The 83845-nt window shown below is 34.9% G+C and carries 72 protein-coding genes and 3 tRNA genes; 30 read left to right on the forward strand and 45 right to left on the reverse strand.

Annotated elements, in window-relative coordinates; genetic code table 11:
• Nucleotides 1-141: 141 nt before the first annotated feature.
• The 8 genes from ACFSAH_RS15695 to ACFSAH_RS15730 all read right to left on the reverse strand — a co-directional run bounded on the left by ACFSAH_RS15695 (nucleotide 142) and on the right by ACFSAH_RS15730 (nucleotide 12481).
• Nucleotides 142-858, reverse strand: a complete 717-nt coding sequence (locus ACFSAH_RS15695) for a porin family protein (RefSeq protein WP_379663688.1) — start codon at nucleotides 856-858, stop codon at nucleotides 142-144.
• A gap of 11 nt (nucleotides 859-869) precedes the next feature.
• The gene (locus ACFSAH_RS15700) at nucleotides 870-2159 is read right to left on the reverse strand and encodes a TolC family protein (protein ID WP_379663689.1); all 1290 of its coding nucleotides are present in this window, start codon (nucleotides 2157-2159) and stop codon (nucleotides 870-872) included.
• Nucleotide 2160: 1 nt separating this feature from the next.
• Nucleotides 2161-5265 (reverse strand): efflux RND transporter permease subunit, encoded by a 3105-nt coding sequence (locus ACFSAH_RS15705; protein WP_379663690.1) that lies wholly within the window; start codon nucleotides 5263-5265, stop codon nucleotides 2161-2163.
• A 96-nt stretch (nucleotides 5266-5361) separates the two neighbouring features.
• Nucleotides 5362-6510: an efflux RND transporter periplasmic adaptor subunit gene (locus ACFSAH_RS15710; protein ID WP_379663691.1), complete on the reverse strand. Its 1149-nt coding sequence runs from the start codon at nucleotides 6508-6510 to the stop codon at nucleotides 5362-5364.
• Nucleotides 6511-6799: 289 nt separating this feature from the next.
• Nucleotides 6800-9502, reverse strand: a complete 2703-nt coding sequence (mgtA, locus tag ACFSAH_RS15715; RefSeq protein WP_379663692.1) for a magnesium-translocating P-type ATPase — start codon at nucleotides 9500-9502, stop codon at nucleotides 6800-6802.
• Between the two features lie 48 nt (nucleotides 9503-9550).
• Entirely contained in the window at nucleotides 9551-10258 is a 708-nt protein-coding gene (locus ACFSAH_RS15720; RefSeq protein WP_379663693.1) for an MgtC/SapB family protein, read from the reverse strand.
• Between the two features lie 125 nt (nucleotides 10259-10383).
• The gene (locus ACFSAH_RS15725; protein ID WP_379663694.1) at nucleotides 10384-11751 is read right to left on the reverse strand and encodes a HAMP domain-containing sensor histidine kinase; all 1368 of its coding nucleotides are present in this window, start codon (nucleotides 11749-11751) and stop codon (nucleotides 10384-10386) included.
• A gap of 43 nt (nucleotides 11752-11794) precedes the next feature.
• Entirely contained in the window at nucleotides 11795-12481 is a 687-nt protein-coding gene (locus tag ACFSAH_RS15730; RefSeq protein WP_379663695.1) for a response regulator transcription factor, read from the reverse strand.
• A 69-nt stretch (nucleotides 12482-12550) separates the two neighbouring features.
• On the opposite strand from ACFSAH_RS15730, the gene ACFSAH_RS15735 reads away from it, so the two are divergent.
• Both ACFSAH_RS15735 and ACFSAH_RS15740 read left to right on the forward strand, forming a co-directional pair.
• A complete protein-coding gene (locus tag ACFSAH_RS15735; RefSeq protein WP_379663696.1) occupies nucleotides 12551-12910 on the forward strand; it encodes an MmcQ/YjbR family DNA-binding protein in 360 nt (119 codons plus the stop codon).
• Nucleotides 12911-12966: 56 nt separating this feature from the next.
• Nucleotides 12967-13530 carry a DUF4256 domain-containing protein gene (locus ACFSAH_RS15740; protein ID WP_379663697.1) on the forward strand — a complete coding sequence of 188 codons (564 nt, stop codon included), beginning with the start codon at nucleotides 12967-12969 and terminating at the stop codon, nucleotides 13528-13530.
• Nucleotides 13531-13575: 45 nt separating this feature from the next.
• Here ACFSAH_RS15740 and ACFSAH_RS15745 read toward each other — a convergent pair whose 3' ends face one another.
• The 9 genes from ACFSAH_RS15745 to ACFSAH_RS15785 form a co-directional block, all read right to left on the reverse strand.
• Nucleotides 13576-14187, reverse strand: coding sequence for a hypothetical protein (locus ACFSAH_RS15745; protein WP_379663698.1), 612 nt, complete (start codon nucleotides 14185-14187; stop codon nucleotides 13576-13578).
• A gap of 160 nt (nucleotides 14188-14347) precedes the next feature.
• Nucleotides 14348-16567 carry a cation:proton antiporter domain-containing protein gene (locus ACFSAH_RS15750; RefSeq protein WP_379663699.1) on the reverse strand — a complete coding sequence of 740 codons (2220 nt, stop codon included), beginning with the start codon at nucleotides 16565-16567 and terminating at the stop codon, nucleotides 14348-14350.
• Between the two features lie 202 nt (nucleotides 16568-16769).
• A complete protein-coding gene (locus ACFSAH_RS15755; RefSeq protein ID WP_379663700.1) occupies nucleotides 16770-19361 on the reverse strand; it encodes a phosphoenolpyruvate carboxylase in 2592 nt (863 codons plus the stop codon).
• Between the two features lie 241 nt (nucleotides 19362-19602).
• Nucleotides 19603-21633 carry a putative porin gene (locus ACFSAH_RS15760; protein WP_379663701.1) on the reverse strand — a complete coding sequence of 677 codons (2031 nt, stop codon included), beginning with the start codon at nucleotides 21631-21633 and terminating at the stop codon, nucleotides 19603-19605.
• Nucleotides 21634-21636: 3 nt separating this feature from the next.
• The gene (locus tag ACFSAH_RS15765; RefSeq protein WP_379663702.1) at nucleotides 21637-22452 is read right to left on the reverse strand and encodes a purine-nucleoside phosphorylase; all 816 of its coding nucleotides are present in this window, start codon (nucleotides 22450-22452) and stop codon (nucleotides 21637-21639) included.
• Complete coding sequence (gene lpxK, locus ACFSAH_RS15770) at nucleotides 22433-23485, reverse strand: tetraacyldisaccharide 4'-kinase (RefSeq protein WP_379663703.1); 1053 nt, start codon at nucleotides 23483-23485, stop codon at nucleotides 22433-22435. Before lpxK ends, ACFSAH_RS15765 begins: the two co-directional genes overlap by 20 nt.
• A 106-nt stretch (nucleotides 23486-23591) precedes the next feature.
• Nucleotides 23592-24182: a LutC/YkgG family protein gene (locus ACFSAH_RS15775; RefSeq protein WP_379663704.1), complete on the reverse strand. Its 591-nt coding sequence runs from the start codon at nucleotides 24180-24182 to the stop codon at nucleotides 23592-23594.
• Nucleotides 24183-24184: 2 nt separating this feature from the next.
• On the reverse strand, nucleotides 24185-25561 hold the full coding sequence (locus tag ACFSAH_RS15780) for a lactate utilization protein B (protein WP_379663705.1): 1377 nt from the start codon (nucleotides 25559-25561) through the stop codon (nucleotides 24185-24187).
• Nucleotides 25554-26288 carry a (Fe-S)-binding protein gene (locus ACFSAH_RS15785; RefSeq protein ID WP_379663706.1) on the reverse strand — a complete coding sequence of 245 codons (735 nt, stop codon included), beginning with the start codon at nucleotides 26286-26288 and terminating at the stop codon, nucleotides 25554-25556. Before ACFSAH_RS15785 ends, ACFSAH_RS15780 begins: the two co-directional genes overlap by 8 nt.
• Nucleotides 26289-26438: 150 nt before the next feature.
• Here ACFSAH_RS15785 and ACFSAH_RS15790 point away from each other — a divergent pair, with 150 nt between their 5' ends.
• Together ACFSAH_RS15790 and ACFSAH_RS15795 are read left to right on the forward strand one after the other, a co-directional pair.
• Nucleotides 26439-27311, forward strand: coding sequence for an AraC family transcriptional regulator (locus ACFSAH_RS15790; RefSeq protein WP_379663707.1), 873 nt, complete (start codon nucleotides 26439-26441; stop codon nucleotides 27309-27311).
• Between the two features lie 71 nt (nucleotides 27312-27382).
• Nucleotides 27383-28132 carry an FKBP-type peptidyl-prolyl cis-trans isomerase gene (locus ACFSAH_RS15795; RefSeq protein WP_379663708.1) on the forward strand — a complete coding sequence of 250 codons (750 nt, stop codon included), beginning with the start codon at nucleotides 27383-27385 and terminating at the stop codon, nucleotides 28130-28132.
• Between the two features lie 81 nt (nucleotides 28133-28213).
• Here ACFSAH_RS15795 and ACFSAH_RS15800 read toward each other — a convergent pair whose 3' ends face one another.
• From ACFSAH_RS15800 to ACFSAH_RS15810, 3 genes are all read right to left on the reverse strand, one after another.
• Nucleotides 28214-28531 (reverse strand): helix-turn-helix domain-containing protein, encoded by a 318-nt coding sequence (locus ACFSAH_RS15800; RefSeq protein ID WP_379663709.1) that lies wholly within the window; start codon nucleotides 28529-28531, stop codon nucleotides 28214-28216.
• Between the two features lie 45 nt (nucleotides 28532-28576).
• Nucleotides 28577-28912: a type II toxin-antitoxin system RelE/ParE family toxin gene (locus ACFSAH_RS15805; protein WP_379663710.1), complete on the reverse strand. Its 336-nt coding sequence runs from the start codon at nucleotides 28910-28912 to the stop codon at nucleotides 28577-28579.
• Between the two features lie 123 nt (nucleotides 28913-29035).
• On the reverse strand, nucleotides 29036-29683 hold the full coding sequence (locus ACFSAH_RS15810) for a phosphatase PAP2 family protein (protein ID WP_379663711.1): 648 nt from the start codon (nucleotides 29681-29683) through the stop codon (nucleotides 29036-29038).
• A 109-nt stretch (nucleotides 29684-29792) separates the two neighbouring features.
• Between ACFSAH_RS15810 and ACFSAH_RS15815 the strand changes: the two genes are divergently transcribed.
• Nucleotides 29793-30938: a methionine aminotransferase gene (locus tag ACFSAH_RS15815; protein WP_379663712.1), complete on the forward strand. Its 1146-nt coding sequence runs from the start codon at nucleotides 29793-29795 to the stop codon at nucleotides 30936-30938.
• A 17-nt stretch (nucleotides 30939-30955) separates the two neighbouring features.
• Complete coding sequence (locus tag ACFSAH_RS15820) at nucleotides 30956-31732, forward strand: nitrilase family protein (protein WP_379663713.1); 777 nt, start codon at nucleotides 30956-30958, stop codon at nucleotides 31730-31732.
• Between the two features lie 231 nt (nucleotides 31733-31963).
• On the opposite strand, the gene ACFSAH_RS15825 is transcribed toward ACFSAH_RS15820, so the two are convergent.
• The 5 genes from ACFSAH_RS15825 to ACFSAH_RS15845 all read right to left on the reverse strand — a co-directional run bounded on the left by ACFSAH_RS15825 (nucleotide 31964) and on the right by ACFSAH_RS15845 (nucleotide 38541).
• The gene (locus ACFSAH_RS15825; RefSeq protein ID WP_379663714.1) at nucleotides 31964-32911 is read right to left on the reverse strand and encodes a D-2-hydroxyacid dehydrogenase; all 948 of its coding nucleotides are present in this window, start codon (nucleotides 32909-32911) and stop codon (nucleotides 31964-31966) included.
• 142 nt (nucleotides 32912-33053) lie between these two features.
• Nucleotides 33054-34121: a 3-phosphoserine/phosphohydroxythreonine transaminase gene (gene serC, locus ACFSAH_RS15830; RefSeq protein WP_379663715.1), complete on the reverse strand. Its 1068-nt coding sequence runs from the start codon at nucleotides 34119-34121 to the stop codon at nucleotides 33054-33056.
• Between the two features lie 66 nt (nucleotides 34122-34187).
• On the reverse strand, nucleotides 34188-36569 hold the full coding sequence (locus ACFSAH_RS15835) for a TonB-dependent receptor (RefSeq protein WP_379663716.1): 2382 nt from the start codon (nucleotides 36567-36569) through the stop codon (nucleotides 34188-34190).
• 11 nt (nucleotides 36570-36580) lie between these two features.
• A complete protein-coding gene (gene rpe, locus ACFSAH_RS15840; protein WP_379663717.1) occupies nucleotides 36581-37252 on the reverse strand; it encodes a ribulose-phosphate 3-epimerase in 672 nt (223 codons plus the stop codon).
• 572 nt (nucleotides 37253-37824) lie between these two features.
• Nucleotides 37825-38541: an RluA family pseudouridine synthase gene (locus tag ACFSAH_RS15845; RefSeq protein WP_379663718.1), complete on the reverse strand. Its 717-nt coding sequence runs from the start codon at nucleotides 38539-38541 to the stop codon at nucleotides 37825-37827.
• Between the two features lie 129 nt (nucleotides 38542-38670).
• On the opposite strand from ACFSAH_RS15845, the gene ACFSAH_RS15850 reads away from it, so the two are divergent.
• Nucleotides 38671-39774, forward strand: coding sequence for an acyloxyacyl hydrolase (locus tag ACFSAH_RS15850; protein WP_379663719.1), 1104 nt, complete (start codon nucleotides 38671-38673; stop codon nucleotides 39772-39774).
• Between the two features lie 134 nt (nucleotides 39775-39908).
• Here the strand turns inward: ACFSAH_RS15850 and ACFSAH_RS15855 are convergent, their stop codons facing one another.
• The 3 genes from ACFSAH_RS15855 to gatB all read right to left on the reverse strand — a co-directional run bounded on the left by ACFSAH_RS15855 (nucleotide 39909) and on the right by gatB (nucleotide 43299).
• Nucleotides 39909-40598 carry a response regulator transcription factor gene (locus ACFSAH_RS15855; RefSeq protein WP_379663759.1) on the reverse strand — a complete coding sequence of 230 codons (690 nt, stop codon included), beginning with the start codon at nucleotides 40596-40598 and terminating at the stop codon, nucleotides 39909-39911.
• Nucleotides 40599-40708: 110 nt separating this feature from the next.
• Nucleotides 40709-41833 (reverse strand): redoxin domain-containing protein, encoded by a 1125-nt coding sequence (locus ACFSAH_RS15860; protein WP_379663720.1) that lies wholly within the window; start codon nucleotides 41831-41833, stop codon nucleotides 40709-40711.
• Complete coding sequence (gene gatB / locus ACFSAH_RS15865; RefSeq protein WP_379663721.1) at nucleotides 41830-43299, reverse strand: Asp-tRNA(Asn)/Glu-tRNA(Gln) amidotransferase subunit GatB; 1470 nt, start codon at nucleotides 43297-43299, stop codon at nucleotides 41830-41832. Before gatB ends, ACFSAH_RS15860 begins: the two co-directional genes overlap by 4 nt.
• Nucleotides 43300-43489: 190 nt before the next feature.
• Here gatB and ACFSAH_RS15870 point away from each other — a divergent pair, with 190 nt between their 5' ends.
• The 7 genes from ACFSAH_RS15870 (at nucleotide 43490) to ACFSAH_RS15900 (ending at nucleotide 50259) form a co-directional block, all read left to right on the forward strand.
• Nucleotides 43490-44200 (forward strand): 3'-5' exonuclease, encoded by a 711-nt coding sequence (locus ACFSAH_RS15870; protein ID WP_379663722.1) that lies wholly within the window; start codon nucleotides 43490-43492, stop codon nucleotides 44198-44200.
• A 77-nt stretch (nucleotides 44201-44277) separates the two neighbouring features.
• Nucleotides 44278-45510: a nucleoside recognition domain-containing protein gene (locus ACFSAH_RS15875; protein WP_379663723.1), complete on the forward strand. Its 1233-nt coding sequence runs from the start codon at nucleotides 44278-44280 to the stop codon at nucleotides 45508-45510.
• A 30-nt stretch (nucleotides 45511-45540) separates the two neighbouring features.
• The gene (locus tag ACFSAH_RS15880; protein WP_379663724.1) at nucleotides 45541-45909 is read left to right on the forward strand and encodes a methylglyoxal synthase; all 369 of its coding nucleotides are present in this window, start codon (nucleotides 45541-45543) and stop codon (nucleotides 45907-45909) included.
• Nucleotides 45910-46067: 158 nt separating this feature from the next.
• Complete coding sequence (locus ACFSAH_RS15885; RefSeq protein ID WP_379663725.1) at nucleotides 46068-47129, forward strand: copper resistance protein NlpE N-terminal domain-containing protein; 1062 nt, start codon at nucleotides 46068-46070, stop codon at nucleotides 47127-47129.
• 25 nt (nucleotides 47130-47154) lie between these two features.
• Complete coding sequence (locus ACFSAH_RS15890) at nucleotides 47155-49185, forward strand: S9 family peptidase (RefSeq protein WP_379663726.1); 2031 nt, start codon at nucleotides 47155-47157, stop codon at nucleotides 49183-49185.
• Between the two features lie 406 nt (nucleotides 49186-49591).
• On the forward strand, nucleotides 49592-49846 hold the full coding sequence (locus ACFSAH_RS15895; protein WP_379663727.1) for a DUF6364 family protein: 255 nt from the start codon (nucleotides 49592-49594) through the stop codon (nucleotides 49844-49846).
• A complete protein-coding gene (locus ACFSAH_RS15900; RefSeq protein WP_379663728.1) occupies nucleotides 49843-50259 on the forward strand; it encodes a PIN domain-containing protein in 417 nt (138 codons plus the stop codon). Before ACFSAH_RS15895 ends, ACFSAH_RS15900 begins: the two co-directional genes overlap by 4 nt.
• Nucleotides 50260-50291: 32 nt before the next feature.
• On the opposite strand, the gene ACFSAH_RS15905 is transcribed toward ACFSAH_RS15900, so the two are convergent.
• From ACFSAH_RS15905 to ACFSAH_RS15935, 7 genes are all read right to left on the reverse strand, one after another.
• Nucleotides 50292-51437: a putative sensor domain DACNV-containing protein gene (locus ACFSAH_RS15905; protein WP_379663729.1), complete on the reverse strand. Its 1146-nt coding sequence runs from the start codon at nucleotides 51435-51437 to the stop codon at nucleotides 50292-50294.
• Nucleotides 51438-51628: 191 nt separating this feature from the next.
• Nucleotides 51629-52435, reverse strand: a complete 807-nt coding sequence (locus ACFSAH_RS15910) for an inositol monophosphatase family protein (protein WP_379663730.1) — start codon at nucleotides 52433-52435, stop codon at nucleotides 51629-51631.
• Entirely contained in the window at nucleotides 52428-52898 is a 471-nt protein-coding gene (locus tag ACFSAH_RS15915) for a GtrA family protein (RefSeq protein ID WP_379663731.1), read from the reverse strand. The genes ACFSAH_RS15910 and ACFSAH_RS15915 overlap by 8 nt, the downstream gene beginning before the upstream one ends.
• A 25-nt stretch (nucleotides 52899-52923) precedes the next feature.
• The gene (mtaB, locus tag ACFSAH_RS15920; protein ID WP_379663732.1) at nucleotides 52924-54243 is read right to left on the reverse strand and encodes a tRNA (N(6)-L-threonylcarbamoyladenosine(37)-C(2))-methylthiotransferase MtaB; all 1320 of its coding nucleotides are present in this window, start codon (nucleotides 54241-54243) and stop codon (nucleotides 52924-52926) included.
• Nucleotides 54244-54468: 225 nt separating this feature from the next.
• On the reverse strand, nucleotides 54469-55029 hold the full coding sequence (locus tag ACFSAH_RS15925; RefSeq protein WP_379663733.1) for a UbiX family flavin prenyltransferase: 561 nt from the start codon (nucleotides 55027-55029) through the stop codon (nucleotides 54469-54471).
• A 386-nt stretch (nucleotides 55030-55415) separates the two neighbouring features.
• A complete protein-coding gene (locus tag ACFSAH_RS15930; RefSeq protein ID WP_379663734.1) occupies nucleotides 55416-57785 on the reverse strand; it encodes an endonuclease MutS2 in 2370 nt (789 codons plus the stop codon).
• 8 nt (nucleotides 57786-57793) lie between these two features.
• Nucleotides 57794-58354: a DUF4296 domain-containing protein gene (locus ACFSAH_RS15935; protein WP_379663735.1), complete on the reverse strand. Its 561-nt coding sequence runs from the start codon at nucleotides 58352-58354 to the stop codon at nucleotides 57794-57796.
• Between the two features lie 39 nt (nucleotides 58355-58393).
• On the opposite strand from ACFSAH_RS15935, the gene ACFSAH_RS15940 reads away from it, so the two are divergent.
• The 6 genes from ACFSAH_RS15940 (at nucleotide 58394) to ACFSAH_RS15965 (ending at nucleotide 63317) form a co-directional block, all read left to right on the forward strand.
• Nucleotides 58394-59098, forward strand: coding sequence for a YggS family pyridoxal phosphate-dependent enzyme (locus ACFSAH_RS15940; protein ID WP_379663736.1), 705 nt, complete (start codon nucleotides 58394-58396; stop codon nucleotides 59096-59098).
• The gene (locus ACFSAH_RS15945) at nucleotides 59091-59549 is read left to right on the forward strand and encodes a GNAT family N-acetyltransferase (protein WP_379663737.1); all 459 of its coding nucleotides are present in this window, start codon (nucleotides 59091-59093) and stop codon (nucleotides 59547-59549) included. The genes ACFSAH_RS15940 and ACFSAH_RS15945 overlap by 8 nt, the downstream gene beginning before the upstream one ends.
• A complete protein-coding gene (locus ACFSAH_RS15950) occupies nucleotides 59546-60325 on the forward strand; it encodes a DUF3298 and DUF4163 domain-containing protein (protein ID WP_379663738.1) in 780 nt (259 codons plus the stop codon). The genes ACFSAH_RS15945 and ACFSAH_RS15950 overlap by 4 nt, the downstream gene beginning before the upstream one ends.
• A gap of 3 nt (nucleotides 60326-60328) precedes the next feature.
• Complete coding sequence (locus tag ACFSAH_RS15955) at nucleotides 60329-61585, forward strand: aspartate kinase (protein WP_379663739.1); 1257 nt, start codon at nucleotides 60329-60331, stop codon at nucleotides 61583-61585.
• A 12-nt stretch (nucleotides 61586-61597) separates the two neighbouring features.
• Nucleotides 61598-62779: a THUMP-like domain-containing protein gene (locus ACFSAH_RS15960; RefSeq protein WP_379663740.1), complete on the forward strand. Its 1182-nt coding sequence runs from the start codon at nucleotides 61598-61600 to the stop codon at nucleotides 62777-62779.
• A gap of 73 nt (nucleotides 62780-62852) precedes the next feature.
• A complete protein-coding gene (locus ACFSAH_RS15965) occupies nucleotides 62853-63317 on the forward strand; it encodes a PA2169 family four-helix-bundle protein (protein WP_379663741.1) in 465 nt (154 codons plus the stop codon).
• A 139-nt stretch (nucleotides 63318-63456) separates the two neighbouring features.
• On the opposite strand, the gene trpA is transcribed toward ACFSAH_RS15965, so the two are convergent.
• The 6 genes from trpA to ACFSAH_RS15995 form a co-directional block, all read right to left on the reverse strand.
• Nucleotides 63457-64233, reverse strand: a complete 777-nt coding sequence (gene trpA / locus ACFSAH_RS15970; RefSeq protein ID WP_379663742.1) for a tryptophan synthase subunit alpha — start codon at nucleotides 64231-64233, stop codon at nucleotides 63457-63459.
• 65 nt (nucleotides 64234-64298) lie between these two features.
• The gene (gene trpB / locus ACFSAH_RS15975) at nucleotides 64299-65489 is read right to left on the reverse strand and encodes a tryptophan synthase subunit beta (RefSeq protein ID WP_379663743.1); all 1191 of its coding nucleotides are present in this window, start codon (nucleotides 65487-65489) and stop codon (nucleotides 64299-64301) included.
• Complete coding sequence (locus tag ACFSAH_RS15980) at nucleotides 65476-66114, reverse strand: phosphoribosylanthranilate isomerase (protein WP_379663744.1); 639 nt, start codon at nucleotides 66112-66114, stop codon at nucleotides 65476-65478. Before ACFSAH_RS15980 ends, trpB begins: the two co-directional genes overlap by 14 nt.
• Before the next feature lies 1 nt (nucleotide 66115).
• Nucleotides 66116-67111 carry an anthranilate phosphoribosyltransferase gene (gene trpD / locus ACFSAH_RS15985; protein WP_379663745.1) on the reverse strand — a complete coding sequence of 332 codons (996 nt, stop codon included), beginning with the start codon at nucleotides 67109-67111 and terminating at the stop codon, nucleotides 66116-66118.
• 234 nt (nucleotides 67112-67345) lie between these two features.
• Nucleotides 67346-68623 (reverse strand): M16 family metallopeptidase, encoded by a 1278-nt coding sequence (locus ACFSAH_RS15990; protein ID WP_379663746.1) that lies wholly within the window; start codon nucleotides 68621-68623, stop codon nucleotides 67346-67348.
• The gene (locus ACFSAH_RS15995) at nucleotides 68624-69859 is read right to left on the reverse strand and encodes a M16 family metallopeptidase (protein ID WP_379663747.1); all 1236 of its coding nucleotides are present in this window, start codon (nucleotides 69857-69859) and stop codon (nucleotides 68624-68626) included. It lies immediately after the preceding gene.
• A gap of 63 nt (nucleotides 69860-69922) precedes the next feature.
• Here ACFSAH_RS15995 and ACFSAH_RS16000 point away from each other — a divergent pair, with 63 nt between their 5' ends.
• The 4 genes from ACFSAH_RS16000 (at nucleotide 69923) to ACFSAH_RS16015 (ending at nucleotide 72967) form a co-directional block, all read left to right on the forward strand.
• The gene (locus ACFSAH_RS16000) at nucleotides 69923-70864 is read left to right on the forward strand and encodes a hypothetical protein (protein ID WP_379663748.1); all 942 of its coding nucleotides are present in this window, start codon (nucleotides 69923-69925) and stop codon (nucleotides 70862-70864) included.
• 113 nt (nucleotides 70865-70977) lie between these two features.
• Nucleotides 70978-72099 carry a CofH family radical SAM protein gene (locus ACFSAH_RS16005; RefSeq protein ID WP_379663749.1) on the forward strand — a complete coding sequence of 374 codons (1122 nt, stop codon included), beginning with the start codon at nucleotides 70978-70980 and terminating at the stop codon, nucleotides 72097-72099.
• Between the two features lie 9 nt (nucleotides 72100-72108).
• The gene (gene scpB / locus ACFSAH_RS16010) at nucleotides 72109-72666 is read left to right on the forward strand and encodes an SMC-Scp complex subunit ScpB (protein ID WP_379663750.1); all 558 of its coding nucleotides are present in this window, start codon (nucleotides 72109-72111) and stop codon (nucleotides 72664-72666) included.
• A gap of 115 nt (nucleotides 72667-72781) precedes the next feature.
• Nucleotides 72782-72967, forward strand: a complete 186-nt coding sequence (locus ACFSAH_RS16015; RefSeq protein ID WP_379663751.1) for a hypothetical protein — start codon at nucleotides 72782-72784, stop codon at nucleotides 72965-72967.
• Nucleotides 72968-73076: 109 nt separating this feature from the next.
• Here ACFSAH_RS16015 and ACFSAH_RS16020 read toward each other — a convergent pair whose 3' ends face one another.
• Nucleotides 73077-73673 (reverse strand): DUF502 domain-containing protein, encoded by a 597-nt coding sequence (locus tag ACFSAH_RS16020; protein ID WP_379663752.1) that lies wholly within the window; start codon nucleotides 73671-73673, stop codon nucleotides 73077-73079.
• 13 nt (nucleotides 73674-73686) lie between these two features.
• Nucleotides 73687-76143 carry a bifunctional UDP-N-acetylmuramoyl-tripeptide:D-alanyl-D-alanine ligase/alanine racemase gene (locus ACFSAH_RS16025; RefSeq protein ID WP_379663753.1) on the reverse strand — a complete coding sequence of 819 codons (2457 nt, stop codon included), beginning with the start codon at nucleotides 76141-76143 and terminating at the stop codon, nucleotides 73687-73689.
• Between the two features lie 51 nt (nucleotides 76144-76194).
• Between ACFSAH_RS16025 and ACFSAH_RS16030 the strand changes: the two genes are divergently transcribed.
• From ACFSAH_RS16030 to ACFSAH_RS16045, 4 genes are all read left to right on the forward strand, one after another.
• Nucleotides 76195-76683, forward strand: coding sequence for a regulatory protein RecX (locus ACFSAH_RS16030; protein WP_379663754.1), 489 nt, complete (start codon nucleotides 76195-76197; stop codon nucleotides 76681-76683).
• Nucleotides 76684-76773: 90 nt separating this feature from the next.
• Nucleotides 76774-76846, forward strand: a tRNA-Gly gene (locus tag ACFSAH_RS16035).
• A 38-nt stretch (nucleotides 76847-76884) separates the two neighbouring features.
• Nucleotides 76885-76970: transfer RNA gene (locus ACFSAH_RS16040), tRNA-Leu, on the forward strand.
• A 41-nt stretch (nucleotides 76971-77011) separates the two neighbouring features.
• Nucleotides 77012-77087: transfer RNA gene (locus tag ACFSAH_RS16045), tRNA-Gly, on the forward strand.
• Between the two features lie 270 nt (nucleotides 77088-77357).
• Here ACFSAH_RS16045 and argS read toward each other — a convergent pair.
• Nucleotides 77358-79124 (reverse strand): arginine--tRNA ligase, encoded by a 1767-nt coding sequence (gene argS, locus ACFSAH_RS16050; protein WP_379663755.1) that lies wholly within the window; start codon nucleotides 79122-79124, stop codon nucleotides 77358-77360.
• A gap of 320 nt (nucleotides 79125-79444) precedes the next feature.
• Between argS and ACFSAH_RS16055 the strand changes: the two genes are divergently transcribed.
• Nucleotides 79445-80836, forward strand: coding sequence for an arginine decarboxylase (locus tag ACFSAH_RS16055; RefSeq protein ID WP_379663756.1), 1392 nt, complete (start codon nucleotides 79445-79447; stop codon nucleotides 80834-80836).
• Between the two features lie 148 nt (nucleotides 80837-80984).
• Here the strand turns inward: ACFSAH_RS16055 and ACFSAH_RS16060 are convergent, their stop codons facing one another.
• Nucleotides 80985-81719: a YggS family pyridoxal phosphate-dependent enzyme gene (locus tag ACFSAH_RS16060; RefSeq protein WP_379663757.1), complete on the reverse strand. Its 735-nt coding sequence runs from the start codon at nucleotides 81717-81719 to the stop codon at nucleotides 80985-80987.
• 103 nt (nucleotides 81720-81822) lie between these two features.
• Between ACFSAH_RS16060 and pdxR the strand changes: the two genes are divergently transcribed.
• Nucleotides 81823-83256, forward strand: coding sequence for a MocR-like pyridoxine biosynthesis transcription factor PdxR (gene pdxR, locus ACFSAH_RS16065; RefSeq protein WP_379663758.1), 1434 nt, complete (start codon nucleotides 81823-81825; stop codon nucleotides 83254-83256).
• Nucleotides 83257-83845: the final 589 nt, after the last annotated feature.

Genomic DNA, 83845 nt, shown 5'->3' on the forward strand with positions numbered 1-83845 from the left:
TATAGCTTCCTTTTTAAAGGATTCAAAATCAAAATCGTATTGTGTTGCCATATTTATGTCGATAGTTTAAAGTTACACTATTGACACAGTTCGTGAAACACCCTCAAATCCTTTTGATACAGCCCCAAAACTTTCTGGTTTTTATTTCATTTTCTTATTAAAAGCATATCCCAGGGAAACCATCAAACCTTTATTGTAAATTTTGATATTATTGTTTTTAGTATCTTCATTACCATAGCTATTGGCATATTGAAAAAGATCTGTAAAACCGTGGATATATCTTGCACCTACGGATAATCCCGTCCCAAACTGGTATTCTATTCCGGTATTTATACCAAAATCAAATTTTTGCAAGTATAAGCTTTCAGATTCATCATTTGCCGGATCTCCGAATATACTCTTGTCTTTAAAATAATTTCCATCATCGTCTTTCCTGTTTACATTGGCATTCAATAGGGCACTTAAATAAGGACCGGCATATATTTGCAATCCATAGAAATGAAAGGTTAGATTTACAGGAACTAAATCAATATACTGACGCTTTAGTTTGGAAGCATAATCACCGTTAACGGCATCTGTAAGTTGTACACCGGTATTCCTTTGGTTGAACTCTATTTCATGATTTAAACCAAAATATTTTCCTAATCGGGTATTGGCAAACGCGCCAATATTAAACCCTTGTTCGGCAGTGGTTTTATCATCTGCAAAAATGTAATCTATTTCTTTGCCATAGAGGTCAAAAGAGTTGATACCTGCTTTTATTCCCCAGGTAACTTTGCCGATCTCTGAATTTGTTTGTGCATAGGAAGCCATGCAGATTAGAGCATGGATTATAAATATATAAAGTGATTTTTTCATTTTTCTGTGACTTAGAAGTTAACATCCCATATTCCGGCGGCTCTTTCAAGCTCTACTAATGCGGCCGCATGATTGTAAAGAACCTGATAATAATTTTGCTGAACTTCGTTATAAGTTCTTTGTGCGTCTAATACTTCTAATAGAGAGGTTTCTCCACGCTGATAGCTATATGTTTTTCCATCCAGAATAGATTTAGCCTCGTCTAATAAACCAGAGTTAAACTGTTTTACCTGCTTTTGTGCAGCTAAATACCCTGAATATGCCTGTCGCACTTCTGTATGAATTTCCAGTTCAGCCTGTTTATATTCAAACTCGGTCTGTAACATTCCGTATTGTGCTGCTTTAAGTTCTCCGGGTTTATTATTAGAAAACTTAAGCGGAATACTAATACCTGCATTTATGGTAGAGGTGGACGGGGTTGGGGCGATGGCATTACGAACGTAGGATACATTTTCCATTCCTAACGTTAAACCTAAATCTATTGCCCGGTTTGCTTTAGCAAGAGACAGGGTACTTTTAGATACGTTTTTGTTTTGCAATGCAGCTTTTAGATCTGCTCTGTTATTTTGTGCTTCTACCAAAAGCTGTTGTAAAGAGAAATTACGCTCAAAACCTTTGAAATTTCCTTTTGGACAGACCAATGTATCGGTTTGTATTTCACCTAACAATAATGATAAATTCATCAAAGATGTCTCCCAATCAGACTGTGCGGCATATACCTCATTTAGCATGGTACCTGCTTCCAGTTTGCTTTGTCGCGCATCTACCTGAGAGATGGTGCCCAGCTTGTAACGCATGCTATCAGACGCAGCTAGCTGTTTCATCTGTAAATAGGAGTTGTGCTGTACATCTAGCAAAAGACGATGCTGCATACCTGTTAGAAAAGCCAGCGTTGCATCGGCACGTAAATTCCTGAAATAATCTTCGAGTAAAAAACTGGTTAATTTAGCTTCATTTCTGGCTAAATCTATTCTGGCTTTTCTTTTTCCTCCTAATTCCAATGTCCAGGTTAGTTCAGAATTAAAACCATAGCCCATATTCATTCTACGTTGTCCGTTATCTAACCAACCAAAAGCAAGTTCAGGGTCGGGGAAGATTTTAGCGGTTTCTATTTCGGCTTCTGCAATGCTTACATTGAACTTTTCTGCAGAATATGCGATGTTGTTTTTACCTACCAGATTAATATAAGTAGCGTAGTCTAAATCCCTTTTATTGAATATAGTATCTATTTGCTGAGCATGCGCTTGATACGATATACTCAACAACATTAAACCGAAGAATAATTTTAAATATCTTTTCATCTTAACTGGTTTGATCTTCTTGTTTTTCATTAAAGTTTTTGCCCCATTTTTTCTCAATCATATAATAAAGGGCAGGGAGGGCAAACAAAGTTATAACCGTTGAAAATAGTAGTCCATAAACGATTACTGTGGCAAGTGGTCGCTGTACGTCTGAACCTATACCGGTAGCAAGCGAGGCAGGGAACAAGCCTAATATGGCAACTGTTGCTGTCATTAATACTGGTCGGAAACGATGTTGTGCACCTTCAAGAACTGCTTTTAATAAATCGTATCCTTTTTTTCTTAATTCATTTATATGGGATATCATAATTACACCATTCTGAATAGCAACACCAAATAAGGCGATGAATCCTACTGCGGAAGATACATTGAGTGACATTCCACGAACGTTAAGGGCCAACATCCCTCCAAATAAGGCTAATGGAACAATACTCATTAATAAACCTGCCTGACGGAATGTGCCAAATGCTGCATATAGTAAAACGAACATGATACCCAGCGCTAAAGGAACAATAACAGATAGTCTGGAATAAGCTCTGTTTTGATTTTCGAATTGCCCGCCCCATTTAATGTGATAAGTATCATGATCATACTTAACATTCTTTTCTATAGCGTTTTGTGCATCATTAATTAAAGATTTAAGATCCCGGTTACGTACATTTAGCTTTACGGTTAAATGCCTTTTGTTCATTTCTCTTGTAATGGTACTTTCTCCGGTACTTAGCTTTACTTCTGCTACCTGAGACAGGGGTATTTTAGCTCCGGTCTCAGAAGTTAACATCAGGTTGGCTATTTTATCTGGTGTATTCCTGCTTTCTTCGTTATATCTACAGATAATATCATAGACTTTATTTCCGATAAATATTTGTGAAATAGCTTTACCACCTACGGCTATTTCTATTAATTCGGCAACATCAGAAACATTTAATCCGTATTGAGCTATTTTGTCTCTGTCTGAATGTATTTGTAGCTGTGGGAGAGGAGGTTCCTGATCTATAGCCAGATCTACTGCACCGGGTACCGTTTTTAAGGTGGTGATGACATCATCTGCAATTCTGCGTGTTTCTTTAAAATCGTCGCCATATATTTTGACTACCAGCTCGCTGTGTGCTCCGGATATTTTATCCATCACACCATCTATCATCGGTTGTGAAAAACCTACAGTAAATCCGGGAAGACTTTCGTATTCTTTTGCCAGTTCATCAATCAAATCGTATTTGGTTTTTCCTCTGGGCCATTCTTTATATGGCTTTATACCTACAGAAACTTCAAAATGCGATGCTGTCCAGGGATCTGTACCATCATCATTACGTCCGGCCTGTACCATAATGTAGGTAACCTCATCGTACTTCATGGTTCTTGCTCTCAGGGTATCACTCAGTTCTTTGGATTTTTCTACAGAAATACCCGGAGGCAATTGTACCTGTAACCAAATAGAACCTTCATCCAATGGTGGTAAGAAATCTTTTCCTACACGGATGGTTAATAATGTAGCTGCTGTCAGTATCAGAATTAGGGGAAGGAATACTTTTTTAGGTTTTCCCATAATCTTTTCTATTCTGTTATGGTACGTAGTGCTTAGTTTTTCAAGCCATTTATTATGGTATATTTTCTGGGGTTTACGATAAATTACATAAGCCAGTCCGGGAATTAATAACAAGGCCACACATAAGGCGCCAAACAACGCGTAACCTACAGTAAAAGCCATTGGTGTAAACAATTTCTTTTCTACTCTTTCAAAAGCAAATAGGGGTAAATAAGCTGTTATGATAATAATTGTGGCAAAAAACACAGGTTTTGCTACTTCGGCAGCTCTTTGTGCGATGGTTTTTTCTTCCAATTCTTCGTCAGGCGAATCTTCTCTTTTCTTGAGAATGGTTTCCATCATTACAATAGCGCCATCTACTATAATACCAAAATCTATAGCGCCTAAAGAGAGCAGGTTAGCCGGAATATTGGTAAAATGCATCAATATAAATGCTATCAGCAATGAAATTGGAATAGTGATGGCAACCAATAACGCCCCACGCCAGCTTCCCAAAAACACAATAAGCACCACAATAACCAATGCCATTCCTTCTAAAAGTGTATGTGATACTGTATTAAGTGTGGTGTCTACCAGATCTGTCCGGTCTAAAAATGTATGGATGTTTACACCTTCGGGTAAGCCACCCTGGTTCAGTTCTTCTACAGCTTCGTGAATTCCACTTAATACATCAGAAGGGTTTTCTCCTTTTAACAAGAGTACAATACCTTGTATGCTTTCTGAGTAATCGCGGTTACGATCTGTGTAACCTAACACGCCTTTACGTTCCAGCATACCGTATTTTAACTGTCCCACATCATTCAGGAAAATAGGAACTCCATTTTCTGTTTTAACAACTATTTTTCCTAAATCGTCCAGGTTTTTCAATAGACCAATTCCGCGAATGACATAACCTAGTTCGCCTCTGGGCAATACGCTTCCACCTGCGTTTACATTGTTTTTTTCTACTGTTTCTATAACGTCTCCTAAAGAGAGTTTATATTTTTCCAGCTTATGCGGATCTAATTCTATTTGAAACTGAGTGGTTATTCCGCCAAAGTTTGTAACGTCTGCTACACCAGAAACTTGTTTTATTCGTGGAATAATAGTGAAATTCTGTAAATCGGTAAGCTCACGTAAATCATGATTATCGCTTTCTATAATATAACGATATATTTCTCCGGTGGGCGATGTTAACGGATCTAAACCGGGTTGTGCTCCGTACGGAAGTTCAACTTCGTTAAGTCTTTCCTGAATACGCGTTCTAGCCCAATAATCATCTACACCATCTTCAAAAACAATGGTTATCATAGATAGACCGAAGGTACTTTTACTACGCATTACATGCATTCCAGGTAAACCGTTAAGCTCTCTTTCTATAGGAATGGTTATCTGTTGTTCAACTTCTTCTGCCGCCAGACCAGGAACCTGGGTTACTACTTGTGAGGTAACATCGGCAATGTCCGGGTATGCTTCTATAAACAGCTGCTTCCATGAATAATATCCAAAAAACGCTATCAGTACAAATAAAGTGACCATTACCCAGCGCTTCTGAACGCTTGTTTGTATCAGTTTGTTCATGTCAGATTCTTATATAGAGTTTATTAATGGGGATAATAGCGTTATTTCTCTATTTCCCGTGTTTAACTCTTTTACTTTAATTTTTTATTTAATTCTCTATTTCATTTCCAGAAGAAAGATTCCTCCTTCGCTGACAATAACATCCTGAGGATTTAAGCCGGATGTTACCAAAACTTTATCTTCATTCAGCGTCATCTGTGTTTCTATCTTACGTTTCAGATATTGGTCTTTACCTGCCTGTACATATACAAACTGGGCATCGTCCATTTGCTGAATGGCTTTTAAAGGAACAAGAATACCCGATGCCGGATTGTCTATAAAACGTACAGAAACATACATACCCGGTTTAAGATCGTGTTTGCTGTTATCACATTCTATTAAAACCTGTACGCTTCTGGTTTCTTCATCCACAATTTCGTTAACGTGGTAAACTTTACCTTTAATAATTTTGCCGGGTAATGCTGCTATGGTAACTTCTACATCTTTTTGTTCCTGAATAAAACGTATATCTTTTTCTTTTACCTGACCCACTATCCACACTTTAGATAACTCAGCTACTATAGCTAGAGGGGCTGCATCTTCTTTTAAATACTGACCTATAACTATATTGTTATCAACTATTTCTCCTTTTATGGGTGAAGTAACTATTAAAGGTTGCCCCAATACAGTTTTTGAGGGATCTATATTGAATATTTTTAAGGCTGCTGAAGCATTAGACAGTGCTGATTTTTTAGTTTCGAAATCTGTTTCTGCCTCTTCCAGTTCGCGTTGTACACCTACACCGTTTTTTAATAAATCTTTCTGTCTTTTAAGGTTTAGTTCTGCCTGACGGAATTCTTGTTTGGCATCAAAATATTCTTTTTGTGAATTGAAATAATCAGGGGAGCTGATTTCAAAAATAGGAGAGCCGGGCACTACCTTTTGTCCCAATCTGATATAAGATTTTAACACTCTTCCGGCAAATGGCGGAGCTATTTCTGCATAATTATTGGGTATGGATTTTACCGTTCCTACAGTGGTGATTTCTGATCTGAACTCCTGCTCTCCAATAGTAAAGAAAGATAGTCTTGATTTAATATTTGAATTTTCTGTCAAAACAATTGTATCTCCTTTTATGGAGTAGCTTGCGGAAACATTATGGTTCTCTTCATTTCTATTGGTACAGGAATAGAGAACAAACAAGCTTACCGAAAGCGATAACACTGTTTTTGCGGTGCTTCTGAAGTTTGCTGATTTGGTAATCATTACGTCTATATTTTTTTAGTTTAATTTTTATATGTAAAGGGTTGTTTTGTTTCTTTTTTCTAAAACAATGCAAAGGTGTAAATGTTCCTTTTCTTTAATGGTTAGAGAACAGATAGAAAAAAATTAGAATTTTATTAGAGCTATGTAGCATTATAAAGCTGACTGAGGTTTATAAGAAAATGAAAGCTACATAGAGGTTTGTAAGGGAGGGTATCAGACTGATTACTGATACACCTCCAGTACTTCTTTAACACTTCTCTAACACTTCTTTAGTCAATTGAATAGATACTTACAACCAGGTATTAAATTTCTTAATAAACCAGTTTTTAACAAACTGAGTAACCAGGCAATAAGAAAACAAAATACCTATTAACCATGGGAAATAACTTAATGGCAATGGTTGCAGTTTTAACGCAGTGGCAAAGGGCGAAAAAGGTAATGCTATGCCTATAACCATAATTAATGATGTAAAAGCAATTACCGGAGCTGTTGCCCAACTTTGTATAAATGGTATTTTTTTGGTCCGTATCATGTGTATGATTAAAGTTTGTGAGAGCAAACCTTCTACAAACCAACCACTCTGAAATAACGTTTGGTGTTCTGGTGAGTTTGCTTTAAACACAAAATACATGACAGCAAAAGTGGCAAAATCAAAAATAGAACTTATTGGGCCAATGTAAAGCATAAACTTAGATACACTTTGCGCATCCCATTTCTTTGGCTTCTCCAAAAAATCTTCATCCATTTTGTCCCATGGAATAGATATTTGTGATATATCATACAAAAGATTTTGTACCAATAGATGTACCGGGAGCATGGGTAAAAAGGGTAAGAACGCACTGGCACCTAACATACTAAACATGTTACCGAAATTACTACTGGCAGTCATTTTAATATATTTGATGATATTACCAAAAGTTCGTCGGCCATAAATAACTCCTTTCCGCAGTACCAGCAGATCTTTTTCTAACAGAATGATATCTGCACTTTCTTTAGCAATATCAACGGCTGTATCTACACTAATGCCTACATCAGATTCTTTAAGTGCGGCTGCATCATTAATCCCATCGCCCATAAACCCTACGGTATGTCCTTTACTTCTTAAAGCCTTTACCACACGTACTTTTTGCATAGGATTAAGCTTAGCAAAGACAGATACGGTATCTATTTTTTCCAATAGACTGGTTTCTGACATAGTTTCCAGCTCACTACCATTTATAATATGCTGAACAGGTACACCCACATCCTGACATATTTTTCTGGCTACTATTTCATTATCTCCGGTTAACACTTTTATGCCCACACCTAATTTCTGTAAAGCTTCTATAGCGGGTTGTGCCGATGGTTTCGCCGGATCCAGAAAACCGATAAAACCTGTTAAGGTCATATCTTTTTCGTCTTCTATAGAGTAGGTGAGTGGATGTTTGGCGTCGAATTCCTTAATAGCTACCAGTAAAACCCGCAAACCTTCTTCATTCATTTTTCTTGATGTTCTATGTACAATTTTCCGCATAGTATCATCTATTGGTACAATTGTATCATTTTCTATATGAAGTTCTCTGTTATCGCCAGGCTCAAAAGTACTGCTACACAGTTCTAACATTTCTTCAACGGCACCTTTACAGATTAAGAGATGTTTTCCATTGTGCATTTTTAAAATAACGGACATTCGGCGACGTTGAAAATCGAAAGGGATTTCGTCTATTTTGATATATTGCTCTTCTACTTTAAGGTAATCATGTAGTTCTACATGTTCTAAAACCGCTTTATCCATCAGATTTTTTAGTCCCGTTTGGTGGAAACTATTGAGGTATGCCCATTTTAAAACCTCGTCATCTTCAACACCAAAGACATTGAGATGTTTTTCCAATACAATTTTATCTAATGTGAGGGTTCCGGTTTTATCGGTACACAAAATATCCATGGCCCCTATATTCTGTATGGAGTTTAGACGTTTTACTATAACCTTTCTTTTACTCATATTTACAGCACCTTTTGCCAGATTGGTTGTTACAATCATAGGCAACATTTCGGGTGTTAAACCTACCGCAACGGCAATGGCAAACATTAATGCTTCTAACCAATCGTTTTTTACTATTCCGTTGATTAAAAATATAATAGGCACCATAACCAGCATAAAACGTATAAGTAAAAAACTTACTTTATTAATACCTTTATCAAAAGCTGTTTCCGGGCGTTCGCCGGTTATAGATTTACTGATACTACCGAAATAAGTGTAACTTCCTGTTGCTACAATAATTGCTGTTGCCGAACCGCTTATGACATTGGTGCCCATAAAACAGAGATTATTAAGCTCTACAACCTGCATTTTGTCGGCATTTCTTATAGGTAGATAGTTTTTTTCTACGGGGAGGGCTTCTCCGGTAAGCATACTTTCATTAATGAAAAGATCTTTGCTATGCATAATCCTGCAATCTGCCGGAATCATGTCTCCAGCCGAAAGGAAGATAATATCTCCGGGAACGAGTTCACTAATTGGAATTTCTTTATACCCTTTAAACTTTCTTAATACGGTAGCAGTTGTTTTAACCATACTCTTCAGTTGGTCGGCTGCTTTATTACTACGGAATTCCTGTATAAAACGTAATAATACACTAATAATAACCATAATAGAGATTACTATTACGGTTTTAAAATCTCTGTCTTCTACAGATGGCAGCCACACATCTATGATAAATGAAATAATAGCGATTACCAGTAGGATATATATAAAGGGATTGGCAAATGCTTTGAGCAATTGTAAATACCATGCCGGTGCTTTCTGGTGTTGTATCTCGTTAAAACCAAATTTTGCCCGACGCTCGTCTGCCGTTATTTTTGTAATACCTTCTTCGCTGCTCTCGAGCATTGCATAGACAAATTTATCATCCTGTCTGGATGCATTTTGCAGTTTGGTTATTGTCCCTACATTCATTCCGCTTGAGCTGATTACAGAATGAAAAGGGTTTCTGATTTTGTCTTTTAACTTCATCTCGGTATATTATTTAAAGCTAATACAGCTGGTTATTTATTCCGGTTCTTATAAATCATCTGACTGTGTGCCTATTATTTCCCAGCTTACTTTTACTACTTTTTCTTCTATAGTTAAGCGACTGGCTACACGTTCTATTAAACTGTCTTGCGGGGTTGCAGCCTTAATAACAGCAGTGATAATCACAGTAGCCATATCTTCGCTGTCATCACTGGATAAGGATTTTAACAGTAACCTTTCATCGTTACCCAACATCTGCATTAATAAAACCCTAACATGGTTTTCTATATCGGGTTTACATTTAATTTTAAAAAGATAATCTGTCTGTGCTGTTGCTGGTTTTAGATGTGCTATTTTGTTTAAGGAATTACCTAATGGTCTCAAAACAATATGAGTAAGCATAATGGCTAAGGTAACTATACCTGCCTGAGGAAAAAGTCCCATGCCACATAAAGCACCTACAGCCGCAGAACACCAAATAGTTGCTGCCGTATTTAAGCCCTGCACATTCAGTCCGTCTTTCATAATTACACCTGCTCCAAGGAAACCAATTCCGCTCACTATATAAGAGGCAATTCTTCCGGTAGCATCTCCACCAATCTCTATAGAAAGCAAAATAAAAGCAGTAGCGCCCAAAGCAACCAGGGTATTGGTTCTTAAACCAGCATTTCTTTGTCGCCAGTGTCTTTCAATACCTATTGCGGCACCCAACAACAAAGCAGTTAAAAGTCTAATTGCAAAATCTAATACTCCCATAGCTGTACACTTTTTAAGTTTTAACTTCTTGTGGTGCACAAAGGTCGGGACTATGTTTTCTAAAGCAGGTTAGAGGACCTACAGAAAAAAATTAGAATTTTATTAGAGAGGTATAAGAATAGAGATTATATATGCGGTAATTCTATACTAAATGCAGTGCCTTTTTCTGGTTTCGAAAGTACACTGATATGACCATAATGCAGGTCTATAATTTTTTTGGTTAAAGATAGACCAATACCATTTCCGTCTGCAAAGTTTTTGTTTTTCCCTCTATAAAAAGGAGTGAAAATATTGGAAAGTTCTTCTTCGGAAATACCTATTCCATTGTCGGAGAATTTAATCAGGATATTGTTATTTGAGAAGGCTATTGATGCCACACTTTGTTTATCTTCCGAGAACTTACAGCCGTTTTCAAACAGATTTACAAAAGCTACTTTCAGGAGATACTCATTTCCGTTGACAGAAATTTCATCATCATCCTCAAAGTCGTTTTCAAAATGGATATCTGCTTTATAGTTTGGATTAGACTGTTGTACCTGTTGCAGTGCATCTAACAATATTTCATCTATTCGCACAGCTTTAAAAGCAATTTCAGAAGGGTCGTAACTTGCCTTTGCCAGATCTAACAAACTGTTAAATAATCGGGAAAGCTTTTTAGCATCGTCCAAAGCATTATTTAAAGCTTGCTTGTATTCTTCAATGCTTCTTTCCTTTGTTGCAGACAATTCGAGTTCCGTAATTAGTGCTGCTAAAGGTGTACGCAGTTCGTGAGAAATATTGGAAACAAAGTGTTTTTGTGCATCAAAAGAGTTTTCTAAACGATCCAGCATTTTATTAAAGGTATTTGCCAGTTCCGAAAGTTCATCTTTACTATCGCTGCTTTCTAAACGTAAATCCAGATTTGTAGCAGAAATACTCCTTGCTTTCTTGGTCATTTTTTGTACCGGATCGAATGCTTTTATTGAAAAAAAACGTCCTGCAAAATAGATAAAGATTATGGATATGATAAATACAATAACAATGGTTTTTAACAGGTTATCTAGTTTATTGTACCCGTACTGATCGTATGCTGCTGCCGTAATTATATATTCTTTGTCCTGATATTTATAAAGTATTCCTATAACCTGCCATTGATCCTGATAAAAATCAATTTCTCCTTTTAACTTGATGGCAGAAAACATATCTGATGTTTCTTTTACAAAATCTATGTCAACGGCATCATGATATAATAGGTGATAATTGGTATCGTAAATAGCGACTTCAACCTCGTTTAATATTTTTCTGTTATTATGATAAATTTCCTGTAACGTGTTCTTATCTACCTGGGCATTCAAAAAAACATTCGCTTTAGTATAAGCTTCCTTTCTTAATAGAGCATAAAATTCCTTCTCTCTGTTTTCTTTGGCCGAATAATATACCACAAAGGCAAAAGCCAATAAAATAGTAGCTGTTACTAAAGTAAATAGGAGAGTGAGGCGGGTTTTAATTTTCACGTTTTGGATATATAACCAGTTAAACCATCAACAATATGCTATTTTAAGATTCAGATTTCAAAATAAAACCCATTCCAGATTTTGTATGAATCAGTTTTTTAGCGTAGTCCTTATCTATTTTTTTGCGTAAATAATTTACGTAAACATTCAGGAAATTTGTTCCGGTATCAAAATGTGTATCCCAAACTTTATCTGCTATTTCTACCCGAGACAATACCCGTTCAGGATTTTGCAGCATATATTGCAATAATTTAAACTCTTTTGGCGTAAGACTGATTTCTTCTGTACCCCGTTTAACAATTTTTGTATGCAGATTCATTTCCAAATCGGCATATCGAAGAATAAAACCCACATTATTGGTGCTTTTAGTATTTCGTTTTAGTAAAGCTCTGATACGTACCAAAAGCTCTCTCATTTCAAACGGCTTTACCAAATAATCGTCTGCACCTGCATCAAACCCTTCAATTTTATCATCTGTTGTCCCCAAAGCAGTTAACATAATAATAGGAATGTCTGGCTTTGCCTGCCTGATTTGTTTACACAGGTCAATTCCATCCATTTTGGGTAAAATAATATCTGTAATAATCAGGTCGTAATCATTTTGTAAAGCTAATTTCTTAGCTGATAAACCATCATAAGCTAATGTTAAGGAAAATCCATATTCTTCTAAACCTCTCTGTATAAGCTCTGATACGCGTAAATCATCCTCAACTAACAAAATATTATTCATAACTGTAAAGTTAAAAACATTCTCGGGAAGGATAGGGGGGATAGCCTAAAAATCACTAATTTTAAGTTTATGAACAAATCAGACGATGTAATATCTTCATTTATAACATCACTTCCTGAAGTTAATAAAGTTCCTCATTTTAAAAAAAATGCATTTAAAGTCAGGAAGAAAATATTTGCAACTTTAGATGAAGAATTACAGCAAATCAACTTAAAGCTTACTGAAATAGAGCAAGATGTATTTAAGTTAGTTAATACAAAGGCTATTTATGCAGTAAAAAATAAATGGGGAAAGCAGGGATGGACTATATTTCAAATAAATGAGCTGGAAATGAGTATCTTGAAAGAAGCAATTATTAATGCTTATTGCAATGTTGCTCCCAAAAAATTATTGGAACAAAGAGGTATCCAGAAATATGTAGATAGCTGATCTTGAAAAATAATTCTAATTATTTTTACCTTTAGAAATACTAAATAAAATGAGTTATGAAAGGAGACAGAAAACTCTCAGCCTCAGAAAAAAATCAACTTATTGATACTTTAAAGCAACGTTTTGACAAATATACTGAACGACATACTAATATAAAATGGACTGAGGTTTTAGCCATACTTGAAAATAAGGAAGAAAAGTTATGGTCTTTATATAAAATGGAAGAAACAGGAGGGGAGCCCGATGTTGTTGGGCAGGATGTAAAAAGTGGAGAATTTATATTTATAGATTGCTCGGCGGAAAGCCCTAAAGAACGAAGAAGTATTTGTTACGATAGGGAAGCATTAGATGCCAGAAAACAGCATAAACCAGCCAATAGCGCTGTAGATATAGCTGGTGAGTTTGGAGTCGAACTTTTAACTGAAGAACAATACCATGAATTGCAAAAATTAGGAAAATTTGATCTCAAAACTTCCAGCTGGATAAAAACACCGGATGCCATTAGAAAGTTAGGCGGTGCGTTATTCTGTGATCGTAGATACGATCATGTTTTTACATACCATAACGGTGCCGATTCTTATTATGCTGCTCGAGGTTTTAGAGCTATTTTAAAGGTTTGAAAATGATAGAATTCAGGATAATCCTTTATGATTATTCTGAATTCTTTAAAATGATAGCTTTATAATTCTATCTATTTTTTCTTTGCTCATATTGGAAGAAGATTCCTTATATAATTCGTATTTAAGCAGAGAAACGATAGCAAAAAAATCCGTAGTAAGCACAGAATAATATTTTTCTAAATCTCTAATAGCATTTTCATCTATAGATTTTACCATTTTACTTTCCTGCATCAGATTTCCAACGTAATCCAATATTTTCTCAAATGTTTCTGCCGAAGTATGCATCTGTAAATAACCAAATTCAAAAAGAAGATCATGTAAATTATGAACTTCATTTTCTCTAACTTTATCTTTTGTAAGGTGCAACGCTAAAGAATCTTTTTGTAAAATAGTATTTAGCTTATTCAAAAACTCGAAATAAACTTCTTGTTTTTTCTCAAATACCATAATATGGCGTTCTCTGGTTTCTTCGCTTTTAGTTTGTCCCTGTAATAAAAGTACCGTAATAATTGCGGTAATTACTACGCCTAATAAAGTACCAAAAAACTGACCGGGTAAAGATGCTAGTTCAAAGATTTCGAAAGTAACCGCAGTTATCAAAAAAACAATGGTAAAACTAATAATGCCAACCCTTGACCAATTTACTTTTTTTATCATAGCAGATGATTGTAATGCAGTTCCAAATAACGGTTATTTATTTTAAATAACGAAGCTAACGATAAAGTTATAGATTTAATATATTTAAGTCTTATAATTTACATTATGTTAAGTAATAATTTTAACACACTACTCTTTCTATAACTCTAGCTTTAACTTCTTATTGTAATGCGGATAAGATCTTCTTGTGATCTCCTACAATCCAAACCAAATCATTTTCGTCAAATATCCAGTTAGATTCCGGATTAACAATTCTTTGTCCGTTACGTTCAATGCCGACAACAATGCCTTCGGCAATATCTCGTAAATTAGATTCTTTTAATGATCTGCCATATAAATACGAATCTTTTTGAACTAGTATTTTTTCAAGACTTGGTTTGTAAAGACTATCAGATTCACCAACTGATTTTTCCGGACGTAAAATGGAGTTTATTTTCTTAATCTGAGTATCTGTACCAATAATATATAATTTATCTCCGGGATAAATTATGGTATCTCTGGCCGGTAAATGAATATTTAAATCGCCACGACTTATAGATGCCACATTAATACCAGCTCTTTCCCGCCACTTCAACTCTTCTAAAGTTTTACCTACTACAGACGATTCGGGTTTAACTACTATTTCTGTAAAATGCGCATCCCAGGGCGCTAACATAGGTGTTTCTTTTTCCTCTACATCTACACCGTTTTTATTGAAATTAACGAGGAACCTCTCCTCTATTTTTATGTAATACTTTTTAATTTGCTTTCTAAATACGACTAAAGTTATTACAACTAATACAAATGCTATAATAGCGGCTTGTATAGATAATAAACTGTTTAACATTACAATTAATAAAGCTAAGGCTAATAAATGTCTAAAAGCTCTCATTACATAAACTATATTTCTATAGTTTTTATGCCTTGACAGTTTCTGAGCTTCTTCATCATATAAATTTCTGAAAGACAGAGCGTAAAAGAATGGTGACAAAGCTATTATAGTAATAAATATGGTGACAATAGCACCCCAAATTTTGCCTTCCGATTGTTCCTGGAAAAATGGATAGATATATTTAGTAGATAGAATAATAACCGCAATCGAAAATATAGTATGTATCACCGTATTGGTGATGTATTTCCGTAGAAAAACCCGCCAGTTACTTGTAGCAGAAACACTTTGTGTAGCTGCACTATACCTGGCTAAACTATCTTTCCATTTCTGCGGTAGCATAGCCACTACTTTATTAGAAAATGGAAAAGAGAATTTAATCATGTAAGGTGTTGTAAAGGTCGTAATGGCAGATACTGCAACCGTAATGGGGTAAAGAAAAGAACTGGTTACGCCTAAAGTCATCCCCAATGTTGCTATAATAAAGGAGAACTCTCCTATTTGCGCTAAACTTAATCCAGTTTGTATAGATGTTTTGAGTGTTTGCCCGGATAATAAGGCACCAAGTCCTGAACTAAACAATTTTCCAACTATGGTAATAATTAAAATAATTGTTACCGGAAACCAATATTCAACCAATATCTGTGGATCGATCAGCATACCTACCGAAACAAAAAATACTGCTCCAAATAAATCTTTAATAGGTGAAACCAGATGTTCTATTTTAATTCCCTGATTGGTTTCTGCTAAAATAGATCCCATAATAAAGGCACCTAATGCGGGAGAAAAACCAGCAGAAGAAGCTAAATAAACCATTAGTAAACAAAGGGATAGCGATATTATTAAAAGCATTTCATTACTTAATAAAGGTTTTAGCCTTTTTAGTAAGGTTGGAATAAAAAATATACCTCCTATGAACCATAAAGTCAGGAAAAAACCTAATTTCATAATAGAGAATAACATCTCTGTACCCTCAAATTGCTGACTAACCGCTAAGGTAGAAAGCAATACCAAAAGTACAATAGTCGCTAAGTCTTCTACTATTAATACACCAAAAACTAAACTGGCAAACTGTTGTCCTTTGATTCCTATTTCTTCAAATGCCCTGATTATAATGGTAGTAGACGAGACAGATAAGATAGCTCCCAAAAAAATACTATCCATTGACGACCAACCAAAAGCCTGCCCGGTAAAATATCCGATGAACAACATAATAATAATCTCGCTCATGGCCGAAACAGATGCAGAGCCACCTACTTTCATCAGTTTTTTAAAACTGAACTCCAATCCAAGGCTAAATAACAGAATAATCACTCCAATTTCTGCCCAAACCTGTACGTTTTCTACTTCAACAATAGTAGGGAATAATTTAAAGTGCGGACCTACCAGAAAACCAGCCATCAAATACCCTAATACTACTGGCTGCTTTAAATATTTAAAAATTAAGGTTATAACAGCTGCTGCTCCGAGTATTAATCCTAAGTCTACTATTAAATTGGGTAAATGAATCATGTATAATGTTGATGTCTTTTGTTCTAAATATACAAAATTCAGGCTTTTGTGATAGTTAGCTGTTAGTTAATTTTAAAATATTTACAAAAAATAAATGATTGTAGTTTCTACTCCAACCTCATATTTAATAAAGAGCATAAAACAAAAAAGCTGACCTTATTCATAAAGTCAGCTTTATATAAAAAACTTAGGTAAGAAAATATTATGCTGAATTCCTGGCGGCATTAACTATCCCATAGATAGTTCTCATAGCCAGTTTAGTATAAATTTCTCTTTCTTTATCTGATAAATCAGTTTGTAAGCATTTAATTATTGCATAACGTTGAATAATAACCAGAGGTAAAACAATCTTCTCTCTGATAGAAATAGACATTTTATCGATAGGGTTTTTCTCCATTAATGTGTCACTATCTGATAAATCTAAGATCAACCCTTTCGTTAATTCAAATTCATTTTTCATTTGAGTCCAGAAAGCACCATAAGTTTCGTCATTTTCCAGATATTGTGTTAACCTGAAATCAGATTTACTCATAGACATCATGCAGTTATCTATTACAGTCTTAAAGAATCCAACGTTTTTGTAAAGTTCTTTAAGTTTTTTCCATTCGCCTCTTTCTTTAATAGCTTTTAATGCCGTACCTACTCCATAAAATCCAGGAATATTAAGTTTCACCTGACTCCATGAAGTTACAAAGCTGATTGCTCTAAGATCTTCCAGTTTAAGTTCAGAGTTTCCGTTACGTTTTACCGGACGGCTTCCAATATTAATCTGAGAAAGCATTTTCAAAGGGCTTTGGTTTTCCATAAATTTCAAGAACAATGGATGTTCTCTCAAATTAATGAAGTAATTATGGCTAACAGCTGCTAAATCAGCAAATAATGCTTCTTGTTCGCTGTCCATTGTATTTGACCCCTGTTTTTCTAATGCCGAATGTATTCCCGCATGTATCAGCTGCTCCATATTGTTTATAGAGCTTTCGAATGTACCGTAATAAGAACTAATAGTTTGCCCCTGTACAGTCATCTGAATTTGTTTGTTCGCTATATCTTTACCAAACGAAGCATAGAATTTATGCGTTTTACCTCCACCTCTTGCCGGAGGGCCTCCTCTCCCATCAAAAAATGCTAAATCTATATTGTGTTTGCGCGAAATGTCTGTTAGTGTATGTTTTGCATAATAAATGGAGTAGTTAGCCATTAAATAACCACCATCTTTTGTACTGTCAGAAAAACCAAGCATAATTACCTGTCTGTTCTTTCTTCTTTCCAGATGCGCTCTGTAAATTTTGTACGAGTACAAAATATCCATCACATCATGCGCATATTTAAGGTCGTCTATAGTTTCAAATAAAGGAACAAAATCTATATCCAACTCTTCCGGAGACCAACCGCTCCATAAAAACAGCTGTTTCAATTGTAAAATATCAGATGCTTTTTGGCAATTACTGATAATAAACCTGTGACAAGCTCTTTTTCCGTTAGTATGTTGTAGTTCTTTAATTAATCTGATAACATCCAGTGTATCCTGACTTAGGGAATTGAATGATTTATAGTCTGTAAAATTAGCTCTGGATAAGGGAAGTACTTTTATCTTTTCTTCTTCGCTAAGATCAAAATAGTTTTCCGGAACCTGTCCTTTTAACTCATCTGTAGAAATACATTCTTTAAAAGCCGTTCTTAAAACCCTGCTATCTTGTCTGATATCCAGCGATGCGAAATGACAACCAAAAAGTTTAACCTTCCAGCCTAAATCATCAACCAATTCAATAAATAAACCATCGTGGTTATTAATCAGAACATCTTTTATTTTACGAAGAATACCTAATAGTTCTTCTTTAATATTAGATAGCTCTATATTTTCTGAATTGAAAGCGTTGGCATAAAGAATACACTCCAAATCAGCCAGATGCTTTTCTGTACCAATAAACGTAATTCGTTTTTTAAGCTTTTTAAAATCCCGATAATAACATCTGAATAAGGTTTTTCTTAATGCCGATGAAACTTCTTTAGTAGTTTCTGCTGTAACATAAGGATTTCCGTCTCTATCACCACCTGGCCAAAAACCTAATTCTATTAAGCTGTGGTTGCCCAAATTTAGTTTAAAAACTTCTTCCAGTTTGTTATGTACATCAGAAGCTGTTTGGTATAAAATATTTTCCAAAAACCAGTTTAGGCTTAAAGCCTCATCTACCGGTGTTGGTTTTTCTTTATTAAAAAATGGAGTTTTACCTAATTGTTTCAACAATAGGTTTATAGAATTAACATCATTGTTTTTAATGGCAGCCGTAAGATCCGTCATTATCCCCAATATTGGTCCCGGATAAAATTGGGTTGGGTGTGCTGTTAATACTAAACGTAGTTTAAACTCTCTAAGACATTCCTGAATCCTTTTGTATAATGCTTCATCTTGTTGGGCATTATTCATCAGACTGCTTAAAGAACTGGTATCTGTATCTACTCTTATCTTAGAATAGGCCGCATCCTCTACTGCATCAAATAAAACCACCTGCCTTTCTATATATTGGATAAACCTGAAAAGCAAGTCAGTAATTTCCTTAGGATTTGTAAGTCCCATTTGATCATTAAAGAATGTTTCTATAATTTCATCTGGACTTAACTGATCTAAGATACCTTTCTCGCAATGTGCAAAGAAATAAGGTAGCGCCAAACCTGTATTTTTTACCTGATAAAACGGTAATGTTAGGAAAAGACTGTTGTAAAGGTCAAATTTTGTATTAACCTCATTCTTGAAAATTGTTTCTTTGGAATCTAGTCTCTGTTCGTGTATAAACATAATTGGGCGAAAATTACGTTAATCTTAACGATTATCAAAATTAATTATTAAAAAACTACAGGTTTGTGGGATGATTTTGACAAAAATCAATCTATCTGCCGTTTTTTGTCAAAAAATCACAATTAAGTATACTCTGCTTCAACCTATTATTAATAACTGGGAGACAAATTATTGATTATATACCTTTTCTTTAATAGCTTGGCGACAAACCTCTAAGTGACTAGCTTTTTATTTTATTAACCTAATCGTAAAAATTCCAACTTAAACCAAACCTTAAAAGAGAATATGGCATCGGATATCTATCAATAGTATAATATCCTTTAGAGAAAAGTCCCTTGTTGAGATAATCGTAACGTAAAAACAGATTTGCTCTTTTCCAATTGGTTCTCATCCAGGCATCTACTATAGGCCCGGTTCCAAACTGCGTATTGTCTTTATTATAAAATTGGCCAATTGCCGGAGCATAAGCATTAGCTGTATACTGCGAAAAATATTTTGCATCAAAGCCAAATTCCATTTTTAGCACTTTAAAAACGTCCTGATGCATATACAAACTATGGAAAGAATAAAATTCAGGTGTTCTTAATACCGATTCGAAATCTGTTTTTTGATAAACCAGATAATTTTCGAAGGTAAACTTGCCAAAATGAAAATCTTTACCAAATGTTAATTTTAACAGGTTAATATTTGATCCAAATTGAGCTGGATAAATATCATTATTAATCTCTGTAAAGTACATATAATTGCCTATCAGAAAATATTCGGCTTTGGCTTTTAAATGAAATTTCGGATTAACGTATGCAAAAGACAGATTTTGTGTTTTAGTTCTGTCAAAGTTTAAATTCCAACGATGATGATTACTAGTTTCTATCTCATAAATAAGAGCTGGACTCTGATTTTGAGAATAAGCACCTAAAAAAACACTACCTACATTGTTGCTAAGCTTTATTTCTGAGTTAGCCTGATAAAGAAAATCTCCTGCGTAAGGCCCTTGAAAAACCTGCTCCAATTTCAAATTCAGGTTTGCCCGCTGGTTTAAACCATAGGTAAGGTTACCTTTTAGCGTTAAATTCTGGAAGTTACGGCTATAGGTATACTCTCTGTAATTGTAATAATCCTGAACCAGACCTGCGTTAATCTTTAATTCGTTTTTAAGGAAAGAAAGCCGTTTACCCCGAAGATAGAAACTATAATTAAACTCATTTCTGAGATGGTTAAGCCGTGTGGAGTCTGAGGTTGAGTCCTGATAAATGTAATAATTCTTCAGCAAACCCGACTCATCCGGTCTTCCGTATCTGAAATAGTATTTCTGGGTATTGTAAGAAAAAGTATAGCTTACGCGTTGTGTAGGTAAAACCTCCTCATTATTCACCACGCTTTGTTTTCCAATATTAAAAAACTGCCTTATAAAAATGGTGTTGTTCCTAACATCATGGCGGGCATTATTACGCTGTCTGGAATCATACAAGCGGGTTTGCTCATATATTGGCTGAACATAAGTAGGCACAGTAAAAATAGAATCATTTAGAATAGAGCCATTTTCATTGCTTTTTATGGTATTAAATGTTGCGCTTGCCAGTAAGGTATAACGCTTATTTTTAGATTCGTACCAATTCCATATCGATGCATTCAGTATGTCCGATATTTGTCCGGCATAATATCCCTGACTCCCCTGTTTTGCATATTTAGCACCTACATTCCAGTTTGGTTTTATATTTTGGCTATGCAATGCATGAAACTTTTCTTCTTGTTTTCCTCCAAATGGCGATATATAATAAAGTTCAGTATACCTGGCTCTCGCCTGATAATACTTAACGTCCATTGGGCCCTCTATATACCTGTCAAAAAAATGCCGACCTAAATCAAAACCAATACTTTGACGAGGTTCAAAAAGCATAGGACGATAAGCCATGCCCATAACTCCAAGATTCATAGTAGGGCTATGCGGATCATTCAAAGGATTGAAATGCTGAAAATTAGTTGTAGTAGTATCTAACGGAAATAAGATGGTGCTATCCTGTAAAAATTCAAGTTTAGAATATTTAATAAACTTTGCAGTATAAACCACAGAATCCTTTTTTGCATCAAGTTGTTTTCTTAACGAATCTACACTAATGTCTTTATTAGATCTTGGCGTACTTACCGTATCAAAACCAAAATTATCACGGTTATTATTATTTCCGTTATTTGTTCCAAAACCTCGCCCAAATTGCGAATAGGCAGTTAAATGGTACGTTATAAAAAATAATACAATAATTATTCTTCTAAGCATGTATTAAATATGCTGAATCAGCTCTTTTAAAATTTTAGTCATCTTTGGTTCTGCCTCAGCTGCCGTTTCTACAATTTCTTTTAAAGAAACGGGGTGTAGCACTTCATTAAAACCTTCATCTGTAAGTACAGAAATTGCAAATACGCTTAAACCCATGTGTTTTGCTACAATTACCTCCGGTACGGTACTCATTCCTACAGCATCACCTCCTATTATGCGTAAATATCTGTATTCGGATTGTGTTTCCAGATTTGGTCCTGTTACAGATACATAAACTCCCTGGTGGCATCTTATATTGTTTTCCTCAGCAATCTCAAGTCCTTTTTTGATGAATGATTTTTTATAAGGTTCGCTCATATCCGGAAAACGAGGACCAAATTGCTCATAATTTGCCCCAGTTAATGGGTTTTCTGGCTGTAAATTAATATGGTCTTTAATAATCATTAAATCACCTTTCTTAAACTCAGGGTTTAATGATCCACTGGCATTAGATACAAATAAATTGTTAATTCCCAGTAATTTCATAATCCTCACCGGGAAAGTTATTTGTTTCATGGTATAGCCTTCGTAATAATGCAAACGCCCTTGCATAGCTATTACTTTTTTACCACCCAATGTTCCAAAAATAAGCTTACCAGAGTGGAACTCTACTGTTGAAATGGGAAAATTAGGAATATTGGAGTACATTAATTTATACTCCACTTCTATATCGTCAACCAAACCGCCCAAACCGGTACCCAGTATAATACCTATTTCCGGCTCAAAGTTGTTGGTTTTGCTTTTTATATATTCTAATGCTTCACTTATCTGATGTAACATACTCTTTTATTGATTGATCAAACACAGCCTTATCATTATCCAGAAAACAAACTTCTATAGGTAACTGATATACTGGCAAATTAATAATATACGATTTGTTTTCTGCAGTATTTAACCTGGTAGCGTCCTTTTCTGTTGTAATAATTATTTTATTGCCTGAAGGCAGTTTTTCAAATTCTTCTACAAGTTTAAGCATATTTTTTTTGCTAAACTGATGATGATCTGAATAAAAATGATGTGTAATATAGTTAGTGTATTTCCTTAATTCTGTTAATAATGGTTGAGGTTTAGCTATACCTGTGATTAATAATACTTTTGTTTCCTGTTGGATAGAAGAAAGTTTCATGGTTTCTCCCGTGATAATTTGTTGCAGATTATCAGCATATTTTATAGACGAAAAAATAACTTTTTGCCCATTATTTACCATCTGGTAATTTATTTTTACTCTTTCATCCATACTCATGAATGTTGGGCATTTACTAATTACAATCAGGTCAGCTCTTTTTCTTTCGGAAAATAAATCTCTGTAATTACCCGCTGGCAACAACAGTTTAGGATAGGCTAAATGATTGTAATCAAAAACTAAGATATGATAACCCAATGTTGCTGCCCTATGCTGAAAAGCATCATCCAATAATACTAAATCGTGATTTTTTTGCAATTGGTGTATTCCCTCTACCCTGCTTTCGCATACCGAAACTGAAATATCAGGAAACTTTTGTTTCATTTGTAAAGGTTCGTCACCAACCAAAGAAACCTCATCATGAACACCCACCCATCTGAAACCTCTTGTTTTTCTACCATAGCCCCGGCTTAATGTTGCTATTTTATATTTTGGAGATAAGTTCCTGATCAGGTATTCTGTTAAAGGTGTTTTTCCAGATCCTCCAACTTCCAAATTACCTATCCCAATAGTTGGAATGCTAAAACTGGTCGATTTTTTCCATCCACAATCGTAAAATCTGTTGCGTACCCATACAACAAAGCCGTAAACCAGTGAAAAAGGAAATAAAAGCAGTCTGAGATAGTTCATTTATTACTTTAAGCTTTTGCAAAAGTAAAAATTAAAAACCATGTTAAGTGATAAGGATTCTTTTAATCCATACAAACTGCTAATAATTATTACAGAAATTCTAATTTCAACAATTGTACAAATAAACGGTAAGACTTCTGGCACCATGAGCTCCAACAACCAAACTTTGCTCTATGTCTGCGGTTTTTGATGGACCTGCTATAAATGCACCAAACCCTAAATTATCAAAACTTAATCTGTTGTATGCTTCATGTAAAGTAGAAACAATGCTTTTTGCATCAAGGACAATAATTAAATGCTGACATATAAAAGGAATTATACGGTTTGGTAATGTATTTTCATTTATCCAGATAGCCCCATTTTCTGCCACACCTAATTCTCCCCTGATATAAGTTTTATCTAAAGCTTCCAGTTCATAAGAGCTTTTTTGATAAAGATCTTTTTTCTCAGCATCACTTAAATTAAAAGTATTGATATTAAAACCGTTAATACTTTCATTTTTAATATCTTTTAATATTTCATCTAAAGAATTAAATAGCTTAAAATATCCACCTATTTTTTGTAGTACCTCACAAAACTGACTAGTTAAATCTTCGTAATTTAAAACAATAGACTGATCTATCTCCGGTAAAGGAACTTCAGCAGGCTTGTTTGTTTTTAGTGTTGTTAATATGAATTCTTTTGAACTTTGCGACATCGTTATTTTTTATCCTTATTTTCTTTATACCAATCTCTAAAACTTTTTTCTGGTGCTTCAGGCATTTCTCGTTGTTTGTACCACGGATTCAATTTATTGTTAACCACAAAAGATGCATTCTTAAGTACTGTTCTGCCTATTTTCCCTACACTTCGGTAGATAGACGGATGTGCAAATAACCAGGCCGCTCCTTTCATTGCTAATGATTTAGCCGGAGCCACATATCCTTCCTTAACAATTACCTGTCTCCATTTCCATAATTGGTCATGTATATCTATTTTAACCGGACATACATTGCTGCAAGAGCCGCATAAAGTAGAAGCAAACGGTAAATCTGCATTGGCTTTCATGTCTAAATTAGGATTCAGGATAGAACCAATTGGACCTGCAACAGCCGTATGATAGCTATGTCCACCACTTCTTCTGTAAACCGGACAAGTATTAAAACATGCAGCACAACGAATGCACTTTAAAGAATTTCTAAAATCCTGACGTCCCAACTGTCTGCTTCTTCCATTATCAACAACAACAACATGCATCTCCTGTCCCTCCCTTGGTTTTAGAAAATGACTGGAATAAGTTGTAATAGGCTGCCCTGTTGCACTTCTGGTAAGTAACCTTAAAAATACTCCCAGATGTTCTGCCTTAGGAATAATCTTTTCAAACCCCATACAGGCAATATGAACTTTAGCTGTATGTGCTCCCATATCCGCATTGCCCTCATTAGTACAAACTACAAAACCACCCGTTTCGGCTACAGCAAAATTAACTCCTGTTATAGCTAAATCTGCCTCAATAAAGTTATTTCTAAGGCTTTGTCTTGCAGATTCGGTTAGATATTGTGGATCGTTGTTTCCCTTTTCAGTACCTAAATGTTCATGAAAAGTTTCGCTCACATCCTGTTTTTTTAAATGTATAGCAGGCAAAACAATATGACTGGGCGGTTCTTTTCGTAATTGTACAATACGTTCTCCCAAATCTGTATCCACCACATTAATGCCATATTCTGATAAATATCCATTTAAATGGCATTCCTCTGTAAGCATACTCTTGCTCTTGACTACATTTTTAACTCGATGTTTTTGCATAATACCTAAAACAATCTGGTTATGTTCTTTAGCATCTTTAGCCCAATGGACAGTGATACCATTTTTAGCAGCATTTTTTTCAAATTGCAGCAGGTAATCGTCTATTTTAGATAGCGTATGATTTTTAATTTGCGAAGCCCATTCTCTAAGAGTTTCCCATTCAGGTACACCATGTGCAGCTAGATCTCTTTTATGCCTTACAAACCAAAGCGTTTCGTCATGCCAATTGGTCCGCTCTTCGTTTTTAATAAACTGTGCTGCTGCAGTAGCGTGATCTTTCACTTTAGTCATGATTTAAAATTTCTGCTATATGAATGGTTTTCACTTTGCTCCCCTGTCTTTTTAAAATGCCTTCCAAATGCATTAGGCAACTTACATCACCTCCCGTAATATATTCTACATCATTTTGCTCATGTTCAGCAATCCTGTCTTTTCCCATTTTAACACTAACAGCTTCTTCAAATACACAAAATGTCCCTCCAAAACCACAACATTCATCATTACGTTTTGGTCGCTCTATTTTCAATCCCTCAACCTGGTTTAAAAGCATTTCTACCTTTGAGAAAGCAGGTAAATTCCTTTCAGTCATAGAAGATAAACCCAATCCACGCTGACCATGACAGCTATTATGCAGGCCCACTTTATGTGGAAACTTAGATTTTAATGCTTTAACCTCAAGTATATCAGTCAAAAACTCAGTAAGCTCATAAATGTTATGTTTTATTTTCTGACAAGCCTGTACCTCTGTTGTAGAATTTAAATGGTCTTTAACATGCAAAACACAACTACCTGATGGACCTACTATATAATCGTAATCTTTAAAATTACTGATGAAATTTTTATCGCAACCTCTTGTTAAATGAGCGAAACCACTATTAGCCATAGGTTGCCCACAACAAGTTTGATTTTCAGGATAATCAACATCACAACCTAATTTTTTCAGTAATTCATAAGTCGCAATTCCCACCCCGGGGTACAATTGGTCTATATAACACGGAATAAACAATCCTATTCTCATTAATAAGCTTTTTAGTTAATAAACTTGTAACATAAAATTACTATAACTAACACTTTAATAATTACAGGTATTTAGCTATTTTTGATGGTATTTTAACATTTAAAATATTATTTCATAAAAATCAGGTTATTTAAGAACAATTAATTCAGATTGAAGCCCCATTTATTAAAAATCCCCTTAAACCCCGAACACTCGTTTAATGTACGTTATGATGTGGTATCCCATTTTTATAAAATGTGGCATTTTCATCACGAAGTAGAGCTCGTTTACATTATAAAAGGTACAGGATTACAATTTATAGGTGATAATATTCATCATTTTAAACCCGGAGATCTGATTATGTTTGGCTCTTACCTGCCACATTTATGGAGAAGCGACGATATATATCTGAAACCAGATGCAACAGAAAAGCTGGAAGCTATAGTACTTCACTTCTCTCCTGATTGTTTTGGAGAACAATTTTTCAATATTCCGGAAAATAAAGATTTAGATAAGCTTCTCGAAAACGCAAAAAAAGCTATTCGGATACATGGACAAATCAAGGAACATGTAGCAGAATTAATGTTCAGGTTATTAGAAACCGAAGGGTCAGAAAGGATTATACTTTTATTGCAAGCACTTAAAGCAATAAGTCTTTCCGACGAAATTGAACTGGTAAATAAACAGAATACCACCTTACAGTCTTTAAATGAGGCAGATAGATTAAATAATGTTTATCAATACTTACTGGATAATTATACCAGAAACATAGGTTTAAACGAAATAGCTGAAATAGCTCACATTACTCCACATGCTTTCTGCAGGTATTTTAAATCCAGAACCAAAAAAACGTTCTTTGGTTTTCTTATAGAATTACGGGTAAACCATGCTTCTCAGCTTTTGATAAGTAGCAACCGGAGCGTATCTGATATTTGTTACGAAAGCGGCTTTAATAATTTTTCGCACTTTAATAAAAGCTTCAAAAATATTACCGGACGCACTCCCCTGCAACATCGTAAAATGTATAGCTTTAGTTCAGGTTAATGAGTTCCTTTCTCATTAATCAATAACTCCATTCTAATTTTTTATATATTTAGCAGATTTTATAAGAATTAATGAAAAGAAGATATCTATTTGCGGCTTTATTGCTATCAGGAAGTGTTATAGCAAACGCACAGACTAAACCCAAAACTGCTCCTGCCGTAGCAAAACCGGCTAAACCTACATTACAACCTGTAAAAACAAATTACACCAATCTGGACTCGGTAAGTTATTCTTTTGGACAAAAGATAGCCCAGGGATTAAAATCAGACGGAGTAACAAATTTAAGCTATCAGATGCTTTCTAAAGCTATGCAAGATGTTTTTCAAGGAAAAGAGTTATTGGTTTCTGACGAAAAATCTTCGGAATTGATAGAAAGCTTTTTAAAAGATGTAAGTAAAGCCAAATATAAAGAAGTGTTAGATGAAGGTGAAAAGTTTATGGCCGAAAACAAGAAAAAAGCTGGTGTAAAAACCACTCCCAGCGGTTTGCAATACGAAGTACTAAAAGCAGGTGATGGAGCTAAACCGTTAGCCAATGATATGATTACCGTACATTATAAAGGTACTTTATTGAACGGAAAACAATTTGACAGCTCGTATGACCGTGGCGAACCCATTAATTTAAACTTAGGACAGGTTATACCGGGTTGGACAGAAGGCGTCCAGTTAATGCCTTTGGGATCTAAGTATAAATTCGTGATTCCTTACCAATTAGCATACGGACCAAATGGTGCAGGAAGAGATATCCCTCCTTACAGCACTTTAATTTTCGAAATAGAATTAATTAAAATTGGAGCCGATAAAGATAAGGAGCAAGAATAAGTATTACCTTCTTTAGAAGGAAGCCAATCATCATTAAAAATAAAATAACAAAGGGGATTTTTTAAAATCCCCTTTGTTATTTTAGAACTCTCCTATGCTAATGTTCAGATCAGGAAGTTCAATCTGGAATTTAACTTTTGCTTTCAACGCTGTAAAAACCCTAATTAAAGTATCCATTGTCACATTACTTGCATTATTTTCAATTCTTGAAATCTGCGCTTTTTGAACACCTATAAGTTTCCCAAGCTCTTCTTGGGTCAAATGTCTTTCTTGTCGTGTTTTCTTTATAGCCTTTCCTATTAAATTCATTTGAAGCTCATACTCAAAATGATTTCTTTCGGGGGTTCCTATTTGCCCAATTAACTGATCCTGAACTTCATCTAATGTATGTGTCTTCATAACATCTTACTTATTTTATCCTCCTGCTTAGGAGTACTATTACAATTATTTTTGATTAAAGTATTTTGTCCTTAACTGTATTGCTCTCTGGATTTCCTTATCTGCTACCTTGCTTCGTTTTTTTACAAAACCATGAGTAGAAATAACTAAAGTATTTTCCGTCGAAGATTTACCCCAAAAGGCAAGAAGTCGATATTGCAATCCTTGATAAAGAGTTCGGAATTCCCAAATATCATCAGTAAGCTTTTTAAAAAGCTCTGGATTATGTTCAAGTTGAGCTTTACGAATATTATAAAGAATCTTCTCATAATGTTTTCGCTCCAACTGTTTTAAAAAATCGAATGCATCGTCCAAGAAAATTATCTCAAATAATTTTTCCATTCTTTTTATCTTCAATCAAAGATAAATAAAAAGTTTCTATATAAAGAAACACACCGCTAAGCTATATCCCCTATTAACAGACTAATAGTGTTACTAAACCAGTCTATTAAACAAAATGTAAAATTATCCTCTCCTATATCCACATATACTATCCCCTGCATATAACCAGATAAATCCTACACAAAATCCGGCAACAACATCTGTAAAATAATGTACCTCTAAATAAACACGGCTCATTCCTATCAATAAAAAACACAATGTAAATAGTACCGAAACTATAACTCTCCAGCTACGTTGTTTTAAATAATATTGGCAGATAAATATCAACATACAAAAAAAAACCAGACTATTCATGCTATGGCCACTTGGAAAACTATAACCAACAGGTTCCAAAATATCAGAAACAGGTCTTGTTCTTTTAAAAATATTTTTCAGGATGTGCATCAAACCCACAGAAGCAAGAGCAATAAAAGCTATTTTAAGAGATAAAAATTTGTTCTTATGCTTTATCAATAACCATATTATCAGAAAAACATAAAAAGTAATCATAACCGGATAATCACCTATTCCAGTAATAAACAATACAACTTTTGTAAGCTGCGGGGTTTTGTATAAAGCAAACAGTTCTTGTACCCACAAATCCAAATGAAGATTATTATTCAGAAACACCATTTTTATAACAGACAGTAATAGCAAAAAAGAAATAGCAACCAAAACCCGTAACCAAACAGATTTACCAAAAAAACTATACTTTACAATATTATCAGACATATCAGCTAAAAATAAGTTGTTATTGTTCAACCTAAAAATAAAAGCAAATAATCAAAAACTATCTTTAAAATAAAAATTATGGTTAATTTGCTCTTTTATTTAAGAACACGTGATTAATATATCTTCTAAACTACCTAAGACCCCTACAACTATATTTTCATTAATGAGTGGGTTAGCCAAAGAACATCAGGCTATTAACCTATCTCAAGGTTTTCCTGATTTTGATTGTGATCCCGAACTTGTTAAATTAATCTCAAAAGAGATGAAGAACGGGAATAATCAATATGCGCCCATGGCAGGAATTCCCGATCTAAGGAAATGTATTTCTGATAAAATACAGCGCTTCCACCAAAGCTATTACGACCCAGAGCATGAAATTACCATAACCGCAGGTGGTACACAAGCAATTTTTACGGCAATAGCAGCAATTATTAAGCAAAATGATGAAGTTATCATCTTTGAACCGGCTTATGATTCTTATGCACCTACTGTAAAAGCTTTCGGTGGACTGGTAAAAAGTTATGAAATGGCTCCTCCATACTTTGAGATAGATTGGAGTGTGGTAAAAAAACTGATTTCGGTAAATACCAGAATGATTATTATTAACTCTCCACATAACCCAACAGGTAGAATTCTGAAAGAAAACGACGTTAAAGAGTTAATTAATATCACCAAAAACACAGATATTATTATTCTGAGCGATGAAGTTTACGAACATATCATCTTCGATAATAACGAGCATCTTAGCCTTTGCAGATATCCCGAACTAAAAGAGAGAACATTTATTACAGCTAGTTTTGGTAAGCTTTTTCATGCTACAGGATGGAAAATTGGATATTCCTGCGCTCCAAAACTATTAATGGAAGAGTTTAGAAAAATACACCAGTTTCAAATATTCTCAGTAAATACGCCCATGCAAATGGCATTTGCTGCCTATCTAAAAAATAACGATATTTTTGAAGAGCTATCTGTATTTTTCCAGCAAAAGCGTGATTTGTTCCGCGATATGATGAAACAAACCAAATTCACCTTGCTTCCTTGCGAAGGATCCTATTTTCAGAATGTTACTTACGAAAAAATAGGTAACTTAAAGGATATAGAATTTGCTACCAAAATGGTAAAAGAGAATAAAGTTGCTTGTATCCCTAACTCGTCATTCTACACCAGAAAGACCGATTATAGAAGTTTACGATTTTGTTTTGCAAAAAAACAAGAAACACTTGAAAAAGCCGTTGAGAACTTAATGGAATTATAAAAGTAAAACCGTCTGACATGAAACAACTAAAAGTAACAACTTACCAGGCTTATATTTTTTGGGAAAATATAGATAAAAACCTGCAGAACATAGAGCTTAAACTATCCGGATTACGAGAAAAAACAGACCTGATTGTTTTACCTGAAATGTTTAATACAGGTTTTACAATGAATGCCGCAGAGCTTGCAGAAAGCATGAATGGTAAAACAGTTGCCTGGATGAAACGCATGGCAGAAAAATACGGTGCTGTAGTTACCGGAAGTCTGATGATTGCTGAAAATGGAAAGTTTTATAATAGGATGATCTGGATGCGCCCAGACGGTACACTTGAACAGTACGATAAAAAGCATCTTTTTGCTTTCGCTAATGAAGAGAAAACTTTTACGGCAGGAAACCAGATAAAAACCGTTGAGCTTAACGGCTGGAAAATAAGATTAGCAATATGTTATGATCTCAGGTTTCCTGTTTTCCTCAGAAATAAAGATGCAGAATACGACCTGCTTCTGATTATTGCGAGTTGGCCAGATAAACGCTCTATGCACTGGCGTACTTTAATACAGGCCAGAGCCATTGAAAACCAAAGTTTTGTGATAGGTGTAAACCGTGTAGGCCATGACGGAAACGAAACTTATCATAGCGGACACTCTATGTGTATTAATCCAACAGGAGAAACAGTTTATTATAAACCAGAAGACGAAGATCTATATACTTTTACCATCAACTATGACGATTTGGTAGAAATAAGAAACTACCACCCTTTCTTAAAAGATGCCGATGATTTTGAATTAAAATAAAAGTTCAGGGTATTACAATACTTTATAGACAGAAACAGGCAGGCTGTAAAGTAAAAAAAAAACAAACCAAAAGTTTGTTTTTTTATAAATTAAGTGGGGCTATATCAAAAATAAGCAGTCACCCTGAATTTATTTCAGGGTCTCTTCGTAGTGATATTTCAGATTCTGAACCAAATTCAGAATGACGAAACCTAAAAACTTTTGATACAGCTCCACTTTATACAAAAAGGATTATCCTTTTAATCTTTGAATAATAATTTGCGCTAACTCAACACCAATTCTTTCCTGAGCTTCGTTAGTAGCAGCACCTATATGCGGTGTTAACGAGATTTTTGGATGTTTTAAAATCTCTTCCCTTGGAGTAGGTTCGTTATCAAAAACATCTAAACCAGCAAAAGCAACTTTTCCGCTATTTAAAGCTTCAACTAAAGCCAATTCGTCTATAACACCACCTCTTGAACAGTTTACAACACCAACACCTTGTTTTACTTTTTCAAATTCTTCTTTACCTAAAATTGGTTTATCAGTAAAAGGAACGTGTAAGCTAATAAAATCTGATTGAGTCAATACTTCTTCCAAAGTAGCTTTCTTTACAGGAACATCAACTTTAATATTACCAGAAAGTTCTAGCGTTAAAGCAGCAGGAACATCAAATAAATCATAAGCCAATACATCCATACCTAAGCCTAAAGCAACTTTAGCTGTCTCTCTACCAATTCTGCCAAATCCAATAATACCTATGGTTTTTCCTTTTAATTCTGTACCAGCAGCATATTTTTTCTTTAACTTGGCAAATTCAGTATTTCCTACAACAGGCATTTGTCTGTTAGAATCGTAAACAAATCTTACACCGTTAAACAAATGAGAAAATACCAGCTCAGCTACAGATAAAGATGAAGAAGCAGGAGTGTTTTCTACAAAAACACCTTTGCTTTTTGCATATTCAACATCAATGTTATCCATACCTACTCCACCACGACCAATTAATTTGATGTTAGGGCAGGCGTCAATAAGTTCTTTTCTTACTTTAGTCGCACTTCTAACAGTAATAGCATCATAACTATTTAACTTAGAAGCCAACTCTTCTTGTGGGATATTTTGCGTATCTACTTCAAAACCGGCATCTTCCAAAAGTTTTTTACCTACCGGATCAATACCATCATTTGCTAAAATTCTCATAATATATTTTACTTTATGATATTAACAGAACCCGTTAAAATTTACAAATGTAAAATTCAACAAAGTCGAAATTATAGTTATAACTATTTCGACTTTGTTGAATAGAAACATACTGACTTTTAACAGGTCAATTGTGTTTTAATTATTTCTGACTTTTTTCGAACTCTTGCATAGCTTCTACCAATGCATTAATACCATCAATAGGTAAAGCATTGTAAATAGATGCTCTGAAACCGCCAACACTTCTGTGTCCTTTGATACCAATACAGCCTTTAGACTCAGCAAGTTTGAGGAATTCTTTTTCCAATTCCGGATTTTCCATTACAAATGTAACGTTCATTCTTGAACGATCTTCTTTAGCAGCAGTACCTTTGAAGAATGGGTTTCTATCAATCTCAGCATATAAAGCCTCAGCTTTTGCTGTATTTTCTTTTTCTATAACAGCAACACCACCTTTAGCTTTTAACCACCTTAGGTTTAACATGGCTACATAAATAGAAAATACCGGAGGTGTGTTAAACATAGACTCACCTTCTATATGTACCTGATAATCCAACATAGAAGGAATTGTTCTGCCTGTTTTACCTAACAATTCGTCTTTTATAATAACAACAGTTGCTCCTGCCGGACCTATGTTCTTTTGTGCTCCAGCATAAATTAAACCAAAATCAGCAACATTTATTTCTCTACTCATAATGTCTGAAGACATATCACAAACCAAAGGAACGTTGGTTTTAGGAAAGTCAAACATTTCAGTACCATAAATGGTATTGTTAGATGTTACGTGAAAATAGGCTGCATCTTGCGGAATTGTATAGCCTTTAGGTATGAAATTAAAGTTGGCATCTTTAGAGCTTGCTACAAGTTCTACCTCACCAAAGTTTTTAGCTTCTTTAATTGCTTTTTTTGCCCAAACACCTGTTTCTAAATAAGCAGCTTTACCTCCTTCTGGCAATAAGTTCATTGCAGTCATCAAGAATTGTAAGCTGGCTCCACCTTGTAAGAATATTACCGAATATCCCTCTGGAACATTCATCAATTCTCTAACCAATTGAATTGCCTCTTCGCAAACTGCAATAAATTCTTTGCTGCGATGCGAGATTTCAAGGATAGATAAACCTGTGTTATTGAAATTTAATACAGCTTCAGAAGCTTCTTTGAATACTTCTTGGGGTAAAATGCAAGGACCTGCACCAAAGTTATGTTTCATCTCTATGTTTATAGTTTTGTTTGCCGATTCAAATTTAAGATAATAAAACCTTTTTAGCACTTTATTTTAAAATTTTGCAATAATCTTAAAATTAAGCTGTCTAGATGTCAAAAAATTAGGAATTGCATAACGATTATTGTTTACATCAGTAATCCATAAATACGATACTGTATTATTGATATTCAGTAAATTAAATACTTCCGCATAAACAATTAAATTCTTAAAATAAGTATCTAATATTTTTGGTCTATGCGCACTTTCCGCATCTAAAAAATCTTTAGAAAAACCAATATCTACCCGCTTATATGCCGGTATGGTAAAATTAGTCTTAGATTTTTCAGTTCCGGGTGCCCATGTCGGTAGTTTGGAGCCCAGTAAAAAATTCATATGAACCTTATAGGTAGGACTGTTAAATAACCTATCCTGAAAAAAAGCAGAAAAATTGACGCGCTGATCAGTTGGCCGTCTGATATATTCAGAGGTACCTTCTAACTGTTCCTCGGTTTTAATGATAGATAACCTGAAAGACGATTGCAGATCCTTCACAAACTCTCCGCTTAAAGACATGTCCAAACCAGCCGCATAACCATTAGATCTGCGATCTGCCAGATACCGGATACGGATATTATCTATATCATAAGGAACCAGGTCTTTCAATACCTTATAATACAATTCGGTACTAAAGCGCAAATCAGTTCCCAAACCGTAAAACTTATAGTCTGAAGAAGCTACAAAATGCACAGATTTTTGTGATTTGACATCAAAATTAATAGTACCATCCAGATTCCTCATTTCCCTATAAAATGGAGATTGTACATATAAACCACTAGCAAACCTGTATAAAATATCTTTATGAGTATCCGGTTTATAGGTTAGCACAAAACGCGGACTTGGAATAAACTCTTTGGTAAAAGAATTATAATTGAACCTTACCCCTGCCGAATAAGAGAAAAGACTGCTTAATGCCGCACTGTTCATTAAATAACCAGAAAATCTGTTTGTTACAAGCGAATTATCAGCAAACCTGTAATCCAGTAATTCCAGATTATTATTCTGTGGCTGATGCGGAATAGAATATCCGGCAGAATCCAAAAGATTAAACTCATTCAATTTATCTTTCAGATTATCATATTGATATTTCAGTCCTGCTTCCCACTGACTTCTGTTACGGATATAGTTCAGCTTTACTTCCGAAGCATATATTTGAGAATTCAACTGATTTCTTCCATAATCCTGGTAAGCCCCAAAACCACGGTTTCCTTTCACCTTTCCAAAAGAACCATTTAAATAATCACCATCCAGCTCTTCAAAAATATACTGTCCATAAATATCAAATCGTTCATTCTCTTTAATCGAAAAAACCGAATTAATCCATTTAAAATACAGGTTTTGCTTAGGCTTATAATTCAGGGTTAAAGCCCCAACAATATTTTCGTAACTATCTTTTTCCTGTCCCTCATAATCCACCTTCAAACGCAACACCTCTTGCGTTGTACCAAAAACAGTCTCCCTGGATTCAGGTATCAAACCAAAATCACTTTTATTATAAATAGCCAGGGCTTCTATACTGAACTTTTTGTTGAACTTATAATCTCCAAATAATTGAAAATCATGGAATGATGGATTATAAGATCCCGAAACTTGTTGCGTTTTTAAAAGCGACTGATTCTTCTTATTACGATACCCAAAAGCTATGTTTGCCTTTCCTAAAGGTATAGATGAGCTTAGCGATACAGCATTAGAACCTAAACTAGCTATAGTGCTTAAAGAATCTTTAAACTGATATTTCACATCTAAAACCGAAGACATTTTATCCCCATATTTAGGTGTAAATCCGCCCGCAGAAAACTTAACATTCCCGGCAAGATCAGGGTTAATAAGACTAAGTCCTTCCTGTTGTCCGTTCCTGATAAGATAAGGTTTAAATATTTCTACATCATTAATATAAATCAGGTTTTCATCAAAATTACCTCCCCTAACAGAATATTGAGAACTCAGTTCATTATTAGTAGAAACCCCCGGTAACTGCTTTAACATAGACTCCAGACTTTGCGAAGCATTTGGGTTTAACAAAAAGTCTTTGGTATGGAGTTGGTAAATCCCTTCCGTTCTATCCCTTTGGTCGGTAACTTTTATTTCTTCTAAATGGTAAACCTTAAATGATAAATCTTGCGTGGTACTTTTATGCTCAACAATATGTATATCTAATACAATAGTTTGATAGCCCGGATAAGAGAAGCTTATTTTTTGATTACCAATCGGCACTTTCAGCTTATAATTACCCAATTCGTTACTTTGTGTACGATATTTAGAGTTTGCAATATAAATGCTTACACCAGTAAGACTCTCACCCTTCTCATTTTTAACATTCCCTATCAGCTCAGACAATGATTGAGCATGGCTGTTTAGCGTAAAAAGCAAGAAGAAGAGCGCAAGAACACGAACCATTAAGTATTTTCTTAGGCTTTAAAAATATCCGGATTTATTCTTTTCATCTCCGCAATAGCGTGTATAGGATCTTCTGCTCCAAAAATAGCATTTCCGGCAACAAGTACATTTGCACCTGCTTTTAATAAAGCCAAAGAATTATGCGAACTTACACCTCCGTCTATTTCTATCAAAAGATCCGGGTTTCTCTCATTCGCCATCGCTCTCAATTTTCTCACTTTCTCATAAGTGTTCTCTATAAACTTTTGTCCGCCAAACCCCGGATTAACAGACATAATCAATACCATGTCTAATTCTTCGATTACATTTTCCAGTAAACCAACCGGTGTATGCGGATTTAAAGCCACTCCGGCCCGGCATTCCAATTCTTTTATTTTATGAATAGTTCTGTCTAAATGGGTACAAGCCTCATAATGTACAGTAATTCCGTTAGCCCCTGCATTTTTAAAATCTTCCAGATATCTGTCCGGATCAACAATCATTAAATGCACATCCAGAGGCTTTAATGCATAATTCTTCACCGCTGCCATCACCGGAAACCCAAAAGAAATATTAGGAACAAACACTCCATCCATAACGTCTACGTGTATCCAATCGGCTTCACTATTGTTCAACATAAGAATATCTTGCTTAAGATTCGCAAAGTCTGCGGAAAGTATTGATGGTGCTATTAAAGGATTCATGCACCAAATATAATAATATTGACAATTTTTAGCATGAAACGAACAATGATTTAAACCAGCACCCCCGCACTTTTATTTTTTTCTTTATAGCATGTTTTCAATTTACTATATGTTCTTCTCATTACGAAGCTTAGAATAGACACAAATAGCTAGTTTTAAACAATAATTTGATTTTAATTAACCATCATTGAATATTACGCTCGATGTGGATGTTCTAAGAAATGATTTTTCCTAGAGTTTCTTTTGCAAATTTTGATTACAGCATACTTATGGGTAAATTTACCCTATCCTACTCTAACAAAAATCACCTACTCCAAAAACTATTTTTCTCTGTAAAAGTCCGTTAAAATCCGTTGAACTCCGCGAAAGTCTGTATATACTGAATACTTGCTTCGAGATTGGCCTGTACCTGGTTCGTGTTTGGCTTGAGTATTATACATGTATTCTTCGATAAAGCTTCGACTCCGTTTCGGCGGCTACCGAAGCTTTATCGAACAGTTCTCGGAGAAAAGTCGAAGCTGACACGAGTTTGTCTCCTGTCTGTCTTCAATACAACTCACCCCAACAGCATTTTATGCGTCGTTCTTTTCCAGCAATTTTAATAAAACTGCAAAATCTTTAGGATAATCAGCTGCAATTGTTTTCTCTTCACCGCTTAGTAAGGTAAAGGTTAACTGACGGGCATGTAAAGCAAATCTTTTCATAATAGGTTGCTCTTCTTCATCTGTTAAACGGTAGCCACGTTTTATATGAGACAGAAAAGCCGGTTTTCCACCATACATTTTATCTCCGGTAATAGAAGCTTTTTGGGTGGCCAGGTGAATACGGATTTGGTGCATTCTGCCCGTTACCGGTTTTGCTTCTATTAAAGTGTAATGTTTGAAATATTTTAATGATTTAAACCAGGTTTCAGCACGCTTCCCTTCGCCCCTGCTTATAACCACATTTCCTTTTCCCACATTTAAAATGGGTAAATCAACTAATAAATCGTCAAAAACATGTGTTCCATCTACAATAGCATGGTAAATTTTATTTACTTTTCTATGTTCAAACTGCATAGAGATATGGCGGTAAGCTTCTGGTGTTTTTGCTATAATAAGTAATCCCGAAGTTTCTTTATCTAACCTGTGACATATCTGCGCATCAGGGGTGTATTGTTTTGCTAGTCTGAGCAAGTTTATTTCTCCACCCTCTCTCTCGTCTAGTGAACTTAAAAACGGAGGTTTATTTACAACTAACAGATCTGAATCTTCGTAAAGTATAATGTCTTCGAATTTTGGAAACTTCATAGGGGACAAAGATAATAATTTTGGTCAGTAGCTATTTATCAATAAATATCTTAGTTTTCAGAAAAAAACATCATTTTCGTACTTTTTACAAGAATAATTTAATAACCTTTAACTAACGTTCTATAATCCATGTTTAATAAATGCTTTAATCGGGCATTTTTACCTTTTGCTCTCCTTTTGTTTACCGGTGGGGCGGTAAAATCTCAATCTTATTCGGGCGCTGATGCTGTCGAAATAAAACTTCAAAAAACATTTGCCTACTTTCCGTCACACTATAAACTTTCTAATGATATTTATGGTGGCGAGCTTATTTACCACAAACAAACGGAAAATAAGGATTGGGCTAAAAAATTGAGTATAAAAAGTGTAGATTTTATCTTTGATTTCAAAAATACCCAACAATTATTGGTTAAAGGAGAAGGCAACCAGTTTGGAAACTCTTATGCTTTATTATCGGGCTTATCGTTCCAGCTTTACAAAAATAATTTGTTCAATATCAATATCAATCCATCATTAGGATTGGGATATACTCAACAAACTTTTTATACCAACGGCAACACTATTATAGGAAGCCGGGTGAATTTATATTCCCGGGCGGCTTTAAATCTTGAAGCACCTCTTTCAGAAAAAACAAGCTTATCCTTAAGTGTTGGTGTGCTACACTTTTCTAACGGAGCCATGCGAGTACCTAACGATGGTATGAATATGGGGAATTTTGGCATAAGTCTTAAAAGAAGACTGGAAAATAATCTGGATAAAAATACTGATGATGCTCCTGAACAGCGCTTTAAAAAACATAATCTGGAACTGGGTTTAAATCTGGGTCGCCGGGGAGTTTATAAAAGTAAAGATGGACTTTATAAAACAGGTTTATATGCTGGTTACAGCTATAGGATAAGTTCTTTTATTGATTTGGGAGTGGGTACCGATGCTGTTTATTATTATACTATATATGATCCTAACCGGAATGAGGAGACTTATCAGTCTAAAGCAACATCTTTGGACAGATGGCGGATTGGCGTAGCTGCCGGACCGAGTATCTGGTTATCTAATTTTGCTATAGACCTTAAATATGGATATTATCTGCATTTTAATTCACTTCATAACACTAAAATGTACTGGAATGCAGGCGTAAAATATAAATTAACTGACTGGTTTTCTTTGCAGGCTAAAGGATACATTCACGGAACAGAAGTGGATTGTATTGCTGCTGGTTTAAACTTTAGCTTGTAACTTTAGCCTTCTGTTAATTAAAGCATTTAGTCTTAAATTCAAGGCTGGGCATTATTACCAAAGAAAACAGGTTCCAAACTCTCCTGAATTAAAGCGGAAAGTATTGGAACCTGTTTTGTGTTTAATGTTAAAGCTTAAGCTTCAAATTTGTAACCCACACCTTTTACAGTGGTTACGTAGTTATCTTTGAGTTTTTCTCTTAGTTTTCTAATATGTACATCTATGGTTCTGTTAGTAACTACAACAGAGTCTTCCCATATACTTCTTAAAATAACTTCTCTGGTGTATACTTTACCCGGTTTAGAGGCTAAAAGATAAAGAAGCTCAAATTCTTTTTTTGCAAGAACTATTTTCTCTCCACTTTTATACACTAAAAACTCGTCTCTATCAATAACCAAATCAGCAATTTCGATTTTGTTTGCTAAGGCAACTTCGTCATTTTGTAAATTACGGCGAAGTATGGCATTAATACGACTTACCAAAGCTCTTGGTTTTATAGGTTTTGGAATGTAATCATCTGCCCCTACATTAAAACCTGCTATTTCAGAATATTCTTCTACTCTGGCTGTTAAAAATACCATAAAGGTGTTTTTAAACTCTGGCATTGCTCGCATTAAGCGACAAGCTTCTATCCCATCCATTTTTGGCATCATCACATCCAGAATAATCAAATCTGGCTTGTGTTTTTTGGCTTCGGTAATTGCATCCTGACCATTTGTTGCTGTAAACACCTGATAGCCTTCTTTCTTCAGATTATATTCAATCAGTTCAAGAATATCCGCTTCATCGTCTACTATTAGAATTTTTTGTTTGCTGCCGTTCATATCTTTCATATCTGTGGCGAATATATAAGCTTAAGCTAAAGATAAGATTACCGTAATATTAACAAATTATGAAACATTCGGTTTTTCTTAACATTACATAAATTTATGTTTTACAATGTTTTTGCTAAAAACTTATGAAGCTCTGCTCCTCTTAAATTTTTTGCTATAATTTTTCCTTGCGGATCTAAAAGGAACGAAGCCGGAATGGCATTTATATTATACATTCTTGCTGTTTCTGCATCCCATTGTTTCAATTCAGACACATGGCTCCATGTTAAACCATCTGCTTTGATAGCTTCTTTCCACTTAGCCTCGTCATTATCTAAAGAAAAACCCAGAATAGTGAAGTTCTTGTCTTTAAATTGCTTGTAAGCGTTTACGATATTAGGATTTTCTTGGCGACATGGCCCACACCAGCTTGCCCAAAAATCTAACAGTACATATTTACCTCTTAATTCGCTAAGGCTAAGACTTTTTCCATCAGGTGTCATTGCTTTAAAATCAGGAGCTTCCTGTCCTATTGCTACTTTACCTAGTGCTTCCATTTGTTCTGCAAATGACTGAATCATTTTATTTTCCGGGAAACTTTTTGCTGCCTCTTTGCTATAGGCTATAATTTTGTCTTCATAAGCTGTAGGGTCTGTTCCCATAATTACATTAGCAGCAAAAAAAGCTGTTAGGGAGCTTTTATTTTTCTCGATAAAAGAATAAGCTTGCTCTAAAAAAGGCTTTATAATAACTTCAGATTTGGAATGATAATCTGCTATAATAGAGTCTTTTTTATCTGCCTGATCTACAATCAGCTTGGAATATTTTTCGGCTAACTCTCCGTTTTTAGCACTAAAGTCTGTTGTAATCTTATTAAACTCGGTAATTTTATCGGCTTCTTTAGAACCTTTAATTTCATAACCTCCACTATGGTCTGCCATATCGGCTTTAAAATCTATTTCATCACCGTTCTCGGCAATCAACATATAAGATCTGTCACCTATATACAATTGATAGAATTCAGGCTGTGCGGCTTTCCCTTTCAGTACAAATTTTCTATCCTCATTTAGTAAGGTAGAATCTATGGTTATCATTTGTCCTAAACTATCGGCATACAATAAGAATACCTTGTTGCTGGCTTGTGCTACATTCTCTACCTGACCTTTGATAACAAATTCTGTCTTGTTTTTACACGAGACTAAAGCTACTAAGCTAACAAGGAGAATTCCTAGGATGTTTTTCTTCATGATTTTAAGTTGTCAATTTTCTCTAATAAGATTTTGTTTGCTGTTTTTGGGTCAATTTTACCTTTTGTTTTTTTCATAATCTCGCCCATAAAAAGTCCTAACAAACCCTTTTTTCCCTGATGGTATTGTGCCACCTTATCAGCAAATATACTTAAAACCGAGTCAATACATAGTTCAAGCTCCCCATTATCTGTTTTTATTAAAATATCATGATATTTGGCAAATTCATAAATATCCAAGTCTTTATCTTTAATAAGAGCATCAAATACATGTTCTTTGGCCTGACTATAGTTTATAGCCCCATCGTCTACCATATTAATAATCAGTGCTATTTTAGAGGCCGCTATATTTAAATCTGTAATACTTTTTCCGGTTACATTCAGATAGGATTTTATAGGTCCCAAAATCCAATTGGCACAGGCTTTATAGTTTTTGGTATGTTTAGCAAGCTCCATAAAATACAGGGCTGTGTTTTTTTCTGCTGTCAAAATCATGGCATCATATTCTGTCAGCGAAAATTCGTTAATAAAAAGCTCTTCAAGCTCGTTTGGCAGTAAAGGCATCTGCTTTTTTATTTCCAGAATGTAATCGTCACTAATATACATTGGTTGTAAGTCGGGCTCTGGAAAATAACGGTAATCATTAGCCATTTCTTTTGATCGTAAAGGTGTTGTAATTCCTGTTAAAGCATCAAAGTTAAGGGTGTTCTGTTCTATTTCTTCGCCTTTTTCTAATAAATTAATCTGTCTTTTTATTTCATATTCTATGGCTCTTTGCAAGTTTTTTATAGAGTTTAGATTCTTAACCTCGCAACGCTTTCCTAATTTTGTCTCCCCTTTCAATCGCACCGATATATTAGCATCACAACGCATAGATCCTTCTTCCAGGTTTCCATCACATATTTCCAGATAACGAACTATTTTTCTTAGTTCAGAAAAATAAGCGGCTGCTTCTTCTGCTGATTTAATTACAGGCTCTGAAACCACTTCCAATAAAGGAACTCCTGCTCTGTTTAAATCTATATATGAATAGGTTTCATGCAAATCATGAATACTTTTTCCGGCATCTTCTTCAATATGTATTCTATTTAAAGCCACCTTCCTTTCGCTTTTACCTAATTTTACTATTATATACCCTTTTTGGCATATAGGTTGGTTATCCTGAGTAATCTGATACCCTTTGGGTAAATCTGCATAGAAGTAGTTTTTTCTATCAAAAAAATGGTGTTGATTAATTTCACAATTTAAGGCTAATCCTAATTTAACGGCATTTTTAACCATAGCTTCATTGGTTTGCGGAAGTGCGCCTGGCAAACCTAGCGAAACCACGCTGATATTGCTGTTTGGTTGATTGCCAAAACTAGCAGAATCTGCTGAAAATGCTTTAGAAACAGTAGATAATTGCACATGTACTTCTAATCCAATTACTGCTTCGTATTTTTCCGTTAACCTCTCTGATAAGTCCATAAACTTTCTATTAATTGAATATTAAAATTAACAAAACAACAACAAAATAAAATATTTATTATCAAATAATCAAAATAAAATGATTTTTTATAAAAATAAAACAACAAAATAGGGTTTTGTTTGATAAATAAATCATATAAAACAGCACATTAGTGCTTTATCAAATTTTCCTTATTTTTAAGAAAAACCAATGTCTATGCTTGAAGCAACCAATCTTACCGAAATCCTTTTTCTGGACATAGAAACCGTTCCGCAACAAAGTAGGTTTGAGGATCTTCCTGATAAACTGAAGTTGCTTTGGGAAAAAAAATCAAGCTATGCCCGTAAACACGAAGAAACGCCTGAAGAGTTTTACGAAAGAGCAGGAATATGGGCCGAATTCGGGAAAATCGTATGTATATCTGTGGGTAAGTTTAGAGATGATAATGAGCTTAGAATTAAATCATTTCATGGTCATGATGAAAGTGAAATTTTAAATAATTTCGCAGCTATGCTTCATAGTCTCCCGAAAGAGATAACGCTATGTGCTCATAACGGAAAAGAATTTGATTTTCCTTATCTCTGCAGAAGAATGCTTATTAATGGAATAAAAATCCCCTATCAATTAAATGTTACCAAAAAACGACCATGGGAGGTTAATTTGCTGGATACTTTAGAGCTTTGGAAATTTGGAGATTATAAAAACTACACCAGTCTGGAGCTATTGGCAGCTATTTTTGATATCCCCACTCCAAAAGAAGATATAGACGGAAGCCAGGTTGCCCATGTTTATTATGTTGAACAAAACCTGGAGAAAATAGCCACCTATTGCCAAAAGGATGTGATTACCATAGCTAAACTCCTGCAAAAATTCAAAGGGATGGAAACCATTAGTGACGAGTATATTGTTTTTGTGAGTTAACGAATACGCCTGTAAACCGTAAATTTTATTTCTGAGTTTAAAAGCTAAGCTTTACCTTTAAAGCAGATTATAGATATATGGCTTTAAATTACGTTTGGATTGCTTTTTTTGTTATTGCCTTTGTGGTTGCATTATGCAAGCTTATCTTTTTGGGAGATACACAAATATTCTCAGACGTAATGAACGGTATGTTCGACAGTGCCAAAACGGGAGCCGAAATATCTCTTGGACTTGTGGGGATAATGACCTTTTGGCTGGGAATTATGAAAATTGGAGAAAAAGCCGGAATGATTTCTCTTTTTGCAAAAGGGGTAAATCCTTTCTTCTCTAAGTTGTTTCCTGGTGTTCCTAAAAACCATCCTGCAAACGGTTCAATTATCATGAACTTTAGTGCTAATATGCTGGGTTTGGACAATGCTGCTACTCCTGTGGGGTTAAGGGCTATGCAGGAACTTCAGGAGCTTAACCCTTCTAAAGATACGGCTACTAATGCCCAGATTATGTTTCTGGTGCTAAATACTGCGGGCATAACTTTAATCCCTACTTCTGTTATTGCTTTAAGAATGGCTAATGGAGCCGCAAACCCGGCTGATATATTTATTCCTTCTTTAATAGGTACGTTTATTTCTTTTATTTCCGGAATGCTGGCCGTAGCAGCGTTTCAGCGTATAAATCTGTTTAAGCTTCCGGTGATGATTTTTCTGGGCAGTTTTGCAGTACTGATGGGGATACTTTATTACTCGCTTAACGGACTTCCTCCAGATCAAATGCAGAAAATAACGGGATTAATTGGAGGTTTACTTATTTTTTCCATCATCATTTTGTTTATAGTATATGGGAGCATCAAAAAAATAAATGTTTACGATGCTTTTATAGACGGTGCAAAGGAAGGTTTTAATACGGCTGTAATGATTATTCCTTTTCTGATTGCCATTTTAGTAGCAATATCTGCATTCAGGACTACGGGATGTATGGATTATATTATAGATGGAGTGGCACATGCAGTTGCATTTTGTGGTTTAGATACTTCATTTGTTCCTGCATTACCTGTTGGATTAATGAAAACTTTAAGTGGTGGTGGCGCAAGAGGACTTATGATTGATGTGATGACAACTTATGGTGCCGATTCGTTTCAGGGCAGATTAGCCAGCATTATACAAGGCTCTTCTGAAACTACTTTTTATGTACTTGCTGTTTACTTTGGCTCTATAGGTATTAAAAACACCAGACATGCCTTAGTTTGTGGGCTTATTGCAGATTTGGTTGGTTTAATTGCCGCAATTATATTAGCTTACCTCTTTTTTGGATAAATTATGAACTCAATCTTATAATTGAAATATATGAAGAAACGAATTGCATTAATTGCCCATGATGGCAAAAAAGCGGAGATGATAACCTTTGTGGAGGAACACAAACAAGTTCTTGCTGAAATGGACTTGATTGCTACCGGTACAACGGGAGGTTTGATAGAGAAAACCGGATTATCGGTAACTAAAAAATTAAGTGGACCTAAAGGTGGCGATGCTCAAATTGCAGCTATGGCAGCAGAAGGAGATCTGGCTGGAATATTGTTTTTCCGCGATCCGCTGGGTAAACACCCGCATGAACCAGATGTACAGATGTTATTGCGGGTGTGCGATGTACATAACGTTCCTTTAGCTACAAATCCGGCTACCGCTATTTACGTATTAGAAGGAATAGGCCAATAAGTAATATTATTATTTTACATTGACTGTATGTTTTAAAGGTACCTGAAAAGTGAAAAGCATGTTAAAAAAACATAACTTTACTTTTCAGGTATCTATATCGATTAAATCCGTTTGAAGATCCTTTATTGGGATAAAGTACGGAACAATAAAACATGCAGATGAAAAATATATTAATCTTATCGGCCGCCTTATGTATTTTGGGAACATTGTCATGTTCTCATCTCTCCTCTTCAAATTCTGAATTTATTGGCGAATATCAAGGTGTATTGCCATGTGCTGATTGCGAAGGAATAAAAACAACTCTGCTATTTAAAGAGGATTATTCTTTTGAAAAGAGCACCATATACCTGGGGAAAGAAGCTAATTTTAATACTGATAAGGGACAGTGGAGCTTACTAAACGATACCACAGTAGCTTTACAGGAGAAGTCTGGAGAATACTATTTCCACATCAAAAACAACCAGCAATTAACTTTAGTAGATAAAAATACACCTAAAGAAAAGACAGAACTCCATCAGACTCTATACAAAATAAACAGAGAGGAACCCACAGAAGGGAATTATAATTATGCCATAAAGAAAGGGATTGATTTTTACGCAACCGGAACAGAACCTTTTTGGTCTTTAAAACTTTACGTTAACAAGGGACTGGAGTTTAATCAGCCGGATTTTGAAAAACCTATCAGCATTAAAGACTTTAAAACAGAATTTAGAGATAACTACACATTGGTAAGCCCTGTTGCTAAATCTGAAATTAAAGAAATACGAATATACAATATGCCTTGTGTAGACGATATGTCAGGAATGGTTTCTACTAATTTTGTTGAAATAGTTTTTAAAGATAAGAACCTTAAAGGATGCGGTCAGGCTTTAAACCCAAAACTCAGCTTAACGGGCGAATGGAAGCTTTCCAACATAAAAGGCATAGACCTTGCAAAATATAAAACAGAAAAAAATATAACTATCAATTTTGATCTTAAGCAATGTACAGCGTCAGGCATGCTGGGTTGTAATACTTTTTCCTGCTCAATAGATTTTAAAGAAGATTACTCCTCGCCTCTCCAATTTGGTAGCATACGCAAAACAAAAATGTCTTGTCCGAATATAGAGGTAGAAAATAAATACACAGCGTACTTATCTGAAGCAGATTCTTACAAAATTGTAAATAACGAGTTACAGTTATTAAAAAACAACGATTTATTACTTTCTTTCAAAAGGTAATTTATTTATTGTAAATGTAGGTCACATGAAAAAACACTTTATACTCAGCATCATCTTGTTAAGCTCCACGCCCATTATCGCACAGCAAAAATTAAGTCCCGAAAAGCTTTGGCAATTGGGACGAGTAGCCGGAAATACAATCAATACTCAAAAAAAGGAAGTAATTTATACGGTTACCAAAGTCAATTTAGAAGAAAATAAAAGCACAAAAAACACTTATGCCTTATCGTTAGAAAATAGTAAACAGAAGCTTATAAATAAGCCTGAAGAGAGTATAAGTGATATTCAAATTTTAGAAAACAAGGTATATTATTTAAAAAACGATCAACTTTGGGCTTGCGACTTAAATTATAATAATCATAAACAAATAAGTCATATAGAGGGAGGAATTGCCAATGCTAAACTCTCTCCAAACGGAAAATACCTGCTTTTTACGCAGGACGTTCTGGTTGTAAAAACGGAAGCAAACGCCATTTACACCGATTTACCTAAAGCAAATGCCTATGTTTTTAACGATTTAAACTACCGTCATTGGGATACCTGGACAGAAGGAAAGTTTTCGCATGTTTTTGTTGCAGACATTCAGGCTGATAAAGTGGAAAACATTAGGGATATTATGGAAAATGAACCTTATGATTCTCCTCAAAAACCATTTGGTGGTGCCGAAGATGTTATTTGGGCAGCAGACAGTAAATCTATTTTATATGTGTGCAAGAAAAAGTTTGGTAAAGAATATGCAACAAGTACAAATACAGACATTTATCAATACAATATCCAGTCTAAAGCAACCAGGAACCTAACGCAAGGTATGATGGGCTATGATACCCAACCAGCCTTTAATGAAGATGGTTCTTTACTGGCATGGACCAGTATGTCTGAGGATGGGTACGAGTCTGACAAAAATGATATTGTAATATGGGACATAGCAGCAAACAAGAAATATAATCTTACTAAAAATTGGGACGAATCTGTTGTAAGTTTTAATTGGAGCAAGGACGCTAAAAAGATATTCTTTACTGCTTTTCTTAAAGGGACACAACAGGTTTATCAAATAGATCTTCAGAAAGAACTTTCACAAAATACGGCTAAACATATTAAACAATTAACCAGTGGTGCATGGGATATAAACGCTATACTGGGACAATACAAAAATCAACTGATAGTCAATAAAACCGACATAAACCACTCGGCAGAACTATTTTATCTAGATATATCTTCTGGAAAACTAGCACCCCTTACCCATGTAAATGATGAAGAGTATAAAAATATTGCATTAAGCAAGGTTGAAGAAAGATGGGTAAAAACAACTGACGGAAAAGACATGTTGACCTGGGTTATTTACCCTCCTGATTTTGATCCGGCTAAAAAATATCCTACCCTGCTTTACTGTCAGGGAGGTCCGCAATCTGCCGTTTCACAATTTTATTCGGTAAGATGGAATTTCCAGCTCATGGCTGCACAAGGATACATTGTTATAGCACCTAACAGAAGAGGTTTACCGGGATTTGGTGTAGAATGGAACAAGCAAATAAGCGGCGATTGGGGCGGTCAGGCTATGAAAGATTATTTATCTGCTATTGACGATGTTTCAAAAGAACCTTTTGTTGATAAAAATCGTTTGGGGTGTGTAGGCGCCAGTTATGGCGGATACTCGGTTTATATGCTTGCCGGCATTCACCAGAACAGATTTAAGACATTTATTGCTCATAACGGGTTATTTGATTTAAGAAGCTGGTACGGCACCACGGAAGAACTGTTTTTTGCCAACAAAGACGTGGGCGGCTCCTATTGGCAGGAAAATGCACCGGCTGCTTATAAAACCTTTAGTCCCAGCGAATATGTAAAAAATTGGAATACGCCTATTTTAATATTTCAGGGTGGTAAAGATTTTAGAGTACCTATAGAACAGGGTTTACAAGCCTATCAGGTAGCTCAATTGAAAGGAATCAAAAGTCGTTTAGTGTTTTTTCCGGAAGAAAACCATTGGGTGCTGAAACCTCAAAATGGCATTGTTTGGCAAAGAGAGTTTTTCAATTGGTTAAAAGAAACACTTTAGTACTCTAAATATATACGGGCATAAAAACTGGAATAAAGAATAGTTAATATTATTTGTCTTTCGGTTTTTATACCTGGTATTATAAAATTATTTCTGTTGCTCTCTTACAGCAATTTTCAATCTTTTTCTTCTTTGTTATTCTTCTACACTATAGCTAGAGGTTCTCTTTTGGCTGGCTTAGTGTATTTATTTTCATAATCAACCATAGCCTCATTTTTCTTTAATAAATCAGTTAGCTAAAAGGTGGAGATGCATTAAAGAAGTGTTGGAGAAGTATTAACATATCTTTCTACAAGTACTTCCATTTACTTTTAGTTAGTGTAAAGTATGGTGTCAAATCTTATATATCTATTTCAGTATACGTATAAAATAATTATCTTTGTCGTATAAAATAAAATACTGAGCTATGGATGCTAAGATTACCTTATCATTTGATGAGCAAGTGATTAAAGAAGCAAAAGAATTTGCCTCTAAGAATAACATAAGCCTATCCAGGCTTACGGAAATGATTTTTAGGCAAATGACTACCAAAAACTATCAGAACCTGGATGATTTACCTATCTCAGACTGGGTGAGTATGGTAGCTGAAGAAAAAGCTGAGTATACTCGCACACCTTCCAGAAAGCAAATGAAATCAGATTTCTTTGATTCAAAAAAATGAGAGTTTTTGTGGATGCCAATGTTCTGGTGGCTGTTTTAAATAAACAATACCCTTTATTTCCTTATGCTGCCAGAGTTTTAAGCTTATCAGACAAACCGAATATTCAGGTTTATACCTCTCCTATTTGCCTTGCTATTGCATTTTATTTTGCCGGTAAAAAGTGTGGAGCAAAGCAGGCAAAAAACAAAATTGCTATCTTGTCAGAAAAATTAAAAATTACTGATACCAATGAACACACGGTTAAATACACAAGCGAAAACCCATCTATTCATGATTTTGAAGATGGGCTAGAATACTACTCTGCAATACAATCTGGGTGTGATACCATTATTACAGAAGATTTAAACGATTTCTATTTTTCTGAAATTCCAGTATATAATTGTCATACTTTTGTTTCTAACCTAAAGTTTTAAATATTCCTCCTCGGGAACTACTTTAATAATCATTAAATAAGTAAAGTGTCTATTCTGTAAGATTGTACCATATTTCTTTCTGGTGACCATGAAAACACTGTAAAATGCCCGTCCTGAGAAGCAACCAAAGCTGTTGCGTCTCTTTGGTCATATATAAACTGTGCTGCCGATAAGTGCCTTGTACCGCCCAGTTCTCCCGGAAAAATCTCTTTAACCTCTGCCCCTATAATTGGCTCTATAAATGCCAGTTTATCTATCTGTTCGGCACCACTTTTTTTGATAATTTTTGTACCAAATGCCAGCAGTTCGTAAGTATCATTTAAAATAATGGCTCCATCTACCGCACTTAATCCGGCTATGTTATCAATTTCTTTTTTTACGGTACTTTCCCAAAAAGCTTCGCTAATGATATCGGAATGCTCATTTACTAATTTTGATAAATTGGTAAATACCGGATCTATCAGGTATTGTATGGGATGCACTATAGATTTATGCCAGGTATTACTTCCCGTAGGTACTATAAGTATAATGCCGCCTTTCTGATGCGCCCGCATAGATACAGCCAGCTGAATTAATACATTTACTGACTCTGTCTGTAAAGTATTGGTATTGAGCCCTAACAGATAATTCAGTAATTGAGGGCTATCGGGTAGAAATGCGCTATTTTCGTCAATTACCTTTATTTCGTCTCCTTTTAATATGGCTACATTGGTAAACTTACCAAAACCACAAAGCCTACGGTGTTTTACTACCAATAACGCGGGTTCTGATACATCCAGAACGAAACAATAATTAGGGATATTGAGTGTAGTTCCCCAAATATAAAGCCCTGTCTCATCAAACCAAACTCCCAGATGTATGCCTGAACCTTCTACACCAGGTGCAATTTTGGTTAGGTTTCGGGGAGTTAACCTTAATCTGCTCCCAAACAATAAGGGGTCTGTTGTTTGTTCAGGGGATAAAAAGGCTATAGATATTTTTGGTGAATTACCTTCTTCTTTTCTCAAACTTGCCCAAAAGGCGGCATCTATAAGTGCTTCTATAAATTCTGAGGAGGGCGAATTAACCTGATGCGCTTTCTTATCTTCGCCAGCAGCATCTATAATATACTGTTCGAAGTAATTATTTAGCAAAGGAGCTATAAATTTAGCGGCCTGATAAGTAGCGTGAGAAATCATAATCTAATTTTAAATGTAATGCAAAACGGAAGCATTTTATACCTGTTTAAAATTCCCCTTTTGGTTTCTGCTGTGTTTTTGAATGGACTTGTTTTTAGAACTATTATTTTCTAAACCTATACCATTCCATCGCAAATAGCTTATAAAAACCTTGCTAAAGTAAATTTAAACAGATTCTTAAATTTATGATTTTACTGATAAAATTTAGAGAAATATTTCTTAACGTATTGTAATAATTCTTCTGAGATGTGTCCATTGGTAGCTATCAAATCACAATCTTTGAGCATATCATTACCACCTTTAAAATCTACCACTTTTCCTCCTGCTTGTTGAACTATAAATAGTCCTGCAGCAATATCCCAGGGTTTCAGGTTATATTCAAAATAACCATCAAATCTTCCACAGGCGGTATAAGCTAAATCAACAGCGGCTGCACCAATACGTCTTAAACCATGGCAGTTTTGGATTAAATCGCCAAAGAGCTCCATATAGGCATCTTTTTTTTCAAAATCGTAATATGGAAAGCCCGTCGCCAGTAAAGTATCTGCTACTTTAGTATTTTCTGATACACGGATTTCTTTACCGTTAAGGTAAGCTGCGCTATCTTTCCATGCATAAAAACATTCGTCTTTACCTATCTCATACACTACTCCTATTACCAGCTCTGTTTTATATTGTAAGGCTATACTTACTGCAAATGCAGGGATACCATGAATAAAATTGGTTGTACCGTCTAAAGGATCTATTATCCAGTTAAACTCTTCTGATACGCTAACCTCTTTATTTTCTTCGGCAATAAAACCAGCTCCTGGCAGTAATTCGGTTAAAGATTTTATAATGGTGTCTTCTGCGGCTTTGTCTACATAAGATACCAAATCGTTTTTTCCTTTGTATTCAACCTTAGCTAATGAAAATGCTTCTCTTTCTTGTCTGATAAATGAACCTGCGGATTTTGCAATTTCCACTACCTGTGCACAGATTTTTTCGTAATTAATCATTTTTGTTGTTTCTGAAAGTAAAGAATTTATGGATATAATAGCTAGCAAAGCCCAAACTTAATGCTGATGCTACCCTTGCAAAGGTAGGTATCATATCAAAAAACTCGACAAAGAACCTTAATAATCCATAGTTAGCAAAAAAACCAATGAAAGCAACGGATATAAATCGCGAAAATTGTTGCCTGTTTTTTAGGGTTGATTCTGTAAAAACGGTAAACTTAGTGATGGTAAAATTCACCAATACACCAAAAGAGTAGGAAAGCAACAGACAAAATTCATGTGATTTTACTGTACGCCCTAGAACATCTACTGTTTTGGTGGTAATTATAAAATTGATGATAATATAATAAAGTATAAAATCTGCTATTGCTGCTATACCTGCTGATAAGAAAAACCTAACAATTTTATACTGTAAAAATTTTTGCCATACAGACAGCTGACTTTCTTCTGTAAATGTGTTCATCTAATAATATGTGTACTAAATATATTTAGTGCACCAATGTTTCTGCTATTTCTTCGGCATGCATTGTTCCGTCTGGTAATACCGACTCGAACTTTACAGCCTTTAATTCGTTAATTAATAAGGGATCGTACTTTACTTTAACTTTAACGTAGTTTCTGCTAAAACCATGCATATACCCTTCTTTTAAATCGCTTTCAAATAAAACGTCTCCTCCTTTTCCTAATTGTGTTTCGTAAAAAGCTCTGCGTTTTTTATCTGAAAGTATGTGTAACATTTTACTCCTATCTGCTCTTTGAGATCCCGGGACACTCCCCTCCATTTCTATGGCTGGTGTGTTTTCTCTTTCTGAGTAGGTGAATACGTGTAGGTAAGAAACGTCTAAATCGTTAATGAAATTATAGGTATCTATGAAATCTTCTCTGGTTTCGCCCGGAAAACCTACTATCACATCAACGCCTATGCAACAGTCGGGCATGATTCTTTTAATTTCTGCAACCCTGTCTACATATAATTCTCTTTTATATCTCCTTCTCATCAGTCCTAATATTTTATTAGAACCTGATTGTAAAGGGATATGAAAATGGGGTACAAACCTTTTTGAACGAGATACAAATTCTATAATTTCTGTACTTAACAAATTAGGTTCTATGGATGATATTCTGATCCGATCTATCCCCTCTACTTCATCTAAAGCTTTAACCAAATCAAAAAAACGATCTTCTCTTTTACCGTTTCTGATACCGAAATCACCAATATTTACACCGGTAAGTACAATTTCTCTAACTCCTGATGCGGCTATTTCTTCGGCTTGTTTTATAATATTACCAATAGTATCGCTTCTGCTTTCTCCTCTGGCTAACGGAATTGTACAAAATGTACAGGAATAATCGCAACCATCTTGTACTTTCAGAAATGTTCTGGTTCTGTCGCCAAAAGAATAAGAGGCTACAAACTCATTTGTTTCTTCTATGGGTTTATTAAAAATCTCTGCTTTTGGATTTTTTGTAAGGTCTTTGATATGCTCCAGCAATTGAAACTTTTCTGCCGCTCCTAAAACTACATCTACCCCCTCTATTTCAGAAATTTCTTTAGGTTTTAACTGCGCATAGCACCCTACTATGGCGATATAAGCATTTGGCGAGTATTTCAGGGCTTCTTTTACTACTTTTCTGCACTTCTTATCTGCGTTTTCTGTTACAGAACATGTATTAATTACATACACGTCTGCTTTATCAGTAAACTCCACGGTATCAAAACCCGCTTCTTTAAACTGTCTCCCTATTGTAGAAGTCTCCGAATAGTTTAACTTACAGCCTAAGGTATAAAAAGCAACACTTTTACTCATAATCCCGGCAAAGATAAATATTTTAGATGGAAAGCTATACCTAACTTCCTGTCAGAAAAGTTTAATAAATGAACAAATTTGATTTCAATCAATAATACACCTCATTACTTTCGAAATCTGTAAACCTGTCAATTTATTGGAGCGTAACCAATATAATGGGTGTATAATTCCTCGGTTTGTTTCAGAAAGATGAGATATATAACAATTTAAATCTTAGGCTATAGATTATTCTCCCCAACGGTACGAATCATTTTCAAGGCCTGCTAAATCTATAACCCTGTCTACCACAGTTAAAGCTAGTTCTTCTATACTCTTAGGTTTGCTGTAATAAGAAGGTGAAGCGGGGCAAACTATGGCTCCGGCTTCTGTAACTGTTTTTATATTATTAATATGGATAAGGTTATAAGGCATTTCCCTGGCGACCAGGATCAATTTGCGACGTTCTTTTAAAATAACATCCGCTGCTCTTGTGGTTAAGTCATTGGAAGTTCCGGCGGCTATGCGAGCTAAAGTCCCCATAGAGCATGGAATAACAATCATGGTATCGTATTTTGCTGATCCTGAAGCAAAAGGGGCATAGAAATCGGTTTTATCGTAAAATGTAACAGGTAAGTCTTCGTAAGATTGATCGCCCAGTTCCTCACGCCAAACATCTTTTGCGTTATCGGACATAATTACTGCTAAATCTTTTATCTGTTCATTCAATTGCAATAACCTATTTAATAATAACTTAGCATATATAGATCCACTCGCTCCTGTTATGGCAACTACGATTTTTTTCTTCATGTATATAAACGATTACAGGCAAATATATGAAATAAAAAAGGGTCGAATACAAGTATTCGACCCTACATCTACCTATGAAAAACATGCCCTTTGGGAGGGCATTACAAATATAGAAATTATTAATAATAAACTCTTATTTTTTTTAAATAATTTTAACAGGACTACAGCTAATCCTATTTTTCAGGTTTGATAAAATTAATTTAATTAATTACTGATACAAAAAATTAAAATTAAAATCGATGTTTAAACTTTTAATTCTGAATATCCTTGAAAAATAACCTAATTATTAAATTTCAAAAGAATGAGTTTCTTTCAAATCAAACAAAAATGTTACATATAAATGGTAACAAAATCCTGCCGTAATCGAATAAGGGATTTTCTTAACCCTATTTTAAGTAAACATAGGTTATTCCGTCTCCTCCTCTATCGGCATGTTCATCTTCTAAACGATCTACTTCTGAGTATTTTTTAAGGTAAGTTCTGATGAGTTTTCTTAAAATACCATCTCCTTTCCCATGTATAATTTTAAAAGATCCCATAGAAAACATCACAGCCCTGTCTAATAAACTTTCTATTTTTGCTAGTGCTTCTTCGCCACGCATACCCCGCACATCTATTTCACTTACAAAATCTACTGCCGATTGCGTATGTGAAGCTCCGGATGCTCTTTTTATTTCTTTAGGAACTTCTTTAGAAGTTACCACTTCTACTCTATTCTTTTTAACAACTGAACGTAATTCGCCAAATGCAATAATCAGATTATCTTTACTTATATCCAGTATCTGGGCTATATTTCCCGAGTCTTTTAAACGCACCCAACTGCCTTTTACAATCTCTTCTACATTAGATTTATCTGATTTTTTAGGAGGTTCGGGTTTTATATCATGTTTCTTAAGTTCGGTATTAAGATTAGCCCTTAGCGTTTGTGTCTTATCTTTATCAGCTTTGTTGGTTTTAATCTCGGCAATAGTATTCTCTACTAATTTATTAGCGCCTTTTATAATCTGTTGAGCTTCAAGTTTAGCTTCTTTTAATAATTGCTTTCTATTTTCTTCATAATAGTTTTTCAGCTTTTGGTTCTCAAGCAGTAGCTCATCAATTTTTCGGCGTTCGCGGTCTATATATCTTTTTTGATCGTATAGCTCCTTTTTATCGCGTTCAAGATCAACCAGTAAAGTATCTACTTTGCGCTGTTGCACATCAATCTTACTTTTTGCTAAATCTATCAGATGCTGCGACAAACCGATTTTTTGGGCTATTTCAAAAGCATAAGAGCTGCCTGGTTTGCCCATCTCAAGCATATATAATGGTTGTAAATTCACATTATCAAAAATCATAGATGCGTTCTCTAAACCTTCTGTATGGTTTGCAAAAACTTTAAGATTGGAATAATGCGTGGTAATTACCCCTAGCGCTTTTTTCTTATTGATAATTTCTAATACAGCCTCTGCTATTGGACCTCCAAACTGCGGATCTGTTCCTGTACCAAACTCGTCTATTAAAATAAGCGTTTTTCCGTTGGCATTTTCTGTAAAATATTTCATTTTAGACAAATGCGCACTGTAGGTACTTAAATCACTTTCAATAGATTGGTCGTCTCCAATGTCTGCAAATACCTGTTTAAGGATACAAAATTCAGATTCTTCACTGGCTGGAATTAACAAACCTGATTGTACCATAATTTGCAGCAAACCTACCGTTTTCATCGCTACGGATTTACCACCGGCATTTGGTCCGGATACCAATAATATACGCGTTTTAGGATCTAAATGCATATTTAAAGGAACCACCGTTTTGCCTGTTTGCTTTCCGGAGAGCATCAGCAAAGGATGTCTGGCATTTAGCAGTTTCAATCCGATATCATTAGTGATAACAGGCATTTCTGCATCTAGTTCTATAGCAAAAAGGGCTTTCGCCCTTACATAATCTAATTTGGTTAAAAAGTTATGGTACGAGTATAATATGGGTACAAAAGGCCTTAACTTATCGGTGAGTTCCGTTAATATCCTTATAATCTCTCTTCTTTTCTCAAACTCCAAATCCCGGACCAGGTTATTCAGGTTAAAAACCTCCTCGGGTTCTATATAAACCGTTTGCCCAGATGCAGACTCATCATGTACAAAACCCTTAAGTTTCCGTTTGTTCTCTGCTAAAATGGGAATACAAATACGACCATCCCTTACAGTTAAACTTCCGTCTGCTACCCAGTTATTGTTTTGCGCATTTTTATAGATCTGATCTATCTTTTTTCTGGCGTCCTGCTCTGCCTTACTAATTGCATCTATAATATCAGCTAAAAGTCGTGATGCGTTATTTTTTATCTTCCCTTTGGCATCAATAACTCTCTCTATTTCTCTTAAAATGCTTTTTTCTATCGGAAGATGCTCAAATAGCGCTTCCAGATTAGGGTATTGCCCTTCTCTTTCTTCAAAATAGCTGATTACAGCAAAAGCCGTTTGCAGTGAGTTATATATCTGGAAAAGTTCTTCTTCTGTAAGAAAGGTCCCTTCTATCTTTGCTTTATCAGATAGCTTTTTAATATCGTAAAAACTACTTATAGGTAAAGCTTCGTCTGACTGTAATATGGTTTTAAACTCGTGGGTTTGATTTAAAAACTTAATTATTTGCTCGGCATTGTTCATAAATCTGATCTTATCGACCATTTCTATGCCCATTTCGCTGATACAATATTTCTTTATATTGTTCTTTATCTCTTCAAATCCCAGCTTTTCTAAACTATTCTTCGGATAAATCATCTAAAATATTAATCTAACTTTTTCTTTTTCAGCAACTGCTTTCTCTCTTTTGGTTTTATGGCTAAAGGTTTATTTACTTTAGCTATCGAATCGGTTTTTACAGCCGTTTTTACAGAATCTACCACCACTGTTTTTTTCAATAGGTTGCTATCTATCTTAAATGGTATATCAAAAGAATAATAAGTACTATCCGGAAGTTTTTCCTGTAGTGGGAGATGAAACTTTTGATCTGTTTCTGCAAATTTTTGTTTCAGGTTTTCTAAACTGTCGATCACCTTGGTATAAATATCTACTATTTCCTTTGGTTTATTTTTAATATAGTATTGCAGCGAGTTTGCAAATTGGGCCGAGTCTATATCATATTTTTCCATCAGGTAACCGTACCTGGCCTTTGCCAGTCCAGACATACTGTCCGGCTGCAAATTATAATCCAAAGTAGCATCCAGTAAATGAATATCTATCAAAACATTTCTTATTTTATCTGAAGGTATTATCTTCTTAGATTTGTCTTTATTAAAGCATGCGGTTAAAAAAATAACCAGGCAAAATGGAGCCAAAAGCTTTTTCATTCGTACTTTTACAATTTAAAACGCTAAAATTAAGCATTAATGAGCATTACCGATAATATAAAAAGATTAAAAAAGGAAATTGAGACCATTAACGTTAAGCTAATTGCTGTTTCTAAAACCAAACCCGTAGAAGATGTGCAGGAAGCTTACGATGCCGGACAAAGAATTTTTGGCGAAAACCAGGTGCAGGAAATGGCGGAGAAAGCAGAGAAACTACCTGCTGATATTCAATGGCATCTAATTGGTCACCTGCAAACGAATAAAGTAAAATATATAGCTGCTTTTGTAAGTCTTATACATTCTGTAGACAGTATTAAACTGCTGAAAGAAATTAATAAACAGGCTCAAAAGAACGACAGAATAATAGATTGCCTTTTACAAATTTACATTGCCGATGAGGAAACAAAGTTTGGATTGGGCTTTGATGAGGCTATTGAGTTATTAAGATCTGATGATTTCCAGGAGCTTAAAAATGTAAGAATAGTGGGTGTAATGGGCATTGCTACCAATACCGAAAATGAAAAGCAGGTTAAAGAGGAGTTTTACGAATTAAAAACTTTTTTTGATGGCCTTAAACTAAGCTTTTTCAGAAAAGAAGATTCTTTTAAGGAAGTTTCTATGGGTATGTCTTCTGACTATAACACAGCTATAGAGCAAGGTTCTACTATGGTAAGAATTGGAAGTGATATTTTTGGAAAAAGAGTAATCAAGCATTTTAAGAATACAGAAGAACCTAATGATTAGATACGCCGTAAAAGAAGATTGTCCAAGATTACTTGAGCTGATACATGAACTGGCTGTTTATGAAAACGCACCTGAAGAAGTTACAGTTACGCTAGACGAGTTTGTTGATGCAGGTTTTGGTAACCACGCTGTATGGAAAGCTTTTGTATATGAACAAAATGGCACTATTTATGGGTTTGCATTATTTTATATCCGATATTCGACCTGGAAAGGCCGTAGATTATACCTCGAAGATTTTCTGGTAACAGAAGAACATAGAGGAAAAGGTATTGGTAAATTATTATTTGACAGAGTGATACGGGAAGCTAAAGAAGCTAATTACCAGGGTATGGTATGGCAAGTCTTGGATTGGAATGAACCCGCTATCAATTTTTATAAAAAATACCAGGCCGAAACAGAAGCGGGTTGGCTGAATGCATCTTTATCTAAAATACAACTACAAAAACTATGAAAACACTCACCACAATTTTAGGAGCAACTCTATTTCTGGCTTCATGTAACACTAATCCTAAAAATGCACAGGAAACAAATGGAACAGCAGATTCTGTAGAATATACAATCCGTTCGTTTTACAAAACATCTACTGAATGTCAGAAAGATACCTGTGGAGCTTATGTTAAAGCTACTTATCCAGAGTTTAAGTCTAAGGATCTTAACGATTATATAGATGGAATTTTAACTAATCAGTCTAAGAAAGAAATAAGTCTGGAAGTAGCTGCCGACTCTTTTTTAAATGATTACCTGAAATTTAAGAAAGAATACCCAGAGTCTAGTGCCGGTAACGAATGGATACAAAGTATAAAGGTAAGTAATCAGCAAAGTGATTTGCTTGGAATTGCACACGAAAACTATTTATTTACTGGGGGTGCTCATGGATTAGAAACCATTATTTATTATAATTATCTGGTAAAGGAAAAACAAACAGTAAAAATCAAAGATATTATTAAAGAAGGTGGTTACGCTAAACTTGAGACAGTTGCAGAAGAAATATTCAGAAAAAATGAAAAGTTAAGCCCTACCGAATCTTTAGCGGGTAATTATTTTTTTGAAGGTGATAAATTCAGTCTCAATGATAATTTTCTAATCACTACAGAAGGGTTACTGTTTACCTATAATCCATACGAAATAAAGGCTTATGCTTTTGGTTCTACTAATTTATTAATCCCCTACGATAGAATTAGTGATATCGTAAATCCCAACAGTATTTTGGCTAATAATATAAAATAATAAATGCAGGTATATAAATTTGGCGGAGCTTCTTTAAAAGATGCAGAAAACATTAGAAGAGCTGCCGATATTGTAAAAAACACAGAGGACAAAGAACTATTAATCATAATCTCGGCAATTGGGAAAACAACCAATGCTCTGGAGCAGGTAACTACAAAATATTTCCATAAAGACGAGAAAGCTCATGAGTTGTTGGAAGATATCAAGACAAAACATTTTGATATTATCCAACAACTTTTTGGCAATCAGTATCCAGAGGTTTACGATGACATTAATAATACTTTTGTTGAGATTGAATGGGTGCTGGAGGACGAACCGCAAGATACCTTTGATTTTATCTACGACCAAATTGTATCTGTAGGCGAACTGCTTTCTTCGAAAATAGTGAGTCATTACCTCAATTTCATCGGAATAACCAGTCGTTGGATAGATGCCCGCTCTTATATTCAAACCGATAATACCTATCGTGAAGGACGTGTTGACTGGGTAAAAACTACTGAACTGGTTCAGAAATCGTTACCAACCGTATTAACTAAAGAAATTGCAGTAACACAGGGATTTATTGGCAATACCTCAGAAAACTTTACGACCACATTAGGTCGCGAAGGCTCGGATTTTAGTGCCTCTATATTTGCTAACTGTTTAGATGCTAAAGGAGTGACTGTTTGGAAAGATGTGCCCGGAATATTAAATGCCGATCCTAAATTATTTGATGATACCATTAAATTTGAGCAGATTTCCTATACCAGTGCTATAGAAATGACCTATTATGGCGCCAGTATTATCCACCCTAAAACCATTAAACCGTTGCAGGTAAAGAAAATTCCGCTTTATGTAAAGCCTTTTTTAACACCTAACGAAAGTGGAACCGTTATCAAGGAAGAGGATATTCCGGAAACTATCCCTTCCATTATAGTCAAAAAACAGCAACAATTGCTTACTATTAGCAGTAAAGATTATTCTTTTATCTCGGAAAGACACCTGAAAGTGATTTTTGAAGCTTTTGCTGCCGTTAATATACATGCCAATATGATGCAGATATCTGCATTGGGTTTTACTGTTTGCTTTAATCAGGATGACCAGAAATCGGCAAGATTTAACGAAATGCTAAATAATCAGTTTAATCTGAGCTATAAGTCGGATTTGGAGCTGATTACGATTAAGAATGCTAATTCGGAAACTATTAAAAAACACATAGATTTTGGTAGGGTTGAATTAGAACAACGCAGTAAAAAAGACGTACAGTTTGTAGTTAGTTAAGTTTTTTGAAAGATGGATGTAGAGGCTATTTTAAAAGATGAGGTGCAACAATTTATTGTCGAGAGTATACATACAGACATTAATAAGCTCATTTTAAAGAAATCGCCTTTTACAACTGTCAGCAGTAAACAACTTGCCCAACAAATACAGTCCAGAAAAGCAATACAGAAGAAGCTTCCCTCCTGGTTTAATACCAGTGGAATCTTATATCCTCCTAAATTAAATTTAGAGCAATCTTCATCAGAAGCCACAGCCAAATACAAAAGCAAGCTGATTGATAAAGGTACACTTATAGATCTTAGCGGAGGTTTTGGAGTAGACGATTTTTATTTTGCCAAAACTGCTTCTAAAGTACATTATTGCGAAATTAACGCTGATCTGGCACCGCTTGTACGGCATAATCTTACGCTTCTTGGCGCCTCAAATATTATTTTCCATCAAGGTAACAGTACCAGCATATTAGAAAACATTGATGGGATTGATGTTATTTATGTAGACCCCTCAAGAAGATCAGATGTAGGAAACCGGGTGTTTCTTTTTGAGGATTGTGAACCTAATCTTGTTTCAAATCTTGATTATTACTTTAAAAAAGCAGATAAGATTATTGTAAAAGCAGCTCCTATGCTTGATATAGAATCTGCTGTAAAAGAGCTCGGAAACATTAGTGAAATACATATTGTAAGTTTATATAACGAGTGTAAGGAGATTTTATTTGTTCTGGAGAAAGAAGTCAGCAAAACAATTGAGTTAAAATGTGTACTGCTATCTGATGAGAGAGAAAATATTTTCAGTTTCGAATACGGTAAAGAAAAGGAACTGAATATAAGCTATACTGATATTGACAAGTATTTATACGAACCCGATGCAGCAATACTAAAAGCAGGACTATTTAAAAGCATGGTTCCCAGATTTGGTGTAAGTAAAATACATCAACATTCGCACCTCTACACCTCAGATATTTTATTAAGCGACTTCCCGGGGCGCTGCTTAAAAGTGCTTTCCGTTGATAAATTCAAGCATTTTAACAAGACCAATATTCATAAAAAAGCAAATATTGTTGTTCGCAATTTCCCACATAAACCAGATGAACTTAAAAAGAAGTTAAAGATTAACGATGGCGGCGACCTGTTTCTATATTTTACCACAGATAAATACAATGATTTGGTAGTAATAAGCTGCGAAAAAACGAGCTGATAAATCCTTCCCTCAGTCAATTGGAATAATAATTGTTATTTCTATACCAAGTTTAATTTCAATTGTAGAAGCCATGAAAACATATCCTGAAGATACCAGAATGGTATTAACCGATTTGGTGCAAATTAACAACGACCGCATTAAAGCTTATGAAAAAGCAATTCACGAATTACCCGATGCTGGTAATGGCGACCTAAAAGCCATTTTTGCAGACATGATAAAAGAAAGCCATCGTTTTAGAAACGAACTTTTAGAAGAACTGGAAGTGAGTCGCCAAAATACCGATATTGGAACTACCGCTGCCGGAACAATATATCGGGCGTGGATGGATATTAAAAATATGTTTGACGATGCCGACCGAAAGTCTATATTAGACAGCTGCGAACACAGCGAAGATGCGGTTCAAAAAGCATACAAACAAGCTTTAGACGAAGAACATATCCCGGCTTTTATCAAAGAAATAATTAAGAATCAACAGCATTCATTAAAACTATCTCATGATCAGATCCGGGTTTTAAGAAATCAGCAGAGAGGTTGATGTATAATCAGGCTAATTTAAAAGGAAAAGCTATCCAAAATTTACATCTACAACTATTGCACCATTAGATTACAGATGTTGATGCTCTGGGGAACACTTTTAATTCTGAATAGCTTTTTCTAAATATAGCAACTAAAAGCTAACCTTTTATATTTTTTATAAAACTATTGATATTAGCTAAATAATCACTTCCACTCTCTCCTAAACTCTTTACAAAAGCCGATCCCACAATAGCACCGTTAGCATATTTATTTGCTCTCATAAAAGAATTATTATCCGATATACCAAAACCAATAATCAATGGATTTTTTAAGTTCATTGCTTTTACACGTTCGTAATAAGCTGTAATGTCATCAGAAATATTTAATGCGCTTCCGGTTGTTGATGATGATGATAATAAATAAATAAAACCATTAGATAACTCGTCTATTTTACGGATACGTTCTTCAGACGTTTGTGGAGTCACTATAAATATATTTGAGATACCATTATCCAGGAAATCTTGTTTATATAAATCTTCGTATTCGTACATCGGTAAATCAGGTACAATTACACCGTCTACTCCTACTTCTTTAGCTTTCTGGCAAAATTCTTTAACACCATATTGAATCATAGGATTCACATAACCCATCAATAAAATAGGAATATTTACCTGCTTTCTTAAGTCTTTCAATTGCTCGAAAAGAACTTTTACTGACATACCGCTTTCCAGTGCTGTTTGCGAACTTCGCTGAATAACTGATCCGTCGGCCACTGGATCAGAATAAGGAAATCCTATTTCTAAAAAATCTGCTCCTGCTTCTTCCAGTTTCTGGGCTATCTTTAGCGTAGAATCTAATTCCGGATAACCTGCCGTATAATATATAGATAATATATTTTGTTTTTTTTCTTTAAATAACTTCTGTAACCTGTTCATTTTATGCTCATGGGTTAATTTTCATTGTTTGTTAATCGGTCAACCAAAAACTGCAATCGAAAATATTATAAATTAAAGTATTTCATAAAAGTAGCCAGATCCTTATCTCCTCTTCCCGACAAGCAAACTACCACATTTTCTCCACCATTGAATTTCATTTTCTCTAACTGAGCCAATGCATGTGCACTTTCTATAGCGGGAATAATACCTTCTAATTTTGACAATAACATACATGCCTGTAAAGCTTCGTCATCTGTTATACTTACGTATTCGGCTCTTTTTATCTTATGCAAATGTGCATGCTGGGGACCTATACCAGGATAATCCAATCCAGCCGATATAGAATAAGGTTCTACCACCTGACCATCTTCTGTTTGCATCAAAATAGTTTTTGATCCGTGTAAAACACCTTCTTTTCCTAATTTTGATGTTGCCGCTGAATGACCCGAATCTACTCCTAAACCCGCTGCTTCTGCTGCTATCAGTTTTACACTTTCGTCATCCAGAAAATGATAAAACATTCCCATTGCATTACTTCCTCCGCCTACACAAGCAATAGCATAATCGGGTAATTCAGATCCTGTATGCTCTTTCAGTTGTTTTTTAGTTTCTTCTGATATGATGGATTGAAATTGAGCTACCATTTCTGGATATGGATGCGGACCTACCACAGATCCTATAATGTAGTGAGTGTCTTCCGGATTGTTAATCCAATCTCTCATAGCTTCGTTGGTAGCATCTTTTAGCGTTTTACTTCCCGATGTTGCCGGTATTACGGTAGCTCCCATCATTTTCATACGCGCCACGTTAGGTGCTTGCCTTTCTATATCTATCTCGCCCATGTACACCACACACTCTAAGCCTTTTAAAGCACAAACCGTTGCCGTTGCCACACCATGCTGACCTGCTCCCGTTTCGGCAATAATGCGCTTTTTACCTAGCTTTTGCGCCAGTAATATCTGTCCAATAGTATTATTCACTTTGTGTGCACCGGTATGGTTTAAATCTTCTCTTTTTAAGAAGATATTGGCTCCATACCTTTCAGACAATCGTTTAGCATAATACAATGGAGATGGTCTGCCTACATAATCTTTTAAAAGTGATTTGAATTCTGTTTGAAAATCATCACTGGCAATGATTGACTCATAGTTCAATCTTAACTCTTCTACATTTGGATACAGCATTTCGGGGATATAAGCACCGCCAAAATCACCGTAATATCCGTTTTCTGATACTCTATATTTACTGTTCTTCATTTTCTGTTCTTATCAATTTAAATGCTTCCTGAAGGCTTTCTATATTTTTTATTCCCGGCTCTGTTTCAAATTTAGAGTTAAGATCTACAGCATAAAGCCGAGGATGCTTAATTTTTTTTACAGCCTGTAGGTTTTCGTTACTTAAACCTCCGCTCAAAAAAAACGGGATAGCTAGGCTATAATTATTCAAAATCTGCCAGTCAAAGGTTTTCCCTGATCCACCATACGCTGCTGTTTTAGTATCAAAAAGAAAATAGTCAACTCCGTTTATATATGGTTCTAAGTTGGCAAAATCAAACTGATCATCCACACCAAAAGCTTTTATAACACTAAAACCTTCTTTTTTTAATGCCTCGCACATCTGTGGTGTTTCGTTTCCATGTAACTGCACTGTACGTATACCGTACATTTTACTAAATTCCGAAACTTCATGCTGAAGAGCGTTTACAAAAACGGCTACTTTCTCAATTGATCTGTTTAAGCTGTGTAGATGCTTTTGTTCAAAATCAAGACCTACAAAGCGTTTAGATTTAGGATAAAAAATAAATCCCATCAGATCGGGTTGTAAAGTAGCAAGTTCTGCTATATTACCCTCATATTTCATTCCGCATACTTTAATTTTCATCTTATTGCAATGATAATAGCGTATTAAAGGCCTTTAGTGCTTTTCCGGTTGTTAATGATTCTTCTGCTTTATAATAACAGTCTGCAAAGCTCCATTTTGGTTCCAGCGTTTTTAATGCCATGGCAGCATTAGCCAATACAACATTATTCTGATCTGTTGTAGCGTTGTTTTCTAATACTGACTTGAATATTTTTGCAGATTCTTCTACTGTAGAACCTCCGGTTATATTTTTTGGATCTACTTTATCAAAACCTAAGGCTTCTATTTCATAAATACGCTCTCCTTCATTAGAAAACACTTTAAAGTCGCAGGTTAATGAAATTTCATCGTAACCTTCCAAAGCATGTAAAATCGCATAGTTTACCTCTGATTTTTGGTATAGATATGCATACAGACGAGCCAGCTCCAAACTAAAAACTCCTACTAATTGATTTTGTGGTTTGGCAGGATTAACCATTGGCCCCAGCATATTAAAAAAGGTTTTTATACCTAATCCTTTCCGTACTGGTGCAATGTTTTTCATAGCCGAATTAAATAATGGTGCATGTAAAAAACAAATACCTGCTTTGTCCAGCGTATTGCGTAAAGTATCGGAGTTATTGGTAAATGTATAACCTAAATACTCCATAACGTTGGATGAACCACAACCAGATGATACTCCATAATTACCATGCTTGGCTACTTTGTAACCTGCTCCTGCTACCACAAAAGAAGCTAAAGTGGAAATGTTGAAGGTATCTTTTCCATCGCCTCCTGTGCCGCAAAGGTCTATCAGGTTAAAATCTTTATTTAAATCAAGGTGCTGGCAAAGTTCAAGCATAGCTTCTCTAAAACCAGAAAGCTCTTCTACCGTAATACTACGCATACAATAGGCAGTCGTAAAAGCAGCCATTTGTGCTTCGTTATATTCTCCTGACGTCATTTTAATCAGGATTTCTTTAGACTGTTCTCTACTGAAAGTCTTATGTTCAAAAAGCGTATTTAAAATTTCTTTCATAAAAAACCGGTTAAAAAAAAAGGGCAACCATAATGGCAGCCCTTGTATTATTTCATCTATAGTATATACATAGCAGGTTGCCTACGATTAATCGCAGAACCACCAGCTTTTATTTACTATTATTGTATTCATTTTTTGTTGTGTCACAAATATGGTAATTAATTCAAAAGTTTAAAAATATTTTTAAAGAATTATTTTAAACCTCTGTTTTTCGCTTTTATAAGAGTTTATACTCTACCCAAATTTACCTACTACCACTTTAACCAATTTATCGTAATCCAGATACTTATTAGCCAGATGCATTAGATCTTCGGCTGTTATATTTTTTATTTTTTCGATGTAATTGTCAAAATAAGTATAATCTAAACCGTAGAAATAAATACTTTTGAACTTATCTGCATGTGAAAATATGTTTTCCAGACTTCCCAATACGCTTCCCAAAAAGAAATTCTTAACAACTTCCAGTTCAGAATCAGGCACAGGTTGTGTTCTCAGAATATTGATCTCTTTTTCTATTTCCTGAAAAGTCGCTTTACATACATCTACCCCTACTTCGGATCCTATGGTAAGATAACCTACATTTTCCAGACAAATATTACCAGAACCAATACCATAAGTATATCCTTTATCTTCTCTGATATTATTCATCAGACGGCTTCCAAAATAACCTCCCAACACTGTATTTAAGAGCAGTAAACCTACAAAATCGGGATGGGTTCTGTTTACTGTTTGTACACCAAGCCGAATAGCTGATTGCAAGGCATTTTCTTTTTCTGTAATATCAAAAACAGGTTCTATCTTGTTAATATGGAATTGATTAGGTGTAAAATGAGCTTCACTTTCCCAATTTCCAAACAATTGATTTAAAAGAGCCATTAATGCTGTTTCATCAAATTTCCCGGAAACCACCAATGTACAATTTTGAGGATGGTACTGTTTTTTAAAATGAACCATCAGATCTTCTCTTTTTACTGTATCGTAATCTTCTAAAGAGGCAGAATAACCGTATAATGTTTTTCCAAACATTAACTCATTAAACCTTTTACGGGCTAAATAATCTTTCTTTTCTAAAGAGACTTTTAGCCGTTGCTTTTGGTTATTTAAAAAATTGTTCAGCTCTTTTTGTGGAAATATAGAGTTGGTTAATACATCTTGAACAATAGGTAAAGTGTTTTCTAAATATTTGTTTAATGAATATAGCGTAACGGTAGATCTGTCCAATCCAAATTCTGTCTGAAAATAAGCACCGTAAAAATCTATTTGATTGGCTATATCTGCGCTATTTAGTTTAGCCGTTCCTTCGTTTAACATGGAATTGGTAATCTGGCTTAGCAAAGGTTTTTCTGCATCCCAATTTACATTGCCAAAAATAAACTCCACTCTTACCAGGTTCTGATCTCCACCGTTTAACACAAAAACAGGAATACCATTATCCAGCTCGTTTTTTTGTACTCTTAAGAAATTAATATGTTCTACCCCTTTAAATTCGGGAGCTTGCGTTCTGTTTAGCATTTATTTAGATAAATAGTATAATGTTGTTGATTTGCTTTTCTGAAAGATCGAATTTGAAACTTCCTTTATTTCCTCTTTGTTTACCTTCTGGTATTTTTCTATTTCAGTGTTAAAATCATTGGCATCGCCCAACAATTCATAAAAAGCTAAATTCATAGCTTTATCCAAAAGATTCATTTCTGCAAATTCAAAAACAGATTCAAATTTGTTCTTCACTTTTACCAACTCGTTATCAGAAACCATTTCCTGTTTTAGTTTTCCCAATTCGTTCCAGATTGCTGCATCTGCTTTTTCTACATCAACACCCTCATTTAAACGTCCCTCAACTACAAACATTCCTGTATCTATACTTCCATAATTGTAAGCATTTATATCTGTAAACAATTCCTGCTCTTTAACTAAAGACCGATACAATCTGGACGATTTTCCCTGGGAGAGTATGTCTGATATAAGGTCGTAAACCGGGAATTTCTCATCAGTTTTACCTACCATTTTAAATACTTTGTAGATAGCATTTAAAGGTACATCTGCATAAACTGTTTCCGAAACCTCTGCCAGTTGTTCTGGTTCTTGCGGAAGATTTCTCACATATTTCTCTCCGGCCGGAATTGGAGCAAACCATTTTTCTGAAAGTTCTTTCACTTTTTCCAAAGTAACATCTCCGCCAACCACCATAACAGCATTTTGAGGATTATAATGTTTCTGAAAAAAGGCTTTCACATCTTCCATTTTAGCATTTTCTATATGTGACAACTCTTTTCCTATGGTCGCCCATTTATAGGGATGTGCTTTATAAACCAAAGGTCTTAATTTCAACCATACATCGCCATACGGCTGATTAAGATACCTTTGTTTAAACTCTTCACACACTACATTCCGCTGTACTTCTAAACTTTTTTCTGAAAAAGCCAGACTTAACATTCTGTCAGATTCTAACCAAAAAGCTGTTTCCAGATTTGCTGAAGGCAGCGTGATATAATAATTGGTAATATCGTTACTGGTAAAAGCATTATTTTCGCCACCTACTCTTTGTAAAGGTTCATCATAGGATGGAACATTTACCGATCCTCCAAACATCAAATGCTCAAATAAATGGGCGAAACCGGTTTGGCTTTCCTGTTCATCCCTGGCCCCCACATCATATAATATATTTAAAACAGCCATTGGCGTGTTATGATCTTCATGTACCAGGACCGTTAGTCCATTATCTAATTTAAATTTCTCAAATTTTAGCATCAATATATTTTTATTTACAAAATAGATTTATATTTAACACAAGCATAAATCTAAAAACTTATTATGATAAAGTATTTCTACATTATACCATTTTTAGCTATTGGTCTTTCTGTTTCTGCGCAAAAAGAGATTACAACAAGTTCGGCAAGAAACAACGACAAAAGTATAGATTTTAACTACATAAATGAGGGTTATGGAAATTATTACGCCATGGTTAAACTTAATGATCTTAAAAATTGCTCATGTAATGATGAAATATTTGGGTACATAAATAATAAACAAGGCACCATAGCCAAGATAAAGCCTAGTGATAATTCAGTCTCTATAACTTTTAGTACTTATACAGTAAGGTACTTTTTAGGCTATCCTAACAACAGGATAGATACCAATTTTGTATACACCCTTCCTATTCCTCCAAATACAGAATATATAATAGGGAAACCAGGATTAATTAGTGCTACACTTACCGGAGAAAAGACTCCGGATGCCTACAAATCATTCAGTTTCAGGACCAAGGTACCAACAGATCTTCTCTCAATCAGGAAAGGAATCGTAGTGAAAATAGTTGATAAATATGATGTTACACCCGGTACAAAACACTCTTTTAAAAGCTCTACTAACAGTATGACCATTCAACATGAAGACGGATCATTAGCTGAATATATCGGTTTTGCTAAAGGTACTGTTAAAGTTACCCCCGGAGATGTTGTATATCCACAAACACCATTAGCTCAAGCTGTAAAATATAATGAGGATGATAAAACTTATCGTTTTTCAGTAAGAGTCTTTTACCTGAAAAAGGATGCTTTTAGTATAAAAAGACCCGAAAACTTTAAAGAGTCTTTGGATGCCCTGATTTATAATTACGTAAACACTAATTTTTATTATGGTGATGAAGAGCCAAAAATAGGCGACAAAAAGCCATCAAAGGCACCAGAGGTTCCTAAAGAAATACTACAAAAAGAGCTTTCTAAAAAAGAATTGAAAAAGTTAGCTCAAAAATAAGCTAATCTTAACAGGGATATTAAAAAGGATAATATTTAGGTGTAAAAACAACGATTATCCTTTTTTACCATATTCACATATATAAATACAGCTAAATACAGTATTTTTGTTGTATGAATATTCCTGATTTATTGGACAGAGCTCTTCGGTTTGATTTTCTGAGCATGGAAGAAGGTATACACCTTTACCACCACGCAACTACGCCTGAATTAATGTATGTTGCTAATGAACTCAGAAAAATTCAAGTACCACATGGTAAAGTTACCTGGCAAATAGACAGAAACGTAAATACCACCAACGTTTGTATTGCCAATTGCAAGTTCTGTAATTTTTTCAGAAGGCCTGGTCATGAAGACAGCTATATAACTGACATTGAAACTTATAAGAAAAAAATAGAGGAAACTTTTTTATACGGGGGCGACCAATTGTTATTACAAGGTGGGCACCATCCGGATTTAGGATTACAGTTTTATGTCGATCTGTTTAAACAATTAAAAGAACTCTACCCTACTTTAAGACTTCATGCCTTAGGTCCACCCGAAATTGCTCACGTTTGCAAACTGGAAGGCATGAGTCATTATGATGTACTGAAAGCCATGCAGGAAGCAGGACTTGACTCTTTACCCGGTGCTGGTGCAGAAATATTAAACGACCGTGTAAGAAGGCTTATTTCTAAAGGTAAATGTGGTGGACAAGAATGGTTGGATGTCATGCGGGCAGCTCATAAACTAAATATTGCTACCTCTGCAACAATGATGTTTGGTCATATAGAAACCATAGAAGAGCGTTTTGAGCATTTGGTTTGGATAAGAGAAGTACAGGCTGAAAAACCAGAAGGTAATTATGGTTTTACCGCTTTTATTCCCTGGCCGTTTCAGGACGATGGCACTTTATTAAAAAAAATCAGAGGAATTAGCAATAACGTTACGGGTGATGAATATATTAGAATGATTGCATTAAGCCGTATAATGTTACCTAATGTTAAGAATATACAAGCATCATGGCTAACTGTTGGTAAACATGTAGCACAACTTTGTTTACATGCGGGCGCTAATGATTTTGGTTCAATTATGATTGAAGAAAACGTAGTTAGCGCAGCAGGCGCTCCTCATAGATTTACGTCTAACGGCATACAAGAAGCCATACGTGAAGCAGGTTTTGAACCTCAATTGAGAAATCAATTGTACCAATGGCGTAATCTTGAAAATTTGGTACAACAGGAAATCAACTATTAATACAGTAAAATGGTTGAGAAATATATTGAAGCTTTGATTTTTGCTTCTGACACCAGTGTCAGAAAAGAAGAAATTGTTCTTTGCATACAGGCCGCTACTGGTGATGATCTTTCAGATAAAGAACTAAATCAATATCTGGAAAATATACATAATCGGTATGCCGATGATTTGCATGCTATTGAATTGGTGAATTCGGGAGGAGGTTATCAGTTTTTAACTAAAAAAAACATGCAGCCTGTAATACAACAATTGCAAATTCAACGTTCTAAAAAGAAGTTGAGTCAGGCCTCGTTGGAAACACTGGCAATTATTGCGTACAGGCAACCCATTACCAAGCTGGAGATAGAGCAGATACGGGGCGTTAACTGTGATTATACGATGCAAAGATTGCTGGAAAAGGATTTTATAACGATACAAGGAAAGGCAGAAGGTCCCGGAAGACCTATTTTATACGGGTTGAGTGAATATTTTCTAGATTATTTTGGGATAAATTCTATCTTGGATTTACCTCAGTTAAAGGACATTGAAAACACAGAGAATATTGAGATAGGAGAAAAAAGCGAATAATTGTAAAAACTTTTTTTTGGATATCGATTTTCCTCCTATTTTTGAGGTCTGGATAATGACAATTATCCCACCTTTAATATTAAATACAAGAGAATAGAAGAAAAAAATTACGTTAATGAAAACTCCCAAAAAACCAACAAAGAGCGACAAACTGAATGAAGATCTTTCAGATGAGTCTTTACCAAAGTCTAATGCGAAAAATAAGTTTGACGATGAGGATGATGACATAGACTTTCCTCTTGATGACTTAGGCGTGGGTGATGGATTCGGCGATTTCGACGATGACGATGATGATTTTTAATCATTTTATATTCTTGACAAAAGATATTAAAAAAGGCATCGTTTAAGCGATGCCTTTTTTACTTCTCAACCATTTTATCTGACTGCTTATAAAGTTGTTTTGCGGGTTTTTAATTATGAATAGAAGTTACACCACCCGAAACAATAAATTTCATAGCTTGTGCAGACGAAACATTTAATGGTTTTACTCTATCTGCTTTTACAATAACCAATTCTCCTGCAAAAGAATAAGACCACGGAAAATACACCGCTACTTCATCTTTCAGTCCTATTGCTCTTAAGTCTTTCTGGGTAAGAAATCCTATTTTTTTAATACCTGAAACCATTTCAACAATAACAGGTTCGTTCAGTTTCTTTTCGTCCCCAACAAAAGCCTCTGTTATGTCTTTTACCGATGAATATAAAAAACGGAGTATGGGAACTTTATTAATTTGCCTGTTTATCCATGCATAAATAGGCTCTGTAATTAAAAATGTAGCAATAATACCTGCTACAAAAACAACAATTATAATAGACAAAATCCCTAACCCTGGTATATATAGCGGTTTTCCGGTTTCCGGATCCAATAAAAAGCTCTCGCTAAAATTCAGAAAGGAATCTAAGGTTGAAAAACCCCATAACAAAAGGAATAAAGCCCCACCTATAGGAAGTATCAATAAAACTCCTTTAAGGCAATATGTTATAAATGCATTAAATATCTTTTTCATAGCCTGCTAAAAATTACTCGTAATAATAAACTCTTTTCACCCTTTGAGAAACGTTAGTTAATACCTCATAAGGAATTGTATTTAGCTTTTCAGCCATTTTATATAAACTTTTTTGCGAATCAAAGATAATCACCTCATCACCTACCTGTACATTTTTGTCTGTTACATCAAGCATACACATATCCATACAAATATTGCCAACTGTACTTACTTCCTGGTTATTAATAAGCATAGTTCCAATTCCGTTACCTAAAGCTCTTAAATAACCATCTGCGTAACCAATTTTTACAGTTGCGGTTTTTCCATCATGAAACATCACTCCTTTTCTGCCATAGCCTACAGTCTCACCTTTTTTTAGTTGTTTTATTTGGGAAACTGTAGTTTTTAAAGTAGCTACATGTTCCAGATTTTTATCATCATCAGTAAAATTATCTACACCATATAATCCAATCCCTAGCCTCACCATATCAAACTGGGCTTCTGGCCATCTGGTAATAGCCGAGGTATTACAAATATGCTTAATAAAGGTATATTTCAGATTATCCTCTAACTTCGTTGTAAAGGCTTTAAACAAGCTAATTTGTTGTTTGGTAAAGTCATCATGTTGTGCCGACTCGCTACCTACTAAATGCGAAAAAACAGATTGTATTTTTACATGGTGATTTAAAAGCAGGTAATCTACCAATTCATCAACATCATCAGGCATAAAACCCAGCCTGTGCATTCCTGTATCTACCTTTAAATGTATAGGGTAGTTCTTAATGTTTTTATCTTTTAAATATTCAGTAAAAGCGGTAAGTACTTCATAGCTGAATATTTCCGGTTCAAGATGATGCATTACAATGGCTTCTATAGAAGAACTTTCAGGGCTCATAACCATAATAGGTAAAGTAATTCCATTTTGTCTGAGCGTAACCCCTTCATCAGCATAAGCCACAGCCAAATAATCGACATGGTTAAACTGTAAAAGATTAGCGATCTCAAAACTACCACTTCCATAACCAAAAGCCTTTACCATGGTCATTAGCTTCACTCCTGGTGCAAGCTTAGACCGGTAATAGTTAAGATTATGTTCCATAGCGTTTAGGTTTATTTCTAAAACCGTTTCATGTACTTGCTGACTTAATGCTTTACTTATTCTTTCGAAACCGAAATCACGAGCCCCTTTTATCAATATGGTTTCGTTCCTGAAATCAGCTGTTTTAAAATTCTGAATAAATGTGTCTGTATGGTTATAAAATCTCGCAGAGGGGCTAAAAAGAGCCTTATATTGACTAATTTCATTACCTATACCTATTAAACGATCTATTTCTTTGGATTCTAACAAATCAGCCACTTTTTTATACAATTCTTCGGCACTTAATCCTGACTGCTGAATATCTGAAAGAATGAGTGTTTTTTTCTCGTGTTGTTTCTGATGCGCCAGAAAATCAAGTGCAATTTCCAGTGACGAAAGATCCGAATTATAAGAATCGTCAATTACCGAACAATTATTTACTCCACTTTTCATCTCCAGACGCATGGTTACGGGTTGTAACCTTAACATTCTGTTCTGAATACTTTCATTATCTACTCCTAATTCCAATAAAATCAACCAACACGTTATGGCGTTTTCTACAGCTGCCTTATCATTAAAAGGTATGGATATATTAATTTCATTAGTCCGAAAAACTGCTGAGATACGGGTGTTATTTTCTATTTCTCTGATATCGTTTACAAATAAATCCGCTTTTGGATCTGATTTACTCCACGTAATAACCTTTGTGTGCTGGAAAGCATATTGTTCAAATCTCTTATTGCAAATCAAGATCTCAGATTCTTTAAAGAGCTTAAATTTCTCCTTAATCTTTTGTGTTGTATCAGCAAAACCTTCGTCATGCGAACTTCCTATATTGGTAAATATGCCAATAGTGGGTAAGATAACCTTTTGCAGGTTTTCCATTTCGTTAGGTTCCGAAATACCCGCTTCAAACAGGGCCATATTATAGCTGTTTGACATTTTCCAGACTGACAGAGGCACTCCTATCTGAGAATTATAACTTTTGGGGCTTCTTACTATGGCATAATCTTTTGCTAAAAGCTGATAAAGCCATTCTTTAACAATAGTTTTTCCATTACTTCCGGTAATACCAATAACAGGAAAATCAAACTGCTTTCTATGCTGTATGGATAACAGCTGTAATGCCTTTACAGGATTTTCCGAATATATAAAATTAGCATCCGGAAATGCAGCTATATCGAACTGACGGTCATAATATACAAAAGCCCTTACGCCCTGCTGATACAGATTTTGAATATACTGATGTGAATTTTTACGTCCTTTTAAAGCAAAAAACAACGAATGGGATGCATTTATTACTTTTCTGCTATCTGTTAAAAGGTTAACAATAATCTGATCTGGTTGTGAAAGAAAGTTCTGATTGCCTACTAGATTTGCAATCTGGGAAATAGTGTAGTTGTGCTCCGCCATGGTATATGCAAATTTGGATATTATTCATGAAATACACTAATTTTAGAAACGATGATAGAAGAAAAAAATAAAAAAATATATAGTTACGATGCCGCTAAACTTGCCATGGAAAGTTACTGTGCTTATCAGGAAAGAAGTCAGCAGGAAGTAAGGGACCGATTATTTAAACTTGGTATTAAAGGTTTAGAGATTGATACCATTATTTCGTATCTGATAGAAAACAACTTTTTAAACGAGGCTCGTTTTGCTTCAGCTTATGTATCGGGTAAGTTTCGTATTAAACGCTGGGGAAAAATTAAGATTAAACAAGGCTTAAAACTAAAAGGGGTACCTCCTGCTATCATCAAAAAAGCATTAAACCAAATTAACGAAGAGGAATATTTGGAGACGTTGACTGATATTTTGAAAAAAAAGATGCAAACTTTGGGTTTTAAAAAAGATCTGAAGACTAAAAATAAGCTCATCAACCATGCATTATCAAAAGGCTACGAAAGTAATATCATTTTTTTTATCCTGAATAATAACGAGTTAACAAATTAATTAAAAAAAAATGTAGTATACCCTTGCAGAATGCTTTTTTCTATCTATATTTGCACTCCCTCAAACGAGGAAACGTTCTTTAAAAAACAAGCGAAAGTAGCTCAGTTGGTAGAGCACAACCTTGCCAAGGTTGGGGTCGCGAGTTCGAATCTCGTCTTTCGCTCTGAAAAAGGTAGCAATATCTTTTTTGGTTAAAGCCAGGCTGAAGTGGTGGAACTGGTAGACACGCAGGACTTAAAATCCTGTTCGCCTTAAAGCGAGTGCGGGTTCGATTCCCGCCTTCAGTACTAAATCCCTTGTCCAAAAGACAAGGGATTTTTTAAATTAAGCGAAAGTAGCTCAGTTGGTAGAGCACAACCTTGCCAAGGTTGGGGTCGCGAGTTCGAATCTCGTCTTTCGCTCCACTAATCTCAAAACAAATCCCTTTATTATTTTCCAAAGTTTTAAAATCAAACAAATAAGTTTCTCTGTATATTGTTCCTGAATGCTTATTAATTTACAGCACAAAGCAATCTCCTAAAACAAGATTTAACCAAAAATATTATTGAGTTTTATATAAAAAAACGGAGATAGTTGTAAGTTTCTATTTTCAATCCTCATCAAACTAAGTATCACAAGGAAAAGAAAACCTGCTATCAGCTATCTCCGTTTCTAAAAATTAAATTCTTTTTATACTACATTCTTTCAGGCACCTCTATTCCTAATAGCCCCATTGTTTTTTTAATAGTATTGGCTATATGGTAAGATAAATTTAACCTGAAATTTTTCAAGGTTTCATCTTCAACTTTGAGAATGCTCTCTGCCTGATAAAACTTATTGTATGATTTTGCTAAGTCGTAAGCATAATTGGCTATAGCGCCCGGATTATAATCTCTGGCAGCGTTATTCAATGTAGCCGGGTACCTGCTTAGTAATTGAATCAACTCCAGTTCTGTTTCTTTCAGTGTTTCTGGCCTGGCCTGTAATCCTTCTGTAAAAGATGCTTTAGACAACACAGATCTTATCCTGGCATGAGTATACTGGATAAATGGCCCTGTATTCCCTTGAAAATCGATAGATTCATTAGGGTCAAACAATAACCTTTTCTTGGGTTCTACTTTAAGTAAAAAGTATTTTAATGCACCCATTCCTATCATATGATAAAGTCTGGTTTTTTCTTCTTCATCAAAATGATCTACTTTACCCAAGGCTTCGGTTTTTTCCTTAGCGGTTTGCTTCATCTCGTCAATTAAATCATCAGCATCTACCACAGTACCTTCTCTGGATTTCATTTTTCCGCTTGGTAAGTCTACCATACCATAAGATAGATGATAAAGACCATTTGCCCATGATTTTCCCAGTTTTTTCAATATCAGGAACAGTACTTTAAAATGATAGTCCTGTTCGTTTCCAACAATGTATATAGATCTATCTACACCAAACTCATCATACTTTAACTGAGCGGTTCCTAAATCCTGTGTAATGTACACAGATGTGCCATCTCCTCTCCTTACCAATTTTTCGTCCAAACCCTCATCCGTAAGATCTATCCAAACAGAATTATCTTCTTTTTTAAAGAAAACACCTTTTTCCAATCCTTCTTCAACAATATCTTTTCCTAAAAGGTAAGTATCAGATTCGTAATAATATTTATCAAAATCTACACCTAGTTTTTTATAAGTTTCTTCAAAACCGGCATAAACCCATGAATTCATTCTTTTCCATAAGTTAATTACCTGCTCATCACCCTGCTCCCATTTTAAGAGCATGGCCTGTGCTTCTTTAATTAAAGGTGCTTCTTTTTTAGCTTCTTCTTCTGTTTTTCCTGCCGCTTTTAGGGCATCTATCTCTTTTTTATATTCTTTATCAAAAATAACATAGTATTTCCCAACCAGATGGTCCCCTTTTAAGCCTGAAGCTTCCGGTGTTTCTCCGTTCCCATATTTTTCCCATGCCAGCATAGATTTGCAGATATGAATACCCCTATCGTTCACTAAGTTAGCCTTGATAACGTTGTAACCATTTGCTTTTAATAATGCTGCTACAGAATAACCTAAAAGGTTGTTTCTGATATGGCCTAAATGCAATGGTTTATTGGTGTTAGGCGAAGAATACTCCACCATCACCTTTTCGCTTTTAGCTTCTGGCTGCGCAAAGGCAGAATCAGAAATTTCTTTTTCAAAAACGTCTAGCCAAAAGTTATCAGCATAAACAATATTCAAAAAGCCTTTTATGACGTTAAAATCAGCAACTTCCTGGTAGTTCTCTTTCAAGAATTCTCCTATTGCCTGTGCTGTTTGTTCCGGAGATTTTCTGGTTTGTTTTACAAAAGGAAAAACTACCAGCGTCTGGTGTCCTTCAAATTCTTTTTTAGTTTGCTCTAAATTAATCTGGTCTGGCTGAATATCTATATCAAATAAAGACTTAAAAGCCTCGCTAATTGCTTTGTTCAAAAAACTCATGGTGCAAAAATATACAATATTGCCTTATACTGTCTAAAAATAAAAAACATCAATTACAAAGTATACGGAGAACCGCAGATATAAATTTTAATTCTCAAAAAAAACAACATTTTTTAGGGTTTATAAATAGTCTTTCGATTATCACCAAAAACCCTTTATAATACTGGTTAACAAGAAGATAAATAGATTTTATTAAAACCTATTTATCACATTTAGGTTATTTTATTCAATAGTGCTTTATATAAGTGGTAATTTTTAACAATAACATGAGTTTTTTCCAATTAAAAATTACATTTTTGCGGAAATTTTAAAAGAATAAAATGCAGAGTTATCAAGAATTTCAGGATCTTAGCGTTGGTTTTCCTCAAGAGGGATTTGACATTATAGACGATGAACTTTATTTTCATGACCTGAATTTGATGGAAATGATAGAAACCTATGGTACTCCCCTTCGTTTCACTTATCTTCCTTTAATCAGTAAAAAAATACAACAGGCAAAGATCTTGTTTCAAACGGCAATCTTAAAAAATGATTACCGTGGAAGTTACAAGTACTGCTATTGTACTAAAAGCTCTCATTTCAAGCATATTGTAGAAGAAGCATTAAAGAACGAGATACACCTGGAAACCTCTTCTGCTTTTGATATGCCTATGATTGATGCTTTGGAGAAAAAAGGAAAAGTAACCAAAGACATTACGGTCATCTGTAACGGATTTAAAACATTTCAATATAAACAGTATATCATAGATATGCTTCATGATGGTTTTAAAAATATTATTCCTGTTTTAGACAATAAAGAGGAATTTAATTTTTACGATGATGAAGTTGAACTGGAAACACCTTGCAATCTGGGGATTAGAATAGCAGCTGAAGAACAACCAGATTCTCAATTCTATACGTCACGTTTAGGTATCAGACATGAGGATGTAATTGAATTTTACAATTCAAAAATCAGCAAAAATCCTTATTTCAGAGTAAAACTACTCCATTTCTTTATAAACTCTGGTATTTCTGATACACCTTACTATTGGAACGAATTAGAGAAATACGTTACGCTTTATTGTAAATTCAAGAAGGTAAATCCACACTTGGATACACTTGATATTGGTGGTGGTATGCCTTTTAAAGATTCTTTAGTTTTTGATTTCGATTATGAATACATGATTAACGAAATTGTAAAACGTATTAAAGAGATTTGTGCGGAACATGAAGTTATTGAACCGGATATTATTACAGAATTTGGAAAATATACTGTAGCCGAGGCTTCTGGTATTTTATATAAGGTTTTAGGAAGAAAACAACAAAATGACCGCGAAAAATGGTTAATGCTTGATGGTTCTTTTATTACCAACCTGCCAGATGTTTGGGCACTAAACCAAAAATATATCTTATTGCCTATAAATAACTGGGATTCTGAATACGAACGTGTAAACCTTGGTGGTATTACCTGCGATGGTCAGGATTATTACAATCAGGAAGCCCACATGAATAACGTTTTTATGCCCAAAACAAGAAAGGTTCAGTATCTTGGATTTTTCCATACAGGTGCTTACCAGGAAGTATTAAGCGGTTACGGAGGTATTCACCATTGTTTATTGCCTTCTCCTAAACATGTACTCATTAGAAGAAACAGAGACGAAACTTTTAATTACGAAGTTTTTGGTGAGGAACAAAACAGTAAACAAGTACTTAAAATATTAGGTTATATGTAATTAACCTGTAGGGGATTGTATCAAAAGCACCTTGTCATCCCGAGCGCAGTCGAGGGGTCTCTTTCAGAAGTATTTAGGAAAGAGATTTCTCTTCGCTGTACTCATCGAAATGACAACATTTTTACTTTTGATACACCCCCTTTTTTATTTATTTTATTCCTTCGTTCCAGTAATAGCTATCCGGGTAAATCCGCTGTCCAAAAATTGCTGTTCCTACCCTTACAATAGTAGCACCCTCTTCAATAGCCGTTTCCAGATCACCACTCATTCCCATAGATAACTCCTTCATTTCCACACCGGGTATATTCTCTTGCAAAACCTGTTGTTGTATGTTTTTTAGCAATTTAAAACATTGTCGTACCTTTTCCGTCTCCGCACTAAACAAACCTATGGTCATTAATCCCTTTATCTGTAAATTTTCTAAAGCAGCTACTTTTCTTACCAGATCAAGAGCATCATCCGGGTGTGCACCAAATTTACTTTCTTCGTTAGAGGTATTTACCTGAATAAATACATCCATTTTTCTATCCATTGCAGCCAATCTCTGGTTTAGCTTCTCGGCTAAATCAAATCTGTCTAATGATTGTATACACGACACCCCACATTTAAGCAAATCTTTAATCTTATTGCTTTGCAAATGCCCAATAAAATGAGCCTCGTGGTCAATATTTTTTAAAACCTCGTACTTAGACTTAACTTCCTGTACCTTATTTTCTGCAATCAGTCTATAACCCTGCTGTAAAGCCATAGCTATCCGCTCGGCTTCAACAGTTTTGGTTGCCAATAACAAACGTACCTCACTACTATCCCTGTTATTTTTTTCGCAAGCCTTATCAATCCTGCGCTGTACCAATTTTAAATTTTCTATAATCTGTTCATCCATAGCCTGTAATATCAATTTTCTACAAAAAAGAGTTCTTGTTGCTAAAATATAGTATTTTTGGATGATTAAATTGGTATAGTTTACACAAAATTAGGTAGTCCAGATGTTACGTCCCTGGGATTTAAAAATAGAAATAGATAAACAATCTGATCAGGCAGTTTATTTGCAAATTGCCGATGCTATAATTAGCGACATTCATTCCGGACGATTAAAAGCAGGCGATGCCCTACCCGGTAGTAGAAACCTTGCCCAGCTGCTACAGGTAAACCGCAATACAGTAGTACAGGCTTTGGATGTGTTGATTAATGAGGGCTGGTTAATCTCTAAAAGCCGAAAGGGTATTTTTGTGTCGGATACACTACCCGGCTTTTCCGCAGCCAAACAAAACAAACCTTCTCTGGTAAAAGAAAACAAAAAAACTCAACCCGCTCCTGCTTTCCATATTTTTTTTGATGATGGCCGACCTGACAGTAAAATAGCACCTATGGCTGAGCTTTCCAGAGCTTACCGACAAATATTCAACAGAAAGGCAAAGTGGCGCATGATGGAATATGGCAGTGCTTTTGGCGATCTGGAATTTAGAATTGCTATTGCGCAAATGCTTAACCATCAACGTGGCATGCGAGTTAACGAAAATTCTATTTGTATTACCCGTGGAAGCCAGATGGCTATGTACCTGATTGCCCAATGTTTTTTTGAAAAAGATGATTGTGTTATTGTAGAAAACCCGGGATATAAATCGGCATGGAGAGCTTTCGAAATGGTAGGAGCTAAAGTATTACCTGTAAAACTGGATAAAGATGGGCTCATTGTTGATGATGTTATAGCCTTATTAGCATCTAATCCGCGTATTAAAGCCATTTACATTACACCGCATAGACAATACCCAACTACAGTTACTTTAAGTTTGCAAAGAAGACTTAGGCTGATTGAGCTTTCTAACCAATATGGCTTTACTATTATTGAAGACGATTACGATAACGAGTTCCACTTTGGTTACAGACCCTTATTGCCCATGTCAAGCTTTTTAGAGCTTAAAAATTATATTTATGTAGGCACTATGAGTAAGGTCGTTGCCCCGGCTTTACGCATTGGTTATTTAGCCACCAGTAGCGATGTATTACTAAAAAAAATAGGCGATCTGCGTAAAATAATAGATGTACAGGGAGATACTATCATGGAAAAAGCCGTACTGGAACTGATTATTGACGGAACCATGAAAAGGCATATCAGAAAGGCTACCCATCATTACAAATTAAAAAGAGATCTGATGGCCGACTTGCTGGCCAAATATTTACACCATGTTGTAAATTATGATTTACCGGAAGGTGGTCTCGCTTTCTGGATTGAGCCTAAAAAAACAGTTAACTGGAATAAAATAATCACTAAACTTCATGAAAAAGGAATAGATATTGTTCCTCCAACTCATTATACAGACGATGAATCTGCCAATAGTATTCGATTAGGTTATGGTTCACTTTCTGAAGATGAAATGGAAGAAGGATTAAAAATATTAGGTAATCTTCTTAGTAATTAAACAATAAAACACCTTGTATCAGCATATTAAGATATTTATTATTAAATAACGTCAGTTAGGGCTAAGACGAGAGTATCCAAAAAGTACCGGAATGACTATGAGATAATACCAGATATAGACCGGGTATAAACCAGATACAGTGGAGAATAGGTGGACTAAAGGTGGACTATATGTGGAGAATAGGTGGAGTTATAAATCAGGGTGTCTTATCCTATTATAGCTATACAGGTTAAAGAACTAATTTTGAAACCGCTATATATCAAGTGTACTCATTTTGAATGAATTGTACAAATTTATTTTAGACTGGTTTATATTGTACATCAAATCGTTGAGGTATTAATACCAAAAGCAATATCCCAAATTGATTAGATAAAGCAGTCTTTTTAATAGAGATCTAGCTAAACAATAGCTTCACTTAACAAACTATCATGTACCAGTAGTCTAATAAAAATCAAGGGGCTGTCTCATAAACAGGAATGTCATCTTGATTTCTATGATAAAACCAAACCATTTTTATACATGGTTTGGTTTTTTATTAGGGCAAATATTCGGTGAATGATTTTGTTTCTAACTGCATTTAAGACGCTCA

The sequence above is a fragment of the Pseudopedobacter beijingensis genome (assembly GCF_042678145.1).
In the GTDB taxonomy this organism is placed as follows: Bacteria; Bacteroidota; Bacteroidia; order Sphingobacteriales; family Sphingobacteriaceae; genus Pseudopedobacter; species Pseudopedobacter beijingensis.

Bases quoted from the DNA above. Each gene is read 5' to 3' on its own strand.
- ACFSAH_RS15695 (WP_379663688.1), bottom strand. From the start codon at position 858: ATGAAAAAATCACTTTATATATTTATAATCCATGCTCTAATCTGCATG.
- ACFSAH_RS15700 (WP_379663689.1), bottom strand. From the start codon at position 2,159: ATGAAAAGATATTTAAAATTATTCTTCGGTTTAATGTTGTTGAGTATA.
- ACFSAH_RS15705 (WP_379663690.1), bottom strand. From the start codon at position 5,265: ATGAACAAACTGATACAAACAAGCGTTCAGAAGCGCTGGGTAATGGTC.
- ACFSAH_RS15710 (WP_379663691.1), bottom strand. From the start codon at position 6,510: ATGATTACCAAATCAGCAAACTTCAGAAGCACCGCAAAAACAGTGTTA.
- mgtA (WP_379663692.1), bottom strand. From the start codon at position 9,502: ATGAAGTTAAAAGACAAAATCAGAAACCCTTTTCATTCTGTAATCAGC.
- ACFSAH_RS15720 (WP_379663693.1), bottom strand. From the start codon at position 10,258: ATGGGAGTATTAGATTTTGCAATTAGACTTTTAACTGCTTTGTTGTTG.
- ACFSAH_RS15730 (WP_379663695.1), bottom strand. From the start codon at position 12,481: ATGAATAATATTTTGTTAGTTGAGGATGATTTACGCGTATCAGAGCTT.
- ACFSAH_RS15735 (WP_379663696.1), top strand. From the start codon at position 12,551: ATGAACAAATCAGACGATGTAATATCTTCATTTATAACATCACTTCCT.
- ACFSAH_RS15740 (WP_379663697.1), top strand. From the start codon at position 12,967: ATGAAAGGAGACAGAAAACTCTCAGCCTCAGAAAAAAATCAACTTATT.
- ACFSAH_RS15745 (WP_379663698.1), bottom strand. From the start codon at position 14,187: ATGATAAAAAAAGTAAATTGGTCAAGGGTTGGCATTATTAGTTTTACC.
- ACFSAH_RS15750 (WP_379663699.1), bottom strand. From the start codon at position 16,567: ATGATTCATTTACCCAATTTAATAGTAGACTTAGGATTAATACTCGGA.
- ACFSAH_RS15755 (WP_379663700.1), bottom strand. From the start codon at position 19,361: ATGTTTATACACGAACAGAGACTAGATTCCAAAGAAACAATTTTCAAG.
- ACFSAH_RS15760 (WP_379663701.1), bottom strand. From the start codon at position 21,633: ATGCTTAGAAGAATAATTATTGTATTATTTTTTATAACGTACCATTTA.
- ACFSAH_RS15765 (WP_379663702.1), bottom strand. From the start codon at position 22,452: ATGTTACATCAGATAAGTGAAGCATTAGAATATATAAAAAGCAAAACC.
- lpxK (WP_379663703.1), bottom strand. From the start codon at position 23,485: ATGAACTATCTCAGACTGCTTTTATTTCCTTTTTCACTGGTTTACGGC.
- ACFSAH_RS15775 (WP_379663704.1), bottom strand. From the start codon at position 24,182: ATGTCGCAAAGTTCAAAAGAATTCATATTAACAACACTAAAAACAAAC.
- ACFSAH_RS15780 (WP_379663705.1), bottom strand. From the start codon at position 25,561: ATGACTAAAGTGAAAGATCACGCTACTGCAGCAGCACAGTTTATTAAA.
- ACFSAH_RS15785 (WP_379663706.1), bottom strand. From the start codon at position 26,288: ATGAGAATAGGATTGTTTATTCCGTGTTATATAGACCAATTGTACCCC.
- ACFSAH_RS15795 (WP_379663708.1), top strand. From the start codon at position 27,383: ATGAAAAGAAGATATCTATTTGCGGCTTTATTGCTATCAGGAAGTGTT.
- ACFSAH_RS15800 (WP_379663709.1), bottom strand. From the start codon at position 28,531: ATGAAGACACATACATTAGATGAAGTTCAGGATCAGTTAATTGGGCAA.
- ACFSAH_RS15805 (WP_379663710.1), bottom strand. From the start codon at position 28,912: ATGGAAAAATTATTTGAGATAATTTTCTTGGACGATGCATTCGATTTT.
- ACFSAH_RS15810 (WP_379663711.1), bottom strand. From the start codon at position 29,683: ATGTCTGATAATATTGTAAAGTATAGTTTTTTTGGTAAATCTGTTTGG.
- ACFSAH_RS15820 (WP_379663713.1), top strand. From the start codon at position 30,956: ATGAAACAACTAAAAGTAACAACTTACCAGGCTTATATTTTTTGGGAA.
- ACFSAH_RS15825 (WP_379663714.1), bottom strand. From the start codon at position 32,911: ATGAGAATTTTAGCAAATGATGGTATTGATCCGGTAGGTAAAAAACTT.
- serC (WP_379663715.1), bottom strand. From the start codon at position 34,121: ATGAAACATAACTTTGGTGCAGGTCCTTGCATTTTACCCCAAGAAGTA.
- ACFSAH_RS15835 (WP_379663716.1), bottom strand. From the start codon at position 36,569: ATGGTTCGTGTTCTTGCGCTCTTCTTCTTGCTTTTTACGCTAAACAGC.
- rpe (WP_379663717.1), bottom strand. From the start codon at position 37,252: ATGAATCCTTTAATAGCACCATCAATACTTTCCGCAGACTTTGCGAAT.
- ACFSAH_RS15845 (WP_379663718.1), bottom strand. From the start codon at position 38,541: ATGAAGTTTCCAAAATTCGAAGACATTATACTTTACGAAGATTCAGAT.
- ACFSAH_RS15850 (WP_379663719.1), top strand. From the start codon at position 38,671: ATGTTTAATAAATGCTTTAATCGGGCATTTTTACCTTTTGCTCTCCTT.
- ACFSAH_RS15855 (WP_379663759.1), bottom strand. From the start codon at position 40,598: ATGAACGGCAGCAAACAAAAAATTCTAATAGTAGACGATGAAGCGGAT.
- ACFSAH_RS15860 (WP_379663720.1), bottom strand. From the start codon at position 41,833: ATGAAGAAAAACATCCTAGGAATTCTCCTTGTTAGCTTAGTAGCTTTA.
- gatB (WP_379663721.1), bottom strand. From the start codon at position 43,299: ATGGACTTATCAGAGAGGTTAACGGAAAAATACGAAGCAGTAATTGGA.
- ACFSAH_RS15870 (WP_379663722.1), top strand. From the start codon at position 43,490: ATGTCTATGCTTGAAGCAACCAATCTTACCGAAATCCTTTTTCTGGAC.
- ACFSAH_RS15875 (WP_379663723.1), top strand. From the start codon at position 44,278: ATGGCTTTAAATTACGTTTGGATTGCTTTTTTTGTTATTGCCTTTGTG.
- ACFSAH_RS15880 (WP_379663724.1), top strand. From the start codon at position 45,541: ATGAAGAAACGAATTGCATTAATTGCCCATGATGGCAAAAAAGCGGAG.
- ACFSAH_RS15885 (WP_379663725.1), top strand. From the start codon at position 46,068: ATGAAAAATATATTAATCTTATCGGCCGCCTTATGTATTTTGGGAACA.
- ACFSAH_RS15890 (WP_379663726.1), top strand. From the start codon at position 47,155: ATGAAAAAACACTTTATACTCAGCATCATCTTGTTAAGCTCCACGCCC.
- ACFSAH_RS15895 (WP_379663727.1), top strand. From the start codon at position 49,592: ATGGATGCTAAGATTACCTTATCATTTGATGAGCAAGTGATTAAAGAA.
- ACFSAH_RS15900 (WP_379663728.1), top strand. From the start codon at position 49,843: ATGAGAGTTTTTGTGGATGCCAATGTTCTGGTGGCTGTTTTAAATAAA.
- ACFSAH_RS15905 (WP_379663729.1), bottom strand. From the start codon at position 51,437: ATGATTTCTCACGCTACTTATCAGGCCGCTAAATTTATAGCTCCTTTG.
- ACFSAH_RS15910 (WP_379663730.1), bottom strand. From the start codon at position 52,435: ATGATTAATTACGAAAAAATCTGTGCACAGGTAGTGGAAATTGCAAAA.
- ACFSAH_RS15915 (WP_379663731.1), bottom strand. From the start codon at position 52,898: ATGAACACATTTACAGAAGAAAGTCAGCTGTCTGTATGGCAAAAATTT.
- mtaB (WP_379663732.1), bottom strand. From the start codon at position 54,243: ATGAGTAAAAGTGTTGCTTTTTATACCTTAGGCTGTAAGTTAAACTAT.
- ACFSAH_RS15925 (WP_379663733.1), bottom strand. From the start codon at position 55,029: ATGAAGAAAAAAATCGTAGTTGCCATAACAGGAGCGAGTGGATCTATA.
- ACFSAH_RS15930 (WP_379663734.1), bottom strand. From the start codon at position 57,785: ATGATTTATCCGAAGAATAGTTTAGAAAAGCTGGGATTTGAAGAGATA.
- ACFSAH_RS15935 (WP_379663735.1), bottom strand. From the start codon at position 58,354: ATGAAAAAGCTTTTGGCTCCATTTTGCCTGGTTATTTTTTTAACCGCA.
- ACFSAH_RS15940 (WP_379663736.1), top strand. From the start codon at position 58,394: ATGAGCATTACCGATAATATAAAAAGATTAAAAAAGGAAATTGAGACC.
- ACFSAH_RS15945 (WP_379663737.1), top strand. From the start codon at position 59,091: ATGATTAGATACGCCGTAAAAGAAGATTGTCCAAGATTACTTGAGCTG.
- ACFSAH_RS15950 (WP_379663738.1), top strand. From the start codon at position 59,546: ATGAAAACACTCACCACAATTTTAGGAGCAACTCTATTTCTGGCTTCA.
- ACFSAH_RS15955 (WP_379663739.1), top strand. From the start codon at position 60,329: ATGCAGGTATATAAATTTGGCGGAGCTTCTTTAAAAGATGCAGAAAAC.
- ACFSAH_RS15960 (WP_379663740.1), top strand. From the start codon at position 61,598: ATGGATGTAGAGGCTATTTTAAAAGATGAGGTGCAACAATTTATTGTC.
- ACFSAH_RS15965 (WP_379663741.1), top strand. From the start codon at position 62,853: ATGAAAACATATCCTGAAGATACCAGAATGGTATTAACCGATTTGGTG.
- trpA (WP_379663742.1), bottom strand. From the start codon at position 64,233: ATGAACAGGTTACAGAAGTTATTTAAAGAAAAAAAACAAAATATATTA.
- trpB (WP_379663743.1), bottom strand. From the start codon at position 65,489: ATGAAGAACAGTAAATATAGAGTATCAGAAAACGGATATTACGGTGAT.
- ACFSAH_RS15980 (WP_379663744.1), bottom strand. From the start codon at position 66,114: ATGAAAATTAAAGTATGCGGAATGAAATATGAGGGTAATATAGCAGAA.
- trpD (WP_379663745.1), bottom strand. From the start codon at position 67,111: ATGAAAGAAATTTTAAATACGCTTTTTGAACATAAGACTTTCAGTAGA.
- ACFSAH_RS15990 (WP_379663746.1), bottom strand. From the start codon at position 68,623: ATGCTAAACAGAACGCAAGCTCCCGAATTTAAAGGGGTAGAACATATT.
- ACFSAH_RS15995 (WP_379663747.1), bottom strand. From the start codon at position 69,859: ATGCTAAAATTTGAGAAATTTAAATTAGATAATGGACTAACGGTCCTG.
- ACFSAH_RS16000 (WP_379663748.1), top strand. From the start codon at position 69,923: ATGATAAAGTATTTCTACATTATACCATTTTTAGCTATTGGTCTTTCT.
- ACFSAH_RS16005 (WP_379663749.1), top strand. From the start codon at position 70,978: ATGAATATTCCTGATTTATTGGACAGAGCTCTTCGGTTTGATTTTCTG.
- scpB (WP_379663750.1), top strand. From the start codon at position 72,109: ATGGTTGAGAAATATATTGAAGCTTTGATTTTTGCTTCTGACACCAGT.
- ACFSAH_RS16015 (WP_379663751.1), top strand. From the start codon at position 72,782: ATGAAAACTCCCAAAAAACCAACAAAGAGCGACAAACTGAATGAAGAT.
- ACFSAH_RS16020 (WP_379663752.1), bottom strand. From the start codon at position 73,673: ATGAAAAAGATATTTAATGCATTTATAACATATTGCCTTAAAGGAGTT.
- ACFSAH_RS16025 (WP_379663753.1), bottom strand. From the start codon at position 76,143: ATGGCGGAGCACAACTACACTATTTCCCAGATTGCAAATCTAGTAGGC.
- ACFSAH_RS16030 (WP_379663754.1), top strand. From the start codon at position 76,195: ATGATAGAAGAAAAAAATAAAAAAATATATAGTTACGATGCCGCTAAA.
- argS (WP_379663755.1), bottom strand. From the start codon at position 79,124: ATGAGTTTTTTGAACAAAGCAATTAGCGAGGCTTTTAAGTCTTTATTT.
- ACFSAH_RS16055 (WP_379663756.1), top strand. From the start codon at position 79,445: ATGCAGAGTTATCAAGAATTTCAGGATCTTAGCGTTGGTTTTCCTCAA.
- ACFSAH_RS16060 (WP_379663757.1), bottom strand. From the start codon at position 81,719: ATGGATGAACAGATTATAGAAAATTTAAAATTGGTACAGCGCAGGATT.
- pdxR (WP_379663758.1), top strand. From the start codon at position 81,823: ATGTTACGTCCCTGGGATTTAAAAATAGAAATAGATAAACAATCTGAT.